At 70.3% G+C, this 115089-nt stretch carries 99 protein-coding genes and 5 tRNA genes (2 of these 104 running past the window's edge); 56 read left to right on the top strand and 48 right to left on the bottom strand.

What is annotated here, in order from left to right:
• Together OEB96_RS24805 and OEB96_RS24800 are read left to right on the top strand one after the other, a co-directional pair.
• Window positions 1–711: the 3' portion of a protein kinase domain-containing protein gene (locus OEB96_RS24805; protein WP_266219193.1), read on the top strand. 3432 nt of this gene lie to the left of the window's left edge; 711 of the gene's 4143 nt are visible here — the last part of the coding sequence; its start codon lies off the left edge, out of view; the stop codon is at window positions 709–711.
• 63 nt (window positions 712–774) lie between these two features.
• Window positions 775–2331: a serine/threonine protein kinase gene (locus OEB96_RS24800; protein ID WP_266219192.1), complete on the top strand. Its 1557-nt coding sequence runs from the start codon at window positions 775–777 to the stop codon at window positions 2329–2331.
• 14 nt (window positions 2332–2345) lie between these two features.
• Here the strand turns inward: OEB96_RS24800 and OEB96_RS24795 are convergent, their stop codons facing one another.
• Window positions 2346–3050: a DUF434 domain-containing protein gene (locus OEB96_RS24795; protein WP_266219191.1), complete on the bottom strand. Its 705-nt coding sequence runs from the start codon at window positions 3048–3050 to the stop codon at window positions 2346–2348.
• Window positions 3051–3096: 46 nt separating this feature from the next.
• Here OEB96_RS24795 and OEB96_RS24790 point away from each other — a divergent pair, with 46 nt between their 5' ends.
• Together OEB96_RS24790 and OEB96_RS24785 are read left to right on the top strand one after the other, a co-directional pair.
• Window positions 3097–4890, top strand: a complete 1794-nt coding sequence (locus tag OEB96_RS24790; protein WP_266219190.1) for a M20/M25/M40 family metallo-hydrolase — start codon at window positions 3097–3099, stop codon at window positions 4888–4890.
• A gap of 87 nt (window positions 4891–4977) precedes the next feature.
• Window positions 4978–7122 (top strand): adenylate/guanylate cyclase domain-containing protein, encoded by a 2145-nt coding sequence (locus OEB96_RS24785; RefSeq protein WP_266219189.1) that lies wholly within the window; start codon window positions 4978–4980, stop codon window positions 7120–7122.
• A 66-nt stretch (window positions 7123–7188) separates the two neighbouring features.
• On the opposite strand, the gene ribB is transcribed toward OEB96_RS24785, so the two are convergent.
• Together ribB and OEB96_RS24775 are read right to left on the bottom strand one after the other, a co-directional pair.
• Entirely contained in the window at window positions 7189–8292 is a 1104-nt protein-coding gene (ribB, locus tag OEB96_RS24780; protein ID WP_266219188.1) for a 3,4-dihydroxy-2-butanone-4-phosphate synthase, read from the bottom strand.
• 38 nt (window positions 8293–8330) lie between these two features.
• Complete coding sequence (locus OEB96_RS24775) at window positions 8331–10283, bottom strand: ABC-F family ATP-binding cassette domain-containing protein (protein WP_266219187.1); 1953 nt, start codon at window positions 10281–10283, stop codon at window positions 8331–8333.
• 76 nt (window positions 10284–10359) lie between these two features.
• Between OEB96_RS24775 and OEB96_RS24770 the strand changes: the two genes are divergently transcribed.
• Window positions 10360–11157, top strand: coding sequence for a DUF2293 domain-containing protein (locus OEB96_RS24770; RefSeq protein WP_323137432.1), 798 nt, complete (start codon window positions 10360–10362; stop codon window positions 11155–11157).
• Here the strand turns inward: OEB96_RS24770 and OEB96_RS24765 are convergent.
• The 5 genes from OEB96_RS24765 to OEB96_RS24745 all read right to left on the bottom strand — a co-directional run bounded on the left by OEB96_RS24765 (window position 11154) and on the right by OEB96_RS24745 (window position 16737).
• Window positions 11154–11585 (bottom strand): RNA recognition motif domain-containing protein, encoded by a 432-nt coding sequence (locus OEB96_RS24765; RefSeq protein ID WP_266219186.1) that lies wholly within the window; start codon window positions 11583–11585, stop codon window positions 11154–11156. The genes OEB96_RS24770 and OEB96_RS24765 overlap by 4 nt on opposite strands.
• A 283-nt stretch (window positions 11586–11868) precedes the next feature.
• On the bottom strand, window positions 11869–14178 hold the full coding sequence (locus OEB96_RS24760) for an ATP-dependent helicase (protein WP_266219185.1): 2310 nt from the start codon (window positions 14176–14178) through the stop codon (window positions 11869–11871).
• A gap of 52 nt (window positions 14179–14230) precedes the next feature.
• On the bottom strand, window positions 14231–15187 hold the full coding sequence (locus OEB96_RS24755) for a hypothetical protein (RefSeq protein ID WP_266219184.1): 957 nt from the start codon (window positions 15185–15187) through the stop codon (window positions 14231–14233).
• 124 nt (window positions 15188–15311) lie between these two features.
• Window positions 15312–15965: a type IV pilin protein gene (locus OEB96_RS46460; protein ID WP_323137431.1), complete on the bottom strand. Its 654-nt coding sequence runs from the start codon at window positions 15963–15965 to the stop codon at window positions 15312–15314.
• A gap of 91 nt (window positions 15966–16056) precedes the next feature.
• Complete coding sequence (locus tag OEB96_RS24745; RefSeq protein WP_266219183.1) at window positions 16057–16737, bottom strand: type IV pilin protein; 681 nt, start codon at window positions 16735–16737, stop codon at window positions 16057–16059.
• A gap of 215 nt (window positions 16738–16952) precedes the next feature.
• On the opposite strand from OEB96_RS24745, the gene OEB96_RS24740 reads away from it, so the two are divergent.
• From OEB96_RS24740 to OEB96_RS24730, 3 genes are read left to right on the top strand one after another with little or no spacing between them, the layout of a single operon-like run.
• Window positions 16953–19358: an MMPL family transporter gene (locus tag OEB96_RS24740; protein ID WP_266219182.1), complete on the top strand. Its 2406-nt coding sequence runs from the start codon at window positions 16953–16955 to the stop codon at window positions 19356–19358.
• Window positions 19355–20044 carry an outer membrane lipoprotein carrier protein LolA gene (locus OEB96_RS24735; protein ID WP_266219181.1) on the top strand — a complete coding sequence of 230 codons (690 nt, stop codon included), beginning with the start codon at window positions 19355–19357 and terminating at the stop codon, window positions 20042–20044. Before OEB96_RS24740 ends, OEB96_RS24735 begins: the two co-directional genes overlap by 4 nt.
• 35 nt (window positions 20045–20079) lie before the next feature.
• Complete coding sequence (locus OEB96_RS24730; protein WP_266219180.1) at window positions 20080–21576, top strand: hypothetical protein; 1497 nt, start codon at window positions 20080–20082, stop codon at window positions 21574–21576.
• 13 nt (window positions 21577–21589) lie between these two features.
• On the opposite strand, the gene OEB96_RS24725 is transcribed toward OEB96_RS24730, so the two are convergent.
• The 3 genes from OEB96_RS24725 to OEB96_RS24715 form a co-directional block, all read right to left on the bottom strand.
• Complete coding sequence (locus OEB96_RS24725; RefSeq protein ID WP_266219179.1) at window positions 21590–22036, bottom strand: QcrA and Rieske domain-containing protein; 447 nt, start codon at window positions 22034–22036, stop codon at window positions 21590–21592.
• A gap of 26 nt (window positions 22037–22062) precedes the next feature.
• Window positions 22063–22677, bottom strand: a complete 615-nt coding sequence (locus tag OEB96_RS24720; protein WP_266219178.1) for a hypothetical protein — start codon at window positions 22675–22677, stop codon at window positions 22063–22065.
• 217 nt (window positions 22678–22894) lie between these two features.
• A complete protein-coding gene (locus OEB96_RS24715) occupies window positions 22895–23209 on the bottom strand; it encodes a hypothetical protein (RefSeq protein WP_266219177.1) in 315 nt (104 codons plus the stop codon).
• Between the two features lie 35 nt (window positions 23210–23244).
• Between OEB96_RS24715 and OEB96_RS24710 the strand changes: the two genes are divergently transcribed.
• The 4 genes from OEB96_RS24710 to OEB96_RS24695 all read left to right on the top strand — a co-directional run bounded on the left by OEB96_RS24710 (window position 23245) and on the right by OEB96_RS24695 (window position 26684).
• Window positions 23245–23952, top strand: coding sequence for a hypothetical protein (locus OEB96_RS24710; protein ID WP_266219176.1), 708 nt, complete (start codon window positions 23245–23247; stop codon window positions 23950–23952).
• Complete coding sequence (locus tag OEB96_RS24705; protein WP_266219175.1) at window positions 23943–24878, top strand: DUF1028 domain-containing protein; 936 nt, start codon at window positions 23943–23945, stop codon at window positions 24876–24878. Before OEB96_RS24710 ends, OEB96_RS24705 begins: the two co-directional genes overlap by 10 nt.
• Window positions 24879–25116: 238 nt before the next feature.
• Window positions 25117–25587, top strand: coding sequence for a hypothetical protein (locus tag OEB96_RS24700; RefSeq protein WP_266219174.1), 471 nt, complete (start codon window positions 25117–25119; stop codon window positions 25585–25587).
• A complete protein-coding gene (locus OEB96_RS24695; RefSeq protein WP_266219173.1) occupies window positions 25584–26684 on the top strand; it encodes an OmpA family protein in 1101 nt (366 codons plus the stop codon). Before OEB96_RS24700 ends, OEB96_RS24695 begins: the two co-directional genes overlap by 4 nt.
• Before the next feature lie 60 nt (window positions 26685–26744).
• Here OEB96_RS24695 and OEB96_RS24690 read toward each other — a convergent pair whose 3' ends face one another.
• Window positions 26745–28070 carry a hypothetical protein gene (locus OEB96_RS24690; RefSeq protein ID WP_266219172.1) on the bottom strand — a complete coding sequence of 442 codons (1326 nt, stop codon included), beginning with the start codon at window positions 28068–28070 and terminating at the stop codon, window positions 26745–26747.
• Window positions 28071–28111: 41 nt separating this feature from the next.
• On the opposite strand from OEB96_RS24690, the gene gpmI reads away from it, so the two are divergent.
• From gpmI to OEB96_RS24665, 5 genes are all read left to right on the top strand, one after another.
• On the top strand, window positions 28112–29770 hold the full coding sequence (gene gpmI / locus OEB96_RS24685) for a 2,3-bisphosphoglycerate-independent phosphoglycerate mutase (RefSeq protein WP_266219171.1): 1659 nt from the start codon (window positions 28112–28114) through the stop codon (window positions 29768–29770).
• Window positions 29771–29855: 85 nt separating this feature from the next.
• Window positions 29856–30578, top strand: a complete 723-nt coding sequence (locus OEB96_RS24680) for a hypothetical protein (RefSeq protein WP_266219170.1) — start codon at window positions 29856–29858, stop codon at window positions 30576–30578.
• Between the two features lie 12 nt (window positions 30579–30590).
• Window positions 30591–31727 carry a cysteine desulfurase family protein gene (locus OEB96_RS24675; protein ID WP_266219169.1) on the top strand — a complete coding sequence of 379 codons (1137 nt, stop codon included), beginning with the start codon at window positions 30591–30593 and terminating at the stop codon, window positions 31725–31727.
• A 93-nt stretch (window positions 31728–31820) separates the two neighbouring features.
• On the top strand, window positions 31821–33737 hold the full coding sequence (locus tag OEB96_RS24670; protein WP_266219168.1) for an adenylate/guanylate cyclase domain-containing protein: 1917 nt from the start codon (window positions 31821–31823) through the stop codon (window positions 33735–33737).
• Between the two features lie 67 nt (window positions 33738–33804).
• Window positions 33805–34242 carry a hypothetical protein gene (locus OEB96_RS24665; RefSeq protein WP_266219167.1) on the top strand — a complete coding sequence of 146 codons (438 nt, stop codon included), beginning with the start codon at window positions 33805–33807 and terminating at the stop codon, window positions 34240–34242.
• Window positions 34243–34289: 47 nt separating this feature from the next.
• On the opposite strand, the gene OEB96_RS24660 is transcribed toward OEB96_RS24665, so the two are convergent.
• Window positions 34290–35096 (bottom strand): hypothetical protein, encoded by an 807-nt coding sequence (locus tag OEB96_RS24660; protein ID WP_266219166.1) that lies wholly within the window; start codon window positions 35094–35096, stop codon window positions 34290–34292.
• A 64-nt stretch (window positions 35097–35160) separates the two neighbouring features.
• Between OEB96_RS24660 and OEB96_RS24655 the strand changes: the two genes are divergently transcribed.
• Entirely contained in the window at window positions 35161–36483 is a 1323-nt protein-coding gene (locus OEB96_RS24655; RefSeq protein WP_266219165.1) for an ATP-dependent nuclease, read from the top strand.
• Window positions 36480–37139, top strand: coding sequence for a hypothetical protein (locus tag OEB96_RS24650; RefSeq protein ID WP_266219164.1), 660 nt, complete (start codon window positions 36480–36482; stop codon window positions 37137–37139). The genes OEB96_RS24655 and OEB96_RS24650 overlap by 4 nt, the downstream gene beginning before the upstream one ends.
• A 12-nt stretch (window positions 37140–37151) precedes the next feature.
• Here the strand turns inward: OEB96_RS24650 and OEB96_RS24645 are convergent, their stop codons facing one another.
• Window positions 37152–37940: a VOC family protein gene (locus OEB96_RS24645; protein ID WP_266219163.1), complete on the bottom strand. Its 789-nt coding sequence runs from the start codon at window positions 37938–37940 to the stop codon at window positions 37152–37154.
• Window positions 37941–37991: 51 nt separating this feature from the next.
• Complete coding sequence (locus OEB96_RS24640; RefSeq protein WP_266219162.1) at window positions 37992–38120, bottom strand: hypothetical protein; 129 nt, start codon at window positions 38118–38120, stop codon at window positions 37992–37994.
• Between the two features lie 180 nt (window positions 38121–38300).
• On the opposite strand from OEB96_RS24640, the gene OEB96_RS24635 reads away from it, so the two are divergent.
• The gene (locus tag OEB96_RS24635; protein WP_266219161.1) at window positions 38301–39512 is read left to right on the top strand and encodes a thiolase family protein; all 1212 of its coding nucleotides are present in this window, start codon (window positions 38301–38303) and stop codon (window positions 39510–39512) included.
• 43 nt (window positions 39513–39555) lie between these two features.
• Here OEB96_RS24635 and OEB96_RS24630 read toward each other — a convergent pair whose 3' ends face one another.
• Window positions 39556–40119: a DUF4123 domain-containing protein gene (locus OEB96_RS24630; protein ID WP_266219160.1), complete on the bottom strand. Its 564-nt coding sequence runs from the start codon at window positions 40117–40119 to the stop codon at window positions 39556–39558.
• A gap of 141 nt (window positions 40120–40260) precedes the next feature.
• Between OEB96_RS24630 and OEB96_RS24625 the strand changes: the two genes are divergently transcribed.
• Window positions 40261–40722, top strand: a complete 462-nt coding sequence (locus tag OEB96_RS24625) for a hypothetical protein (RefSeq protein WP_266219159.1) — start codon at window positions 40261–40263, stop codon at window positions 40720–40722.
• Window positions 40723–40750: 28 nt separating this feature from the next.
• On the opposite strand, the gene OEB96_RS24620 is transcribed toward OEB96_RS24625, so the two are convergent.
• The 4 genes from OEB96_RS24620 to OEB96_RS24605 all read right to left on the bottom strand — a co-directional run bounded on the left by OEB96_RS24620 (window position 40751) and on the right by OEB96_RS24605 (window position 44862).
• Window positions 40751–41260, bottom strand: coding sequence for a hypothetical protein (locus tag OEB96_RS24620; RefSeq protein ID WP_266219158.1), 510 nt, complete (start codon window positions 41258–41260; stop codon window positions 40751–40753).
• Window positions 41261–41301: 41 nt separating this feature from the next.
• Window positions 41302–42792, bottom strand: a complete 1491-nt coding sequence (locus OEB96_RS24615) for a tetratricopeptide repeat protein (protein WP_266219157.1) — start codon at window positions 42790–42792, stop codon at window positions 41302–41304.
• Between the two features lie 219 nt (window positions 42793–43011).
• A complete protein-coding gene (locus OEB96_RS24610) occupies window positions 43012–44046 on the bottom strand; it encodes a lysylphosphatidylglycerol synthase transmembrane domain-containing protein (protein WP_266219156.1) in 1035 nt (344 codons plus the stop codon).
• Window positions 44047–44100: 54 nt separating this feature from the next.
• The gene (locus OEB96_RS24605; RefSeq protein WP_266219155.1) at window positions 44101–44862 is read right to left on the bottom strand and encodes a hypothetical protein; all 762 of its coding nucleotides are present in this window, start codon (window positions 44860–44862) and stop codon (window positions 44101–44103) included.
• Between the two features lie 56 nt (window positions 44863–44918).
• On the opposite strand from OEB96_RS24605, the gene OEB96_RS24600 reads away from it, so the two are divergent.
• The 3 genes from OEB96_RS24600 to OEB96_RS24590 are packed head-to-tail and all read left to right on the top strand — an operon-like array spanning window position 44919 to window position 48168.
• Window positions 44919–45989 (top strand): hypothetical protein, encoded by a 1071-nt coding sequence (locus tag OEB96_RS24600; RefSeq protein ID WP_266219154.1) that lies wholly within the window; start codon window positions 44919–44921, stop codon window positions 45987–45989.
• Between the two features lie 42 nt (window positions 45990–46031).
• Window positions 46032–47453 (top strand): RNA polymerase sigma factor, encoded by a 1422-nt coding sequence (locus OEB96_RS24595; protein ID WP_266219153.1) that lies wholly within the window; start codon window positions 46032–46034, stop codon window positions 47451–47453.
• A gap of 37 nt (window positions 47454–47490) precedes the next feature.
• Window positions 47491–48168 (top strand): alpha/beta hydrolase, encoded by a 678-nt coding sequence (locus tag OEB96_RS24590; RefSeq protein WP_266219152.1) that lies wholly within the window; start codon window positions 47491–47493, stop codon window positions 48166–48168.
• A 9-nt stretch (window positions 48169–48177) separates the two neighbouring features.
• On the opposite strand, the gene OEB96_RS24585 is transcribed toward OEB96_RS24590, so the two are convergent.
• From OEB96_RS24585 to OEB96_RS24565, 5 genes are all read right to left on the bottom strand, one after another.
• Window positions 48178–49086: a hypothetical protein gene (locus OEB96_RS24585; RefSeq protein ID WP_266219151.1), complete on the bottom strand. Its 909-nt coding sequence runs from the start codon at window positions 49084–49086 to the stop codon at window positions 48178–48180.
• Window positions 49087–49122: 36 nt separating this feature from the next.
• The gene (locus OEB96_RS24580; RefSeq protein ID WP_266219150.1) at window positions 49123–49671 is read right to left on the bottom strand and encodes a hypothetical protein; all 549 of its coding nucleotides are present in this window, start codon (window positions 49669–49671) and stop codon (window positions 49123–49125) included.
• Window positions 49672–49726: 55 nt separating this feature from the next.
• Entirely contained in the window at window positions 49727–50077 is a 351-nt protein-coding gene (locus OEB96_RS24575) for a hypothetical protein (RefSeq protein ID WP_266219149.1), read from the bottom strand.
• Between the two features lie 138 nt (window positions 50078–50215).
• Window positions 50216–51382, bottom strand: coding sequence for a methionine adenosyltransferase (gene metK, locus OEB96_RS24570; protein WP_266219148.1), 1167 nt, complete (start codon window positions 51380–51382; stop codon window positions 50216–50218).
• Between the two features lie 38 nt (window positions 51383–51420).
• Window positions 51421–52599, bottom strand: a complete 1179-nt coding sequence (locus OEB96_RS24565; protein WP_266219147.1) for a hypothetical protein — start codon at window positions 52597–52599, stop codon at window positions 51421–51423.
• 48 nt (window positions 52600–52647) lie between these two features.
• Between OEB96_RS24565 and hisD the strand changes: the two genes are divergently transcribed.
• From hisD to OEB96_RS24550, 3 genes are all read left to right on the top strand, one after another.
• On the top strand, window positions 52648–54033 hold the full coding sequence (gene hisD / locus OEB96_RS24560) for a histidinol dehydrogenase (RefSeq protein WP_266219146.1): 1386 nt from the start codon (window positions 52648–52650) through the stop codon (window positions 54031–54033).
• Window positions 54030–55130, top strand: a complete 1101-nt coding sequence (locus OEB96_RS24555; RefSeq protein ID WP_266219145.1) for a pyridoxal phosphate-dependent aminotransferase — start codon at window positions 54030–54032, stop codon at window positions 55128–55130. Before hisD ends, OEB96_RS24555 begins: the two co-directional genes overlap by 4 nt.
• An 86-nt stretch (window positions 55131–55216) precedes the next feature.
• Window positions 55217–56287: an SIR2 family protein gene (locus OEB96_RS24550; protein ID WP_266219144.1), complete on the top strand. Its 1071-nt coding sequence runs from the start codon at window positions 55217–55219 to the stop codon at window positions 56285–56287.
• Between the two features lie 594 nt (window positions 56288–56881).
• Here the strand turns inward: OEB96_RS24550 and OEB96_RS24545 are convergent.
• Entirely contained in the window at window positions 56882–58006 is a 1125-nt protein-coding gene (locus tag OEB96_RS24545; protein WP_266219143.1) for an ArsA family ATPase, read from the bottom strand.
• Window positions 58007–58093: 87 nt separating this feature from the next.
• Between OEB96_RS24545 and OEB96_RS46455 the strand changes: the two genes are divergently transcribed.
• Together OEB96_RS46455 and OEB96_RS24535 are read left to right on the top strand one after the other, a co-directional pair.
• Complete coding sequence (locus OEB96_RS46455; RefSeq protein ID WP_323137430.1) at window positions 58094–58642, top strand: acetyl-CoA carboxylase biotin carboxyl carrier protein subunit; 549 nt, start codon at window positions 58094–58096, stop codon at window positions 58640–58642.
• A 228-nt stretch (window positions 58643–58870) separates the two neighbouring features.
• Window positions 58871–59191 carry a hypothetical protein gene (locus OEB96_RS24535; protein ID WP_266219142.1) on the top strand — a complete coding sequence of 107 codons (321 nt, stop codon included), beginning with the start codon at window positions 58871–58873 and terminating at the stop codon, window positions 59189–59191.
• Between the two features lie 193 nt (window positions 59192–59384).
• Here OEB96_RS24535 and OEB96_RS24530 read toward each other — a convergent pair whose 3' ends face one another.
• On the bottom strand, window positions 59385–60377 hold the full coding sequence (locus OEB96_RS24530) for an ArsA-related P-loop ATPase (RefSeq protein WP_266219141.1): 993 nt from the start codon (window positions 60375–60377) through the stop codon (window positions 59385–59387).
• Window positions 60378–60566: 189 nt separating this feature from the next.
• Between OEB96_RS24530 and map the strand changes: the two genes are divergently transcribed.
• The 6 genes from map to OEB96_RS24500 all read left to right on the top strand — a co-directional run bounded on the left by map (window position 60567) and on the right by OEB96_RS24500 (window position 70598).
• Window positions 60567–61337: a type I methionyl aminopeptidase gene (gene map, locus OEB96_RS24525; protein ID WP_266219140.1), complete on the top strand. Its 771-nt coding sequence runs from the start codon at window positions 60567–60569 to the stop codon at window positions 61335–61337.
• 260 nt (window positions 61338–61597) lie between these two features.
• Entirely contained in the window at window positions 61598–63373 is a 1776-nt protein-coding gene (locus tag OEB96_RS24520) for a sensor histidine kinase (RefSeq protein ID WP_266219139.1), read from the top strand.
• 12 nt (window positions 63374–63385) lie between these two features.
• Window positions 63386–65386 carry a molybdopterin-containing oxidoreductase family protein gene (locus OEB96_RS24515; protein WP_266219138.1) on the top strand — a complete coding sequence of 667 codons (2001 nt, stop codon included), beginning with the start codon at window positions 63386–63388 and terminating at the stop codon, window positions 65384–65386.
• Between the two features lie 70 nt (window positions 65387–65456).
• A complete protein-coding gene (locus OEB96_RS24510) occupies window positions 65457–68291 on the top strand; it encodes a protein kinase domain-containing protein (protein WP_266219137.1) in 2835 nt (944 codons plus the stop codon).
• Window positions 68288–69508, top strand: a complete 1221-nt coding sequence (locus OEB96_RS24505; RefSeq protein WP_266219136.1) for a hypothetical protein — start codon at window positions 68288–68290, stop codon at window positions 69506–69508. The genes OEB96_RS24510 and OEB96_RS24505 overlap by 4 nt, the downstream gene beginning before the upstream one ends.
• A 46-nt stretch (window positions 69509–69554) precedes the next feature.
• A complete protein-coding gene (locus OEB96_RS24500) occupies window positions 69555–70598 on the top strand; it encodes a thioredoxin domain-containing protein (protein WP_266219135.1) in 1044 nt (347 codons plus the stop codon).
• 164 nt (window positions 70599–70762) lie between these two features.
• Here the strand turns inward: OEB96_RS24500 and OEB96_RS24495 are convergent, their stop codons facing one another.
• The gene (locus OEB96_RS24495; protein WP_266219134.1) at window positions 70763–71089 is read right to left on the bottom strand and encodes a hypothetical protein; all 327 of its coding nucleotides are present in this window, start codon (window positions 71087–71089) and stop codon (window positions 70763–70765) included.
• Between the two features lie 633 nt (window positions 71090–71722).
• On the opposite strand from OEB96_RS24495, the gene OEB96_RS24490 reads away from it, so the two are divergent.
• Window positions 71723–72700: an LA_2272 family surface repeat-containing protein gene (locus OEB96_RS24490; RefSeq protein ID WP_266219133.1), complete on the top strand. Its 978-nt coding sequence runs from the start codon at window positions 71723–71725 to the stop codon at window positions 72698–72700.
• Between the two features lie 272 nt (window positions 72701–72972).
• Window positions 72973–73593, top strand: a complete 621-nt coding sequence (locus tag OEB96_RS24485; RefSeq protein WP_266219132.1) for an isochorismatase family protein — start codon at window positions 72973–72975, stop codon at window positions 73591–73593.
• A gap of 62 nt (window positions 73594–73655) precedes the next feature.
• Here the strand turns inward: OEB96_RS24485 and OEB96_RS24480 are convergent, their stop codons facing one another.
• The 3 genes from OEB96_RS24480 to OEB96_RS24470 form a co-directional block, all read right to left on the bottom strand.
• Entirely contained in the window at window positions 73656–74111 is a 456-nt protein-coding gene (locus OEB96_RS24480) for a peroxiredoxin (protein ID WP_266219131.1), read from the bottom strand.
• 78 nt (window positions 74112–74189) lie between these two features.
• Entirely contained in the window at window positions 74190–74738 is a 549-nt protein-coding gene (locus OEB96_RS24475; RefSeq protein ID WP_266219130.1) for a YkgJ family cysteine cluster protein, read from the bottom strand.
• The gene (locus OEB96_RS24470; RefSeq protein WP_266219129.1) at window positions 74735–75664 is read right to left on the bottom strand and encodes a hypothetical protein; all 930 of its coding nucleotides are present in this window, start codon (window positions 75662–75664) and stop codon (window positions 74735–74737) included. The genes OEB96_RS24475 and OEB96_RS24470 overlap by 4 nt, the downstream gene beginning before the upstream one ends.
• Window positions 75665–75777: 113 nt before the next feature.
• On the opposite strand from OEB96_RS24470, the gene OEB96_RS24465 reads away from it, so the two are divergent.
• Together OEB96_RS24465 and OEB96_RS24460 are read left to right on the top strand one after the other, a co-directional pair.
• Window positions 75778–76089, top strand: coding sequence for a hypothetical protein (locus tag OEB96_RS24465; RefSeq protein WP_266219128.1), 312 nt, complete (start codon window positions 75778–75780; stop codon window positions 76087–76089).
• Between the two features lie 9 nt (window positions 76090–76098).
• Window positions 76099–79401 (top strand): adenylate/guanylate cyclase domain-containing protein, encoded by a 3303-nt coding sequence (locus OEB96_RS24460; protein ID WP_266219127.1) that lies wholly within the window; start codon window positions 76099–76101, stop codon window positions 79399–79401.
• Here OEB96_RS24460 and OEB96_RS24455 read toward each other — a convergent pair.
• Entirely contained in the window at window positions 79394–80134 is a 741-nt protein-coding gene (locus tag OEB96_RS24455; protein ID WP_266219126.1) for a TetR/AcrR family transcriptional regulator, read from the bottom strand. The two genes, OEB96_RS24460 and OEB96_RS24455, sit on opposite strands and share 8 nt — an antisense overlap.
• Before the next feature lie 114 nt (window positions 80135–80248).
• Window positions 80249–80860: an RNA polymerase sigma factor gene (locus OEB96_RS24450; RefSeq protein WP_266219125.1), complete on the bottom strand. Its 612-nt coding sequence runs from the start codon at window positions 80858–80860 to the stop codon at window positions 80249–80251.
• 147 nt (window positions 80861–81007) lie between these two features.
• On the opposite strand from OEB96_RS24450, the gene OEB96_RS24445 reads away from it, so the two are divergent.
• Entirely contained in the window at window positions 81008–81703 is a 696-nt protein-coding gene (locus OEB96_RS24445) for a hypothetical protein (RefSeq protein ID WP_266219124.1), read from the top strand.
• Between the two features lie 87 nt (window positions 81704–81790).
• On the opposite strand, the gene OEB96_RS24440 is transcribed toward OEB96_RS24445, so the two are convergent.
• Entirely contained in the window at window positions 81791–82489 is a 699-nt protein-coding gene (locus tag OEB96_RS24440; protein ID WP_266219123.1) for a c-type cytochrome, read from the bottom strand.
• A 256-nt stretch (window positions 82490–82745) separates the two neighbouring features.
• Here OEB96_RS24440 and OEB96_RS24435 point away from each other — a divergent pair, with 256 nt between their 5' ends.
• A complete protein-coding gene (locus OEB96_RS24435; protein ID WP_266219122.1) occupies window positions 82746–83888 on the top strand; it encodes a molybdopterin-dependent oxidoreductase in 1143 nt (380 codons plus the stop codon).
• 28 nt (window positions 83889–83916) lie between these two features.
• Here OEB96_RS24435 and OEB96_RS24430 read toward each other — a convergent pair whose 3' ends face one another.
• The 8 genes from OEB96_RS24430 to OEB96_RS24395 form a co-directional block, all read right to left on the bottom strand.
• Window positions 83917–84207, bottom strand: a complete 291-nt coding sequence (locus tag OEB96_RS24430) for an HPr family phosphocarrier protein (RefSeq protein ID WP_266219121.1) — start codon at window positions 84205–84207, stop codon at window positions 83917–83919.
• A gap of 606 nt (window positions 84208–84813) precedes the next feature.
• Window positions 84814–86436, bottom strand: coding sequence for a hypothetical protein (locus OEB96_RS24425; RefSeq protein ID WP_266219120.1), 1623 nt, complete (start codon window positions 86434–86436; stop codon window positions 84814–84816).
• A gap of 12 nt (window positions 86437–86448) precedes the next feature.
• A complete protein-coding gene (locus tag OEB96_RS24420) occupies window positions 86449–88266 on the bottom strand; it encodes a M28 family peptidase (RefSeq protein ID WP_266219119.1) in 1818 nt (605 codons plus the stop codon).
• A 71-nt stretch (window positions 88267–88337) separates the two neighbouring features.
• Window positions 88338–89765, bottom strand: coding sequence for a dihydrolipoyl dehydrogenase (gene lpdA / locus OEB96_RS24415; protein ID WP_266219118.1), 1428 nt, complete (start codon window positions 89763–89765; stop codon window positions 88338–88340).
• Between the two features lie 49 nt (window positions 89766–89814).
• A complete protein-coding gene (gene odhB, locus OEB96_RS24410; protein ID WP_266219117.1) occupies window positions 89815–91068 on the bottom strand; it encodes a 2-oxoglutarate dehydrogenase complex dihydrolipoyllysine-residue succinyltransferase in 1254 nt (417 codons plus the stop codon).
• A gap of 45 nt (window positions 91069–91113) precedes the next feature.
• Window positions 91114–93900 (bottom strand): 2-oxoglutarate dehydrogenase E1 component, encoded by a 2787-nt coding sequence (locus tag OEB96_RS24405; RefSeq protein WP_266219116.1) that lies wholly within the window; start codon window positions 93898–93900, stop codon window positions 91114–91116.
• 333 nt (window positions 93901–94233) lie between these two features.
• Window positions 94234–95316: a M28 family metallopeptidase gene (locus OEB96_RS24400; protein WP_266219115.1), complete on the bottom strand. Its 1083-nt coding sequence runs from the start codon at window positions 95314–95316 to the stop codon at window positions 94234–94236.
• Between the two features lie 96 nt (window positions 95317–95412).
• Window positions 95413–96663, bottom strand: a complete 1251-nt coding sequence (locus tag OEB96_RS24395) for a DUF4215 domain-containing protein (RefSeq protein WP_266219114.1) — start codon at window positions 96661–96663, stop codon at window positions 95413–95415.
• 218 nt (window positions 96664–96881) lie between these two features.
• On the opposite strand from OEB96_RS24395, the gene OEB96_RS24390 reads away from it, so the two are divergent.
• The 6 genes from OEB96_RS24390 (at window position 96882) to OEB96_RS24365 (ending at window position 99238) form a co-directional block, all read left to right on the top strand.
• Entirely contained in the window at window positions 96882–98099 is a 1218-nt protein-coding gene (locus tag OEB96_RS24390; protein ID WP_266219113.1) for a pyridoxal phosphate-dependent aminotransferase, read from the top strand.
• A gap of 581 nt (window positions 98100–98680) precedes the next feature.
• Window positions 98681–98753 (top strand) — tRNA-Met (locus tag OEB96_RS24385).
• A gap of 97 nt (window positions 98754–98850) precedes the next feature.
• Window positions 98851–98925: transfer RNA gene (locus tag OEB96_RS24380), tRNA-Phe, on the top strand.
• A gap of 55 nt (window positions 98926–98980) precedes the next feature.
• Window positions 98981–99057, top strand: a tRNA-Lys gene (locus tag OEB96_RS24375).
• Between the two features lie 5 nt (window positions 99058–99062).
• A tRNA-Lys gene (locus tag OEB96_RS24370) sits at window positions 99063–99139 on the top strand.
• A gap of 24 nt (window positions 99140–99163) precedes the next feature.
• Window positions 99164–99238, top strand: a tRNA-Asn gene (locus tag OEB96_RS24365).
• Between the two features lie 54 nt (window positions 99239–99292).
• Here OEB96_RS24365 and OEB96_RS24360 read toward each other — a convergent pair.
• The gene (locus OEB96_RS24360) at window positions 99293–100012 is read right to left on the bottom strand and encodes a histidine phosphatase family protein (protein WP_266219112.1); all 720 of its coding nucleotides are present in this window, start codon (window positions 100010–100012) and stop codon (window positions 99293–99295) included.
• Between OEB96_RS24360 and OEB96_RS24355 the strand changes: the two genes are divergently transcribed.
• Both OEB96_RS24355 and OEB96_RS24350 read left to right on the top strand, forming a co-directional pair.
• A complete protein-coding gene (locus tag OEB96_RS24355; protein ID WP_266219111.1) occupies window positions 100011–100139 on the top strand; it encodes a hypothetical protein in 129 nt (42 codons plus the stop codon). The genes OEB96_RS24360 and OEB96_RS24355 overlap by 2 nt on opposite strands.
• The gene (locus tag OEB96_RS24350; protein WP_266219110.1) at window positions 100136–100669 is read left to right on the top strand and encodes an SRPBCC family protein; all 534 of its coding nucleotides are present in this window, start codon (window positions 100136–100138) and stop codon (window positions 100667–100669) included. The genes OEB96_RS24355 and OEB96_RS24350 overlap by 4 nt, the downstream gene beginning before the upstream one ends.
• A 9-nt stretch (window positions 100670–100678) precedes the next feature.
• On the opposite strand, the gene OEB96_RS24345 is transcribed toward OEB96_RS24350, so the two are convergent.
• Entirely contained in the window at window positions 100679–101950 is a 1272-nt protein-coding gene (locus tag OEB96_RS24345) for a LeuA family protein (RefSeq protein WP_266219109.1), read from the bottom strand.
• Window positions 101947–102984 (bottom strand): tetratricopeptide repeat protein, encoded by a 1038-nt coding sequence (locus tag OEB96_RS24340; RefSeq protein ID WP_266219108.1) that lies wholly within the window; start codon window positions 102982–102984, stop codon window positions 101947–101949. The genes OEB96_RS24345 and OEB96_RS24340 overlap by 4 nt, the downstream gene beginning before the upstream one ends.
• Before the next feature lie 268 nt (window positions 102985–103252).
• On the opposite strand from OEB96_RS24340, the gene OEB96_RS24335 reads away from it, so the two are divergent.
• From OEB96_RS24335 to OEB96_RS24310, 6 genes are all read left to right on the top strand, one after another.
• Window positions 103253–103879: a TroA family protein gene (locus OEB96_RS24335; protein WP_266219107.1), complete on the top strand. Its 627-nt coding sequence runs from the start codon at window positions 103253–103255 to the stop codon at window positions 103877–103879.
• Between the two features lie 159 nt (window positions 103880–104038).
• Window positions 104039–105901 carry a 2-oxoacid:acceptor oxidoreductase subunit alpha gene (locus OEB96_RS24330; RefSeq protein WP_266219106.1) on the top strand — a complete coding sequence of 621 codons (1863 nt, stop codon included), beginning with the start codon at window positions 104039–104041 and terminating at the stop codon, window positions 105899–105901.
• A gap of 54 nt (window positions 105902–105955) precedes the next feature.
• Window positions 105956–106981, top strand: a complete 1026-nt coding sequence (locus tag OEB96_RS24325) for a 2-oxoacid:ferredoxin oxidoreductase subunit beta (RefSeq protein WP_266219105.1) — start codon at window positions 105956–105958, stop codon at window positions 106979–106981.
• A gap of 181 nt (window positions 106982–107162) precedes the next feature.
• Window positions 107163–108116 (top strand): hypothetical protein, encoded by a 954-nt coding sequence (locus OEB96_RS24320; RefSeq protein WP_266219104.1) that lies wholly within the window; start codon window positions 107163–107165, stop codon window positions 108114–108116.
• Window positions 108117–108231: 115 nt separating this feature from the next.
• Window positions 108232–108501 carry a hypothetical protein gene (locus OEB96_RS24315; protein ID WP_266219103.1) on the top strand — a complete coding sequence of 90 codons (270 nt, stop codon included), beginning with the start codon at window positions 108232–108234 and terminating at the stop codon, window positions 108499–108501.
• Window positions 108502–108604: 103 nt separating this feature from the next.
• Window positions 108605–109762 (top strand): aminotransferase class I/II-fold pyridoxal phosphate-dependent enzyme, encoded by a 1158-nt coding sequence (locus tag OEB96_RS24310; RefSeq protein ID WP_266219102.1) that lies wholly within the window; start codon window positions 108605–108607, stop codon window positions 109760–109762.
• Between the two features lie 72 nt (window positions 109763–109834).
• Here OEB96_RS24310 and ychF read toward each other — a convergent pair whose 3' ends face one another.
• The gene (ychF, locus tag OEB96_RS24305) at window positions 109835–110935 is read right to left on the bottom strand and encodes a redox-regulated ATPase YchF (RefSeq protein ID WP_266219101.1); all 1101 of its coding nucleotides are present in this window, start codon (window positions 110933–110935) and stop codon (window positions 109835–109837) included.
• Window positions 110936–110994: 59 nt separating this feature from the next.
• Window positions 110995–113727, bottom strand: coding sequence for a serine/threonine-protein kinase (locus OEB96_RS24300; protein WP_266219100.1), 2733 nt, complete (start codon window positions 113725–113727; stop codon window positions 110995–110997).
• Between the two features lie 258 nt (window positions 113728–113985).
• Between OEB96_RS24300 and OEB96_RS24295 the strand changes: the two genes are divergently transcribed.
• Window positions 113986–114579 (top strand): hypothetical protein, encoded by a 594-nt coding sequence (locus OEB96_RS24295; protein WP_266219099.1) that lies wholly within the window; start codon window positions 113986–113988, stop codon window positions 114577–114579.
• Window positions 114580–114608: 29 nt separating this feature from the next.
• Here OEB96_RS24295 and OEB96_RS24290 read toward each other — a convergent pair whose 3' ends face one another.
• Window positions 114609–115089: the 3' end of a GNAT family N-acetyltransferase gene (locus OEB96_RS24290; protein WP_266219098.1), read on the bottom strand. It continues 554 nt past the right edge of the window; the window shows 481 of its 1035 coding nt (coding positions 555–1035); the start codon falls outside the window, past its right edge — the gene reads right to left on this strand; the stop codon is at window positions 114609–114611.

The following is a 115089-nucleotide window of genomic DNA, read 5'->3' as shown; positions in this document are numbered from 1 at the left end:
GCGGCCGCGCAGGCGCTCGACAACCCCTTCATCCTCGGGGCGGCCCACGAGGCACGAGCCCTGGTGGCGGCCGAGCGCGGGGACGACGATGGAGCGCGGCAGCATGCCGAGGCGGTGGAGCGCTGCTTCGTGCCCACGCGCAACCCGGTGCTGGTGGCGAGATACGAGCGCCTGCTGCGACGGATCGGAGCCGGGCCCGTGCCGGACGACGTGGACGGCGGGAGCAGCAACGTGGCGACGGCCGTGCTCCACCCGGAGACGGTGACCGACACGATCGGCGACGCGCTGTCGCAGCTGTCGGCGTGCCCAACCGCGGCGGCGCGGGCCGAGCGGGCGCTGACGACCCTGTGCGGAGCGATGGGCGCCAGCCACGGGTACCTCTATTTGTTGGTCGACGGCGAGCCCACGCTGGCCGCGCCTTCGGCGGGGACCGAGCCGCCCGTCGAGGTGCTCGAGGTGGCCGAGCGACTGTCGACGATGCACGAGCTCGATGAGGACCTCTGCCGGCAAGGGCTGGAGGGAAGCACGGGCCGCTGGTCGATCGCCCTGCTCGTCGCCGAGATCGAGGGAGAGGACCGAGCGGTGGGCACGGCGGTGCTGCGCGACGACGAGGCGACGGGCCGGATGCCCCCCGAGTCACTGCGGCGCGCGCTGGGGCAGCGGCTGTACGAGGAGGGGGATGCCTCGCTGACGGGGGAACGGACCCAGTAAGAGCGGAACGCCACGGCGTGGCCCGAACGATCCAAACATCGCCCTCGTGGTACGATGCCCCCGATGCACCAGCTCGGAGGGTTCATCATCCGGTCGGAGCTCGGACGTGGAGGGATGGCCACCGTCTATCTCGCGGAGGAGTCGCTCTCGCGTCGACTCGTCGCGCTGAAGGTGCTCCATCGCGAGCTCACTCGTTCAGAGGAGGCACGCCGGCGCTTCATCTCCGAGATGCAAATCCTGACCTCGCTCGAGCACCCCAACGTGGTTCGCTGTCACCACTGCAACGACGTCGACGGCCAGCTCATGATGGCCCTCGAGTTCGTCAAGGGCGGAACGCTTCGCGCGCTGCTCAAGGCGCGAGGCCGCCTCACCGCACTCGAGACGTGCCGGATCGCGAGCGGCGTGCTCGCGGCGCTCGATGCCGCACACACCAACGCGCCACCGATCATCCATCGCGATCTGAAGCCCGAGAACATCTTGCTCGGCGATGATGGGGTGATCAAGGTCGCCGACTTCGGGATCGCCAAGATGCTCGGCAGCGAGACCCTGACGACGACCCCGCACGGGACGCTCCACTACATGAGCCCCGAGCAATTCGAGGGTCTGCCCACGACCGCGAGCACCGACCTCTACAGCCTCGGAATCGTGCTCTACGAGATGCTCGTGGGCCGCCGGCCCTTCCTCGGCAACGCACCGCTGGAGATCATTCGAGCCCATCACTCCCAGGAGCCTCCGCCCTTCCCCGAAGCGATCGCACGAGAAGTACCCCCCGCGCTGGCACAGCTGGTGTTCCAGTTGCTTCGCAAGGATCCCTCGACCAGGCCCCCGAATGCCCGGGTCGTCCTCGATTACGTCGCCAGGATCGGGCAGCCAGCGCCCACCTCACGCGTGCCCGCGGCCCCCGGTGCCGCCCATCCGCCCCAGAGTGCGTGGAGCGGACCACCGGTGCGGGAGACGATCGACACAGTACAGCTGATCGAGCAATTTGCCGACCGACGGGGCTCCGGAAAGACCGGGCGCACGGTGCTCGCAGTGAGCGTTGGAGTGCTCGCGCTGGTCGGAGTCGGCGTGCTCGCGGCCACGCTGGGACCAGGTCTGTTGGAGCACGCGACCGGTCCCGACGAGCCCGCCCGCTCCGCGGCACAGCAAGTGGCGCCTTCCACCGCGAGCACCAAGGAGCAACCACGAGTTACGAGCTCGACCGAGAAGCCTCTCCCACCGCCACCTGGATCACCGAGATCACTCGTCAGTGACTTCCTCGCCGCACGGGACCCAGGCGGCCCGGTGCCCGTACACCCGGAGCTCCAACGAACCGACTTCACCGTCAAGGTGATGGTGAGGACCGATCTGCTGGAGGCCCAACGAGGCGCCCGAATCGTGGCCGACTCCGTCGTCAATGGCTTCACGCCCAAGGTTCAGATCGTCCGCAGACCTCGAGAGGGGCGCATGGAACACTGGGTGCTCGTGGGGCGCTACACCACCAAGTCCGCCGCCATGGGCGCCAAGGCCAGCCTTCGTCCGCTCCTCAATCAAGGGGCAAACCACATCGACCTCTCGACCAAGTGTGCGGAGCTGGGACCGGTCGTCGAGGGTGGCGTGCGAGACTGCATACCGCCCTGAAGACACGACGCCCCTCACCCCAGGTCGATCACCCACGCCCGCCCGGACCTGCCCTGCGCGAGCGCCCCCGGCAGATCGACCCACCGCACCCCCGCATCGAGGATCCGGGCGTCCCCGCTGGCCACCACCGCTTCGCTGTCGACCAGCACGCGATCGGGATCCCAGCAAAGCTCCACCTCCCACGGCAACCCCTCCGCCTCGGCCCACTCGCGCAGCATCCCGGCCAGGCGTCCGCTGTTGGACACCGGACGGTCGAGCAGCCACCGCACCTCTCGGGCCGGCCTCAGCAGCTCACCGAGCGCCGCGATCACCTCGCCGGTCTGCTCCACCCGAGCGTACGTGCCATGCACGCTGGCCAGATCGCGGTGCGCCCCGTCTCGCCCGCGCAGCACCACCCCGCCCCCCAGCACCGACTCGCCCACGATGATCGCGTTGAAGCCATCCACGTGCACGACCTCGCCCGTGAGCGCCACCACCTCCACCCGCCGCGCGAGCCGAGCCTCGACCGCAGCCGCCGAAGCCGCACACCGCGACACCGCCTTGCGCTGGCGCGCGGTGAGCCCGTGCCGATTGCCCACCAGCTCCAGCGCCGAGCGCTCGGCGTAGCCGCGCTCGAGCAGCCACGACAGCTCGTCGACCGCAGTCCGCAGCGCCGCCCAGCACGCCTGGGCGAAGCTCTGCCGATCCTCCGGCGCAGGTCCTCGATGCCCTCCGCTCACGTTTCGCCACCACCGTAGCACGCACCCGGGGTTATCCTCGCTCGCGATGCTCCGCCCCCGGCTCGTCGCGCTCCCCTCTTCGCTGCTGCTGCTCGTCATCGCCTGTCACGCCGATCGAGGCGCCCCCGAGTCCATCCCCCCGCTGACCTCCGCCGATGCTCCCGTCGCACCCCTGGTGACCGACGAGGCCGAGGACTTCCTGGACGACACCCCGAAGCTCCCCACCGTCGAGGGCGATGCCGTGGTCCAGGCCATCGTGCGGCTCGGCCATGCCGACAACCACGTGATGGACCACGTCCAATACCTCACCGAGGAGATCGGTCCGCGCCTGACGGGCTCGCACCAATTGATGGACGCCGAGCGCTGGTGCCGGGACCAGCTCGCGAGCTGGGGACTGGAGGCCCGCCTCGAGCGCTGGGGCGAGGTGCCGGTGGGCTTCGACCGCGGCCCGTGGTCGGGCGGCATGGTCACCCCCGAGCGCATCGACTACGACTTCGTGACGCCGGCCTGGACCCCGGGCGTGTTCGAGGCCGTCCCCGCGCCCGCCGTGCCCTACCCGGCCACGCCGGCCGAGGCCAAGAAGCGCCGCAAGGCGCTCGCCGGGGCCTGGCTGGTGGCGCCGCCCTCGGTCTCGCGAGCCACGCGAGAGAAGCTCGAACCCCTGCTCGAGGACATGGGCGTCGCCGGGGTCGTACTGGCTGCGCACGACACCAAGGGCAAGCTCGTGCACACCTCGGGCCGCCCCGAGCGCTCGTGGAACGACCTGCCAAGGCTCGTCACGATCGTGCTGCGCCACGATCAACACGCCGAGCTCCTGGCCCGCCTGGAGTCGGGCACCAAGGTCGAGCTCGCGTTCTCGATCGACAACCGCCTGTTTCGCGGCCCGGTCCCGCAGCACAACGTGATCGCCGACATTCCGGGCACCGAGCACCCCGACGAGCTGGTGATCGTGGGCGGCCACCTCGACAGCTGGGACGGCGCCACCGGAGCCAACGACAACGCCACCGGGGTCGCCACCACCATGGAGGCCGCACGCCTGCTGATGGCCGCAGGCGCTCGCCCGAAGCGAACGATCCGCTTCATGCTGTGGAGCGGCGAGGAACAGGGCCTGCTGGGCTCCACGGGCTACGTCGAGGCCCACGCCGACGAGATGCCCAAGGTGAGCGCCGTGTTCGTGCACGACATGGGCACCAACTACCTCAGCGGCATCGGTCTAACTCCGGAGATGCGCGTGCAGCTCGAGCCGGTATTCGTCCCGGTCCAGCAGCTGGCCCCCGACACCATGCCCTTCGAGCTGCGCGAGGCCGAGGGCCTCGAGACCGGCGGCAGCGACCACACGCCGTTCATCCGTGCGGGCGTGCCCGGGTTCTTCTGGGACCAAGCCGGAGACTCCGACTACGACCACGTGCACCACACGCAGCACGACACGCTGGCCAACGTGATCGAGGGCTATGAGCGCCACTCGGCCATGGTGGTGGCCCTGGCCGCCTACGGCGTGGCCAACCTGCCCGCGCTGGTCGATCGTCGCAACAGCAGCCCCCTCCCTCGCCGCCGCCTCGGGGCGGGGCTCGACGAGCGCATGGTGGTCGACGAGCTGCCCGGCGACGGCGTGGCCGCCAAGGCCGGCTGGAGGCTCGGCGACCGCGTGGTGTCGATCGACGGCGAGGCGATCACGGACCGGCGGTCGCTGTTCCGGGCGCTGCGGGGAGGAAGCGCCAAGAAGTCGGCGGAGCTCGAGCGCAAGGGCAAGCGCATCACCACCACCCTCGACTGGTCCCAGTCGCCGGGCGAGCAGGAGCGCGCGAGCAGGCGCAAGCTCCGAGAAGAGAAAGACCAGTAGCCGCCGTTCGCACCGCCACGCTCGTTTGGCCGACACGACCGACGAAACCCGCCCACGGCGACGACACTCGTCGTAGCATGCGGGTCGATGTGGACGCTGGTCCGCGAGCACTTGGTCGTCAAGATCGCCCTGGTCCTCCTCGTAACGTTGTCGCTGGGTTTTGCGATCCCCGCGGCCATCAACGCCCACCTGCAGCTGGAAGAGATGCGCCGCAGCGGCCACGCAGCCGCGCAGAGCGTGGCCCAGGGGCTCGCGGCCGGGGTCCGCACGGCGATGCTCTCCGGCAACGGCATCACGGCACGCTCGATGATCCGCGACGCACGCGGTCGTCTGTCCACCGCCGAGGTCCACATCTACGCCCCGACCGGCGAGGAGGTCTTCGGCGAGATCCCTCCCCCGCCGCCGACCTCGGAGCTGCCCTCCCACGTCCAGGAGGCCCTCGGCGGCCAGGTCCCCACACCACCCGATGCGGCCACCACCGTGCTGCCGATCCCCAACGAGCCTCGCTGCCAGCGCTGCCACCCCGAGGGCACGATGCGCGGGGTGCTGACCCTGGGCACGGGCGGAGCCACGGTCTCGCTCGACGGCGAAGACGAAGCGCTCGACGTGCTGGGCACCGTGACCACCTCGGCGTTCGTACAGATCATGACGGCCGAGCACGAGGACGACCTCGATGCCTACTTCACCGAGCTCGCCGAGCAGGTCGAGGGCATCCGCGGGGTCTCGGTCCTGGGACCCGATGGCGAGCTGGCCTTCGGCGCCGAGTCGCCCGTGGCCGCCACCGAGCTGCAGCGGCTGATCGAGGGCGGTCGCAACACCACCCTCACCTCGGGCGGTCGCACGGTTCGCGTGCGCCCGCTGGCCAACGACCCGCAGTGCCACGCCTGCCACGAGGCCAAGGACCGCTGGCGCGGCGCCCTGCTGACCATCACCGATCCCCTGCCTCGCCCGCGCTCGACCCTCGTCGGCACCACCGACGTCTCGCTGCGCCACGTGATGCTGGCGGGACTCGGTCGCCTGATCGCGCGCTTCCTCGACGAGGTGGCTGCCACCGGCGCCGTGACCTCGCTGAGCCTGTACGACGGCGAGGGACGGCTCTATCGCGACGCCTTCGCGCACCCCACCCCCTCGGCCGCGGTGGCGGCAGCGCTCGATCCAAGCGGGACCGGCGATGCTCACGGCGACCTGCAGGCCGACGATGCGCGCTTCGTGTTCGTGACCGCGCTGGCCAACGACGCCGAGTGCCAGCAGTGCCACGGCAACGACTACCCCGTACGCGGTGCGATCGAGGTGGTCATCGACACCAGCGATGCCGCGAGCAGCCGCCGGCGCCTGGTCGTGACCGGGATCGGATTTGCCGTGCTCACCATCGGACTGACCATCGTGCTGCTCTACCTGGGACTGCGCACCCTGGTGGTACGACCGGTCGCCACCATGGGCGACGTGGCCGACCGCGTGGGACAAGGGCAGCTCGACATGCGGGTGCCCGTGCGCTCGCAGGACGAGATCGGTCGGCTCGCCCATCGGCTCAACCTGATGATCGAGGAGATCCGCAAGAAGCTCGAGCTGTCCAAGTTCGTCAGCAAGGCCACCATGGGCACGGTGGATGCGGCGAAGTCGGGCATCCAGCGCCAGGGCGAGCGCACCAAGCTCACCGTGCTGTTCTCCGACGTGCGGGGCTTCACCGCGTTCAGCGAGACGGTCGAGCCCGAGGAGGTGGTCCAGATGCTCAATCGCTACCTCGAGGCCCAGGCCGAGGTCGTCGAGGAGCACGGCGGAGACATCGACAAGTTCGTGGGCGACGAGCTGATGGCCACGTTTCGCGGGCCCGACATGGAGGCGCGTGCGCTGGCCTGCGCGGTGCGCATGGTCGAGGTGGTCGAGCGGATCAACGACGCGCTCCCCGAGGGCGTGCCCCGGCTGCAGATCGGCGTGGGCATCAACATGGGCGAGATGGTGCTGGGGGCCATGGGAGCGCGCAACCGCATGGACTTCACGGTGATCGGCGATGCGGTGAACCTCGGCGCCCGGCTGTGCAGCGCGGCCGAGCCGGGACAGGTGTTGATGACCACCGCGGTGCGCGTGGCCGCGGGCAATCCCGAGGGGGTGCGCTTCGAGCCACTGCCTCCGCTGCGCGCCAAGGGCAAGCGCGAGCCCATCGAGGTATTCGGGGTGCGGCCAGGGGTGGACGCCACGAGGTCAGGACATAGTGGCGGTGCCGCCCACTCGTGATGGTCGTAGCGCTCGAGTCGATGCTCGAACTCGCGGTCGACGATGCGAGCCGGGCCGGCGGACCGGCTAGGGCGCGCCGCGCAGCGACAGCACGTCGGCACCGCCAACGGTCAGCGGCACGAACTCGACCAGCTCGAGACCAAAGCCCTGCAGCGCGGCGAGTCGTCGCGGGTGATCGGTGAGCAGCCGCAGGTGCTGCGCGCCGAGATCGCGGAGGATCTGCGCGCCGATGCCATAGGTCTTCTCGTCCATCGGCAGGCGGGGATCGCCCGCTCGCTCGATGTACACCAGCACGCCCTTGCCCTCGGCCGCGATGCGATCGAGCGCCCGCTGCAGCGAGCTGGGATGGCCCTCGCCGAGCAGGCCGAACAGATCATCGGTGAGCGAGGCGGAGTGCATCCGCGCCATGGTGGGTCGACCGGGCTGCAGGTCACCGAGCACCAGCGCCGTGTAGCGACCGTCGTCGACGTGGCTGCGGTAGCGGTGGCTGACGATCCTTCCCCAGCGCGTGTCGAGCTCGCGGGCGTCCAAGCGCGACACGAGCCGCTCGTGCAGGTGACGGTGGGCGATCACATCGGCGATGGTGCCGAGCGCCAGGCCCATGCGCTGGGCGAGCGCGCGCAGTTGGGGCAGCCGCAGCATCTCGCCGTCGTCGCCCATGATCTCGCACAGCACGGCCACCGGCTGTAGGCCCGCCATCACCATCAGGTCGTGGGACGCCTCGGTGTGCCCGGTGCGCTTGAGCACGCCGCCCTCGCGCACGCGCAGCGGGTTGACGTGCCCCGGTCGCACGAAGTCGTCGGCGCACGCGGAGGGATCGGCCAGCCGACGAATGGTGGCCACGCGGTCGTGGGCGCTGCTCCCGGTCGTGACGTCGACCTTGGCATCGGCCGTCACCATGAACGCGGTCCGCATGCTCTCCGCGTTGTCGCCCACCATGGGCGGCAGGTGCAGTCGCTGCAGCCACGACGCGGGCATCGGCACCGTGATGATCCCGCTCGCCACGCGGTTCATCGCCACCACGTGCTCCACGGTGATGTGCTCGGCCGCCACCACGAAGTCGCCCTCGTTCTCGCGATCCTCGTCGTCGACCAGCACGATCATGCGGCCGGCACGAAGCTCTTCGACCAGCGTGGGTACGGATGCAATGGGCGAATGAATCGGCTCCACGGCCGGACCCTAGGCCAGGCCCTGCGGAGCGTCAAACGTCATCCCTCGCGTCGGTCCTCCAATTCCGCCCAGCGCTCGGTGACCGCCTCGGCCTCGGTCTTGGCCGCCTGCAGGCGCTCGAAGAACGCGCGGCGCTCGGCATCGGATCGCTCGTAGAAGGCGGGCTCGGACAGCTCCGCCTCCAGCGCCGCAACCGCGCGCTCGGCATCGTCCACGCGATCGAGCAGCCCCTCGAGCTCGCGCTGCTCGGCCCAGGTGAGCCCACGCTTGGCGGGAGCCCTTGCGGCGTCGGACTCGCTCCGGGGCTTGGTGGCCGGCGCTCCCGCCGGCGCCCCCGCCGGCGTATGGTCGGCCTTGCTTCGGCGCCGCTCGACGTAGTCCGAGTAGCCGCCGGCATGGAGCTCGACCCGGCAGCCTGGACCATCGTCGCCCGAGCCATCGTCGCCCGAGCCATCGTCGAACACCAGCACCGAGGTGGCAATGCGATCGAGGAACCACCGATCGTGAGTGACCACCAGCAGGGTCCCGGGGTAGTCGAGCAGCGACTGCTCGAGCACGGCGAGGGTCGTGACGTCGAGATCGTTGGTGGGCTCGTCGAGCACCACGACATTGGCTCCTTCGCGCAGGGTTCGGGCCAGGGCGACCCGTGCCCGCTCGCCTCCGGAGAGCTCGCCCACCCGCTTGCGCTGCTCGTGCGACGAGAACAGGAAGCGCTCGAGGTAGGCCCGCACCTCGAGGGTCTGCCCCGCGAGCTCGATGTGCCCGTGCCCCTCGGCCACGTTGTCGAACACGGTGGCCTCGTCGCGCAGGCCCCCGCGCTGCTGGTCGAGATAGGCGATGCGGGTGTTCTTGCCGTGGGTCACGGTGCCGGCGGCGGGCTCGGCCTGGCCGGTGAGCACGCGCAGCAGGCTGGTCTTGCCGCAGCCGTTGGGACCCACGATGCCGATGCGCTCGCCCTTGGACAGGCGCAAGGTCAGCCCGTCCACCAGCGTGCGCCCGGCGATCTCGACCGTGATGCCCTCGGCCTCGAGGATCGTGCTGCCGCTGCGCACGTGCTGCAGCTCGATGCGCGCGTCCTTGTCGGCCGTGCGCGTGGGCGTGGTGATCGCCGCCTCGGCCCGCTGGATGCGAGCCTTCTGCTTGGTGGTGCGGGCCTGGGGCGTGCGTCGCAGCCACTCGAGCTCGCGCCGCAGGAAGTTGCGCCGGTTGGACTCCACGCGCTCGGCATGGGCATCGCGCTCGGCCTTGGCCTCGAGGTACATGCCCCAGCCCCCGTCGTAGGAGTAGACCCGGCCGTCCTCCACCTCGAGCGTGCGGGTGACCACGCGGTCGAGCAGATAGCGATCGTGGGTGACCAGCACCAGCGCGCCTTCGAAGCGCTCGACCAGCCAGCGCTCGAGCCACTCGATGGCGCCGATGTCGAGGTGGTTGGTGGGCTCGTCGAGGATCGCGAGGTCGGGCGCGGCCACCAGCACCCGGGCGAGCGCCACCCGGCGACGCTCGCCGCCGCTCATGGGATCGACCGGTGCATCGATCCGCGACACTCCCACGTGACCGAGCACGGTGGCCGCCTCGTGGCGCTTGTCCCAGCCGCCGAGGCGCTCCACCTCCGCGGCAGCCTCGGCCTGCCACTGCAGCAGCGGCGGCAGCGGCTCCTGCCCGCGCTCGAGCCTGGCCGTGAGATCGGCGTGACGGTCGAGCGCGGCCTGCCACTGGGTCAGCCCCGCGAGCACGGCCTGCACCGCGGTCAGCCCCGGCGGGAATCGAGGCTCCTGCGCCAGATAGCCCACGGCAAGGCCCGCGCGGGTGACCACCTCGCCCGCATCGGGCGACAGCTCATCCGCGAGGATCCGGACCAGCGTGGTCTTGCCCGAGCCATTGCGACCGACCAGGCCCAGGCGCTCGCGCGTCTCGATGGCGAGCGAGGCCCCCTGGAGGATCTCCCGGATCCCGTAGCGCACGCGCAGGTCGTTGGCGGTGAGGATGGTCAAGGCGCGCGAGTATAGCCAGTCGTGACGAGGACCGAAGGCTTGGCCCCGACCTCGACATCGACTACACGTGCACGCCGTGCCCAACGAGACGCTCGAGCTGTGGGTGGGCCCCGCCCCCGATCGCCCCAAGACCGCCGACGGCCAGGTGCTCGAGGTACCCGACGACTGGTCCCTGCTGCCGCCCGGCGACGCCGCCCTGACCCGACGCGTCAAGCAGGCGGGACCCTCGTGGACGATCAGGGAGAAGCGCGGGCGCAAGCTGTTCTCGCGCGGGGTATGGGCACCGGCCCGGACCATCGAGCGGATCCGGGCCGAGCTGGCGAGCGAGCGCGAGGATCCCCGCCACGCACGACGCCTGGAGGCGGATCGAGCCCGGCGGGAAGCCAAGCAGCAGGTGTACGCGGGGGAGTTCGAGGCCGCGGTGCTGGCGTTCCTCCGCTTCGCCCCGCGTCACGCCGCGCTCGCCCGACAGCTGGCCGCCGCGATCGCAGCCCATGCGGTGCCGGTGGGCAGCGGCACCGTCGCCCGCACGCAGCGGATCCCCGTCGAGCGCCGCGCCGAAGCGGCCACCATCGCGTGGCTACGGCACCAGAGCACCGCGTACGACTCGATGAAGATCCCGCGCGTCAAGGGCATGCGCCGCGAGGTACGACGGCTGCTGGCCGAGCAGTCGCGGGCGTTGCTGCGGTGCTACCGTCAGGGAGAAGCGGTCGACGCCACCCAGTGCCCGCTACGACGCGCGCTCGCTCGGCCCGAGGCCGACTCGGCGCTCCAAGACGACCGATCGACGAACGTGCAGAGCCCCGCTCGCGCAGGCGCGGGCGGGGCTCCGTCATCTCGTCGTCGAACGATCGAGCAAGCGAGCAAGCGCTAGTAGCGACGGCCTCCGCCGCCACCACCACCACCGAAACCACCGCGGCCTCCGCCGCCGCCGCCGCCGAAGCCACCACGGCCTCCGCCACCACCGCCGCCGCCGAAGCCACCACGGCCTCCGCCACCGCCGCCACCGCGAGGACGGCCACCGCCGCCACCACCACCACCACCACCGCCGCCACCGCGGTCGTTGGCCTCGTTGACGCGGATCGACCGACCATCGAGCATGGTTCCGTCCATCTCTCGCATGGCGGTCTCGGTCGCCTGGGCATCACCCATGGTCACGAAGCCGAAGCCGCGCGAGCGACCCGTCTCCCGATCCGTCACGACCTTGGCATCGACGACCTCGCCGAATTGGCCAAAGGCGTTGCGGAGACCCTCGTCATTCGTGGCCCAAGCAAGGCCGCCTACAAACAGTTTGTTCGACATCTGATTCACTTCGTCCGTTGGTCGCCACGTGGGTCACGTGACGGCCATTCTTGATTGGTCCTGCGCCCGGCTCCTCCGCCGTCGGTTTGCACGGTCGCACCCCCCGAGGGGAGCTTTTTGCGAACGAGCGCCGACGGCTTTCGTCCGAGCGATTCCGGCGTTTTAGCCGGGAACGCCAGCGCTTGCACGAAGCCGACACGTGACAGGGGTCACGTACAACTGCGCATATTGCGCAGAACAGAGCGGACCGGCCCGGGGACTGGGCAGGCGGCCCACGCAAGGCTCACAGCGGGTCGCAGAACCGGGCCAGGATCGTCTTGACCCCGTGTCCGGGGAACCGCAGCTGCAGCTTGAGGCTTGCCCCCGTCCCGCTCCATCCGAGCAGCTCGCCCCGCCCGAACTTGGCGTGACGCCACGTCATCCCCACGTAGAGCGCCACCCCCTCGCCGACCTCGTCACCGAAGCCACCGCCGAGCTCGGCGTCGGTGAACGGCAGCTCGGGCTCGGCGTCGTACTCGATGTCGTCCTGCCAGCCCGGCTCGCGCGCCGGCGCCGGTGCGGGCGAGTACCCGCTTGGCGCGGGCAAGGGCGACGGCCGGCTCACCGCCACGTAGCGCGTGGCCTGGCGCAGCCCCACCGAAGCCACCGCGTCGGGCGGCAGATCACCGACGAACCGCGACGGCGTGCCCACCTGCAGCTGCCCGTAGATCCGCCGCCGTCGCGCCAGCGTGAGCGTGAGCCGATCGCGTGCCCGCGTGATCGCCACGTAGGCGAGCCGGCGCTCCTCCTCCATCTGCACCTGATCCTCGAGCACCCGCGCGTGGGGGAAGATGCGCTCCTCCATCCCGGTGAGATAGACCACCGGGAACTCGAGGCCCTTGGCGCTGTGGATCGTCATCATGGTGATCGCCCGGCCCCGATCGCCCTCGCCGCGCTCGCCCCCCACCAGGCTCACCAGCTCGAGGTAGTCGAAGATCTCCGCGTCGGGGCGCTCCTGCGCGAACTCCTGCGCGTTGCCCATGAGCTCCTGGAGGTTCTCGAGCCGAGCCCTTGCCTCCTCGCTGCCATCGTCGTCGAGCCAGGCGCGGTAGCCGGTGGAATCGACGATCTCGGCCATCAAGGCATCGAGGCGCAGCTCGCCCATGCGGGCACGGAGCTGCTCGATGAGGCCCACGAGCTCCAGCACCCGCTTGGCCGCCGCGCGGGCCAGCCCCGCCGCCTGTGGCTCGTGCATCGCCTGCCACAGCGACACGCCCTCGGCCGCGGCATGCTCCTGCAGCTTGGTCACCGTGCTCTTGCCGATCTTGCGCGCGGGTCGATTGACGATGCGCTGCAGGTGCACGTCGCTGTGCGGGTTGATGAGCACCGAGAGGTACGACAGCACGTCCTTGACCTCCATGCGCTCGTAGAACGCGACCCCGCCGATGATGCGGCACGAGAGGCCCGCGCGGCGCAGCTGCTCCTCGATCGCGCGCGACTGGGCGTGGGTACGATAGAACACCGCGAAGTCGTCGGGCGAGGCGCCTTCATCGATGGCCTGCAGGATCTCGTAGGCCAACAGCCGCGCCTCGTCGCGCTCGTCGTCGACGGCGATCACCCGCACGGCCTCCCCCTCGCCGCGATCGCTCCACAGCGTCTTGCCCAGGCGTCCCCCCAGGCGCCGCTGGTTGCGGCGGATCACCGCGTCGGCGCAGCGCAGGATGCGGGTGGTGCTGCGGTAGTTCTGCTCGAGGCGAATGATCTCGGTGCCGGAGTGGCGATCGCCAAAGCGCAGGATCTGCTCCACGTCGGCGCCGCGCCAGCCGTAGATGGCCTGGTCGTCGTCTCCCACCACGCAAAGCTCGGCCCGGGCGGAGAGCAGATCGACCAGCTCGGCCTGCACGGGGTTGGTGTCCTGGAACTCGTCGACCACCACGTGCTGGAAGCGGGTGAGCAGCCGGGCGGCGGGCTCGAGATCGGCGAGCTGGCCGCCGCCCCCCTTGGCCTTGGCCCGCCCGGCGTCGCGCAACAGCTCGACGGTCAGGCGCAGCAGATCGCCGAAATCGGCCGCATCGGCGGCCCGCAGGCGCTTGTCGTAGAGTTCATAGGCCTGCCGGGCCACCGACGCCACCGGCTCGGGCAGCTGCAGGCGATCGATGCCCCGGGGGCCGAACCCCTGGTTCTTGGCGCGGTCGAGCCAGCCCAGGACCCCGCGCGGCGAGTAGAGCTTGTCAGGGACCTTGAGATCCTTGAGGACCTGGGTCATCACCGTGACCTGATCGCCGGGATCGTAGATGGAGAAGCGAGGGCTCAGGCCCACGCCCTCGCCGTGTCGCCGCAGGATGCGGGCGCAGATCGAGTGAAAGGTGCCGACCCACAGCTCGCGCACGGGATGACGGCCGTCGCACAGGTCCACGATGCGCTCGCGCATCTCGCCGGCGGCCTTGTTGGTGAACGTCACCGCGAGGATTCGCCAGGGCTCGACGCCCTCGTCCATCAGCTGGGCCACGCGATGGGTGATCACCCGCGTCTTGCCGGTACCGGCGCCCGCGAGCACCAGCAGCGGCCCGCCCCGATGCTCCACGGCGGCGCGCTGGGCCGGGTTGAGCGACATCGCCCCCCTGATAGCACGAAACGAACGAGCCCCGCTCGCGGCTCGTACGCGGCTAGCCCTCGGGGATGAAGTCCACGCACGCAGAGTCGACCTGGCTCTCGATCGCGGTCTGGAATGCGGTCTCCAGCTCGCCCATGCACAGGTCCCAGAACATTCCGCGCCCCGCGGTCGCGAACAGATCGGCGAGCGCCTTGGCCTGGACGGCGTCACTCGCGGTGCCATACGGACCGACGCAGAACGAGCCGCCCGCGATCCCGAGGTACACCACCTTGTTCACGTCACCACCCTTGGCCTCCACGATCTGGTCGAAGATCTCCTGGGTCGTGCCCACGTCGGCGAGCTTCTCGTCCTCGTCGGTGATGGTCACGATGAACAGCAGGGCATCGTCGCGCAGGAAGCCCGCGTTGGGGCCCATGAGGGCCTCGCCCGTGACCGCGGCGGCCGCGGTCAGGCCGGGTTGCTCGTCGTCGTCGTCGAGCGAACCATCGTCGATGCACATGTCCGGCTGCCCCATGTAGCCGGTGGGCGAGAAGTTGGTGACGCAGGCGAACTCCTGCGCCAGCTCGGGCGAGCTCGAGACCATGGAGTTGGCCCCGGTGGAGAAGTTGCATGCGCCGCCGATGCCGGTGTCATGGAAGTAGGCCGGCTTGGGACAGGCGTCGATGACCGCGAGGTGGAAGTCGTCGAGCCCGCCGTTGACCGCCAGCAGCGCCTGGGGAAACGAGTCGAACACGGGGCCCCGCAGGGCCTCGTGCTCCTCGCTCATGCTGCTCGAGTTGTCGACCGAGAGGATCACGTCGATCTTCTTGCAGCCCCCGAGGTTGCCCCCGTCCTCGGCCCCGGCGGTGCCGTCGGCGGCGACGTCGAGCCTGGGCTCGTCGTCGAGGGTCACGATGCCCGAGGTCGCACCGCCACTGGCCGAGCCGTCGGTCCGCCCCCCGTCATCACCACAGGAGGCGCCGAGGGCGGCCAAGACCAGCATTGCGAGGACCCGATTCGAATGTGCCATCCGATCCCATGATACGCAGCGATGGCACGGATGCATGACGAAGGGCCTCGACCAAGAGATCGAGGCCCGTCGTCCGGTTGGGTGGGCACGGCCGCTCTCGCGGCCGTGCTCGAGCAAGGGAGGCCTACTCGACCTCTTGATCGATGTAGAGACCCGCGGCCGCGTTCACGCCGTTCTCGTCGGCCGCACCCGAGCGCTCGTAGGTCGAATAGACCAGGTCGGCGTCGAGGTCGCCGAATGCCTGGGCGGTGAACTGACACTGCCCAAAGCCGACGCCCGAGTTGCTGGCCTGGAAGTTGTAGTGGAAGTAGTGCGCCTGCTCCTGCTGGAAGTTCAGGGCGTTCCACACCGGGTTGTCGGCCCAGTCGGTCATGTTGTAGTAGCCCGGACCACCGCCGCCCTGCGCGGGCACGCAGCGACCACCGGGTCCGTCGTTGCAGTCGGTACCGACGTCGGGCGTGATCTCGGCCTGGCTCGCGCCCGTCTCCTCGCCCGGTCGGTGCGGGCAGCGGTGCGGGGCAAGGGCGGAGATGGCACCGCCGGCGCCGATGATCTGCACCTCACCGCGCTCGACGTGCTCCTCGTTGAAGTACGCCGACGCCGCATCGAACATCTTGGCGATCTGCACCCGTGCCTCGCTGGTCTTGCTGCGCCGCATGTACTTGGTCAGGGCCGGAATGGCGATCGCCGCCAAGATGCCCAGGATTGCGACCACGATCATCAGCTCGATGAGGGTGAAGCCGCGTGCCTTCTTCCACTTGTCGATGTTCACGTACATCGTCTCGTCGTCCTTCCTTCGTTCCCGTCGTTGTCGTCCCGGCCGTCCTTGTTCGGGAGGTGACCTCACCCTCGAACGGGATGCCTCGTCGTTACTCGTTCTCCCGGTAGGTCCCGGTCTGGTCGGTGCCGTAGTGCACCTCGTCCTCGTAGTGGGTCGAGGTGAACGCCCAGTATTGTCCGTCGAAGTCGAAGTCGCACAGCGCGTAGCTGTAGAACCAGTCGCGCGCGAAGTAGGCATCGGAGCCCGCGGGGAACACCTGGTTGGCCAGCGTGTCGGAGGGGGGCTCGTCGGCGGTGGCGGGGTCGGACGAGTCGGTGCCGTGCCCCGAGATCGTCGCGTACCCGCACCAGGAATTGCCGCCGTCGGGCAGGAAGCGCAGCGCATCGAAGCCGTGCAGCGCACCACCGCCGCGGAAGTACTCGGCGTCGCCCTGGCCGGCCAGCGTGTACTCGCCCGCCGACACGTCCCAGGCGATGGGGCCGTGCTCGAGCTGGATGCTGGTGGCCAGCGGGTAGGTGCAGCCGGGCCCCTCGCAGTTGGTGGTGCTGGCGTAGTGCCCCTGCACGGCACGGAAGCTGCGCTGGCGCAGCGCGAGGTTGGAGAGGTCGGAGATGACCTCGGTCTTGTGGGCGTTGCGCACGTTGCGGGAGTAGGCCGCGATCGCCACCGCCGCGAGCACGCCGAGGATCACGATCACCGTCATCAGCTCGATGAGGGTGAAGCCGTACGACGCTCGAGTGGCTCGAGAGGTCGGGCACGGGCGCGGCACGCCGCTCCCCCTCGCAGGTTCCATGCCAAGTCACTTCAGGCCGCCGATCGGGCCGAACAGCCCCCGTCTGGCAATGATCCCGTGCCGCGAAGGCCAAGGATCGTCGATCGGGAGGCCGAAAATCGTCGATCGGAAGGCCGAAAATCGTCACCGCGGACGGATCCCGTGGGACGGATCCGTGGCCCCACCCGGCGGGTGTTACCCTCCGCTCGAAAGTGAGCGGCCCCCCCTCCTCTCCCGCTGACGACTCCCCGACCTCCAACGATGCCGGCGCGCTGTCGCTGCGGCGCTGGGCACGAACCTGGCCGCGCGCCATCGTCACCGCATGGGCCGTGCTCGTGGTGCTCTTGCTCGCCCGCGTGATCGGTGACCCGGGCGTGGAGGTCTCGGGCGATGCACAGGGGCTGTTGCCACTCGAGCATCGCGCTCCCGACGACGAGCTGCTCGTGCTGCTGACGGTCCATGACGATGCACTCGCCGACGAGCGGGGCGGGGTCGACGTGCTGCTCGGGGCCGCCAGCGCTGCCGCCGAGCAGCTGGGCGAGCGACGGGTCCCGCTCGGGCCGCCCTCGGCGGAGCTGACCGCGTGGATCGACGCGCACGCGCTCTACCTGCTGCCGGTGCAGGCCCACGAGGCCCTGGCCGAGCGCCTGAGCGACACGGCCATGACCCGGGCCGTCGATGCCTTGCGCGCCCGGCTCAGCTCGCCGCTCCATGGCCTCAGTGGAGAGGATCCGCGCCGCGACCCCCTGCGCCTGCAAGAGCTGTCGCAAGAGCACGCCGGAAGGCTGACCCACCTCGGCAACCTCGCCGACATGCCGGCCGAGCTCACCGCCGCGGGCGACCTGATGGCGCTCGACGGACGCACGCTGCTGATGCAGGTGCGCAGCGATGCCGACCCGGGCGTCCTGCTCGAGGAGCTCCGCGGCGTGCTGCCGTCGTCGGCCGTGAGCGCTGCCGTCGTCGGCCCGGGGCCGCGTCGAGCTGCCGACCGCACCATCGTCGAGGAGCAGTGGGGGCGCCTGTTGGTGCTGAGCTTCGCAGGCTTGGTGGTGGTGCTGAGCCTGGCTCTGCGCGCGATCCGATCGGTCGTGGCGATCGTGCTCGCGCTGGGCACGGTGCTCTTGGGCATGCTCGCGCTCGGTCCCCCGCTCGATCCCCACGGCGTACCGCTCCTGGTGCTGCTGCTGGGCTTTGGCTGCGAAGGGGCCCTCCACCTGACTCGGATCTCGCCGCGAGGGTGGCCCGCGGCGGCGGTGCTGGGCGGCGCCCTGCTGCCCCTGCTGCTGTCTCCCTACCCGCACTGGCAGACGTGGGCCCTCGGGTGGCTGGGGGGCGTCGCGGCGGCGGTCGTGCTCCTGCGGCTGTTGGTGCCGGCGCTGCTCTCGCTGTGGAAGCTCTCTCCCGCTCCCGCGCGCCGCGGATTCCGGCTGCACCCGCTGCGCCCCCTGGCCGCGCTGCTGGCCGTCGCGGCCCTGGCGGGAGGCGCCTGGGCGCTGCAACGACTGCCGTTCCTCGAGCTCGACCGCACGCCTCGCCCCACGATCGAAGGCGATCCCGAGCGGAGCGTGCGCGAGCACTTCTTCGATCCGCGCCTGGTGGTCCGTGCATGGTCCAGGGGAGACACGCCGGCCTTGGCCCTCGAGCACGCGGCCGAGCACGCCCGTCAGCTCGCCACGTTGGTGCCAGGTGATGCCACGCGGGTCGACTCCCCCGGCCGACTGGTGCTGCCGCTGCCCGAGCTGCAATCGCGCAAGCGCTCGCTCGAGGCCCTCGAGCTGCCCGAGCGCATGGATGCGCTCCGCGACCTGCTGGCCACGCGGGGCTTTCGACCCGACGCGTTCGGCGAGTTCTCGCGAGGCGCGGCCAACCTCGAGGATCTACCCACGCCCCAGGCGGCGCTCGAGGGACCGCTGGGTGCCTGGATCCGCAGCTACCTCGAGCCCGTCGACGCGAGGGCATCCGAAGGAGGTGGTGCCGCCCTCGTCACGCGCGTGCACGTACGGCCCGACTCGAGCGCCCCCGTCCCCGTGATCGAGACCGAGTCCGGCACGATCGAGCTGCGAGGTCCGGCGGTGGCAGCCCGCCGCGATCGCGAGGGCTTCGACGACTGGCTCGGGATCTACATCGCGTGTCAGTTGTGGCTGGGCGCGCTGGCGGTGTGGCTGGGCACGCGAAGCCTCCCCACCGCGCTCGGGTGCAGCGTGGCCGCGCTGACGGCTCAGACCGCGGTGCTGGCCGTGATGGTGCCCACCGGCCTGTCGCTCGGTGCCGCGCTGCTGCCCGCATTGATGCTGGTGGGCGCCGCCGCCATGATCGCGGGAGCCCGGGCCTGCCGCTCGGTCAGCCAGGACGAGCGCTTCCATGCGACCGGCGTGCTCTTGTCGGGGCTCTGCCAGGCGGTGGCGGGGCTCGCCCTGCTGGCCACCACCCACCCGCTGTGGAGCCAGGTCGGCCTGCTCGTGGCGATGGGCGCCGTGTTGGCCTCGGGCGCGGGGCTGTTCGTGGCTCCGGGCATGATGCACCTCTTCGGAGGTGGCGTCGGGGGGGGAAGGCCGTCCGCACCGAAACCTACTGGGCACGAAGACACCGGGCACGAACAAGAACAGGATCGATCATGATCGCTCGTCGTACCCTGCTGCGCTCCCTGCCCTTGCTCGCCGTGCCTCCGCTCGTGTACGCGTCCGGGCTGGCGACCGCCGAGGAGCCGACCCCACAGGAGCGCAAGCTCGCCAATCGCCTCGAGCTATGGGGCAGCTATGCACGCCGCACCCAGAACCTCATGGCGCGGCTGTCGACCCGCCGGGAGACCTCGCTGCTCGAGGAGCCCCACCACAGCACGGGCACGCTGGTGTTCCGCGACCCGGGTCTGCTGGTGTTGCGCGACGATGGTCGGCAGGGCTCCACCACCCTCATCGATGGCGACCAGCTTCGCATCTTCCAAAACGGCGCAGCACCGGGCGATCCCTCGACCACGGTGGCCGATCTGCGGCCGGCCGCGCAGTGGCTGGCCCGCCGCCTGGTGGCCATGTTCGCCCCCGGGGACGGCAGCGCGCTGCTGAACGACGCCCGCACCCACGTACCCAAGGGTCATGGCCATCGCCTCGAGCTCATGCCACCGGTCGGCTCGGCCGCCCGTCGCATGATTCGCAGCGTGAGCGTGGTTCTCGACCCCGTGGTCGGCACCATCACCCAGATCGCGGTGGCCGAGGCCCAGGGGGACCGCGTGGTGCTGGGGCTGTCCGACCACCGCCAGAACCTGCCCGACGAGGACGTCGAGGCGTTCCTGGCCACCCTCGACGCGTGAACCGAGCGCGCGGACGTGCGACAATCCCCGCGACGATGAGCACGCGGGGGGCATGGAATCGAAGCGGGATCTTGGCGGGCGCGCGCGGGGTGGTCGTGGCGGTTCCCCTGGTGGTGCTGTCCTCGGGCTGCCCGGGTGATGATGGCAATGCCACGGGGGACTCGACCACGGCGCCGCCCACCGGCACGGCCACCGATCCCACGATGGCCGAGACCACCAACGGGACCACGACATCGACCGATCCCACCCTGACCACCAACACCACCACCGGTCCGAGCACGGTCGACGACAGCGGCACGGGGGATGCCAGCGACACGGACAACCCGACCACGGGCGACACCCCGGCCAGCTGTGGCGACGGCGTTCCCGATCCCGACGAGGCCTGCGACGACGGCAATGGCGTCGACTCCGACGGCTGCAACAACGACTGCACGATCTCGGGCTCGATCTCGTGGTTCCACAGCCAGGCCAGCGGCACGGGCCAGAACGACGAGGCCTTCGGGATCGCGGTCGATGCCCAGGGGCGCGCCTACGTGGTGGGCGAGATGCACAACGGAGTCGACGTCGACCACTGGCTGCGGCAGTACGAGGACGACGGCCTGGGCTGGACCCTGGTGATCGACGGCGGAGCCGCCGACGGGGCGCGAGCGGCTGGATTGCGCGGCAACACGCTCTATACCGCGGGCTATCGCGCGGTCGCGGGCCAGAGCAACAACGTGTGGTTGCGCAGCTACGACCTCGACGGCAGCACGGGCTTCGTGATCGAGTACAACGATGGCCTCAACGGCTCGAACGTGGGCCAGGGGCTCGCGATCGATCCCGGCGGCAACCTCATCGTGGCCGGCAACGAGACCGTCGATCCCGTGGCTCCCCATCAAGACGCATGGATCCGCGAGCACACCGCGGCCGGGACCCCGGTGTGGACCGCGGGATATGGCGGCGCGGCGGCCGATCAAGCCCGCGCCGTGGCGTGCGACGGGGCGGGCAACGTGGCGGCGGTGGGATTCGAGACGGTCGGCGGGCAGACGGACCTCTGGGTCCGGGTCTACGATACCAACGGTGCTCCGCAGTGGACGGCGACCCACGCCAACCTCGACGGCCTCGACGACGAGGCCCAGGGCGTGGCCTTCGACGGCGACGGCAACGTGATCGTCGTCGGCTGGGAGATCGATCCGGTGATCCCCTGGCGCCTGTGGCTCACCAAGTACGATCCCGCCGGGGTCCCGCTGTGGAATCAGACCTGGGATGGCGACACCGCCGAGGGCGCCCGGGCGTTCGGCGTGACGGTCGACGACACGGGCGACATCGTGGTCGTGGGTCAGCACCGCATCGCGGGCGTCAACGACTTCCTGGTCCGCAAGCTCGATCCCGACGGCAACCCCAAGTGGACGACGAACATCGCCGGCTACGAGGGGACCAACCAGGTCGGACGCGCGGTGGCGATCGGGCCGGGGCGTCGGGTGTGGGTGGCCGGAGGCGTGGATCAGGGCGTGGACGGGCGCGACGTGTACGTGGCTCGGCTCGCGCCCTGAGGGCGTGACTCGATCAGCTCACCCAAAAGCGCACGGTGCTGCCATCGAGCTCGCTGCGATGGACGGGCAGCGCCTGCTTGGCGGGGCCCTCGAGCACGCTGCCGCGATCGTCGAACTTCGAGCCGTGGCACGGGCACACCAGGAGCTGCGCGTCATCGTCCCAGCGCACGGTGCAGCCGAGGTGCGTGCAGCGAAGCGAGAGCACGCGGACCGACTCACCTTCGAGACGCTGCACCAGCACCGGCTTGCGCGCGGTGGCCGGGCGCACGGCCACCATGCCGCCCGGGGTGACCAGCGGCGCGAAGTCGCGGAGCTTCAGCTCCACCAGCCCCCCTTCTCCCACGGGAACGCCCTTGGGCTCCCACCGCGGAGCCGCGCCCGCACAGCCGACGAGTACCAGGCCAACGCCCCCTCCGACGAAGGCACGCCGCGCCAGGGGGTGGGACGGAGAGTCCGGCATCGGCCTCATCCGAGCACAGTCGGGGTCTACGGGCAAGCCACGGGGAACTCGATGGGCAGGGTCATGGCGTCGGGGACTTCGATCATCGCATGAGTGGAGCCCTCGAGATCATACGGAAGGGGGTCCGACACCATGCCGGCCACCGTGCCGCAAAACACGGGGTCGCCCGCGAGGACTGCGTGGAGCTGCACCGTGGTCGTGACGTCTGCGCCGGTGCCCGGGTTGGCCTCGCCCGGGATGAAGACCTCGCCCATGTCCCAATCGAACGATCCGTCTCCATTCACGGCCACTCCCGCGTAGTCGTAGACCTCACCGACGAGCAGACGGGGGGTGGTCTTGCTACCGGGGTCGAGGCTCAAGAACTGTAGTGTGAGATCCACGGTCCCCTCGCCTGGATTGGTGTGTACGATGGCCTGCAGCGGCGTCCTGGGCAAGAGGCTGGTATCGACGACCAACAGCAAGGTCCGTGGGCCGTCGGGCCATCCGGTCGTCGCGCTCGGCGGGCCCGTGGTGTCTCCCTCCGTCGTGTCGCCGCTGCCAGTCTGGCCTGCGCTGGTGCTCGTGGTCTCCGCGCCGTCCGTCGTTTCGTCGTTCTTGCTCACGTCGGGCAGCGGGCTCGGGCAGCCCGCGCTCGCGAGCATGGATGAAGCGAGCAGAAACGGGAGCAAGCAACGCAGGACGGTCATTTCCCCGAGCTTGGGCGCACGGGGTCGAAGATGTCAACGAAGCCCCACGACGCCACCGCTCACTACCCGTCGTCGTCGAGGGACGAGGAGGTCACGCCGGGTGAACCCGGAGCCTCGGACGATCGAAGCGGTAGCTCGTGCTGCCACGCGCAGGCTGCTGGCGGCGCTCGGGTCACTCCGCGACACCCACGCTCGCCGAGCGCGGCTCGCTCGACGCGAAGGCGAGCTCGACGAAGGCGACGGTGCTGCGATCGGGGTGTGGGTCGGTGAGGACGGAGCCGCTGAGATCGTCGGCGAGCATCTCGAGCTCCACCGGGGTCTCGAAGGCGGCGTGGATCTCGGGGGGGAGATCGATGAGATCGGAGAGGCGAGTCGGCGAGGTCCGGGCACAACGCTGGAGGAGGACGATGGGGAGGATGAACGGGAGGGGCTGGGCGCGGCGGTGGCGTCTTCGGTGGCAGCGGTGGCGGTCCCAGAGGAGGACCATGTGCTCGCCATCCGTTTGGGGTAGCGTTGATGCCCGTGCTCGCCTCGACGCTCACCGCCAGCGTGCTCGCGCTGGCTCCGCCGTCCCCGTCCCCGGGGGCCGACGATGCGCCGCGAGGCAACACCGTGCTCACGCGTCGCCGCGGAGTGGTGTGGGGGGCGGCCGCGGTACCCCGGGTCGCGCTCCTCATCGGCGACGGCGCACGGGTGATGCAGCCGGTCGGATTCGGCGCCGAGCTCCAGCTCAGCGCCTACGCCCTGCACCTGGGCGCGCTGCGCTTCGGTGGACGCGCGCACTTCGGTCACACCCGGGTGCTCGACCGCCTGAGCTTCCAGTACGACGACGGCTCGGGCGCGGGCGTACAGCCGGTCACCCGCTACGCGGCGCTGGGGCACACCGACTTCTCGCTCGGCCCCGCCGCCCAGGTGGTGCTGGGGCCCATCCTCGTCGAGGGGGGCGCGACGGTGGGCCTGGGCATCTCCAACCTCGTCCGACCGCTGGGTCCCCTGCCCACCGACGAGGTGCAGACCTCGGACACCACGGCGATGCTGCGGGGAGGCGGGCAGATCGCGGTCCCCATTCGCCGCAACCAGGGCGTCTCGCTGGGCGTGCACGCGACGCGGTTCTTCTCCAATACGCAGGTGGTGGCCAATCCCGACCCCACCATGCCCGACGCGCTCCCCGACGCCAATCCGTTCGACCTGGTGCTGGAGATCGGCGTCGGATATCACATGTGGTTCTGATCGAGTACCGTGCTCGCGTGCCGCGGGCGGGCGCATCGATGGTACCGATCGGCGGGTGGATCCGCGGACGGCTCGGCGCGCTGGTCCTGCTCGCGTCCACGACCGGGCTGCTCCTACCCGCAACGGCTCGAGCCACGTGGTCGATCGTGGCGGTCGACCCTCACACGCGAGAGGTCGGCGTGGCGGTGGCCTCGTGCGTGGAAGCCCCGGCGGGCAACACCCTCCTGCCGCAGGTGGCCGGGCTCGCCCCGGGCGTGGGCGCCCTGGCGGCGCAGGCCCTCTACGACTCCATGGAACGCAACGAAGCCCTGATGCGGCTGGCCGGCGGAGCAGCGCCACGAGACCTGATCGACGGGGTGCTGGCTGGTGATCCGCTGGCCGCCATGCGCCAGTACGGGGTGGTCACGCTCGACCTCCAGGTCGCGACATACACCGGAGACGCGACTCGAGCGTGGTCCGGTGACGTACGAGGCACGGGCGTCGCCGTCCAGGGCAACCTGCTCCACGGACCCGAGGTGCTCGACGAAGCACTGGCCGCATTCGAAGCCGACCCCCCGGCACACCCCTGGACGCTGGCCGACCGCCTGATGGCCGCGCTCGAGGCCGGCGCCGCCCAGGGTGGCGACGCGCGCTGCCCCGCCGGGCAATCGGCCCTGGCCGCCGCCCTGAGAGTGGCGCGGCCTACCGACCCGGCACACGCGCCCTCGATCGATCTGCGGATCCCTTCGCAGCCGCGCGGCGGCGCTGACCCGGTGGCATTGCTCCGAACCGAGTTCGACCGGTGGCGGCACGTGAACCCGCCCGACGGCTCGACCCGCGACCCCATGCCGCAGACCTCCCCCTGGCTGCTGGTGCTCGTGCTCGGCTGGCTCCGCGCGGCGAGCCGACGCAAGCGTTCACCTTCGCTCGCGGCACGAGCCGGCTGAAGCATTTCCGTCATCCGGCCAACCGGCCGAGCAGCAACGACCGCGCGCGACATCGTCCGGCTCGGGGGGCTCCATCGTCATCCTGTCGATCTCGCTCACACGATCGGCGAAGACTTTCCACCAAACGTGGGTGTGAGTCGTACGAGACTGGCGCTCGAGCCTTTCAATCCTCGGGAGAGTCGTGCCATAGACTGCCCGTGTGGCTCCGGGTCGGAGTCACGACGCGGAGGAGGAACCCATGGGCAAGCTCTACGAACGGGCCCGATCGCGCCCGTCACTGGCGGTGCTGGCATTTCCCTTGATCGCAGCGTTGGCCCTCGGCGGCCCCGCGGTGGGTCGTGACGACGAGGACGATCCGGAAGCCAAGCTCCAGGCGTTCACCGTGCAGCTCAAGGAGCACGAGGTGGCCGACACCCGGCATGCCGCGACCAGCGAGCTCGGAAAGGCCGAGGCGCTGCGGGACAAGGCGCGCACGCTCACCGAGAAGCGCAAGGATCGCGAGCTGCTCGACCGCACGCTCGACGAGCTCGAGGCCACGCTCGCGCTCGTCGGGGCCAAGATCGTGCACGCGCAGGCCAAGGCCGAGCTCGACGAGCAGAAGGCCAAGATGAAGGAGATCCAGGCCGAGCTCACCAAGACCAAGGCCGCCGCGGACGAGGCCGAGAAGAAGCAGGCCGAGCTCGCCGGCAAGATCGGAGGTGCCAAGTGAGACGCCAACGACTGTTGGTCGCCCTGCTGCTCGCGGTCGGCTGCGCGGGGCTCAAGCCCACCGCAGAGATGAGCGAGTACGCCAAGGAGTACAAGACCCAGGAGGGCCAGCAGACCAAGCTGCGGTACCCGGAGCTGGTCGGCAACGCCGAGGCGTGGGACGCCAAGGCGCTCACCGCCCAGGACGACAAGGAAGAGGAGGCCATGGCGTACTACGGCCGCGTCGCGTGGCTGTGGTGGGAATCGGCGCAGCTGCGCTCGCAGGCCCAGGACCTCGACGCCGAGCGCAAGCAGCTCGAGAAGGACACCGAGCAGGTCAAGAAGGAGCTCGCCGAAGCCCGCAAGCGCGAGAAGCTGGCCAAGGCCACCGTCGACCGCATGCAGCAGATCATCGCGATCGAGAGCAAGGTGGCGGCCGACAACGCCGAGGTCACGGCCGCGCGCGAGAAGATCGCCGACGCGCTCGAGGCCCTGCGCCTCGCGCAGGCCGTCGACGCCGACGTCCATGCCAAGTCCACGTTCGCCGCGGCCGAGGCCAAGCTCAAGCTGGCCACCGAGGCGCTCGGCAAGAACAAGCCCAAGGATGCCACCACCTTCGCCATCGAGGCCAAGGCCAGCGCCGACGCGGCCAAGAGCGAGGCTGAGCCCAAGTACACCTCGGTGGCGGCCGATCAGGCCAAGCTCAACCGGCAGAAGTCACTGTTCGATGCGCTCGCGGTGGTGAGCGGCGCCGAGCGAGCGATGGTCGAGGGCGGCGTGATGATCACGATCGTCGAGGCATTCTCCACCACGGGCGTCGCCATCGACCCCGCGCACACGGCCAGCTTCGACAAGATCGCGGAGACTGCGAAGAACTACGGCGAGTTCTCGCTCGTCATCGAGGGCCACACCGACAACAAGGGCAACAAGACCAAGAACCTGCAGCTCAGCGAGTCGCGGGCCAAGAGCGTGCTGTCGCACCTGGCCACCCAGGGCGTGTCTCCCTCGCGGATGAACGCGGTGGGCAAGGGCTCGGCCGAGCCGGTGGCCGACAACAAGACCAAGGAAGGTCGCGCCAAGAACCGACGGATCGAGATCCTGTTCGCGTCCGGCCAGTGAGGCGCCTTGCTCGGGCCGCCCGCACGCTCGGGCGGTCCGAGCAATCCGACGAGCCCAGCGCTAGGGCGGTGCCACCGACAGCCTGGCCTGGAGCCGATCGATCCCTGGCGGCGCACACGGGAGCGCGACCGCTCGGAGCTCCTGGACCATGCACTGGGCGAACTGCATCGAGTCCTGCGTGGTGATGTCGCCGTCGATTCGCACTCCGGTCACCGCACCATCGAGCTCCATGCTCACGGTGATCATGGCATCGAGCCCCTTGGGCAGCGATGCCACCCGGAGGCAGCGGTCGAGGGCCGGCGACTCGTCGAGGCGGCGGATCCACGCCTCGGTGCCGGCCTGCACCACCTCGAGCGTGGCACGCGAGCCTCGAAACCCGCCGTCGTCGACCGCTTGCACGCGAAAGCGACGCCCGGACGCCCCCTTGGGCACCGCGAGCCGCTCGAGGGCCTCGCAGATGCACGCGCCATCGGCCGACCGCACCATCGTGTGACCCGCCGAGGCCACGCAGCGCAGCTGCGCTCCGCGCCGGTCCACGCTGGCGCGGACCTCGTAGGTGAACCCCACGAGCGGATCGGGATGGGCACATGCGGCCGCGACCCGCTCGGCTTCCTCGAACGACAGCTCCTCGACGGGCCGTGCCCATGGGCCGACGCCCTGCGGGAAGTCGAAGCGAATCGGCGGCGGGTGGCTCATGCCGATCATCCCCAGCCCGATCCCTCCCCAGGACTGCTCGTCCCGCAGCTCGTCGGCCACGGCGATCCATGCGCGTGGATCATGGATGCGTGCGACCCTGCGGCTGGCGAAGCCCACGTAGACGTCGGCGTCGGTCGGATCCTGAAGGCTCGCCTGCAATCGACAGCCATCGATGCAGCCCGCCTCGATCTCGACGAAGCGCCGCGCCGAGAAGTAGCGCGCGACCAGCTCGTGGGGCAGCAGCGGAGCGCGGCAGGCCCGGTCGCCCTCGAGCAACAGGCGCCCCTCGGCGGCCGCGGCCTCGATGCGCTCGAGCGCCTCGACCGGGACCAGCGGGATCCCACGAGCACCGAGCGCCTTGGCGACCCCGCGGCGGATCGCATCGCCCTCGTCGGGGAACAGCACCACGGGCGACACGTCGAGCACCGGGCGGAGCACCGCCGCCTCCGGCGGAAACGGCAGCGCGATCGGGACCCACGCCTGCGGCTCGGGCGGCGTCGCCGACTCGATCGGCCCGGCTGCGCGCACCGGATCGGTCGCAGCCGCCGGCTCCGACTCGCGCGCCTCGGCACGGTCCTGCTCGCTCTCGACGGGGTCGTGCTCCTGCGTCACGACCGGCACGATCGTTTCCGGTGACCGGCAGCCGAGCGCGAGCGCCACTGCCACCAGCCAGCCGCCGTTCTTCCGCACGCCCGCGATGATGACACGAGCTGCTAGACTCCGCCCCGCCGATGTCCCTCGCGCTCTCGCCCCATCCCCAGTTCTCCGCCCCCAAGGGCCCCGTCGTCTGCGTGGTGATGGACGGCGTGGGCATCGGCGCGCACGACCACGGCGACGCCGTCCACCTCGCGCACACGCCCACGCTCGACTGGCTCATGGGCCTGCGCTCGTCGACGCGTCTTTGCGCCCACGGCCGCGCGGTGGGCATGCCCAGCGACGCCGACATGGGCAACAGCGAAGTCGGCCACAACGCGCTCGGGGCCGGCCGCGTGTTCGACCAGGGCGCCAAGCTGGTCTCCCAGGCGATCGCCAGCGGCTCGATGTTCGAGGGCGCCGTGTGGAAGGAGGCCGTGGCGCACGTGCAGGCCTCGGGGCAACCCCTGCACCTCCTGGGCTTGCTCTCCGACGGCAACGTCCACAGCCACATCGATCACCTGCTGGCCATGCTGCGCCAGGCCGCGCGCGAGGGCGTACGCAAGGCGAGGGTGCACGTGCTCACCGACGGTCGCGACGTCCCTGGCCGCTCGGCGCTGGGCTACGTGGACCAGCTCGAGGCCTGCCTGGCGCAGCTGAGCACCGACGGCCGCGACTATCGCATCGCCAGCGGAGGCGGGCGCATGCACATCACCATGGATCGCTACGAAGCCGACTGGGCCATGGTGGAGCGCGGCTTTCGGACCCACGTGCACGGCGAGGGGCGCCGCTTCGCCAGCGCGCGCCAGGCCATCACCACCCTCTACGAGGAGCACCCCGAGCGCGACGACCAGTTCCTGCCCACGTTCGTCATCGCCGACGACGACGGTCCGGTGGGGCCGATCCTCGACGGAGCCGCGGTGCTGCTGTTCAACTTCCGGGGCGACCGGGCGATCGAGATCTCGCGCGCCTTCGAGGACGACGACCTCGCCGCGTTCGACCGCGGCGGCCGCCCCGACGTGCTGTTCGCCGGCATGATGCAGTACGATGGCGACCTCCAGATCCCGCGCCGCTTCCTGGTCGACCCCCCGGCCATCGATCGCACCATGGGCGAGCTGCTGGCCGCCACCGGTCGCCGCCAGCTCGCCATCGCCGAGACCCAGAAGTACGGGCACGTCACCTACTTCTGGAACGGCAACCGCACCGGCGCCTTCGACCCCGCGCTCGAGCAGTACCTGGAAATCGCCTCCGACGTGCTGCCGTTCGAGGAGCGCCCCTGGATGAAGGCGGCCGAGGTCACCGACGCCCTCGTCCATCGGCTGCGCCAGGGAGGCATCGACTTCGCCCGGGTCAACTACGCCAACGGCGACATGGTCGGGCACACCGGCCACCTCGACGCCACTCGCGTGGCCGTGGAGGCGGTCGACCTGTGCCTGACGCGGCTGGTCTCCGCCGTCCGCCGCCTCGAGGGCGTGCTCGTGGTGACCGCCGACCACGGCAACGCCGACCAGATGTTCGACCGCGACAAGGACGGCAGCGAGAAGATCCGCACCAGCCACAGCCTCAATCCGGTGCCGCTGGTGATCTTCGATCCCCGCCTGCCGGAGCAGGCCCCGCCCCTGCGCCCGATGGACCCCCAGGCGCCGTTCGGGCTGGCCAACGTGGCCAGCACCTGCATCGAGCTGCTCGGGCTGACGGCGCCGCCCGACTATCTGCCCAGCCTCTTGCTGCCCAGCCGCTTGGCTCCACCTGCCTGACCCTCGGGCCAGCCCACCGACGACCAAGCCCGCGGGGCCTTGTCGCGCCCGATGCCTCTCCGGTAACTTCGGGGCCGTGGTGACCATGCTCGACGCAAGAAGCTTCCGACTCGGTGCGCTCGCACTCAGCGTGCTTTGCGCGCTCCCCCTGGCCAGCTGTGGCAAGAACGGTGGCGGTGGCAAGCGCGGCGGGTCCGAGATGGCCCAGTGGATCGACAGCCCCACCCGCGGGACCCAGGACGGGAACGTCATCAAGTTCGCGCAGCTCGGGGTGAAGTTCGAGATCCCCGAGACCCTGTACGTGTTCCGCAACTGCGGCGAGGCCGGTCACAGCCCCGACCCGGGGATCAGCCGCGACTGGGTCCCGGTGGTGGTGTGCAACTCCACGGCGGACGACGTGTTCGGAGAGGGCGGCGGCGAGGAGGACTACTTCGCCGAGGACGAGGCGGCCGCGGCCGGGGCCGAGCCCATCGCGCTGACGTTCTACGTGACCAAGAAGACCCGTCCCATCGACGAGCGGGCCGTGAGCTGGTTCGAGGGCCAGTTCAAGCAGGCCGGCCTGGGCGTGTTCGAGATCAGCTACCAGCACGAGTACCACAAGAAGGCCGGCATCTACTCCAAGCTGCACGTCCTCGACAGCGGCACCGGCGAGCCCGAGCGCGAGATCATCCAGTTCATGTTCCCGCGCGAGGACGTGGTGTTCATCGCCCGCATGGAGTACCCGTTCGGTGAGACCCGCTCGGTCGATCAGGACTGGCAGTACATCATGTGGAACTTCGACTTCGCCGCCCCCGCCGCGGGCGGCTGAGCCCGAGCGATCGTGGGCACGAGACCGGTCTACCTCGACCACAACGCCACCACGCCCGTGCACCCGCAGGTGCGCGAGGCGATGCTGCCGTGGCTCGGTGCGCAGTGGGGCAACCCCTCGAGCGCCCACGCCTACGGGCGGCAGGCCCACGCCGCGGTCGTGAAGGCACGGGCCGAGGTCGCGGCGCTCGTGGGGGCAGAGCCCCACCGAGTCGTGTTCACGGGCGGCGGCACCGAGGCCGACAACCTCGCGCTGCGGGGGCCCTCGGTCGCACGGCGTCGGATCGTGGTCTCGGCCGTGGAGCATCCTGCCGTCGACCTGCCCGCGCGTGCGCTCGAGGCCAGCGGCTGGCAGCGCGTGGAGCTTCCGGTGGACGCGCGCGGCCGCGTGGCGCTCGAGCCGGCGCGCGAGCGCCTGGCGCTCCCGGCTGGTCTGCTCAGCGTGATCCTGGCGCAGAACGAGACCGGGGTGCTGCAACCGGTGGCAGAGCTGGCGGCGTTGGCCCGCGCCGCCGATCCCGAGGTGCTCGTGCACACCGACGCCGCGCAGGCGGTGGGCAAGATCCCCGTCGACGTGCATGCGCTCGGCGTCGATCTGCTGACCATCGTGAGCCACAAGCTCTATGGGCCGTGCGGGATCGGAGCGCTCTACGTTCGTGAGGGTCTACGCCTGCAGCCGCTGACCCTGGGCGGCGGCCAAGAGGGCGGGCATCGGCCCGGCACCGAGCCGGTGGCGCTGATCGTGGGGCTCGGCGCCGCGTGTGCGCTGGCCAGCTCGGATCTCGAGGACGAGGCGCGCCGGGTGGCCGCGCTGCGCGACCGGCTGTGGCAGCGGCTGCGGGAGGCGATCCCGGGCATCGCCTGGACCGGCGAGGGCGCGCCGCTGCTGCCCAACACCCTGCACGTGCGGGTCCCCGGGCTCGACGGAGCCACGGTGCTGGCCGCCGCCCCCGACGTTGCCGCGAGCACGGGCTCGGCGTGCCACAGCGAGGACGGCTCGCCTTCGGGGGTGCTTGGGGCGATGGGGCTGACCCATGCGCAGGCCCGCGGTGCGCTGCGGCTGACCCTCGGCCGTGGCACCACCGAAGCCGACGTGGACCGGGCGGCCCTTGCCCTCGTCGCGGCCGTTCGCTCCCCGAGCACCCGCTGAGCCGCACACCCAAGACGCCGCCCGAGCGCTCGCTGGGCCACCACGTCGCCCGCCCTTCGGCCCGCGACCGCGCTGTGCCACCATGGACCCCGCATGTCCGAAGACGGCGTGATGGTGGAGCGACGCTACTCGGCTCCAGGCGACCTGGTGTGGGCCCTCCTGGCCGACACGCATCGCTACAACCGGGCCCTGGGTCTGACCCCTCCGCGCTACGTCTGGCGCGACGTCGACGGACGCCGTACCCGCGTGGCCGAGGCCACCCAGAACGGCGTGACCATGTCGTGGGTGGACGAGCCCTACGAGTGGATCGAGGGCCAGCGTCTGGTGGGCCGCCGCACCTTCCTCTCGGGCCCGGCCATCGACGGGGGCATCGCGGTCGAGGTCGAAGAGGATGGTGAGGGCGGATGCGTGGCGCGGATGACCACCGCCGGTCGCACGCGCTCGCTCTTGCTCAAGCTGATCAACCCGCTGATCCACGCTCACCTGCGACGCAGCCTCAAGTCGTACATGGATGCCACGGCTGCCGTGGTGGCCACGCGCGACGACCACGACGACGACTCGCAGCCCGCGGCCGTGCGGGCGCAGACCCTGCTGACGCGCCTCGACAACGTGGTGACCTCGGGCAAGCACACCCCCGTCGACCAGGCGGAGCTCGAGCGTCGCGCCGACCGACTGGGCTCGGCCCCCGTCGACCCCGAGGTCGTGCGCCAGCTGGTGAGCGCGCTGGGTCAGCGTCCCGACGAGGAGATCGCCCAGATGCGCCCGTTCGAGCTCGCACGCCACTGGGGCCTCGATCGCCGGCACGTGCTGCAGGCCTTCCTCCACGGCACCCGCGCGGGCCTGGTCGATCTCGACTGGCAGATCAACTGCCCCGTGTGCCGCGTCTCGGCCCAGGTGGTGTCGTCGCTCGCCGACGTGGCCGACAGCGTGCACTGCGAGGCCTGCAACATCCGCTACGACGTGGACTTCGGCGCCAACGTCGAGGCGGTGTTCCGCTGCAACAAGGCCGTTCGCGAGGTCGAGCCCACGGTGTACTGCACGGCGAGCCCGGGGTGGCGCCCCCACGTGATCGCCCAGCTGCGGGTCGATGCCGGGGTCGCGCGCGAGGTCTCGCTGCCGCTGCTCGACGGCCGCATGCACCTGCGCACGCTCGCCGACCAGCGCGCGGCCGACCTCGTCGAGCCCCACCCTCCCGCGCTGGTCGAGATCGAGGTCGGCGCCGAGGCGGTGACCGCCACTGCCTCCGGTCGGGCTTTGGACGGCAAGACCACCCTGCGGATCCGCTCCACCCTCGACGAGACCGCCTACCTGCTGGTCGAGCGCGGGGCGTGGGCCAGCGACGCCGTGCTGGGCTCGATCGTGGCCTCGATGCCCGACTTCGTCGATCTGTTCTCCACCGAGGCCCCCGCCGCCGGCCTGCCGCTCACCATCGGCCGCATCACGCTCTTGTTCAGCGACCTCACGGGCTCGACCGCGCTCTACGAGCAGGTGGGCGACGCCAGGGCCTACGCGGTGGTGCAGGAGCACTTCGGGCTGATGGAGCAGGCCATCGCCGCGCACGAGGGTGCGGTGATCAAGACGATGGGCGATGCCGTGATGGCCAGCTTCACCACTCCGCAGCAAGCGGTGGCCGCCGCCCTCCAGGCGGTGCGCGACTGCGAGTCGCAGCACGGCGCGCTCGGGATCGGCGTCAAGCTCGGGATCCACGAGGGCCCGTGCCTCGCCGTGCGGGCCAACGAGCGCCTCGACTTCTTCGGCACCACCGTCAACCTCGCCGCTCGCTTGCAGGGTCAAGCGGGTGCGGGCGAGCTGGTGCTCATGCACGAGCTGAGCCGGATCCCGGCGGTGGCCTCGTTGCTCGAGGGTCGATCCGCCCGCGCGGTGACCGCCCGACTCAAGGGAATCAGCGAGGCGCAGGAGCTGGTGGCGATCGATCTGCGGAAGGCCAGGCGGGAGAGCCAGGCGGGAGAATCAGACCAGAGTGCCAGTGAGGCCCCGCAAGCCTCGTGATGCCACGCGCATCCGCATCGCTTGCGCGCCGGCCCACGGCGGGTAGGATGCCCCGGCCCTCGCACCCATGGCGCAGGTCAACGACTACAAGCTCCACCGCGTGCTCGCTCGCTTTCCCTGGAGGCGGCGCAAGCCTCGGTCCGGGCAGAAGGGCCGACCGCCCATCGGGTTGATGTTCCGCGAGGGGCAGAAGCTGTGGGCCGACCCCGGCGATCTGGCCCGGTTCGAGGATCCCGGTCCAGCGCTGGTGTGCGTGGCCATGCACGCGGACGAGACCGCCCACGATCTGCTCCGCGCGCTGGTCGAGCACCACGCCGAGCAGCAGGGCATCGACCTCCCGCTCGACGTGCCCGACATCACCACCACCGGGCTGCAGCTGCTCGCGGGGCTCATCGAGGATGCGGGGTTGGATCCAGAGCACGCACTGGGGCCCCATGCGCTGGGTGATCTCATCACCGCGACGTGGGCGATCGCGGCGGCACAGCAGGCTGCGGCGAACGTTTGAGCGCGGCGTTCGGGCCCGGCGTGCGAGCCCACGTTCGAGGCCGGTCGCTACCGACCGCCGAACGTGATCTCGACCTCGCCGCACAGCCCGTCCCATGCGGCGCGGGCCGAGAGGGTCGAGCGTGGTCGCTCCTCGCCCTCCACCACCTCGCAGGCACCGTGCTCGTCGGGCATGCAGGCGCACGCCGTCGGGCACTCGTCGGTCGGCAGGGCGTCGGCGATGACCTCGTACGTACCCGGTCCGGCCGTCACCGCCACCTGGCACTCCTGCGGATCGGCGCCATCGCCGATGCACGCGCCTGGCAGCCGCGCTCCGGCCGTGACCCACGCGAGCCACGGCTGCTCGGACCAACCCCCGGGCTCGATGCGAAGCGAGGGGCTCGGAGGCCGCCCCTCGAGCGTGCAAGCGGGGGGCTCGGGTCCGAAGGACATGCACGCCGTGGGCTCCCAGAAGTCCGGGCACGCTTCGTCGTATGCGCTCACCTCACGACCGCCGAGCGTTCCGGTCACCTCGAAGAACCGCCAGAAGGCGGCGCCCACGAGGTGATTGCGGACGACGATCGGATCGGCGGTGGCATTGACGATGCGCACCGTGATCTCGCGGAGTTCATTGCCCGGCCCCGAGAAGTAGGTCTCGCAGGGAGTGTCCGCGGTGATCGGATCCATGCCGCGGGATGGTTGCGGCTCGCAGGCCAGCGGCGGTGGCGACGGGATGCCATCGGTCGTATCGGCACCATCGTCGGGGTCGGAGGTCATGGTGCCGCCGTCGCCGGTTCCGGAGCCGTCGCTCTCGAGCGTGACCGAGGGGCCGCAGCCGAGCGCGAGCACCAAGAGGACCGGGCCACACCACCGCATTGCCGGTTCAGGATACCGCGAGCATCCGGCGAAGATCGCGAAACGCGGTATGCTCCCGCCTGCGATGTCCTCGGACTACGTGCGCACCCGAATCGTCCGGCTCAGGGTCTCCGGCTACCGGAGCCTCTATGACGTGGAACTCGACGATCTGCCGGAGATCGTGGTGTTCCATGGGAGGAACGGGGCGGGCAAGAGCAACCTGATGCGCGTACCGGAGCTGGTACTCGAGTGGATGGCGGGGTGGAGCACGTATCCCACAGCCAGCAAGCCGCAGCGCTACGACTGGGATAGCGCCAACCGCATCATACGGTTTCGAGAGAGCGACTTCAGTCGCGGACGCGTGCCCGAGATGCGGATCGAGCTGAGCATCGAGCTCGGCACCGCAGCCGGCACGATCATCAACCACGTGGGAGCGCCCCTCGGCCGCTTGGAAGCGACCGTACGCATCCAAGGCGTCGGGGACGGAATCGAGCTTTGGTTCGAGAAGGCAACCCTGGGAGATCTGCCTCTCGGTCCTCAACTCACCGAGGAGCAGTTGGCACTCGCTCAGCGCATCAGGCACGAACTCGGCAATCAGAGCCTGCTGCTTCGTCTCGGCGCTCATCGAGACGTCGCACGCGAGCCGCTCTTCCAGCCCGCCAATCCGGTCCACGATGGCCCTTCATGGTTCCAGCGCCGGATGTTCGCGATCCATGTCGCCCCTGATCTGGCTCAACGACGCCAGCTCAAGCGCATCGGCCGTCGGCTATCCGAGCTCGACCTCTTTCCCGCAGGCTCCGAGATCGAGCTATCTCCATCCGAGGACCAACAATTCAAGGAGTGTCGGCTCTACGTCTCCGTCCCGGGCGTAGGCGATGTTCCGCTCGAAAACCTCGGTAGCGGCCAGCAACAGCTCATCATGATGGCGGCCGACGCGTTGGTCGGACGACGACCGATCGTACAGATCGAAGAGCCCGAGGCTCACCTGCACAAGGAGCTGATGGAGACCCTCGCCCGCTTCCTCCGCACCGAAGCGGAGCTCGCTTCCCCCGACTCTCCCATCGACCAGCTGTGGCTCTCCACCCACCACCACGCCTTCGCCATCGCCCCCACGTACTTCGAGGTCGACCACGACCCGACCCGCGGCACCACCGTGCAACGCCGCGACCGCGCCTACGCAACCAAGCACTTCTACGAGCCCGGTCCCCTGTGGGAGGCGCTGCGCTCCTTCGCGAATTCCGCCCCAAGGGACACGGTCGTGATGCACGACAGCGATGGTCGACCCATCACCGCGGGCGAGATCCTCGATTCCATCGACGGTGACCGCAAGCTCGCCAACGACTTCGCCGACGCGGCCACTCGCTCCATCGTGAAGGGCTTTCGCAAGCAACCGGTCGAGGGCTCGTGACCTACGCACTCGTCCATCTGCTGGGAGACGACGCCACCACGGAGGCAGGCCGCCTCGTGGAGCACTTGCAGACCCAACGGGCGCCCTTGCGCACATGGGCCAGCGAAGCGCCTCCGCATCACGAGGTTGCGAGTACCCTTGCCGACGGTCGCCCCCAGGGCTCCGCCCCCACTGCGGTCTGCATCGGCCACGGCAGCCCGAGGGGCGTTGGTCCGACTCCAAACCGGGTCTGGGCCGACGCCAATGACCTCGGCACGATCTTTCGCGACGGTAGACTCTATGCCTACGCATGCAACACCGCGGGTAGCATCGACTCCCTCGCTGCGCGGACCGTACGAGCGGGCGTTCGCATCTTCGTCGGCCACGGCACCACGATCCGGGCGCCTCTGGCCCCCGAGCAGCAAGAGATGGTCGAGTCCGTGGCAGGCGCGGCCATCATCGCGTTCATCGACGGACAAGACGACGAACAGGCACTGATCCGAGCCATCGATGACGCGGCGCTCGAGATCATTCCCGACGGGACTCCTCTCGACTTCGCCGCCTGCCGAGACGTTCCGAACAACTGGACGCAGCGCAGGCTCTTCGACGCGCTCGCCTCCTCGCTGTACGTGCACCGCAGGTCGAGCCTCGTGAAGGACGAGAGCCCATCGGAATGACTCCCACCGAGCTCACGACGGTGCACTCAGCCGAATGATCGTGAACACCCCGCCATCCGGATCCTCCACCACGGAGAACCGCCCGGGTGGAATGTCGTGCGGGGGCACGCACACCTTGCCCCCGGTCGCAGCGATCTTCTCCGCGATCGCATCGCAATCGTCCACCGCGAAGTACGTCATCCAGTGCGGAGGGATGCCCTGCCACTCGGGGCCGGTCATCGCCATCATGCCCCCGTTGTCGCGCTCGCCCACCTTGATCGTGGTGTACTCGAAGCTGCCCATCGGCACGGTCTCGCAGCGCCAGCCGAGCAGCGGCTCGTAGAACGCCTTGGCCTTGGCCACGTCGGGCGTGTTGAGCTCGTTCCAGCACAGCGCCCCGTGCTCGTCGACCAGCTGCGCGCCATGGTGCCGGCCGGGCTGCCACAGCCCGAAGGTCGCCCCCGCGGGATCGACGAGGAACGCCAACCAACCCGCATCCATCACCTGCATCGGCGGCACCGCCACCTGCCCCCCGAGCTCCGCCGCCCGCGCCACGGTGGCCGCCACGTCCTCCACCGTCACGTAGTCGTTCCACATCGGCGGGATCTTGGCCGCCTTCATCTCGTCGCTCATCTGCCCGATGCCCGCGACGACCTTGCCGTCCTTGAAGAACATCGCGTACGGGGGCCCACCTGCGGTGTCCTGCTCGCGGATCTTCCAGCCGAAGACCCCGGCGTACCAGCGCTCGGCCTTGGCCTTGTCGTGGGCCACGTGGTCGACCCAGCTGAACACACCCGGCTCGTAGCGACTTCGCTCGCTCATGTCGGAACCCTCCGGCCGAACGATCTACCACGACCGTCGCCGACCCAGCGGCTACAGCCCGCGACGCCAGGACCCGTCGTCTCGTTCGAGCCGCCGGATCGCGATCGCCACCACCACGCCAAAGCCGACGAGCAGCCCCCACAGGGCGATGAAGAGCACGACGGACCACAGCGCATCCATGGCAGAACCGGTCTACCACGAGCGTCCCCGCCCCGTCGCCGGGGCTTCGACACGCCTCGAAAACCCCTGCCTCGACCGCCCGGCTCCATGTCCGGCTCGCGTCGCGTGAGACCCCGCCGTGAGATTTCCACAAGCTCTGCCGCTCAGGCTCTCCCCGGGTCGTGATACCTGGGAGGGAGCATGGTCGACGACGCGCGCACGCCAGTCATCATCGATGCCATCCGCACGCCCATCGGTCGCCTTCGTGGCGCCCTGGCCCCCGTGAGGCCCGACGACCTCGCCGCCCACGTGGTGCGGCGTCTGGTCGAGCGCTATCCGGCGGCCACCGAGCAGCTCGAGGACGTGTACTTCGGCGCGGCCAACCAGTCGGGCGAGGACAACCGCAACGTGGCCCGCATGGCCGCGCTGCTCGCTGGCCTGCCGGTCGAGACGCCCGGCGTGACCGTCAATCGCCTGTGTGGCTCGGGCATGGAGGCGATCATCCAGGCCGCCAAGTCCATCATCGCCAAGGAGGGCGAGGTCTACATCGCGGGCGGCGTCGAGAGCATGACCCGCGCGCCGTTCGTGATGCCCAAGTCCGGCGAGGCGTATCCCCGCAGCGCGGAGATCTTCGACACCTCGCTCGGCTGGCGCATGGTCAACGCGCAGATGGACAAGCTCTACCCCGTCGAGTCGCTGGGGCAGACGGCGGAGAACGTGGCCGAGCGCTACGACGTCACCCGCGAGCAGCAGGACGCCTGGGCCCTGGGCTCGCACCAGAAGGCGGCCAACGCCCAGGACGAGGGCTGGCTCGACGACGAGATCGTGCCGATCCTCGTGCCGCAGGGGCGCAAGCAAGAGCCGCTGCGCATCACCGAGGACGAGGGCATCCGCCGCGATACCTCGCTCGACAAGCTGGCTCGGCTGCCGCCGGCGTTCAAGAAGGGCGGCACCGTCACCGCCGGCAACGCATCATCGATCAACGACGGAGCGAGCGCGCTGCTCATCACCAGCCTCGCTCAGGCCAAGAAGCTCGACCTCGAGCCGATGGCGCGCGTGGTGAGCTGGGGGCACGCGGGCGTGCACCCGGGGGTCATGGGCATCGGGCCGGTCCCCGCCAGCCACAAGGCGCTGGGGCGGGCCGGGCTGCAGATCAAGGACATCGACCTCGCCGAGCTCAACGAGGCGTTCGCCAGCCAGGTGCTCGCCTCGATGCGATCGCTCGAGCTCGATCCCGAGCTCGTCAACCCGGCCGGCGGAGCGATCGCCCTGGGGCACCCGCTGGGCTGCTCCGGCGCGCGCATCGTGACCACCCTGGTGCACGGCCTGCGCCGCACTCGCAAGCGCTACGGGCTGGCCACCATGTGCATCGGGGTCGGTCAGGGCATCGCAACGATCCTCGAGCGCCTGTGACTGCCCCCAGGGGCCATCGATGGCCCCCCTCAACCATCTCCGCCTAGTCGATCCAGTGATCCCACCGCGGCTCGCGAGTCGCCAGCTTGCCCTTCTCGCGGCGGTAGACCTTCCACGCACCCTTGCCATCCTCGATGAGGAACGCATCGACTGGACCGAACACCGCATCGAGCTCCTCCTTGGTGCACGTGGGCAGGTACGCCCTCAGCACGCGGGGATCGTAGAATCGAAACAGCACCTCGCGACCCGCGGGCAGGCGGGCGCGGATCATCCCCGCGAAGTGCTCGGCGATGTCGTCCATCGATGCGGTGCTGCGCAGCATCACCCCCCAGTTGTTGCCACGGCCGTAGCGCGCGAAGTAGCCCGCGAACGGGTAGTGCGACGACAGAGCCACCAGATAGGGAGCGACCGCAGACAGCACCCGCGGCAGCTCGGTCCCGTAGAGGCAGCGCCAGTCATTGCCCTCGGCCGTGAGCAGCGGCACCACGCGATCGTCCTGCGCCCCGTCGACCAGCCCGAACACGGATGCGGGCGCATCGGGCACCTTGATCTGCGACAGCGCGCGACGAATCATCCCGTTGATCGTCCGCTTGGTCGTGCGCGACATGGCCGGACCACTATATCAAGCAGCGCCCAGGCCCAGCATGGAACCATGCGCGAACGCGACCAGCGCGTCCAACGGGCTCAGCCACGCCCGCGCGCGGATTTGGGGTTGCTCATGGACGGTTTTCTGACAGGCTCTCAAGCAATGCGATGGGTTCTGCGTGATGGTCCGCGGCAGCTGGTGCTCAGCACCGAACGCGGTGCTCCGTTCGAGGGCGCAATCCTGGTCGAGGACTCGGCCGCAGCCGCCTCCACCCTGCGCAACCTGGCGTACGAGCCCGCCAACATGAAGGGGCTGCGGCACGTCCACATGGAGCTCGTCAACAGCCCCAACGAACGCAGCCGCGCCGACACGCTGGTGCTGGCCGAGCTCATGGCCCAGGTCGCCGCCAAGCGCCTGTTCGTGTTCGAGCAAGGGCGCGTGCTCAACTTCACCTACGATGTGCCTCCGCCCGAGGACGAGGAGGACATCTGGGAGGAAGCCGAGCCGCTGATGGCCTCGGAGCCGCCGCCCACCCCCGAGCCCGCGCCAAGCCCCGCGGTGCTGGCCCAGGCCGCGGCGCTCAAGCAAGCCGCCAGCGCCGGGGCTCCATTTTGCGAGGAATGAGTGGACTGACCAGGCGCCCGGTGGGCGCCTACACCACTCTCAGCCGCTCCGCCCGCACGATCGCCGAGTACGGCAGCTCCCGGTGCGGCGTGCCCACGCTCGAGCGGCGGTGCTCGACCGTACCAGTCACCAGCAAGCGCTGCCCCACCACCAACGCGTCGCACTCGGCCCGCAAGCTCACCCCGTAGCGCTCGAGCAACGACCGGTGCAGCGCGGCGAGGTCCTCGCCGTGGTCGGTGTGCACCAGCACCCGCACCCCGCCCTCCTCGAGCACGAAGTCCACGGCCTGCCGCGCATTGACCTGATAGGCCCGCCCCGCATGGGCGGTGGCACCGTCCATCCCGAGCGTGGTGGACGGCGGCCAGGCGCGATACTCCAGCGCCACGCACGGCTCTCCGCTCACCGGGTTGCGCAGGCTGGTCAGCGCCTCGACCCGCCCCTCGATCTCCACCCGACGAGCCGTGCTCGAGACCAACGCCGCCAGCTCGCCCACCCGCTGGTGGGGTTGCCACAGGGTTTGCAGCCACCGCCAGACCACGGTGCTCCCTGACGCCCGACCGCCCGCGCGCGGGCGGTCGATCAGGACGGCTTGATGAAGACCTTGCCCTGGCCGAACGCGAAGCTCACCCGCCAGGTCTGCAGCATGTTGAGGTTGATGTGACCACCCACCTCGAACGCCGTGTTGCGCAGGAACAGGTCGAGGGTCGGATCGGCGGGCTCGTTGACCAGCACCAGCCCGCTGGTGCCGACCATGTCCTTGTCACCGAGGCTGAAGCGATCCACGTAGACCATCTTGAGGCCGGCATCGGGATCGTCGGGCGGGTCGATCTCGCGCGGCAGGTGCCCGCTCTTGAGATAGTGCTTGCGGGTGACCGACAGACCCGAGCCGTAGGTGAAGCCCAGGTAGGCGAAGAAGCGGTGGTCCGAGCCGTCGATCGACACCGGCACCACCGGCGCATGCGCCACGTGCATGCTGAGCATGAGCATGGGCAGCTCGATCTCGCCGTCGGCCGGGCCCGCAGGGGCCTCCTTGGCCACCTCGAGCGAGTGCCCGGGGAAGTCGAAGGTCACCGTGCCCAGGCCGTGCATCGCCTGGCGCCCCAGGATCACCCCCGGCGTCTCGCCCCCCGTGGCCTCGGTGTAGGCCTCGAGCGGCTGCACCGTGGCCGGAATGTTGGTGATCTCGAGCTTGCCGAACTTGACCGAGGGGATGAGGACGATGGGCACGTCCTGCTCGGCCCCCGGCGGCTTGTACTTGGCCAGCTCCTTGAGCTTGAGCGTCTTGGCCAGGTTGGCGTCGATCACCGCCTCCTCGCGGGTCTCGAGGAAGATCACCGGGCTGTACTCGCCGCCCACCACCGCACCGGAGTACTTGAGGCCGTAGGTGAGGTTCAGCTCGAGGGTGGAGCTGCCCTTGTCGCCCTTGACCTCGCACAGCGGGCCCTTGCCCTCGAGCGGGCGGACGAACGCGGCGTAGGCCTGGATGAGCGGCAGCAACGGATCGTCCTTGCCCATGCGGGGGAAGATCTCGTCGACCGTCTTGACCGCCTTGTCGGCGTCGCACATGGCGTAGTAGCTCCACAGCTTGATCAGGCGAGGATCGAGCTGCTCGGGATCCTCGGCCAGCAGCTTGTCCTGAAGCGCGGCGGCCTCGACGTGCTTGCCCGCCGTCTGGAGGTTGCGCGCCAGGCCCAGCGCCGCACCGTAGTTCTTGTCGTCGATCGACAGCGACTTGCGATAGGCCTCGTTGCTGCCCTCGAAGTCACCCGCGCGCCAGCGCGATGCCCCGAGGATCGCATAGGCGTCGGCGTTGTCGGGATTCTCGCCCAGCGCCTCGTCGGCCAGCTTGGCCGCAGCCACGTAGCGACCGTTGGAGAGGTCCTTGTTGGCCAGCTCGATGAGCTGCGAGACCTTGGCCTCTTGCTTGGCCTTCTCGATGTCGGCCTGCACCTCCTCGGCCGTCTTGCCTCCGGCGTCTTCGGGGTTGGCGGTCTCCTCCCCCTTCTTGCCGCACGCGAACGTGGAGGACAGCGCCAGGGCCAGCGCCAGCATGACCGATGGCTTGGTCACGGCGAGGGAACGAGACGGGAGGAACGTCGAGAAACGGGACAGGACCGTGCTGCGCAGCATGGAGCTCTCCTGGGCGGCCCGCAGGGCGGGAGCGCGCGGCGCAGCATACCCGCCGGGCCCCGCGGGCGGCAACGGCGGGCCCGACGGCGGGCCCGAGGGGTGGCTGGTCGCGTGACGGGGGCCGTCCGCTCGTCCCCCAACGGGCGCCTCGGGGGCGGCTTACGCCGCCGAGCGCCGCAGCAGCCACAGCCCGGGGACCGCCAGCATCGCCGCGCCCACGAATTGGAGGACGTACATCACGGCGGCGAAGGCCGACCCAGGGCCCTGGAGCTGCTCGGGGGTGAGGAACAGCCCGAGGGCCACGCTGGCGCCGATCTGGAAGGTCCCGGCCTGGGCGGGGCCGCCGGGGAGCTGGATCGACAGTCCCACGATCGCCACCACCGCCATCGATGCAGCCGGCCCCAGGTGCACGCCGCAGCCGCGCAGCACCAGCCACAGCTGGAAGGTGGTGATGGCCCAGTAGAAGATCGACCAGCCCAGCAAGGGGATCGCGCAGCGGGCGTGCAGCAAGGGCCGGACCGGCTCGGCCACCCGCACCAGCAGCGCCGCGGCCCGAGCTCCCAGCGGGCCCGGCACGCGCCTCACCAGCGCCGCCATGCGCTCGGGGGCCCGGGCCGCGAGCACCAGCACCAAGAGCCCCAGCACGAACAGACCCATCATGGCCTGGCCGATCGCGCGCACGTCTCCGAGGTGGGCCGCCGCCTCGGGTCCCAGCTCGGTGACCGCCGCGAGGCCCCCGAACAGCATCCCGCAGATCACCAGGCCGTCGATGATGCGCTCGGTCGCCACGGCGGCGAGCGCCTCGGCCAATCCCACCCCGGGCTCGCGTGCCCGCGCCAGCAACAGCGGCCGCGACAGCTCGCCCAGCTTCAGCGGAAGCACCAGGAGCACCAGGAACGAGACGAAGCCGCTGCCGTAGAGCACCGAGCGACGCAAGCGGCCGGAGTCGGGAGCAGGAGCAGCGGCCGCCACCACCGGGTCGAGCAGGTAGTGCAGCCGCATCGCCCGGGTGAGCCCGTAGGGCACGTGCACCGCGAGGGCCAACGCCACCAGCTCCGGTGCCGGAAGCCGGAGGTCGTCGGGCCAAAGGCGCAGGCGCGTCGACGCCAGCCACAGGAACAGCGCCCCGCCCACGAGCGACGCGAGCCAGGTCAGCACCCGGCGGCCCGGCGTGGGCGGGGAAGGGTCGGACATGCGGCGGGGGATCTTCGGCCATCGGCGAGCAAATGGCCAATCACCCCACGGGCGTCAGGACGCGGGCTCGTAGTCCACGCCGTCCCAGGTGAGGATGCCCGTCGTCTCGTCGTAGGAGACCACCAGGGACGGATCGTTCAGCACCGTGATCACCCCGTCTTCGCAGGCGTAGTCTCCGCCCTGGCCGATGTCCGAGTACATCCACAGGTAGCTGCCATCCTCTCCGAACTCGATCTGCCAGTTGCACAGCACGGGGCCCATCGGTTCGAGGCCACACTCGTGCTCGTCCACCGAGAGGAAGGTGGTGCCCACGATCGCCTCGCACGTCGCGTCGGACAGGCCCTCGACGCACAGCCACTCGATCGAGCCGCAGGCCGCACAGCAGTCCCCGCCCTCGGGGCACACGCACGGGTTGATCTCCACCTCCACGCACGAGCCCACGCCACATGCCGCGCCTGGACCGTCACATGGCTCGTAGCAGCCCGCCTCCGGCAGGACCGGAACGTCGTCGCTCGGGCAGGCCGATGGCTCGTAGTGCGAGAGCGCCGGATCGGGGCAGGAGTCGACGGGCGCCCCCGTGCTGCTGCCCTCGCCCTCGGTCGAGGAGCCCGACGTGCCGGGGCCCTCGGAGGTGCCAGGGCCCTCGGTGTCCTCGCCCTCGGTCGTCCCGCTCGAGCTCGCGTCCCCGTTGCCGGACTCGAGCTCCCCAAGGGAGTCGGGATCCTTGGCGACACACGCGACCAGGAGCGCAGAGGCGAGCACGGACCCGAGCACGGGACCCAGTGAGGAAACGGATGCAAGCAAGGGATTGGTCATGGGTAGTCCTTGGCCGTTTGTGGCCGCGACCGGGCGGCGGTATCACGAAAAGCGACGTGCTCCTCTCCTCGCTCGTGGCGACGCTCGCGCTGGCTCCGACCTCCGTGCCCCAGGCCCGCGGGGGCGCGCTCGAGCCGGAGATGGCGCTGGAGTGGCGGGCCCCTGCGAGCTGCCCGGACGTCGTGCTCGTGCGCGACCTCGTCCGCGAGCTGATGCCGGAGCCTTCTCCCCTCACGGTCGAGCTCCGCGCGGCCGCGAGCGTCGAGCCGGTCCCCGGGGGCTTGCAGGCCTCGCTCGAGCTGACCGCCGGCCCGCAGCGAACGACTCGAGTCCTCTTCGCCGAGGACTGCATGCTGCTGGCCCGCGCCACCGCGGTGATCGTGGCCGTGAGCCTCGATCCCATCGCGATCGCCGAAGAGCTCCACGACGAGCCCAACGAGCCCGACGCCGGCCCGAGCAAAGCGGCACGAACGGTGCCTCCTGCACCGACCGGCACATCCGTGGCGCGCTCGCGTCGTACCGAGCCCGACCCGACCCACGACGAGTCCGAGATCTCGCGATCGAGCCGAGACCACGCCGACGCAGCGGCACACCCCGCGGGCGGGTTCGAATGGGGCGCCCGCCTCGGAGCCGGCCTCGGCGGGCTGCTCCTGCCCGGCCCGGGCCTCGGAATTTCGCTCTCTCCATTCGTGGGCTCCGCCCGCCTCCACGTCCGCGCCAATCTTCAATACTGGGTGCCCCAACGCGTGGCCCTCGACGCCCAGCGGGATGCCAACGGCGAGCTGCAGCTGGTCACCGCCGGCCTCCGCGTGTGCCCCCAGCTTCGGCGCGGCTCCCTGCGGCTCCCCCTGTGCGCGGGCATGGACGTCGGTGCCATGCTCGGTCACGGCGAGGGGCGCGATCTCACGGCGTCCCACCAGGCGCGCCAGCCGTGGGTCGGCGCCGTGCTCCAACCCGGCCTGGCCATCGACGTGACCTCGCGCATCTCCCTGTGGCTCGCGCTCGAGGGGGTGCTGTCGCTCTATCGCCCCAGCTTCGCGATCCAGGGCGCCTCGCAGGGCTTCACGGCGGGAGCCGGCGACGTCCGCGGCCTGGTGGGGCTCGCGCTCCACCGACGCAATCCTTGATGAGATCCTCGATCGGCGGCACCAATCCCATCGAGTCCTCCCATGCCCGACGGCAGCCGCATCGTCCACGCCCGCAACGCTCGCGACCCCGCCGCGTTGGCCGAGGTGTATCGCGCGCACTCCGCCTACGCGTGGAGGGTGCTGCGGCACTGTGGCGTGCCCGATGCCGACCTCGACGACGCCGTGCAGGAGACCTTCCTCGTGGTCTTCCGGCGGCTCGCGGAGTTCGAGGCCCGCGCCTCGCTGCGAACCTGGATCTACGCCATCGCGGTGCGGGTGGCGTCCACCCGGCGCCGCAGCCAGCAACGGGAGGTCGCGCGTCGCGAAGCCGTGGGCGAGCAGCTGCTGGGCTCCGCTCCCGTCGATCCCGAGCATGCGCTGTCCCAGGCCGACGCCGCGGCCCTGATCGATCGCCTGCTCGACGAGCTCGACGACACCAAGCGCGTCGTGTTCGTGCTCGCCGAGCTCGAGGGGGTGAAGGTCCCGGAGATCTCTCGGATCCTGGGCGTCAACCCCCGCACCGTGCACTCGCGCCTGCGGCTGGCTCGAGCGAGCTTCGGCTCGGCCCTGCGACGCGAGCGGGCACGCGAGCAGGGCAGCCGGCGCGTGGCCCGTCTGCGACCACGCGCGCTGCTCGAGCACGCCGCGAACGATCGACCCTCGCCGCGCCGACGCAAGGCCGCATGGGCCGCCCTCGCGATCCGGATCGAGCAAGGTGCCAGCCCCACCCTGCCCGGGTGGCAGTCGCTCTCGCTGGGAGGCGGCGCAGGAGCCTGGGTGGTCCCCGCGGCCGTGCTCGGGGCCCTGGGGGTCGCCACGATCGCCTTCGTCACCGCGCCTCGACCGGCGCCTCGCACGAGCGAACGCGGCGCCAGCGTCGACCTCGGGGCCGGCCACCATCATGATGGCCGCGCCGAGCCGAGCCCCATGCCGACCCCATCGAGCGCTCGTCTCGATCCTCCCGCGGCATCCGAGCCCGCGCCCGCGCTCGCGCCCGAACCGGCACTCCCGCCCGCGCCCGCGCCCGATTCATCTGCCGATCACGTCGCCGCACTCGAGCGCCGTCACTCCTACCGCCCCGCTCCCTACCGCCCCGCTCCCTACCGTCCCGCTCTCGACCGCCCTGCTTCCGACCACTCTGCTTCCGACCGCCCCGCTCCCTCCGCCGTCCCGCCCCAAGAGACCGCGGCGGCCGACGCTTCCACCCTCGCCGCCGAGACCCGTCTGCTCGAGCAAGCACGCAGCGCCCTTCGCCGCGGCGACGTCGACGAGGCCCTCGTCGCGCTCGACGCCCATGCCTCCGCGTTTCCCCGCGGCATCCTGCTCCACGAGGCTCACGCGACCCGACTGCGCGCGTTGTGTGCCGCCGGGCGCCCCGACGACGCCTCGGCCCTCGCCGAGCGCCTCGCCCCCGGCCAACCCACCTCCCGCTGGCACCAGGTCGTCGCCGCGACCTGCCGATAGCGCTCGCTTCGCACGGCGTGCTACCAAGCGCCCCACGATGACGGCGACCAAGGTCCTTCCCTGCGTGGAGCTCGAGCCACGGGCCCAGTCTCCCCGCGGCGCCGTGATCTGGCTGCATGGCCTCGGCGCCAGCGGCCACGACTTCGAGCCCATCGTCCCCATGCTGCGGCAGCCCGAGCTGCGCTTCGTGTTCCCGCACGCGCCCGCCCTGCCGGTCACCATCAACGGCGGCATGGTCATGCCCGCGTGGTACGACATCCGCCGCCTCGACCTCGCTCCCTACCGCGAGAGCGAGACCGACATCCGCCGCTCCGCCACACTCGTCGAAGCGCTACTTCGGCGCGAGAAGGACCGCGGCATCCCGGCCGAGCGCATCGTCCTCGCCGGGTTCTCGCAGGGCGCCGCCATGGCCCTGCACGTGGGCCTACGCCACGCCGAGGCGCTGTGCGGGCTCATCATCCTCTCGGGCTACCACGTGCTGCCCCAGCGCTTCGAAGCCGAGCGCAGCGACGCCAACCGACGCACCCCGATCCTCTTTGGTCACGGGATCCACGATCCGGTGCTGCCCGTCGTGCTCGGCCGCGAGGCCCACGACTTCGTCACGGCCCAGATGCCGCAGGCCGACATCCGCTGGCACCAGTTCCCCATCGCGCACAGCGTGAGCGAGGCGGAGATCGAGATCGTGGCGCAGTGGCTGGCGGAGCGCTTCGGGTAGCTCGCCCGGCTAGCGGCGGGCCAGACCGGTCTGCGGCAGCACCTCCACCTTCGATCGGCTGAACATCAGCAGCGTCACCCCCCCGCCGATCCCGGCGAGCCCGATGAGCGTACCGCCCACCGCGTAGCCGGCCACCTTCGACTTGGGCACGTTGTGCAGCGCGGGGATGATCCCGATCCCGATCCCGACGATCAGCCCCACCGGGATCAACGCCACGCCGCTCCACTTTCGCAGCGGCGACGAGCGCTTGACGTCGACCCGATAGCCCGGGGCATCCGTCGTGATCTCGAAGCCCTTGCCGATCCGCTTGCCGCTGCTGGCGACGAACAGGTAGCCCGGTCGAATGGCTTGATTGCAGGGCGCCTCGCACAGCGCACGGGTCGAGTCACCCAGGCGATACAGCGAGACCGGCGGGCCCTTGCGATCGACCGCGATCTCGATGGTGGGTCCGACCGAGGCATCCGGCCCGGGGGTCCCGGTGGGTACGAAACCCGGCGACGCTCCGGCGCCCGTCGACGCGGTCCCGTCCACCGACTGACCCGCATCGGAGGGGGTCGCCTCCCCGAACCCCGGGTCGACCCCCCCGGCCGTCCCGGACTCGGTCCCCGGCTCCCACGTTGGCTCGGGCTGGGCCACCGGGGCCGCCGCGGAGTCACGCTCGACGACGGTCCCGTCCGCCTTGACCACGGACTGGATCTCGCTCCACTCGAAGCGCTGGATCTCGCCGTCGAGCTTGCGAATCTCGACGTACTGCCCGGGCATGAGCGCCTGGATCTGGCCGCGCACGAAGCCCCCGGAGGGCAGTCGGACCTCGTCCAGCGCGGCCGGAGAGGGCGAGGAAGGGCTCGCCGCGACCGCCGGGGCCACGGGACCGAGGCCCGCCAGCGCCACGAGGGTCGCGAGGGCAACGGGGAGCACGGGGCGTGGTGGAGTGAGGTGCCTTGCCATCGTCGATCACGGAAAGGGGTAGACGAGCACCTCGGCATGCACGTGGCCGCCGAACTCGATGTTGGTCATGGTGAGCTCGCCGTTGTCGGGCGTGGTCGACACGAGCGGCTCGGGGCAGATCACCGAGCCCTCGAAGCGAACGAAGTCGATGAGCGACCACTCCTCGTACTCGAAGTCGGGCAGACCGACCGTGCAGGTGCCGGGATACGAGGCCCACACCTGCCCCGCGCGGGTGTAGATCATCCGCCCCGCAAAGCCCCCCGGCCCGATGCTCGACTGCTCGATCATCACGTAGAGCGACTCCCCCACGTCGCTCTGCTCGTTGACGAACGCCATCGCCAGGGTGTCCTGGGCCAGCGCCTGCGTGTCGGCGAAGCCGCAGTGATCGCGGCCGGTGGGGCTCCAGGCGGCGGGGCCCTGGAGCGCCCCCATGAACACCGCGGAGATGTGACACTCGGGCTCGTCGTCGCAGCCCGAGAGGCCAGCGGCGAGCAACAACGAGCACGAGAGCGCCCGGGCACGCCGCCCCGCCCGGCGCCGCGTCGGCCAGGTCACGGAAGATTCCAGACAAGCGCGTAGGTCGTCCACGTCGATCCCCCTTGGGGCGAGACTACCCGATCCCGCCCAGCAGCCCCACCACCACGAACAGCACCACCGCCACCAGCAAGGCAACCAGGAAGAACTTGGCCAGCACTGCCACCAGCGACACCACCAGCCCGAGGATGGCCAGCCGCGTCGACTCCCGCCGCGCCAGCGCCACGATCCCGGCCAGCGTCCCCAGGATCCCGTTGACCAGCGCCACCATCAGCAGCGGATCGTCCTTGGCCGGGTGCAGGAGGTTGTCGACCACGTCGCCCCGCAGCAGGACCCACAGCCCGAACGCCAGCGCCACGAGCCCGAACCCCACGCTGCTCCAGCCCGCGTAGGGCCTGGCCCGCTCCCCGTCCGCTTGCTGCTCCATCGGCCCGTCGAGGATACCCGGATCCCCGCCGTCATACCCCTGTCACGCGAACGAGCCGGCACGGGTTCCCGCGCCGGCTCCTCCGTGCCGTCCGCCACGTGCCCCCTCCGGGGCAGGGCGGTCCCGGACGAGCGCCGCTTAGAGCTCGCCCTTGAGCTGCTCCACGCGGTCGCGGCGCTCCCAGTTGAAGCCCTTCTTCTCGTCCTCGCGCCCGAAGTGCCCGTAGGCCGCGGTCGCCCCGTAGATCGGCCGCAGCAGATCGAGCTCGGCGATGATCCGACCCGGCCGCGCATCGAAGTGCTTGCCGACGATCTCCGACAGCCGCGCGTCGCTGACCTTGCCCGTCCCAAAGCTCTCCACCCGGATCGACACCGGCCTGGCCACGCCGATCGCATAGGCCAGCTGCACCTCGCAGCGCTCGCACAGCTGTGCCGCCACCAGGTTCTTGGCGATGTAGCGCGCGTAGTAGGCGGCGCTGCGGTCCACCTTGCTCGGGTCCTTGCCCGAGAATGCCCCGCCACCGTGGCGCCCCATGCCGCCGTAGGTGTCGACGATGATCTTGCGCCCGGTGAGCCCCGAGTCGCCCATGGGTCCGCCGATCACGAAGCGCCCGGTCGGGTTGACGTAGTAGTTGGTCTTTGCGTCGAGGAACTCGCCGGGGACGGTGGGCTTGATCACCTCCTCCATGATGAACTCCCGCAGGGTCGCGTAGCTCACGTCCTCGCTGTGCTGCGTGGAGATCACCACCGCATCCACCCGCATGGGCTTGCCATCCTCGCCGTACTCCACGGTGACCTGGCTCTTGCCGTCGGGGCGCAGGAAGCTGTCCTTCTCGCGCTTGCGCACGTAGGTCAGCCGCCGCGTGAGCTTGTGGGCCAGGCTGATCGGCAGCGGCATCAGCTCGGACGTCTCGGTGCACGCGTAGCCGAACATCATGCCCTGGTCGCCCGCCCCCTGCTCGTCGGAGTAGACGCCCTTGCCATCCACGCCCAGCGCGATGTCGGGGCTCTGGGCCTCGAGCGCCACCAGCACGCCGCAGCTGTCGGCGTCGAAGCCCATCGCCGAGCTCGTGTAGCCGATCTCGCGGATCGTGGAGCGCACGATGGCGGGCAGGTTGACATACGTGCTGGTGGTGACCTCGCCCGCAAGGTTGACATAGCCGGTCTTCACCAGCGTCTCACAAGCAACCCGACACGTCGGATCCTCGGCGATGATGGCGTCGAGGACCGCGTCGCTGATCTTGTCGCAGATCTTGTCGGGGTGCCCTTCGGTTACGGACTCGCTGGTGAACAGGCTGCGCGACATGGCGCGGGAGGATAGGCCGCGGGGCCACCATGGGGCCACTACGGATCGAGCAGCTCCAGCTCGAGCACGATCGGAGCTTCCTCACCCACCTCACCCCCGCTCGAGCCCTCTTCGTCCGCGTCTTCGGGGATCGGCGGCAACTCCACGAACAAGAAGGCATCGGAGCCGTCGAGTTCCACCGACAACGCGGCGGGAGCGATCTCCTCGGGGGCAACGCAGCCGCGCTCGTCTTCGGGTCCGCACCCCGGAGCCCGCACCGCGAATCCCACCTCCGCGCGATCGGAGCGGACCTCCAGGGTGCGCGGGCCTCCCTGCGGCAGCATCAACCGAACGACCCGTTCCAGCCGCCGCGCACCACCGCACGAGTGGCGATGAGCGTCGGTCTGCGGCGTGGACGGATCGATCTCCATCGTCTGGACACCCGCGACCACCGGCCACGGCAGCGCGGTCTCGCACGTGTCGCCGGGCAACGTGGTGCACACCGCCGGGCCCGGCTCGTCCTCCGCCTCGTCGTCCGGTGGTGGCGTTGGCAAGCACGCCGTCCCCGTGCCGCACCGACCGAGCCCGGACGGCTCGCACGGGTCGCCCGCCTCGAGCACGTTGCGAAGCTCGACGTCGAGCACGAACGCCAGCGGATCCGGCCCTTGCATCGGAGGCGGCAGATCGAGCGCGGGATGGTCCTCGTCCACACCCACCGATACGACCAGGCTCGAGCCCTCCGCCACGTCGGCCAGCCAGGTCCCCACCCCCTCGGTACACGCCAGCGTGCGGTGGATCCAGTCGGTGGAGCAGGTGAACGGAAGCACGCCCACGCGCGGCACGAAGCCCACGCCCTGGCCCTGCAGACGCACGTCGCTCCGCCGCGGTACCTCGAGCCGGAAGAACGCATCGGGTCCCCCCAAGCCGCACGCTCCCCCCAGCTCCGATGCGTTGCCCCTCAGCGTGCCCTCGTGGCGCCCGGCCCCGATCACCGGCGCGAAGCCGCACTGATCGGTCGCATCCTGGCTGGGCACGTACGGCTCCCCCGTGCTCGAGTCGCCACCGCCACCGCCGCTGGTGGTGACCAGCGACATCGGCCCGTCCTCACCGGCCTCGTCGCCGGACTGATCGCGACATCCCGGCAGCAGCAGCGCCCCCACGCCGAGCACCCACGCCGAGCGGATGCGAGCCCGGCGAAGGTCCCTGGGACGCGCGCTCGCTCGGCGGAGCTCGACCATCGCGCCGAGCGTAGCAGGGCCTCGTCCCGGACGTGGTAACGTCCGCTCATGAGCGCATCCTCTCCTGGTGGGGCACCGCAGGCCTCGGTGGCCACCCCTCCGGGCTCGCTCCCTGCGGCGTTCGAGGGCCTGCCGCGCATCGATCTCCGGCCCGGTCCCGATGGTGCGCCCCCAACCGGCCGCCTCGCCTGGCGCGAGCGCTGCGCACGAGCGGCCGGCCTCGCCGGGGAGGCCGACGAAGCCGCCCGAGCGATCATCGCCGACGTACGAGCCCGCGGCGACGCGGCCGTGGTCGAGCTGACCCGACGCTTCGAAGGCCGCACGCTGGACCCGGACCACCTCGAGCTCGAGCCCCAGCGCCGCGCCGAGGCCTGCGCCCGCGTCCCCCACGACATTCGCGCCGCGCTCGAGCTCGCCGCCCGCCGCATCCGCGAATTCCACCAGACTCAGCGCCACCCCACCACCGGCCTCGAGCGCGACGGCGAGCGCCTGCACAGCCGCGTCGCTCCGCTTCGCCGCGTGGCCGTGTACGCCCCCGGCGGCACCGCGGCGTATCCGTCCTCCGTGCTCATGGCCGGGATCCCCGCCAAGGTGGCCGGCGTCGACGAGGTGCTGCTGCTGACCCCGCGCGCCAACGACGTGGTGCTGCTCGCAGCCGAGCTCGCCGGGATCGATCGCGTGTTCGAGATCGGCGGCGCCCAGGCCATTGCCGCCGCCGCGCTCGGCACCGAGCGCGTGCCGCGGGTCGACAAGATCGTGGGTCCCGGCAACGCCTACGTCACCGCCGCCAAGCGCCAGGTCTACGGCCTGTGCGACATCGACGGCATCGCAGGCCCCAGCGAGATCCTCGTGGTCGCCGACGCGACGGCCGATGCCGAGTTCGTGGCCGCCGATCTCATCAGTCAGGCCGAGCACGATCGACTCGCCTGTGCCGTGCTGGTGACCGACCACCCCCCCCTGATCGACGCCACCGACGCGGCGCTCCGACGCCAGCTCGTCGATCTCCCCCGGCGCGAGCTCGCCACCCTGGCCCTCGTCGAGCACGGAGCGGCAGTGCTGGTGGAAGATCGGGACGCGCTGGCCCGCACCGCCGACGAGTATGCACCCGAGCACCTCGAGCTCCTCGTGGACCGGCCCGAAGCCATGGCCAGCGACCTGCGCGGTGCCGGTGCGATCTTCGTGGGACCCTGGACGCCCGAGGCCGCCGGCGACTACACGGCCGGTCCCAGCCACGTGCTCCCCACCGCCGGCGCGGCGCGGTTCGGCTCTCCGCTGGGGGTCTGGGACTTCGTCAAGCACACCAGCGTGCTCGCGCTGGGCCACCGGGCCCTCGTCGAGCAGGCGAAGGCGATCGTCACCCTGGCCCGGGCCGAAGGGCTCGAGGGCCACGCCCGCGCGGTGGAGCGTCGGCTGGCCGAGGGACGAGGCCGATGAGCGACGAAGACTCACTGCCCTGGAGCCGGCACATCCGCTCCACCCTCGCCGCGCTGTCGGTCTACGACGTCCCTCCGGCCGATCCCGCGTGCGCCCGCATGCACGCCAACGAGAACCCCGAGCCGTGGCCCGCCGAGGTGATGGCCGCGCTGGCCGACGCACTCCAGCGCATCGAGCTCGGTCGCTACCCCGACACCTCCGGGCGCAGCCTGCGAGCGCACCTCGCCCGGCGCCACGGCTGTGCTCCCGAGCAGGTGGTGCTGGGCAACGGCAGCGACGAGATCATCGCCCTGCTCCTGCTCGCACTCAGCTCGCCGGGCCCCGCTCCCGGGATCGTCGTCACCCCCATCCCCACGTTCGTGATGTACGGCCACACCGCCCGCATGCTCGGCATGGAGCTGCGCGAGGTCATGCTCACCGAGGATCTCGAGCTCCCAGGGGCCCCGCTCGATGATGCACTGCGGGGCGCCTCGGTGTGCTTCCTGGCCCGCCCCAACAACCCCACCGGCAGCCTGTGGAGCAAGGAGCGGATCTCCGCGCTCGTGGCCGACCACCCCGACGTGGTGTTCGTGATCGACGAGGCCTATGGCGCCTACGCCCCCGCGGGCAGCTCGCTGTGGAGCGGAGCCTCGCCCAGCAACCAAGTGCACATGGCCACGCTCTCGAAGGTGGGCTTGGCCGCGCTGCGGGTGGGCTACTGCATCGCCCACCCCATCCTGGCGCTGGCCATGAACAAGGTGCGACATCCCTACAACGTCTCGCAGACCAGCTTGGTCCTCGCGCAGACCGTGCTCGCTCGCTTCGGGTCGGAGCAGGCCGCCCTGGTGAGCCGCGTGGTCGCCAACCGAGCGCGGCTCGGCGAGATCCTGGCCGGGATTCCGGGGGCCACGGTGCTGCCCTCGGCCGGCAACCTGGTGGTGGTGCGCCTGTCCGGAGACGACGAGGCACCGCGACTCGCGGCTCACCTCCGCGAGCACGACGTGCTGGTCAAGGACGTCTCGCAGCAGCCTCGGCTGGCGCGTTGTCTGCGAGTGAGCGTGGGAACCCACGCGGAGCTCGATCGCCTCGCCCACGCGCTTCGGGGCTGGGGCGGTTGACCCTCGCCGCGGCTGGCTCTTGCCGCGGCTGAGCCGAGCATCGGGCTCACGTCGCGCGCCGTGCAAACTGGTACGCTGGTTCACACGTGACCAAACCGGGACTGACGGAGGACAAGGTCGATGGCTTGCTCGCCGGAGCGGCGTCGGGACCAGGCTGGGCGCTGTGCGTGGGCGCAGGCACCTCGCTGCCCGCATTTCCCGACTGGAACCGCCTGGTACGCCGGCTGATCGAGAGCTGCAACCCCAGCGACGTCGATCGCGTCTCCAAGGATCTCTCCGGGGTGTTCTCGGCCGATGCATTGATCCAGGCGGCCGCCGTACGCAGCGGACGCGATGCCAATGGCTTCGCCCAGCTGCTCACCGAGGAGCTCTACCGCGACTTCCTCGGAGGCTTCGAGGGCAGCGATCGACGCACGGTCCTGCGTGCACTGGGAGCCGTACGCCCGGGCGATCTCTCGCAGCACATCTGGCGGCGCTTCCTCGAGCTGATGCACGCTCGCTGGGGCGATCGCATGTCGGCCCTGGCGATCGCCCCCATCCTGAGCGACGCGCTCGGCACCCCGCGCTCACCGGCCGCGATCCTCTCGTTCAACGCCGAGCCCCTGCTGTTCGCGGTGCTCACGGCCTACCAGGCCTGCAACGGGGACGAGGACGCCGGCGTGCCGCAGCGCATCGATCGAGTGGTGCGCGGCATCTCCAATCGCAGCGTGGATCGGGTGCCCTACGTGTTCTGCCACGGCTTGCTGCCCGTGCCCGGGGCCGAGACCACGCAGCACGCCGCATCGCCCGACAAGCTGGTGTTCTCGGAGGCCGCCTACCTGCAGCTGGCGGGCAACGTGTACTCGTGGCAGGCGACCTCGTTCCTCGAGACCTGCTCGGCTCGCCGGGTGGTGTTCGTGGGATTGTCGCTCTCGGATGCCAACATGCGTCGCTGGCTGTCGTGGATCCACGACAGCCGCATGGACGAGCTCGAGCAGGTGGGCCAGCGCGGAGCCATCTCCACGCAGCACCTGTGGCTCAACCTCGATCCCGGCGATGCCGAGGTGCGGGCCTGGATCGAGGCCAGCGTGGCGCACCTGGGAGTCCGGCTGGTCTGGCTGCGGAGCTGGGGCTCGATGGGGCCGGTCCTCGGCCGCATGCTCCGCTCCAGCGCTTGATTGTTGGCCCTGCCGTCACGCACCCGGCTCACTGCGCCCGACCGAGGTCGGAGCTCAGTGAGCCGAGCGCGTGACGTGCAGGGCACGTGGACGAACCGGAACCGGGCCGCGGAGTTGAACCGCTGGACCTGCCCGATCGGTCATCGTGCAAGCCCGCAGACCGTGGTCTGCTGCCTCCCCCAGGCATCCCGGAACCGTCGTCCATCGTCATGAGAGCCGCTGTCGTCGAGTCACCAACCCCCAAGGGGTTCTGCGTACCCACGACTCGCTTCCACGACGAACCACGGTGGATGTCGATGTCACACATGGCGTATTCATCGTTCCTTTCTGGCCGCGTACGGCCCTCGCAGTAGGAATCGGGATTGCTTCACGAGTCTCACTTGAACCTCTTGGAATGAACGCTCCTCCGAGCGTTTCAAGTTGGTCTTACTTGGGGGTTAAGACGTAAGGAGGCCCCCGACGGTTCCCGGCTCCAATGAGTTCTTCGTTCGAGAGAACTCAATGGTTGTGTGGAGGTGTGGAAAGCCTCACAAAGCCTGCTCACGATCGCGGTATCGACGGAGCGGCAGGTTTCTTGGGGGTCGATGGGGGCGATCACGCGCTCTGCTCGAGGAGCTGCGCGCCCATCACCACCAGCTCCTCGAGCTCGGAGGGAGGTGGATCCCGCCGTGCGAGCAAGGCCACCGGCACCGTCGGGTAGCGATCGCGCAAGTGCAGCCAGATGCGGTGGGCTCGCTCGCTCTGCATCCGAGCCCCGAGGTACGCAGACCCCAACGCCTGCACGGCAGCATCGGCCGCATCCTCGCCCACCTGCGCCGCCACGGCGGGCCTCAGCACGGGTGGTGGCGGCAAGGGGGCCAACGTGGGCAGCACTCGATTGAGCACGATGCCATCGACCCTCATCCCACGCTCGACGATGACGTCGATGAAGGCCTCGGCCTCGCGTGCGGAGAAGTCGGTGGCGGCGGTGGTGAGCACGGCCCCGGTCTCGCTCGAGGCGAGGAGCTCGGCGAGGTCTCCTGCGCGTCGACGGAACTCGCCGAGCACGGACCCGAACTCCTTGAGGAACACCCCGAGCTCGGCAATGAACGATCCCCCGCCCATGGCCTCGAAGGTCTTGAGCAGCACGCCTCCTCCCAGGCCGATCAGCTTGAGCCCGATGCGCCCCGTTCCGGCCAGGAAGCGCGCCGCCGGGTTGCCGACCAGCTCCTGGATCCGCGCGGGGGCCTCGAGGAAGTCCAGTGCGTTGGCGGTGGGTGGCGTGTCGAGCACGATGAGGTCGTAGCGCCCCTCGGCATGCAGCATGTGCACGCGCGCGGTGGCGGCATACTCGAGCGCACCGCCCAGGTGCTGCGCGGTGGCCCGGTAGATCGGGTTGCCCAGCATGCGCGCGGCCGCGTCGGCGTCGCGGGAGTAGACCCGGACGATCTCGTCGAACACCCGCTGGGTGTCGAGCATGAGACAGTCGAGCCGCACCCCTCCCGGGCCGTGCACGGGCACGATGCTGCCGCTCTCGTGCCCCGCGGCGGGGTCGAGCCCCAGCGCCTGCGCCAGGCGCTTGGAAGGATCGATGGTCACCACGATCACCCGTCGTCCCCGCTGGGCCGCGGCCAGGCCCAGCGCGGCGGCCACCGTGGTCTTGCCCACGCCGCCCGGTCCCATGCACAGCAGCACCCGCCTCGAGGGCGAAATGCGGAGCGCTTGGCCCGGCGTGCTCACGGACGGGCGTTCTACCACGAACGGCCCCCGGGGCCAGGAGCCCGCCCGCCCCCGGATGGCGGCCAAGGTCTGCTACGCTCCCGCGCCGTGGGCCGCGCGCAGCGTTTCGAGGTCACCGTCGAGGGCCAGCACCACGAGGTCTCGGTCGAGCTCGACCGGCTCGATCACCCGCAGGGGCATCCCGTGCGGGTTCGCGTGGGCAACACGTGGTGCACGGTTCGGCCGGGCGCCGACGAGACGCTGCTGGTGAGGACGGCCGGAGACGACGGGCCGCAACACGTGGTGCACCTCTGCCCAGGACGGCGACCCCAGCACGCATCGGTGGGCGGAGAGGTGCTGGCGGTGGCGGTCAAGAGCCGGCAAGAGGCGGCTCTCGAGGCGGCACTGGCCAGTGCAGGCGGAGGGGGTGGCCGCGGGGCGATCCTCGCGCCCATGCCGGGACGGGTGGTTCGAGTGCTGGTGGCCGATGGCGACGAGGTGGAGGTCGATGCTCCGTTGCTCATCGTCGAGGCCATGAAGATGGAGAACGAGGTGCGGGCCGCGGCCGCGGGCGTGGTACGTGGGATCGGGGTGACCGCGGGGGACACGGTCGAGGCGGGGCAGCGGCTGTGCGAGGTGGTTGCGCCCGAAGGGTGAGGCGAGCATCGCTCGCCCGAGCGGGCGCATTTCATGGTCGAAGCCGGAGCATCGATCTCGCGATCGCAAACGTTCGCCTCGCGATCGCAAACGTTCATCTCGCGATCGAGAACGTTCGCCTCGCGATCGAAGACGTTCGCCTCGTGGCCCGGGCACCGATGCCGTGCGCTCGATTCCAGCGCAAAGAATCCGGGGCCCGATGCCGCGAGTACCAGGTACTCTCGCCACGTGCTGCGCGTCCTCGGTCGTTGGCTGCTCTACACCCTCGCGGGCGCGTTGATCCTGCTGATGCTCCTGGCGGGCAGCGGCGACTGGGCAGGGGACGAACCGCGGGGAAGCTGGCGATCGATTGGGCTGTCGATCGCGGCCCTGGTCGTGGGGTTGGCAGGCGGTCTCGTCGCGCTGACCCGGCACGAAGGCGGATCGCTCTCGAGTTGGTGGCCAGCGGCGGCGATCGTCGCCTGGATCGTCGCCGGCATCCTCGTGCTGGCCGCGTGGTCCTCCATCGCCGCGGACCTGCGACGCGACGGCCGCGGACGCTCGCGCTGAGCGATCGTCCGCCCACACCATTGCCCCACCCCCGCGGACCAGGATCGACGCATCGTCCACCGACGTCGTCGCGAGATGGCCCCGCGCGTCTCACGCATAATGGGCATCGATGCCCACTTTGCGCCATTGCCGCCATTGCCGCGCCGGCGGTCCTCGAGCTCCCGTCCCCTCGAGCAACCGCGGAGCCTCTGCCCTACCGCGACGGCTGGTGATCGATCACGGCCCCACCCTCGAGCTCGGCGAGCATCCGCTCGAGCCCGCCGAGATCGCACAGCCCTTCCCAGCGCCACGGCACGGTCAGCACCGATCGCACCCCGCAGCGCCTGGCGGCGTCGCTGTCACACCACTGATGCACGATCTCGTGGTGGCGACGCCCCGTGGTCCCGATCATCCCCGCGAGCGAGAGCACCGGCTCGACCACCCCCTCGGGATCGAGCGCCGCCGCAGGAGGATCGAGCGACGGCACCCCGTCGGGCCACATGCCGTTGACGACCATCGTCTCGATCGCGATGCCTCGCTGCTGACGAACGGTGGCCCCGAGCTCGCCGAGCTCGGTGAGCGGCCAGCGCTCGGGCAGCCCCACCAGCACGGCCTCGGTGACCTCGGGATCGACGAGGCTGTCCTGGATGAGCTGGGCCTCGCGCGTCAACGGCCCGGCCGGGATCGCCGCGAGGATCGCCTGGGGCACGCCGAGGATGTAGAGCAGGTGCCCGGTGGCGGGACCGTCGAAGATCACGAGATCATAGGCGTCGCCGCGCACGGCCTCGTGCCAGGCCTTGCCGAACACCGCGAAATCGTCGAGGCCGGGGATCGCCTGCAAGAGCCGTCGCACGACGCGATTGTCGAACACGGCGGCGGACACGCGCTCACTCCGCACGACCATCGCGCCGTACTCGCGCAGGCAGACCCGCGGGACCAGGCGCTGGATGTGGAGGCGCTCGGTCACCGCGCGGACGGTGTCGGGCAGCGAAGGGGCCCCCAGCATCCATCCGAGGCGATCGTCGTGGCCAGTGGTCGCCACCAGCACCCGACGTCCGCGCGCCGCCATCGCAAGCCCCATGAGCGCGGCCAGAGTGGTCCGCCCCACGCCGCCCTTGCCGCTGACGACGACCAGGCGACGGCGCGCCAGCCGATCGAAGACGGCACCGGGAGGCGCCTCGAAGGGACCCGGGGCGGGGCCGGACATGGGGCGGGAGCCTGTCATACGCCGGCCATCTCGCCAACCGGGGCCATCGGGGGCCGAAGTGGCGCCCTTACGTGCCCAAATCGCAGCAGACACGAAGATACGAGCCCCGCTGCCCTTCTCACGCCGAGCCCTCGTGCGGCCCCCTTGCGGTCGGGGCCTCCCCGGTCCACAAAGACCCCGTCGAACGCCGTGGCGATCCATATCCATAGCAAACGAGAGATCGAGAAGATGCGGGCCACCGGGCGCCTCGCAGCGCAGGTGCTCGAGTTCATCGAGCCATTCGTCAAGCCCGGAGTCACCACCGACGAGCTCGACCGGCGCTGCCACGACTTCATCGTGGAGCACGGCGCGATCCCGGCCCCGCTCAACTACAAGGGCTTCCCGCGATCGATCTGCACGTCGATCAACGACGTGGTGTGCCACGGCATCCCGGGGCCGCGCGTCCTGGCCGATGGCGACATCATCAACGTCGACATCACGACCATCCTCGACGGCTACTTCGGGGATACCTCGGAGATGTTCACGGTGGGCGAGGTCTCCAGCGAGGCTCGCAAGCTCATCGACGTGACCCGCAGGTCGATGTGGCTGGGAATCAAGGAGGTCGCGGCCGGCAAGCGCATCGGCGACATCGGAGCCGCAATCCAGGGGTTCGCGCAGGGCGAGCACGGCTACGGGGTCGTCGAGGCGTTCTGTGGCCACGGCATCGGCAAGGTGTTCCACACCGCCCCCCAGGTCGCGCACACGGGCCGTCGTGGTACGGGCATGCGCATGAAGCCGGGCATGACCTTCACGATCGAGCCGATGATCAACGAAGGCACCCACGAGTGCCGCGTGCTCGAGGACGGCTGGACGGCAGTGACCCTCGATGGTGGCTGGTCGGCACAAACGGAACACACCATCCTCGTGACCGAGCACGGACACGAGGTGCTGACCATGCGCGAGCACGCCTTCTCCATGTGAGACCGACACGGGGGGCAGCGGCTCCGGCGCCACCGATGCGGCCCTCGGGCCGCGAGTCCAGGAGCCTCGCGAACAATGACCGTGCCCTGATCCGTCGCTTCGAGCGCGAGTACTTGCGAGGTCGATCCCGGCAAGGGATCATCGAACGCGCGCGAGGCGGGCCCAGTACCTGGGCTGCGCATCCATGCCGGGCCTGGCTTGGCTTGGCCCGGCAATGGTCGTCGAACGATGGTGCGTCGGTTCGCGCGCAGGGCCGGAGCATGTCGCGGAAGCAGGAGCACGATACGGGGAGGGAGCCGGCTTCGAGAGTCGGTCCTTCGGGCAACAAGGCGAAGCGCTCGGACGGACTCGCAGCACGCCCCGCCACGGACGACGACGTCGGCCAGCGGCTGGCCACCGAGGACGCGCTGCGAGAGAGCAAGCAGCGGCTGGCCGCGGAAGCACATGCGTTGACCCGGCTGAGCGACCTGAGTTCTCGGTTGTGGCGTACTTCCGGCTTCAACCACGGCCTCGAGGAGATGCTCGATGCCACGATCGGGCTGCTCGACGCCGACAAGGGCCACATTCAGCTGCTCGACGGCGACACCCTGAGGATCGTGGCCCAGCAAGGGTTCGACCCAGACTTCGTCGACTCGTTCGGAGCGGTGACCGCCACGGAGGAGTCCGCCTGTGGTCGTGCGTTGCGCCGGGGCGAGCCGATCGTGATCGAGGACGTCGAGCAGGAACCGGCCCAGGCTCCGATGCGAGACGTCGCGCGCGCGGCCGGCTACCGGGCGGTGATCTCGATACCCGTGATCGGCCGCAGCGGAGCTCCGCTGGGCATGATCTCGACGCACTTCCACGCGCCTCATCGGCCGGGCGAGCAGGATCTACGGCGCCTGGACCTGTACGTGCGCCAGGCTTCCGACTTCATCGAGCGATGCAGGGCCGAGCGAGCCCTCCGGGAGAGCGAGGCTCGTCTGCGTCTGGCGACGGAAGCGGCCGGCATGTACGTGTGGGAGTGCGATCTTCGGCGGGGGACGATCCGCTGGTCCGAGCATGCCGCCGCCGTGATCGGCTGCCGCCCCGAGGAGCTGCCGGAGGACATGGAGAAGTGCTTCTTCTTCGTCGCCCCGCATGACTCCGCGTACCTGATCCGGGCGTACGCGGAGACGGTGGCCCACGGACGAACCGTGTACGACACGGAGTTTCGCGGGCGGGGGGATTCCGAGTCCGCCAGGTACTACCGGGCCCAGGGGCGGGTGCTGTACGACGACGCGGGGACGCCCTTGCAGCTCCTGGGTGTGACCCAGGACGTCACGCAGCAAAAGCGAGCCGAGCAAGCGCTCAAGGATGCGGACCAACGCAAGGACGAGTTCCTCGCCATGCTCGGGCACGAGCTGCGCAATCCGCTTGCGGCCATCAGGAATGCCACGGAGGTCATGAAGTACGCCGCCGCCGAGGACGGCCGTCTGCGGCAGGTGCTCGGGGTGCTGGAGCGGCAATCGGTACACATGAACCGATTGATCGATGGCTTGCTCGACGTGTCTCGCATTGCCCGCGGCAAGATCCATCTCGACCGGGAGCGACTCGACGTTCGCCGGGTGGTCGAGGAGGTCGTGCAGGACCACAGCGCTCGCATCGAGGCTCGTGGGCTCGAGCTCCACACGGACCTTCCCCCCGAGCCCGTGTGGGTCCTGGCCGATCACGTGCGGCTGGCCCAGGTCTTCGACAACCTGCTGGGCAATGCCATCAAGTTCACCGAGGCACCGGGGCGGATCGGCGTGACGCTGCACCACCAAGGCAAGCACGCCATCGTCCGCGTGCGCGATACGGGCATCGGCATCCGCCCGGAGCTGCTCGAGCGAGTGTTCGTGTCCTTTCAGCAAGAGAACCAGGACATCGCACGGGCCGCGGGAGGGCTCGGGCTCGGCCTGGCGCTGGCCAGGGGACTGGTCGAGCTGCACGGCGGCCGCATTCGGGCGCTCAGCGCCGGGCCAGGAACGGGCACCGAGCTCGTCGTCCGCCTACCGATGGCGTCCGCGCCCACGACATGACACGAGGAATCCATGCCCACCCTGCCCACCGCGTGCCCGCTGGACTGTCCCGATGCCTGTAGCCTGTCGGCGACGGTCGAGGATGGCCGACTCGTGCGCCTCGACGGGGACCACCGCAACCCGCTGACGGCGGGGTTCATCTGCGCAAAGGTCCGCGAGATCGGCGGGCACGTGCAGGGAGCGGAGCGCCTGCGCCACCCCGCCATTCGCGTGGGAGCCAAGGGCGAGGGACGCTTTGCGACGGTGAGCTGGGACGAGGCGCTCGACCAGGTGGCGGCGCGATTGCGCGAGGCGGTCGACCAGCACGGCGGAGAGTCGATCCTTCCCGTGTGCTACGGCGGCAGCAACGGGCTGCTGACGCAGGACGCCACCGATGCCCGGCTGTTCCATCGCCTGGGCGCGTCGCGACTGGCCAAGACCCTGTGCGCCGCGCCCTCGGGGCGCGCCTACGAGGGGCTCTACGGTCGCATGCCGGGCGTGGCCCTGCCCGCCTACCGCCACGCGCGGTTGATCGTGCTGTGGGGGGTCAACCCGTCGGCCACGGGCATCCACTCGATCCCGGTGATCAAGCGTGCGCGGTCGGCCGGGGCCACGCTGGTGGTGGTGGATCCGCGGCGAACCCCGCTGGCCCAGCAGGCCGACCTCCACTTGGCGCCGCGTCCGGGGACGGACCTGTGTCTGGCGCTGGCGCTCATCGAGCACCTGTTCGCCACGGGGCGCGCCGATCGGGAGTTCCTGTCCGAGCATGCCACCGGAGTGGAGGCGCTCCGCGAGCGCGCCTCGGCATGGTCGTTGCCGCGCGCCGCCGCGGAGGCCGGAGTGCCGCAGCCCGACCTCGAGCGCTTCGCCGCGCTCTACTCGAGCACGCGACCGGCCGTGATCCGCTGCGGCTGGGGAGTGGAGCGCAATCGCAACGGGGGATCGGCCGTGGCCGCGATCCTGGCCCTGCCGGCGGTGGCGGGCTGCTTTGGGGTTCCGGGAGGCGGCTTCACCATGAGCAACTCGCGAACGATCCGGCTCGATGGCGACGCGGCAGCCGCCGCCCCGGCTCCGTCGACCCGCGAGATCAACCTCAACCGGGTGGGACGCGCGCTGACCGAGGCAGACCCTCCCATCCACGTGGTGCTCTCGTACAACTGCAACCCGCTGTCGACCCTGCCCGACCAGGAGCGGGTGCGACGAGGGCTGCTGCGCGAGGACCTGTTCACGGTGGTGTTCGACCAGGTGATGACCGACACGGCGCGCCATGCCGACGTGCTGCTGCCGGCCACCACGTTCCTCGAGCACGACGACCTCACCCGCGGATACGGGGCGATGGTGGTGCAGCGGGTGCGCCCGGTGCTGCCGACCGAGGGCGAGGCCCGGCCCAACTGGATGGTGTTCGAGGCCCTGTGCGATCGACTGGGGCTGAGCGAGCCCGGCGATCCCCGCGGGCCGGACGCGATGGTCGAGGCGATCTTGGGCGCCACCGAGGATGCCCGCTCCATCGCCGACGCCGTGCGGACCGAGGGCGTGGCGCAGCCGCCGGGCGGATCCGAGCCGGTGCAGATGCGCGACGTATGGCCACGGCATGCGGACCGAAGGATCCATCTGTGCCCGGAGGCGCTCGACGCCGAGGCCCCGGCCGGACTCTATGGTTACCAGCCCGACCCCGGAGGGCCGAGCCACCCGCTGGCGCTGATCTCGCCCGCCACGCGCCACACGATCAGCTCGACCTTCGGGCAGCGCCTGCGCCAGCCGGCGGAGCTGGTGATGCACCCCCAGGACGCGTCCGTGCGAGGGATCGCGAGCGGAGACGAGGTGGCGGCGTTCAACGAGCTGGGCCGGGTCGAGTGCCGCGCACGGGTGAGCGACGAGGTCCGCCCCGGCGTCGTGGTGCTACCCAAGGGTCTGTGGAGCCGTCACACCAGCAACGGCGCCACCGCCAATGCCGTCGCGCCCGACGCCCTGACCGATCTCGGAGGTGGCGCGACGTTCAACGACGCACGCGTGCAGGTCGTTCGCGCCACCTGACGTCGATTCGCGTCTCCGACCAGACGAGCCCAGCACGCGCGCGGCGTTGCGGTATGATGCTCGCCTGCGGATGAGCGACGGACCCCCCAAGGGCGCCGACGAGGGTGATCCTGCGTCGAGCGTCGACCCCGATCGAGCGGCCGGGGACGGCGAAGCGACGAGCGACGAGACGCGGGTCGAGCGGGCGGCCGAGCGGGCGGCCGAAGTGGTTCGGCTGCCGGCGCCCACGGGCGCGGTAGCGGTAGTAGAGGAGGCCGACGACGCAAGCGAGCACGCCGATCGCTATGACGTCGCGTCGCTGCCGCGGGGCACCCTGCTCGGTCACCATGTCCTGCTCGGTCCGGTCACCCGGCGCTCGAGCAATGCCACCTACTGCGCCTACGATCCCGAGGGCGACCGCCGGGTGATCGTCAAGCTCTACCACCCGGGCGGCAACGACCAGGACGACCAGGCGCAGGCGCTGCCGCTGGTGCAGCAGGCCAACGTGCTGGCCAGGCTCTCGCACCCGTGCGTGGAGCGGATCCACGAGGCGGGGATCTACGGCCCCTGGGTGTTCCTCGCCACCGAGTTCATCGACGGCCTCGACCTGCGCCACTGGATGGAGGCCCGCGACGAGCCGTTCCCCTGGCCCGAGGTCCTGCGGGTGTTTCGAGAGGCGGGGCGAGGGCTGGCCGCCGCCCACCAGGCGGGGATCGTCCACGGCGACTTCCGGCCCGCCAACGTGCTGATGGGCAAGGAGGGACGCCTGGTCGTGGTCGACTTCGGCCTGGCCCCCGCGGTCGAAGAGCAGGCCGACGACATCGACGTGTCCGAGCTTCGCGACTCGCTGGTGGGCTCGTCCTCGAGCGCCGACGAGACCCAGCCCACCGCGAACGAGCCCTCGGGACGCTCGGGCACGCCGGCCTTCATGGCGCCCGAGCAGCACCTCGAGGGTGCCCGAGCCGATGCGCGGTCGGACCAGTTCAGCTTCTGCGTGGCGCTCTACGAGGCGCTCTATGGCGAGCGCCCGTTCTCGGGCAATCGTCCGCGCGCCATCGCGCTCGAGGCGGTACGCCACAACGTGCGCCCACCACCGCCGGGTTCGAACGTACCCGCGTGGCTGCGCGCGGCGGTGCTCCGCGGGCTGAGCCCACGCCCCGAGGATCGCTTCCCCGGCATGGAGGCACTGCTGCGCGAGCTGGCCCGCGATCCCGCGGCGAGCCGACGGCGCTGGGCCTGGGGGGCAGTCCTGGCCACCGCCCTGGTCGCCAGCGGGGCGGTGGTGGCCGAGCGGCTCGAGGCCGATCGCTCGGTGTGCGACGGCCAAGGCGATGCCCTGACCGAGGTGTGGACGCCCGAGCGACGCGACTCGATCGCACGGGCGTTCGAGACCACCGGTCGCGCCTGGGCGGACCCCACGTGGAGGTACACGGAAGCCAAGCTCGACACCTGGGCCGAAGAGTGGCGCGACCTCTCCAAGCGTGCCTGCCTGGCCACGCGGGTGTGGGGCGACGCGGCCGAGCGCACCTACGAGGTCCGCCTCGCATGCCTCGATCGACACCTCGACGGTTTGCAGGCCACGCTCGAGATCCTGGAGACGATCGATGGCCCCACCCTCGATCGCGCCCACGTGCTGGCGCAGGGGCTCCCGACTCCGCGGCAGTGCCTCGACACCAACACCCTGCTGACGCTGGGATTGCCGGCCGACGAGCAGCTCGAGGAGGTGGATGCCGTGCAGGGCGAGCTGAGCGGGTTGGACGCCGAGCTCGCGCTGGGGCGCAACGCGGTGGTCGTCCGCGAGCTCACGGCGCTCCAGCCTCGCATCGAGACCACCGAGGATGGCCCCTCGCTGGCCCGGAGCCAGCTCTTGTTGGGTCGAGCCCACCTCGCCACGGGCTCTCCCCACGCAGAGACCGTTCTGCACGAGGCCGCGCGGACGGCCCTCGAGGCCGGCGACCCGCGGCTCGCGATGGAAGCCTGGATGGGACGAATGCAGGCCCTGCAGCAGGAGGGTCGAGTCGAGGAGGCGCTGGCGCTGGCGGACTACGTCGAGTCGATGCTGCAGAGCCGGCGCTTCTCGTGGATGCGGCCCACGCTCGACGTGGCCCGCGGTGATCTCGAGCACGCACGCGGGCACGATGCCGACGCCCTGGCCCACTATCACGCCGCGATCGAGCACGAGCAGGCTCGAGCCGATCCCGATCCCCTGCGCCTGCTGCCCGCGTGGCGCGGCCAGGCTCGGGTGCTGATGGAGCACGGCGATCTCGACGAGGCCCTGCCCCCGCTGCAGACCGCCCTCGACGCGACCCACGACGCCCTGGGGCCCCTGCACCCGGCCGCCATCGATACGCTGCGGGCGCTGGGCGAGGTGGAGCGACGACGAGGACGATCGAGCGAGGCGCGAGCCCTCTTCACGCACGCCCTCGAGCTGGTGCACAAGACCGACCCCGACCAGACCGACCTCGAGGTCGAGCTCGAGACCGCGATCGGGTCGCTGCTGGCGGCCGAGGGCGACCCCGAGCGGGCCACGCATCACCTCGAGCGCGCGCTCGCGGCCGCCGGCGGTCGCGAGGCAATGGAGCACCCGGCCGTGTTTCGCGTGGCGGTGATGCTGGCGCGGGCCGAGCACGAGACCGGAGACACCGCCGGCGCCATCGAGCTGCTCGAGGCCGTGCTCGCGCCCCGTCGGTCTGCGGGCCACCCCCTGGGCACGAGCCCGGACCCCGCGACGGGTACGTCCCCGCCGAGCACCGCCGATTGGGTCGACGCCGAGCTCCTCGAAGCCTCGCTGCACTGGGCGACGGGGGAGCCGCAGCGGGCCCGGGCGCTGGCGACCGGCATCGAAGCGCAGCTCCACGACAGCGCCGCGCACCAAGTGTACCGTGACGACGTGACCCGATGGCTCGAGGAGCATCCGGCTCCATGATCGTGTGCCGCCCCCGCCCGTCGTGGGGACCGATCACCGCGCTCGCGCTCGGCGTTGGCCTCGGCCTCGCCTCCGGGTGCGAGCCACCCCGCGCCGGATCTCCCAGCCGCGTCCCGGGCGATGGCCTGGGCATGGTGCTCAACGTCCCCTATCCCATGGTCGACGCCGAGCGCATCGAGGGGGCCGGGCGGGCGGTGCTGGCCTCGGCGGGACTCGTGTTCATCAGTCTGGGACCCGACGATCGCGAGCATGCGCTGCCCGAGCCGATCGCCCCGCCGAGCGCCGAATCGAGCACCCTGGATGGCCCGATGCTGGTGGCCCATCACGTCGAGCCGCAGGGTGCAGCCATCGAGACCTGGCGTGCGCTACGACGACAGGCGTTCGGGCGGGTGGAGCCCGAGCGCGGCCGCGTGGTACCGGTTGCGGCCGCGGAGGTCGAGGCCCTCGGCTTGCGCCCGCCCGCCGAGACGGTATGGCTGGTGGGCCCCAAGGGCAGCTGCCGCGCGACCGTGGGCGAGCCCCTGGTGGGCGCCTACCAGGGAGCGCTCGATACGATGATGGTGGGGTACCGCCTCGATGGCTGTTCGGGACGTGCGTGGGCCCAGATCGGAATCGTGGCCGATGCCATCCCGGTGGACTTTCGCTGGGTCCCGGCGCGGCTCGAGGTCGACGTGGTGCTCCCCCATGACCGCGCCCGCGAGTGGGACGATCCCCTCGCCGAGCTCATCGAGCCACCAGCGTGGCCCCACCAGGGTACGCCGGCCTTCGACTCGATCCGGGTGCGAGAGATCCCCGGTGTCAGCCCGCGGGTGCTGCAGCTCCAGCATGCATTGCTCGGCGAGCTGCCCGACGACGGCGACCCCCTCGGCTGGTGCGACGTCGAGGTCTCGTGGGTCCACACCGATGGGTGGACCCATGATCGATGGCTCGATTCCGTGCCGTTTCCCCCTGATGCGGTGGAGCCGTTCCTGCTGGGTGCCTTCGTCAACGGCACTCAGGTCGATGCGCTGATCTACGACGACCGGCTCGATGGACTCGTCGTCGTCCCTCCCGGTCCACTCGAGGACATGGACGATCCCCAGGCCTGGCGACGAGAGTTCGTGCCCACCGGACGCTACGACGAGGCCACGCTCACCGCCTGGGGAGCCCAGCCGGTCCGAGGCCCGCTCCCGGTGGGGCCCACCTGCCCCGTCGAAGCTTCACCGAGCGAGGAATGACGCGCGGGGGCGCGTGGTTGGGCGGGCTTCCTCGCCCGGAGGCTCCATGCCCAACGACCACGCTTCCCGCCGCTTCTCTCCCCTCGCACACGCAGTGCTCGCCCTCGCCCTGGTGGGCCTCGGCACCAGCGTGCTGCTGCTGGTCCTGCACCTCTCCCCCGAAGCCGGATCGTGTGGCCCGGGCGGCGGCTGCGACCTGGTCCGAACCTCGCGATGGTCCATGCCGGGCGGCGTTCCCCTCCCGGTCCTCGGCATCGGATACTTCGCCGCGCTGGCGCTCACCCTGCTCGTGCCGCGGCTGCACGCGCGATGGTGGCTGACGCTGCTGGGCGTTTGCGGCGTGGCCACGGGGCTGACGCTGCTCGCGTTGCAAGGCGCGGTGATCGGCGCCTGGTGTCCCTATTGTGTGGTCGTCGACGTGTGCTCGTTGGGAGCGGGCCTGGCCGCGCTTCTCAAGCTGGTGGTCCCACGCTCGCGACCGGCGGGGGGAGCCGTGGCGGCCGCGCTCGGACTCGGGGCCGCGGTCCCGCTGTCGCTCGTGGCCGTGCTGCACGAGCCCGAGCCTCCCGTGCCCGAGGGTCCCGCACCCGAGGCGATCGCCGCGGTCCAAGACACCGATCGAATCACCATCGTCGACTTCATCGATCTCGAGTGTCCGTTCTGCCGCCGTCAGCACGCGCGGCTGGCCGCCGTGCTCCAGGAGCACTCGACCTCCGAGCCCGTGGAGCTGGTCTACAAGCACGTGCCATTGTCGATGCACCCCAATGCGCGTGAGGCCGCCCGCTATGCCTGCTGTGCCGAGGAACAGGGCAAGGGCGACGCCATGATCGATGCCCTGTTCGCGCACGACGAGCTGTCGTCGGCGGGCTGTCTCGAGTGCGCTCAGGAGCTCGGGCTCGACCAGGCGGCACTGCAGGAGTGCCTCTCGTCCACGCGACCCGACGAGCGGCTCGAGGCCGATTCCGCCGAGGCACGTGCCGCCAAAGTCCGGCGTCTGCCCACCTGCTTCATCGGTGAGCAGCGCTTCGAAGGCTTGCAAGCGGAAGACACGCTGCGCCAGGCCCTCGACCGTGCAGCCGCAGCGAGCTGACGCGGGCTCGCGTCCTCCCGTGCCCTCCCGCTGGGTTGGGCACCGCCGCACGATCGATCTCGTCCGCTTCGCGGCCGAACCTTCGAACGCAAGAAGGGGGTGCCGGACGCGGTGGGGTCGCGTCCAACACCCCCTGGGGTCGGGCCGAGTGAATCGGCGCCGAGCTACTCCGGCGCCTTGGCGTCGGCAGCCGGGTCCGCAGCGCCATCGGCGGCCGCGTCGGCCGGGGCATCGGCCGCACCGTCGGCAGCCGGAGCGGCACCGCCGTCGGCAGCCGGGGCGCCGCCATCGGCGGCCGGAGCATCGGCCTTCACGTCGGCCGGAGCATCGGCCTTCTTCTCGTCGGCCGGAGCATCGGTCTTCTTCTCGTCCGCCTTGGCCTTGGCGTCGGCCGGAGCGGCATCCTTCTTGGCGTCGTCCTTCTTGTCGCAGCCGGCAAGGGCAGCGGTGGACAGGCACAGGGACATCAGGATCGTCGTGAGTCGCTTCATTGGTGACCTCGGTGGGTGCCAGAACAATGCGATTGCTCGCGCCGAGATGCCGTCATGAGCGCCCCACCGTTTTGTCATGAAACGGTCATGAGCGGAGGCCCCGGCGCGGGTCCCGACCCGCTCAATCGCCAACTGAACGCCGTTATCGCGGTTTTTCGGACCGGTGACACTCCGGGCCCGGGTCGGTGTTCGAAGCGGCACGAGGCCGCCATGCTCCGCTCCGATCGCCTGATCCTCCCCCTTCTCACTGCTGGTTTGCTCGTGCCCGCCGTGGCCCGTGCGGGTGATCCGAGCCCACCGCCTCCAGCGGTCGCAGCTCCCGCACCCGCTCCGGAACCCCCCGCACCGGCTCCTGCTCCGTCACCCGCAACGATCACTACGGCCCCTGCACCCGAGGCCGCAGCACCCGCTCCCGCGGCTTCACCCACCAACGATCCATCCACCGCGGCTCCATCCACCGCGGCTCCATCCACCGCCGCTCCATCCACCGCCGCTCCATCCACCGCGGCTCCATCCACCGCCGCTCCATCCACCACGCCTGCCCCCACCGCCGACCCCACGTCCGGCGTCGATTCTCCTCCCGCGACCGAAGCCTCGACGTCGCCCTCCCCCGTGACCGAAGCCTCGACGGCGATGCCGTCCCCCGCGACCGCCGTCGAGGCCTCGGCCGCCCCCGCACCGCCGGCCGATCCCTACGTGCACGTCCCCTTCGACATCGGCCTGTTCCCCTCGCTGAGCATCAATGGCTCGCACCGTGATCAGAAGATCCGCAACACCATCAGCATGGCCGCCGGCTGGACCCGCACCGATCGCCTCGAGGGAGCCGCGGGAGCCATGGGCGCCACCGTCGTGGACGAGGATGCGCGAGGCATCACCATGGCGCTGGGCGCCAACCTCACCCGCGGCGAGCACCGCGGCATCCAGGCCGGCGGCATCTACAACCACGCGGGCTCCCTTCGCGGCGTCCAATTCGGGCTCGTCGATCACGTCGACCAGGCCCACGGCGTGCAAATGGGACTCGTCAACGTCGCTCGCGGTCGCATCCGCGGGGTCCAGTTCGGCCTCATCAACTACGCGGAAGAGGCCGATGCCTCGTTCGCGCTGATCCCCGTGACCAAGAAGGGCGGAGTGCGCCCCGAGGTGTGGACCAGTGACGTCGCGGCGATCAACGTGGGCATTCGCCTGCCCGCCAACTACACCTATGCGTTCTTCGCCGGGGGCGTGCACCCGATCGCTCGGCACCAGCCGCCCGTGACCACCCAGGAGCAGCGCCAGGGCGGCATGGCCCTGATGGCCGGCATGGGCTTCGGGGCTCACCTTCCCGTGAACGACGACGTGGGGATCGACGGCGATCTCTCCGGCTGGGTCGTCACCTCGGGCCTGCGCGCCGCCCCTCCGCTGGCCAACCTGGCCATGCTCCGCGCGATGCTCTCGTGGCAGCTGCGACCGCACCTGGCCGTGTGGGGCGGGCCGACCGTCAACGTGATGGTCGATCGCACCGACGACGGCGTGCCCCGGCCCGGCTACCGCTGGGTGGCAGGCAGCAGCTATGAGGTGGAAGGCTTCCGCATCCGCTGGTGGCCGGGCTTCGCGGCGGGGCTGCGGTTCTGACGGCTCCCGAGCGCCAACGCCAAGGAGCGGCCGCCGCTGGCGTCGGCGCCCCGCGAGGCGAGCGACGTGGTCGCTCGACTCGAGCGCGCCCCTCTGGCAGCGACCGGTCGGGTTGCTAGGCTCTGCACGTCACAGTAGCCACTCGAGGCGCTCGACGGGCCAGGCCGCACGGCAGCCCGCCTTGCGCTCCGTGGAGATCGAGGCGAGCCATGTCAACGAGATCAGGAAGTCTCCATCGGCCCAAGCCGATGATCGATCCGCGTGATGCAGCCATGCTGCTGATCGACCATCAGAGCGGGCTGTTCCAGACCGTGGGGGACATGCCCCTGCCGTTCCTTCGTGCCAACGCTGCGGCGCTGGCCACCGCGGCGACGCTGGCGAGGATTCCCGTCATCACCACCGCATCCGTGCCGCAGGGGCCCAACGGCCCCCTGATCCCCGAGATCCATCACAACGCCCCGCACGCCAAGTACGTGCCGCGGAGGGGTGAGATCAACGCGTGGGACAACCCGGACTTCGTCGCCGCCGTGAAGGCGACCGGCAAGGGCACGCTGATCATCGCCGGCACCTGGACCAGCGTCTGCCTGGCCTTCCCGGCCATCAGCGCCGTGCACGACGGCTACCAGGTCTTCGCGGTCATCGACGCCTCGGGCACGTACTCGAAGATGGCCCAGGAGATCACCCTCGAGCGAGTCATGCACGCGGGTGTCGTGCCGGTGGACACCGCGTCGGTCCTATCGGAGCTGCAGCAGACCTGGAACCGTCCCGACGCGGCGCAGTGGGCCGAGCTCTACGCCGAGGTCGTCCCCTCCTACCGGCTGCTGCTCGAGAGCCACGCGAAGGCGCAGCAGGTCGTCCTGGACCAGGAGCTGCTCGACTCGCAGCGCGAGTAGCAGGCAGGCCGCCGCACGACTCGAGCCGCTCGAGCCGCGCGTCACGCCGACCGGGCTGCGACCTACCCTCGCAGCCGCCGCACGACCTCGAGCGCCTCGTCCACGTGCTTCCTCGCGCGGAGCTGCGAGTCGAACACGTGCTGGATCACGCCCTTGCGATCGATGACGTAGGTGACCCGACCGGGGATGAGTCCGAGGGTGCGCCCCACGTCGTACTTGCGCCGCAGCTCGCCGTCGCCGTCGCTGAGCAGCGAGAACGGCAGCCGGTGGTGCTCGGCGAACCTGCGGTGGCTGTCGAGGCCGTCGGGGCTCACGCCCACCACCACCGCGCCGGCGTCGGTGAAGGCCTCGTAGTCGTCGCGAAAGCGACACGCCTCCATCGTGCAGCCCGTGGTCTCGTCGGCCGGATAGAAGTAGAGCACCAGCACCTGGGGCAGCTCGCCACCGAGCTCGATGGTCTTGCCGTCGTGGGCGGTCCGCGAGAAGGCAGGGGCTCGATCACCAACGCGAAGGGACACGGCGGGGGCGTAGCAGATCCCGGGCGCCCGTCCAACGCGACCCGCCACGTTTCCCGAGGAACCGGCACGGGACGAGGATCACGCCGGGCCTTCACGCAAGTGCTCGGCGATCGGACGGTCGAGACCGCGCGCCTCGGGGTGCTGCTCCCGCAGCCGGATCCAGTCCTCGGCCCAGCCGGCCTGGGGGTCGAGAATGAGCGCGGCGTCGATGTCGGCCATGTCGCGGAAGTTGAGCGGGCAGCAGCGCACCTCGTGGGGCCGATCGGGATGCCACAGGGGGATCCCGTACTTGCGGCAGATCCGGGGGCGGTGCTCGTAGAGCCGGCAGCGCCCGTCGTCGCCCAGGACCGGACAGGGCTCGCGTCGCTCGGGCCGCCATGCGCGGGCCCGGGCCCGGATGTCGGCCTGAGCCGCCGCCGGCAGCTCGTCCAGCCCCTCGCGCAGCAGGGCCCCCTCGAGCGGCGACACGGCAAAGGACTGGTGGCAGCAGTCGCTGCAGCCGGGGCCGCAGCGCACGTGCTCGGCGTAGCGCTCGACCACGGGGCGCACGCCATCGTCGATGAGCCGCAGGTGCCGACGCAGGCGATCCCGCGCCGGCCCGTCGCCGCGCTGGGGCTCACCGGTCACGGCAGGTGCACGCTGGGCTCGAGCTGCCACACGGCCTCGAGCTCCTCGGCCTCCACCGCGCGCACGATCTCGGCCGCCACGGCCGGCATGTCTTCCGCCGGACGCGGCCCTCCCTGATAGTAGAAGTGCTCCTGTTGATCGCGATCGACCTCGTACCAGCTGTCGAGGTCGTCCACGCACAGGATGTGCCCGAGCTTCCAGCGGGTGAGGATGTTCTCCACGCTGATCTCGTCGCTGTAGCTGTCGTGCACGTTGCCCATGCGGCGGGCCTCGTCGCTGAGCTCGTCGAGCAGGTTGGCGACCACCTTGGGTAGATCGCCCCAGGCCGCCAGCGACTCGAGATCATAGCGGTTGCCCCAGTGACGCCCGTTGATGAACACGTAGGGCGGCACCATCACGCCCGTGAGGGTCGCGAGCTGACGCGCGGTCTGGGGTTCGCGCCGAAGATCGTTGTGACGCACCTCGGCCTCGACGCCTTCGAGGATCTTCAGGATTGCCTGGACCTCCTCGTCTTCCTCGGGCGTGGCGTAGACGACCACGAGGCGATCCTCGGGCTTGAGCCCGCGCTCGGCCTTCGTCTTGACCCGCTCGAGCACGGCCATGGGATCCTCGCGACCGGGAAACGCGGGCTCGGCCTTTGCCGCTTCGGCCTTCGCCGCCTCGGCCTTTGCCGCCTCGGCCTTCGCCGCCTCGGCCTTCGCCGCCTCGGCCTTCGCCGCCTCGGCCTTCTCCCTGGCGTCGGCTTCGGCCTTGGCCTTGGCCTTCGCCTCCTCGGACTCTTCGGTCACGTAGTGGATCACCTCGGCCAGAGGGGCGGGGGCATGGGCGGCCACGGAGCGTCCGAGCTCGCGCCCGGCATCGAGCACGTCCTTGGGCAGGTGCTCCTCGGCGACGCGCTTTGCCCGATCGAGAAGGTCCTTGAGCATGACGCCGGAGCATATCAATGGGGCCACGGGGCCACGCTTGCGCTGCCTCACTGTGCCGCGAGCCCACGGGGCCCCTTCCGCCGCTCTCGAGGCGATGGCATGGTGCCGCCGCCATGGCGGTCGACGACAAGACGATGTTCGAGATCTACCGGGAGACCGACTACAACCGGGCCTTCCACAGCATCTTCTACACCGACTTGGAGGAGCACGCGCGCGAGCGGGAGATCGCCAAGGCCGCCGCGGGCGAGACGGTGTACACGGGCTTCATCGCCGACGAGCGCAAGGAGGATGCGCGCGCGGAGATCGAGCGCATCCTCGACGAGCTGAACGACATGGACGAAGACGAGGCCGGCATGTCGCGCGACGAGATCGAGCGGCGGCTGGCACCGTATCTCGTGGGCGGTCCGGGCTCGCTGGCGCACTAGGTCGCAGCCGTGAGCCGTCCCTGCCCCGAGTGCGGCCTCGAGACCTCGCCGGCCGCGAAGTTCTGCTCGAGCTGCGGTACCCGGCTGCCCCCGCCGCCGGACGTTCCGGCTCGGCACCCCAGCTCGGACGGTCGACGCGCCGAGCGACGCCAGCTCACGGTGATGTTCTGCGACATCGCCGGCTCGACGCGACTGTCGGAGCAGCTCGATCCCGAGGATCTGCTGACGCTGGTCCGCCGCTACCAGGCCATGGGCGCCGAGATCATCGAGGGGCTCGGCGGCAGCATTGCCCAGTACCTCGGCGACGGACTCCTGGCCTACTTCGGTCATCCCACGGCCTACGAGAACGCACCCGAGCGCGCCGCCCGGGCCGGCCTCGCCATCCTCGAGGGCCTCGGTCCGCTCAACGAGGGCCTGCGGCGGGACTTCTCCACCACGCTCGAGCTGCGGCTGGGCATCCACACCGGGATGGTGGTCATCGGCGAGCTGGGCGGCGGGGCCAAGCGCGAGCAGCTCGCGGTGGGCGACACGGCGAACATCGCCGCCCGTCTCCAGGGACTGGCCCCCGTCGACACCGGGGTCATCAGCGAGGCGACCCGACAGCTCATCGAGGGCGTGTTCGAGACCGAGCCCCTGGGGCTGCAAGCCTTGGAGGGCATCGCCAACCCGGTGGCCACGCACCGCCTGGTGGGCCTGAGCGCGGCTCGACACCGCCAGGAGAGGCTCGAGCGGAGCCCGTTCGTCGGTCGCACGCACGAGCTGGGCGTGCTGCGGCAGCGATGGAACCAGGCCCGAGCCGGCCACGGCAGCGCGACGCTGGTGACGGCGGACGCGGGGGTCGGCAAGTCGCGCCTGGTCGTCGCGCTCCTCGACGCGCTCGGAGCGGACCGCTTCGCCCTGCACGAGGCCTACTGCTCGCCGTTCTTCAGCCACAGCGCGCTGCGCCCCATCATCGAGATGCTCCGTGCCGAGCTCGAGCTCGACCACGGCGAGCCGGCCTCGCGAGCCCTCGACGGCCTGCGCGCGTGGACGGCCCCCCATCCCGAGGCCCTGCCGCTGCTCGCCCACCTGCTCGAGATCCCTGCCGCGGCCGGCTACGACGACGTGGTGCTGCTTCCGCAGGCTCGACACCAGCGCACGACCGAGAGCCTGCTGCGCTGCCTGCTGCCCGACGATGGCGATGCTCCCGTGTTGCTCGTGCTCGAGGACGTCCACTGGGTCGATCCCTCGACCTCCGATCTCCTCGGCCGGCTGATCGAGCGCCTGCCCGACCGGCGCATGATGCTGGTGATGACCGCCCGCCCGCTCGATCCTCCGTGGCACGGTGCGGCGCACGTCCACTCGCTGCCGCTGCATCCATTCGATGCGCAGGACACCCGCGCGCTGATCCTGGAGATGACCAAGGATCTGCGGCTCTCGACCGCGATGATCGATCAGCTGGTCGCTCGCACCGACGGCGTCGCCCTGTTCGTCGAGGAGATGACTCGCATGCTGCTCGGGCACCCCGAGCAGACCAGCATCAGCAGCATTCCCACCACCTTGCGGGACTCGCTGGCGGCGCGCCTCGATCGCGTCGAGCCACGCACCCGCGAGCTGGCCCAGCTCGGCGCGACGATCGGCCGCGAGTTCGATCGCGCGCTGCTGCGCCGGATCTTCCCGGGTGAGGACGCCGATGTTCAGCGCGGCCTCGACGATCTGGTGGCCGCGCAGCTGATCCACCCCCTGGGCGCTGGGCCCGGCTCGCGAAGCCCCCGCCCGTCCGAGCGCTACGCGTTCGAACACACGCTGATCCAGGAGGCCGCATACGAGTCCCTGCTCAAGCGTACCCGGCAGGAGTACCACGGCCGGATCGCCGATGCGCTCCAGGAGGGCCTCGATCCCGCGGCCGACGCGGTCGTGCTGGCGCAGCACCTCGAGGCCGCGGGTCGCGAGCGCCACGAGGAAGCCGCCCGCCAGTGGCTCAAGGCTGGAATCGCCGCCCATGTCCGCGCCTCGGATCTGGACATGTTCGACTACGTCCCCCGGGAGGCGATCGATCGCCTACGGCGCGGCCTGAAGCTGGTGATCTCGCTGCCCCGCACCCCCTCGCGAGTGCGGCTCGAGGTGCGGCTCTTGTCCAAGCTCGGCGCGTCGCTCAATGCGATCCAGGGCTACGCCGCGACCGAGGTCGAGCAGATCTACACCCGCGCCCACGGGCTGTGCGACCTGCTCGAGCAAGGACCCGAGCGCTTCTGGCTGCTGTGGCGCGTGTGGGCGTTCCACGTGGTCAAGGGCCGGCACCTCGAAGCGGTGGGCGTGGCTCGGCAGCTGCTCGAGTCGGCCCACGAGCAGCGCGATCGAGCGCTGGAGCTCGAAGCGGGCTTCGCCGCGGGCCTGAGCCTGTTCTTCACGGGCGACGACCTCGAGGGCGCCCGCCAGCACCTCGAGGGCGTGGTGAGCCACTACGACCGCGAGCTGCACCACGTCAACGTGTCCATCAGCCGCCAGGACGTGGGCGTCACGTCGAGCTGCGTGCTGGCGCTGCTGCACTTCCAGCTCGGCAACTTCGAGCTCGCCATGCAGAGCTACGAGCGGGCGCTGATGCTCAGTGAGCAGCTCGGCCATCCCTTCACCCGTGCCTACGCGCTGGGCTGCGCCGCGTGGTTCCAGCTCCACTGCCGCAACTTCCCCATGGCCGAGCAGCACGCTCGCGAGTCGGTCGCGGTCTCGGAGGAGCATGGCTTTGCGTGGTGGCTGATCTGGGGTGACATCCTCGGAGGACGCGCAGGCGTGGAGCGTCGGGACCCCGACGCTGGCGCACGCATCGAGCGAGCCCTCGAGCAGTGGCGGGCGGCGGGGTCCAGCTTCAACGTCCCTCGCTTCCTGTCACTGCTGGCGGAGGCACGGCTGGCCGCCGGCGAGCTCGAGGCCGCAGCCTCGCTGCTCGAGGAGGCCCGAGCGCTGGCCGAGACCACCACGGAGCGCTTCTTCTTGGCCGAGCTGCTGCGCCTGCAGGGGCAGCTCCACCTCGCCCGAGCCGCTGCCGACGAGCCGGCCTTCGCCGCGGCCCAAGACGCGGCCGAGTCTTCGTTTCGGGCCGCGATGGCGGCTGCCCGCGCCCAGGGAGCCCGCGCCTGGGAGCTGCGTGCCGCCATCGCGCTCGCCCAGCTCCTCCAGCAGCGAGGCCAGCCGTCCCAGGCGCGGGCGCTGCTCACCCAGGCCCATGCCTCGTTCGAGCACGACCCGAGCCGGGCCCGCCATCCCGATGCACGAGACGCTCGCGCTCTGCTGCATGCGCTCGACCCGAGCGCTCACCCGCCCGGGGCTACTTGAACAGCCCGCGCAGGAAGAACGCCATCAGCTCGTCGGCCAGCGTGGTGGGATCGCGAAACGACTCGCGCGGGCCGGGCGGCAGCTCGCCGGCATCGGCCATCAGCATGCGCGCCAGTGTCTCGCGTAGCCCACCCAGCGAAGCCGCCGCCACGATGTGCGTGTCGCAGGCCCGCAAGAGGCCCAGCGACTGCCCCACCCGCAGCGCGTCCTCCACCATCTGTCGGACCTGCTCGAAGAACAGCGTGACCTTGGCGCCCGACTCCTCGTCGAAGCCCACCGGGTGGCGCAGGATGATGGTGGCCACGTCGTCGTGCGCGAGCACGGTGGTCACCACGCGGCGAAAGTTGGCGTGGAGCTGATCGAGGGGCGCGGGGGCTCCGGGCGCCAGCGAGATCCGCTTGACCTGACCGCGCAGCGCCTGCAGGAACTCGGCGACCAGCTCCCCGAACAGCTCCTGCTTGCTGGGGAAGTACAGGTAGAAGGTGCCGCGAGCGATGCGAGCCTCGTCGATGATGTCGTGCACCGAGGCCTGGTGGTAGCCCTTCTCCCGGAACACGCGCATCGCCGCCTCGAGGATCGCGTGGCGACGCTGAGCGCGGCGACGCTCGGCGCGAGCGGCTCGACCGTCCGTGGCCGTCTGCGTCACCATCGGCTCGCCCCCGCTGCCCACATCGACGGCCCGATCGACCGCAGGAGCGGCCTCGTCGTCGCGCACTGGCTCGGGGGCAGACACGGCGGGCGCGAGCATACCCGCTCTGCGCGCGCCCGGCTCGCCCCGAGTCTCGGAGCACCCCACGAGGAGCGTGGGACGCTCGGCAGACCCCGGCGCGCAGAAACGGCGCAAAGGCTAGGCGGCCGCCTGATGGGCCGGCGCGTCCCCCAGGCTGACCAGCTGCTCGCGCATCATCAGCTTTGCGCGATGGAGCTGCGTCTTGACCGTACCCAGCGGCATGTCGAGCGCCTCGGCGATGTCGCGGTACGGCACGTGACGCATGAAGTGCATCACCACGACCTCGCGGTAGCTGGCGGGCAGACCCCCGACCAGAAGGCCCAGGTCGCGTCGCAGGTCGGCCCGGTTGGCGCTCAGCTCGTCCTCCGGCGCGGGGGTCGTCAGCTCGAACTCGTCGGGCAGAGCGGCCGGCTGACGCACTCGGTTGCGATGGTTGAGGTACACGAAGTAGGCGATGCGATGCACCCAGGTGGTGAAGCGGGCGCGCCCCTCGAAGCCCGACAGCCCTCGGTAGGCGCGCAGGAACGTCTCCTGGGTGAGATCGTCGCACAAGGTGCGATTGCCTCGGGTCAGCCGCAGCAGCAGCGCGCGGATCTTGCCCTGATGGCGGCGAACCAGCTCGCCAAAGGCCATGGACCCAAGGGGCGTGTGGCCCGCAGCCAGCGTGGTCAGCTCGGCGTCGGTGAGGTCCCGGAGGGCGTCTTGCTTGTTCGGCGTGGTCCCAGCCATCTCGTTCGTGGTCGTACCCGGCCCCAGGGGATCGATTGCGACGGAATCCGAAAAAGTGCATCGGCCCGAAACCGAACGCGGGGCGCCGATCCCGTGCTATGTTCGCGCCCGCTCGACGCCCCTTCGAAGGGACCAAGGAGGATCGAAATGTCTGCTCCGCTACGTGCTCGGCAGCTCACCGGCCTGGTGTCGGTGGTGACCTTGACCCTCACCCTCGCCTGCGACGGCAAGAAGGAGCCGTCGATGGCCGAGGCCCTCGAACAATCCGACAAGAAGGCCGAGGACGAAAAGAAGGCCAAGGAAGCCGAGGCCGCCAAGGCCGCCGAGGCCGCCAAGAAGGCCAAGGAAGGGGTGGTCGAGCACCCCTGGACCTTCGACGGGGTCAAGACCTCGCTCGTGATCGGCACCGTGCTGGCCTGGGAGATGAGCGGGACCAACGCCAAGGGCAAGCCGGTGCAGGACACCCTCCACGGCGAGATCGCGGGTCACGACGACCTCGACGTCAAGATCCTCGAGTACAAGGAGAGCCAGAAGAACGTGCCCGCGGTGATGCAGCCGCAGGGGCACCCGTGGGGCAAGCTCAGCCCGTTCTTCTGGGTCGAGCAGAACGAGACCACGATCCTGCGCAAGGAGGCAGTGCAGGTCCCCGCCGGCTCGTTCGAGTGCGTGGTGGCGGAGATCACCGGCTACTTCGGCAACCACCTCACGGTGTGGATGATCGTCGACAAGCCCGGCATCTACGCCAAGGTGATCGAGCACCCCAACACCAAGTCGGGCGAGGGCGAGGGCGAAGACCAGACCGAGATCACCTACGCGCTGGCCTCGATCGAGAACAAGGGCTGATCGTCCGTCCGACCTCGAGCGCAGCGAAGCCGCCGAGCCCAGCGCGGGCCGGCGGCTTCGTCGTGTGGGCCGAGTCGGGCGAGTCGGCTACTTGCCCAGGCCGTGGCTGTACTTGGCCACGGCCTTGATCTCCTCGGGCGTGAGCTTGTCCTTGAACGGCTTCATCTTGGTGTTGGCCTTGCCGTTGGTCACGATGTCCTCGATCTTGGCCACCGACCACTTGGACTTCCAGCCGGCCACGGTCCAGTCCTCGATCTTGTGCTTCTCGCCGAGCTTGGTGTCGGCCTTGCCGGTCGCACCGTGACAGCTCTTGCACTTCTTGGAGAAGACGTCCTTGGCGTCGACCTTCGAGGCAGGCTCGGCCGCCTTGGCGTCCTTCTTGGGCTCGGCCTTCTTCGGCTCGGCCTTCTTGCCGTCGGCCTTCTTGCCGTCGTCGGCCTTCTCGTCGCCGCCGTCGGCAGCGGCATCGCCTCCCTCGGCCGCGGCGGCATCGCCTCCCTCGGCCGCGGCATCGCCACCCTCGGCCGCATCGCCGCCGTCGTCACCCACCGACGAGGCGCCGTCGGCTCCTGCATCCGCATCGGCGTTGCCATCGGCGGCCGGCTCGCCAGCGTCGGCCTTGGCCTCGTCGGCCTTGACCTCGTCGGCCTTGGCTTCGGCCTTCTTCTCGTCGGCCTTGACCTCGGCCTTCTTGTCATCGGCCTTGGGCTGGTCCTTGTTGTCACAAGCGGTCACGAGGACGCCGCCGAGCAGTAGGGGGAAGATTCCGGTGAGGATCGATCGCACGTGCACGTGAGTCTCCTTGCGGCCGGGAGACGCTACACGCTCCCACGCCCCAGACCAAGCACGTCCGAGCCGCTGACGACGGTCTGCCCCACGCGCGGACTCGACCCTCGAAAATCGAGTCCCCGCGGTGGTGCGATCGGAGTTGCCGAGCCAAGAACTCGGTCCAGGCCGTGAGCCGAGCCATTGTGGAGCGGCCCGCGGGTCGGCTAGCGTCCCCGCCATCGCCGTTCTCGGCCTCCCCGCGGCGCGAACCCCGATGTCAGACTCGGCCACCAACCCCGACGCCCTCGCCCCTCGATCGGTGGCGCTCGTACACCCGCCAGAGGAGCTGACGCTCGAGCCCCTCGAGGGCCTGGCGCGCTGGTTGGGCCGCACGCTCCACCGCTTCGTGTTCCGGTTCGTGAGCATGGTGGAGCAGCCGCTCGCAACGATGTCGGGGCCGCTGTCTCCGGTGGAGGGCTACTTCCGCCGCGACCGTCACCGACACCCGCGCGTGGATCCGCAGACCTACCGCCTGGAGGTCAGCGGGGTCGCCAGCCCGCGCAGCTTCACCCTCGACGAGCTGCGAGCGCTGCCCCAGGAGGAGCGCGTGCTGGTGATGGAGTGCGCCGGCAACGGCAACCACCTCATGGGATCGGCCGGGTTGGTCGGGCAGGCACGCTGGACCGGCCCGTCGTTGGCCACCGTGCTCGAAGCCTGCGGAGGTCCGGGTCCAGCCACCCACTTCGCCTTCCATGGTCTGGATCCCATCCCGGTCGTCCGCCGCGGCTACCACTACGGGCTCTCGCTGCCGGAGCTCACCCAGGCCCGCGCCCTGCTCGCGCTCGAGATGAACGGCGAGCCGCTCCCGCGACCGCGCGGCTTCCCGCTGCGCATGGTGGTCCCTGGCATCTACTCGATGTCGCACGTCAAGTGGCTGGGGCACATCGAGGGCAAGACCGCCCCGCACATGGGCATTCACAATCGCCTGGTGTTCACCAACAAGGAGCGTCGCAACGGCCGCTGGGTGCGGGTGCAGGCGCGGTGGATCGGGCTCAAGTCGATGGTCACGCGCTGTCAGCGGATCGACGGGGGCTGGCGTCTCACCGGCTGGGCCTGGGGCGGCAGCGAGCCGATCGATCGCGTGGAGATCACCACCGACGGCGGCAAGACCTGGCACCAGGCGCAGCTGCACGCGCCCGGGGAGTACTTCGGCGAAGACATGCCACCCGAGAGCTTCGAGCACGCATGGTCGGTGTTCGACTTTCGCTGGCGCAACCCTGCGCCAGGGCGCCACGTGGTGGGCAGCCGCGCCCATGCCCGCGGCGGGGCCGTGCAGGCGTTGGAGCAGGACCCCAGCGTCAAGGGGCACTTCAACCAGACGCGCGTGAAGTGGCGGCGGGTGGACGTGCCCGAGTGAGCGGCGGGCCCGAGTGAGCGGCGCGCCACTACGAGCGCCCCTCCACGAGCGCCACGATGGCCTCCCGAGCGATGACCGCCTCCGGCCCGCGGCACCGAACGACCACGGTCTCACCCACCGCGACCCCGAGCAGCAACAGGTGCAGGAGGCTCCTCGCATCGGCGACCTTCCCCTGCGGCGTCTCGATCGTCGCCTCGCACTCGAGGGTGCGCACCCGATGACGAATGTCCCGGGCGAGTCGGGTATCGATCCCGTGCTCGTGACGAATTGTGGCGTCTCCCGTCACCTCGAGGACGGGACTCCCTGGCTTCTTCCTCATCGATGGACGACCTCCGACGCACGGTCGAGCCCGGCGTCTCGCGTTGGCTTGGCTTCGTCGACGCAACCCCGACCACGGTGCATGCGAGCGCAGCACCGAGGTCTGCGTCGCCTTCCCGCGTGAGCCGGCAGCCCTCCAGCGAGGGCCACCGAGGATCACGCCACCGTAGGAGGACCCCGAGGCCGTCCCGCCAGCGGCCCGGTGGACCGCGGTCCACGGCGCTGCACGAACGAGGGGCGCTCGGCCGCACGAGCGGCCATGTCGAAGACGGAACCGATGAGGGCAACGCAGGTGTGAAACACCGGATCGTCACCGCCGCCGGAAGGCGCGCTGGCCTCCGGCTGACACGGCTTCGGGCCTCGTTCCTTGCGCAACGAGAGCGGACCGGCGCCGCTTCCACGAATTGCCGAATCGGAGGGCCCCTCGGCGGCCTGGGATGTCGGGACGCCGACGATGGCCCACAGCAGGAAGACGACCGCAGCAGCAACGCGTCGGCACGCGTCCATCCCTGCCAAGATATCATCGCGACGCGCCGAAGCACAACCGCGTGCAGGACGCCGCAGCGAGTAGGCGGCGACCAGCACGGCGGCGACGCGGCGGCCGCCGCTACCACAGTACCTTGAGCAGCTTCTTGCACTCCTTGCCGAGCGCGGCGAAGAGCTCGGCGTCGACCCACCGCTCGGGCAGCGGCGAACGACGACCGGCCAGCGCGGGCACCGGTCGAGGCAGGGCGATCTGCAGCGGGAACACGTCGCGTCGCGACCAGCCCTGCGCGCGGATCTCCGGCGTGCGCAGCGGCATCCAGCCGCGCGGCTCGTCACCCCACGTCAGCCACTGCGGCGGCGCAACCTCGCGCTCGTCGTCGGCCACGCCGGGCCACAACAGCAGCGCCGGGCGGGCCGTGCCCTCGTGCAGTCGCACCATCGCCGGCAGCAGCACCGCGTCGCCGGGCATCACCTCGCCCTCGGCGGCGCGCTGCACCGGTCGCTCCAGCAGCGTGCCCGAGGGACGGGTGATCCACAGCCCCGCCTTGCCCGCGAGCACGTCGTCGACCTTGATCGTGGTGAGCGGCTCGCCGCTCACCTTGCTGCGCGTGGCCACGAAGCTCGGAGCCTTGGCGGCCTCGGGCTCGGACGGCGGCTCGGGCTCGACCAGGGTGCGCTGACCCAGGGACAGCGGCTCCCACGCGAGGGCCGAGGGGTCCTCGCGCCACAGCCGGCCGAGCTGATCGTCGGCATGGGGCCCCGCGAGCACCAGCTGACCGTCTTCGCCGATTGCGAGGCACGAGGCCAGCCGGCGAAGGCGACACTGCTCGGCGAGCTCGGGCTCGGGCTCGGACTCGACCTTCACGTCGATCTTGCCCTTCTTGGCCGCCGCGGCCCCCTTCTTGATCTCGGCCGGCTCGGGCTTGGGAGGTGCGAGCAGAAACCGCTGGAGCACTCCGGCCGGACGCAGCACGTACACGTGCTGTGCATCGCAAGCCACCGCCAGCGGCTTGCCCCCGCCCTGGGGGTGACGCTCGCCGACGAGGCGCAGGCCACGGTTGGTCCACCCCACCGCACCGTCGCGCGCCGCGAGCACACAACCGCCGTCGGGGGTCAGACCAAGGGCCACGATCGCCTCGGCCGGGACCTCGGCCGCGCTCGACTGCTTGAGCTTGAGCTTGGTGTAGCCCGAGGGGTGATCTGGATCGATCACCCACGCGTGCGACTCTCCACCCGCCCACACCACGCGACCGTCGGGCGTGGGCACCAGGCCCAGCACCGCATGCTCGGACGCCTTGCGGCGGTGGACCACCTCTTCCTTGCCCACGTCCCACAGCACCTCGCCCTGCGCTCCCACCCCGCACAGCAGCCGCGAGCGGATGAGGCACACGCGCTCGACCACGCCGCCGAGCTTGGAGCCCACCTTGGTGGCCGCCGTCCCGAAGATCGTGCTGCGATAGAGGTGCTGCCCGCCGATCCACAGCACGCCCTCGTCGCCTTCGAACACGTTCGGACGTGCGCTCTTGAGCGGAATGGAGCGCTCGACCTCGAGCGGACCGGCCCCCACGATCGCGATCTCGTAGGGCAGGGTGACCAACACGCGCTTGCCGTCGCGGCTGAACGCCAGCGCCAACGGGCGATCATCGAGGGTGACCAGCGGGGCCGAGCTGCGCCCAGCCACCGTGCGGCGTGCTCCCGCGACCGTGCGGTTGGCCGAGCCCTTGGGGCGCACCCGATGCGTCATAGGTCCTCCACTCTACCAGTCCCGCGACTCACCCGCTTGGCCCGTGACCCGCCATGTCGCCGCCCCGTCACGCGACACCTGACGACGGGCCCTGCGGCGCCGCCAGGCCACGCCCCCCAAGGGGATCACCAAGAACAGCCGCCAGCGGGGCCTTTGTTCAGCATCGGCCACGCGCAGCACCAGCTCGGCCATCGTCTCCACGTCCTGCAGCGCGCCCGTCAATGGCCACGTTGGGTCGTATTCGTCGGCCACGGTGTGATAGCGCTCCGCCAGCTCGTGGGCCAACGCCTCTCCCGCGGCCACGCCGCCCTCCTCCATGGTCGGGCCGCCGCCGAAGTCGATCGCAGGGATCCCCGCCTTGGCGAAGCTGAAGTGATCCGAGCGATAGTAGGCGCCCGCCTCGGGCGTTGGATCTCCGACCAGCGTGCGCCCCTGGGCCGCCGCGACCTCGGCCAGCACGTCCTCGAGCGTGGACTTGCCCTTGCCCGTCACCGCGATCGTGGTGGTGCGCCCGTGTACGTTCATGCTGTCGAGGTTGCTCGCGGCCACGATCGATGACAGCGGCACCCGATCCCCTCCCCGCTCGACGAAGGCACGGCTGCCCAGCAGGCCCTGCTCCTCGGCCGTGGTGGCCAACAAGAGGACGCTTCGATCGGGGCCTCGCCCGTCGCGGACGTGCGATTGCAGGATCGCGGCCACTCCCAGCATGCCCGCGATCCCGCTCGCGTTGTCGACCGCGCCGTTGAAGATCGCATCTGCGCCTCCAACCGCCCTGGGATCCACGCCCAGGTGATCCCAGTGGGCCGTGAGCACCACGTGCTCGTCCGGGCGAGTGCGGCCGGGGATCCGGCCCAGCACGTTGACGTCGGTGACGCTGCGCTCGGTGGTCACCAGCTCGACCACGAGCTCGGCCGACAGCGACAGCGGCACGAAGTCGGGCCGCAGCGCCAGCTCGTGCCAACCCGCGAGCTCGCGGCCGTCGAGCGCAGCGAGGCGCTCGGCCAGCTCGGCGTGGATCCAGCCCTGGATGGCCAGCCGCGCCGGGGGCTCGCCCGCGGGCGAGCGCAGATCGTAGCGCTCGCCCGACCAGCTGCTGCGCACCACGTTCCAGTCGTAGGACGCCGGCGCCGTCTCGTGCACGACCAGGCAGCCGACCGCGCCGGCCTCCAGCGCACGCTCGTACTTGTAGGACCAGCGGCCGTAGTACGTCATGGCCGGGCCATCGAAGCGGTCGTCGGGCAGCGGCGGGTCGCCCACCAGCACCACCGCGATCTTGCCCCGCAGGTCCACACCGTCGAAGTCGTCCCAGTCGTGCTCGGGGGCGGTCACGCCGTAGCCCACGAACACCAGCGGCGCCTCGAGCTGCGTGGTCGTGGCGGGGCCCAGGCTGCTGGCCACCACGTCCTCACCCAGGCGCAGCGGCTGCAGCTCGGCCCTGGGGCCCGGGCGCAGCGAGATCGACGAGCGCGAGGAATCGAGGGTCACCGCGCGCATCGGCACCGCCTGGGTGAAGCCGCCGCCCTCCCCCGCCGGCTCGACGCCCAGCGACTCCAGCTGCTCGATGATGTATGCGACCGCCTTGGCCCCGCCCTCCGTGCCCGGCCGACGACCCTGCATGGCGTCGTCGGAGAGCGCGACGATGTGGCGGCGGAGGAACGCGACGTCGACCGTGGGGAGCTCGGGGAGCGCGGCCGCAGCAGGCGATGGGGCTTGCTTCGCGACCGCCTTGGCCTCGACGGCCTCGTGGGCATCGCTTGGATCCCGCGAGCATGCACATGGGAGGCTCAGCGGCAGCGAGGCGAAGAGCCCGAGTGCAACGCGGCCAACCACGGCTCGATCATGGTACAGGGAACGACGCCAGTGCGGTCGGGGCCTGCTCCGAGCAGAACGTAGTTCGTCGATCACATGTGGATCACGCGCCCGCCCACGGCGAGCGCGGCTTCCTTGACCACCTCGGAGAGGGTCGGGTGCGCGTGCACGCTGCGGGCGAGGTCCTCGGCGCTGGCCGAGAACTCCACCGCCACCGCGCCCTCGGCCGCCAGGTCGCTGGCGTGCGGTCCGATCACGTGAAAGCCCAGGATCCGGTCCGTCTCCGCATGCGCCAGGATCTTCACCATGCCGTCGGTCTCCGCCATCGCCTTGGCGCGACCGTTGGCCGAGAACGGGAACGTGCCCTTCTTGTACGGCACGCCGTCGGCCCGTAGCTGCTGCTCGGTCTTGCCCACGCCCGCGACCTCGGGGTGCGTGTAGATGATCCCGGGAATCGCGTCGTAGTTGACGTGACCGGGCAGCCCCGCCATGTGCTCCACGGCCGCCACGCCCTCTTCCTCGGCCTTGTGCGCGAGCATGGGTCCCGGGATCACGTCGCCGATCGCCCACACGCCGGGCACCGCGGTCCGGTAGTGATCGTCGACCTCGATGAAGCCGCGCCGGTCGAGCTTCACCCCCAGCTCGCTCGCGCCCAGGCCCTCGGTGTTGGGGCGGCGGCCGGTGGCCACGAGCACGCGATCGCCCTCTACCGTCCTCTGGTTCGGCCCCAGGTTCGGCCTCTGGTCGCCGCCCTCCTCGTACGTCACCGTCACGCGGTCGCCCTCGACCCTGGCCCCGGTCACCCGCACCCCGAGCTGGATCTGGAGCCCTTGCTTGGTGAACGCCCGGTGGGCCAGCTTGGCGATCTCCGTGTCGATGGCGGGCAGGAACTCGCTCATGTACTCGAGCACCGTGACCTTGGAGCCCAGCCGCGCCCACACCGAGCCCATCTCCAGGCCGATGTAGCCCGCGCCGATCACCACCAGGTGCTCGGGCACCTGCGGGAACGAGAGCGCCTCGGTCGAGGTGCCGATGCGATCGCCGTCGAGCACCACCCCGGGAATCGTGGCGGGCACCGAGCCGGTCGCGATGAGCACGTGCTTGGCCGTCAGCACCTCCTTGCTGCCCTCCGCCGACGTCACCTCGACCTTGCCCTCGCCCACGAGCCGTCCGCGGCCGTGGTGCGGTGTGACTCCGTTCTTCTTGAACAAGAAGGCCACCCCCGAGGTCAGCTGCGAGACCACCTTGTCCTTGCGCGCGAGCAGGGCCGGAAGGTCGAGCGTCACCTCCCCCACCGAGATCCCGTGCTCGGACAGCGCCCCCTTGCGAGCCTCGTAGTAGCGCTCGCTCGACTCCAGCAACGCCTTGCTGGGGATGCAGCCCACCCGCAGGCAGGTACCCCCGAGCGCGGTGTTCTCGTCCACGCACGCCACCTTCATGCCCAGCTGCGCGGCCCGGATCGCGGCCACGTAGCCCCCGGGGCCCGCGCCGATGACGATGAGATCGTAGGAGGTGCTCATGGTGTCGTCCTGCTTGGTCGAGAGGTGAACGGGGCGCGAAGACCAGGGGCTAGACGTCGAGCAGCAGCCGCTCGGGATGCTCGATGAGCTGCTTGATGCGCACGAGGAACTGCACCGCCTCGCGCCCGTCGATCAGCCGGTGATCGTAGCTGAGCGCCACGTACATGATCGGCCGGATCTCCACCTTCCCGTCGACCGCCACCGGACGCTCCACGATGTTGTGGAGCCCCAGGATCCCGGTCTGCGGCGGGTTGAGGATCGGGGTGCTCAGCATCGAGCCATAGACCCCGCCGTTGCTCACGGTGAAGGTGCCGCCCTGCAGCTCGTCGAGCGTCAGCTTGTTGGCCTGCGCCCGCTTGCCGAAGTCGGCGATGGTGGCCTCGATGTCGGCAAAGCCGCGCTGATCCGCATCGCGGATGATCGGGACCACCAGCCCCTTGCCGCCGCCGACCGCCACGCCGATGTCGTAGTAGTGCTTGTAGATCACGTCGTCGCCGTCGATCTCGGCGTTGACCGGCGGGAACTCGCGCAGCGCCTCGCAGGCCGCCTTCACGAAGAACGACATGAACCCGAGCTTGATGCCGTGGCGCTTGACGAACTCGTCCTTGTAGCGCTTGCGCAGCTCGATCACGGCCGACATGTCGACCTCGTTGAAGGTGGTGAGCGTGGCGGTGCCCTGCTGCGACTGCACCAGGCGCTCGGCCACGCGGCGCCGGATCGGCGTCATCGACTTGCGCTCCTCGGAGCGAGCCCCGCTCGGGCGGGGGCGCGGCGCGGGCACCGGGGTGGCGACCGCCGCGGGCGGGGTCGGCTTGGTGGGCGGAGGCGCAGCGGCGGCCTGCGTGCTCGCGGCCCTCTGCACGTCCTCCTTGAGGATCCGACCGCCGCGGCCCGAGCCCTGCACGCCCGAGAGGTCGACGCCCTGACGCGCCGCCTCGGCACGCGCCGACGGCATCGGGTGCCCCCCTGGAGCCCCTGCCGATGCAGCCGCGGCCTTCGAAGCCTCGCCCTTCGGTTCCTCGCCCTGCGGTTCCTCGCTCAGTGGCGCGGCCTCCCCGGCCCCGGCGGCCGGATCGATCACCCCGAGCACGTCCCCCACCGCCACGGTGTCCCCCACCGCGGCGCTCTGGCGAACCAGGACCCCGGCCGCGGGCGCGGGCACCTCCACCGTGATCTTGTCGGTCTCGACCTCCACCACGGGCTCGTCGGCGGCGACGGTCTCGCCCACCTTCTTGAGCCAGCTGGCGATCACCCCTTCGGTGACCGACTCTCCCATCTGCGGTACGCGAATCTCGATGGCCATTGTCGTCGCTTCTCGTCGTGCTGCGGGCCGCTTCGCTGCGGAGCCCTAGGGTAGGCCGTCGAAGGCCTCGTCCATGATCCGATCTTGCTCGAACTTGTGACTCGCTGCCGACCCCGTGGCCGGGCTGGCGCTCGCCTCTCGCCCCACGAAGCGCGGGGGCTGCCAGCGGTCGCCCGCCCCCGAGGCACCAAGGAGAGCCTCCAGCCGCGAGCGCACGAAGGTCCACGCCCCCATGTTCCGGGGCTCCTCCTGCACCCAGTAGAGCTCCTTGGCTCCCTCGTAGCGCACCAGCGCCCGTGCGAGGCCGTCGGCGGGGAAGGGATAGAGCTGCTCCACGCGCACGATCGCCACGTCGTCGCGCTCGCGCGTCTGCCGGGCCTCCACCAGGTCGTAGTAGACCTTGCCCGTGCACAGCATCACGCGCCGCACCTTCTTCGGGTCCACCGCGTCGTCGTCGATCATCCGGCGGAAGCTGCCCTCGTAGAGCTCCGACAGCGGCGAGAACGAGGCCCGCGTGCGCAGCAGGCTCTTGGGCGTCATGATCACCAGCGGCTTGCGCCACTTGCGGACGATCTGCCGCCGCAGCGCATGGAACATCTGCGCGGGCGTGCTGAAGTTGCACACCTGCATGTTGTCCTCGGCGCACAGCTGCAAGAAGCGCTCGAGCCGAGCGCTCGAGTGCTCCGGCCCCTGCCCCTCGTAGCCGTGCGGCAAGAACATCGTGAGGCCGCTGATGCGGTTCCACTTGTCCTCGGACGAGGAGATGAACTGGTCGATGATGACCTGCGCACCGTTGCAGAAATCGCCGAACTGCGCCTCCCAGATCACCAGGCACTCGGGTGCCGCGAGGCTGTAGCCGAACTCGAAGCCCAGCACCGCGAACTCGGAGAGCGGGCTGTTGAGCACCTCGAAGCCCCCCTTGGCCCCGGGCAGCGTCGCCAGCGGCAGGTAGCGCTGCTCGTCCTCGTGGTCGATCCAGCCCACGTGTCGATGGGTGAAGGTCCCGCGCATCGCGTCCTGCCCCGACAGCCGCACGGAGGCCCCCTCGAGCACGAGCGAGCCGTAGGCCATGTGCTCGGCGAACGCCCAGCTCACCGGCGCCTCGCCCTGCCCCATCTGGCGCAGCTCGTCGAGGAACCGACCGAGCTTGGGGTGCAGGGAAAAGCCCTCCGGCACCGTGGTGATGTGCGCGGTGATGGCCTCGAGCGTCTGCTGCGACACCTTGGTCTCCACCTCGGGCACCTCCGCATCGGGGCCCCCGCGGTAGCGCTCCCACACCCCGTGCATCGGCGGCGGCGCGGTCGAGAATCCCGAGCGACGCACCTCGTCGAGCGCCGCCTCGAACTCGGCGCGAGACTCGTCGTCCATCTGCTCGACCTGCGCCCTGGTCACGGTGCCTCGATCGAGCAGCACCTGCTCGTACAGCTCCCGCACCGACGACTGCCGCTTGATCTGCTGATACATCGACGGCTGCGTGAACGTGGGCTCGTCGCCCTCGTTGTGGCCGAAGCGGCGGTAGCACACCAGGTCGATGATCACGTCGGTGTGGAACGCCTGGCGGAACGCCACCGCCAGCTTGGCCACGTGGGCCGCCGCCTCCGGGTCGTCGCCGTTGACGTGGAACACCGGCACGTGGAGCATGTCGGCCACCGCCGTGCAGTACACGGTGGAGCGCGAGTCGATCGGGTTGGTGGTGAAGCCCACCTGGTTGTTGATCACCACCCGAATCGTGCCGCCGATGCCGTAGCCCTTCAGCGACGCCAGGTTCAGGGTCTCGGCGTAGACGCCCTGCCCCATCACCGCCGCGTCGCCGTGGATCGACACCAGCAGCATGCGCGAGCGCTCATGGTCGCCCATCAGGTCCTGGCCCGCACGCACGCGGCCGCTCATCACCGGGGTGATCGCCTCGAGGTGGCTCGGGTTGAAGCCGAGCGCCAGGTACATCTGCTTGCCGCGGTGCGTGGTGTGGGTCCGGTGGCTGCCCAGGTGATACTTGACGTCGCCGCGCCCCAGGTTCTCGAGCGGGTCGCCGCCGGCGAAGCGCGAGAAGATCTGGGCCGGAGTCTGGCCCATCACGTTCATCATCACATTGAGCCGACCGCGGTGGGCCATGCCCATGATCACCGACTCGACCCCGAGCTCGCCCGCTTCCTCCACGAGCGTCTCGAGCAGCGCGATCACGCTCTCGGCCCCTGCGATCGAGAAGCGCTTGGCCCCGATGAACTTGGTGTGGAGGAACTTGTCGACGTTGTCGACGCGGACCAGCGAGTGCAGCAGCCGCGTCTGCTCCTCGACCGACGGCCGCACCTCGTTCTCCACCGCCTCCATGCGCTCGCGCAGCCAGCGGCGCTGCTCCACGCTGTTGATGCCCCAGTACTCGACCCCGATCTTGCGGCAGTACGTGCGGCGGAGCCGGCCGAGGATCTCCTCGAGGGGAACCGGACCGGCGCCCGGGAACAGATCGCCCGCGCTGAAGCGGCGCTGAAGGTGGCGCTCGTCGAGCCCATAGAAGGAGAGCTCCAGCGCCGGCTGGGTCGGGCGCGCGCGGCCCAGCGGATCGATGTCGGCCGCGTAGTCACCGAGCAGGCGGTAGTTGGCGATCAGCTTGTCGACGCGATTTTGCAGGTCGATCTGCTCGGCCTGCGCGGCGTCGGACGCCGCCCGCGCGGACGCAGCCAGCGTTGCGCTCGACGGCGAGGGGCCCGTGGCTTCGAGCTGGCGCAACAGGTCGCGCCACTTGGGCTCGACCGAGAGGGGATCCGCCAGGAACTGCTCGTAGAGCGACTCGAGGAAGGGAAGGTTGTAGCTGCTGAGAGCGAGGTCGCGGTCCATCGTCGGTGGCCGGTGGAAGCCGGACGCCCAGGACGTCCAGAGACTTCGGTGCGGGTGCGAGATTCGAGCGCTCCGCCGGCGGGGCGACGCGCGTCGTTCGGCGGCGGAGCATAGCGCAGGATCCCAGCACGTCGGGTCGAGGGCGGGGACAGGGAGGCGCGCCAAGCGTCCTACGCGCCAAGCGACCTGGGGCCGCCCATCCGATGGCCCGAGCGCGACTTGCGACAATCGCGCACGGCCTGAGGCGCGATGTCGTGCGCACGTCGACTCTCGGTCGAGATCGAGCGCTTCAAGAGCAACGAAGCACTACCCACGCCCGACTCACCGCCCGACTCACCGCCCCACTCCGAGCGACTCCGCCGCGGCCCCCACCGTGGCGGCCACCACCTGGCCGCTGAACCCGAAGTCGAGCGACGCCACATCATCCTGGCCGCCCCAGCAGTGATAGCGCTCGTTGCGGAGCTCCCCCGTGTCGGTGAGGAAGATCGCCGGGATGTCGACGGCCCAGAACGGCGCGTGATCGGACCGGCGCAGGTCGATGAAGAGCGCGCTGTTCTTCGCCTCCGCGTCGAGCACCGCGGAGATCGACGGCAGGCCCAGCGTGGCTGCGTGCGCCTCGTAGGCCTGCGCGGGCGCGAGGGCCAGCTCGTCGGCCGCGACCAGGACGAAGTCGCCGCGGAACCCATTGGCCTCGACCTGCGCGTACTGGGTGGGGAACAGGCCGTCGAACCCCGGAGGGATCGCCTGCGAGCCGGGCGAGTCGCTCGCCATGCCGATCATGTCGTAGTTGAAGTAGACGACCACCGTCTCTCCCGGCACCTGCCCGGTGCCCACCCAGGCGATGGAGCCCAGCAGGCCCAGCTCTTCCTGGTCCCAGCACGCCACGGCGAGCGTGCGAGGGCGCGAGGGAGCGCTCGCCAGCACACGTGCGAGCTCGAGCACCCCCGCCACTCCCGTGCCGTTGTCGTCGGCGCCCAGACAACCATCGATGTGATCGTAGTGAGCACCCACCAGCACGACCTCGTTGGAGGCAGCGGCTCCCGGCAGCCGACCGATGACGTTGGTACCGCCCGTGAACTCCTGCAGCTCCACGTCGAAGCCGAGCATGGTCAAGCGGTCGGCGCACAGCTCCTGCACCGCGAGCCAGTGCGGCGAGCCGGGCGTGCGAACGTCGGCGATGAAGCTCACGTCTGCGGCAATCGCATCGGCATCCACGCAGCGGGCCAAGGCAGTCGCCGATCCGGTGGCGCACCCCTCGGGTCCGCCGGGCTCGGCCCCCGCGGACGAGGCCGACGCGCTGCCATTGGACTCACCGCCTCCGGACGCACTGCCGTCGGTGTCGGCTTCGGTGATCACGCGAGCATCGAGCATGCAGCCGCACAGCAGCGTGCAAGCCAACGGCGCACGGATTCGCATGCCCCGAGCATCTCGGGCCCGGGCCGAGCTTTCAAGGGTTCATTCTCGTCCGCGAGCGGCGTCCACCGCGTGCCCACCAGCCACCGGCTCACCAGCTCAGTCGAACCCACACTCGATGTAGATCTCCTGCGTCGGCCCCGAGCACGTGCTCGTCGCCACCCCGCCCCAGTCCACGTAGGGCACGCACGGGCGCAGCGCCCAGCCCGGGCTCGCGCAATTGCACACCGTGCCGTCCACGGTGACCTCCATCGTCCCCACGCAATCGCCCACGTGCCACGTGTGCCCGCCGCAGTTGACCGTCGTCGCGGTGCCGTTGCGCAGCGCATTGCAGAGCTGCGTCGCGCCCGGCCCGGTGCACGTGCGGCCCCCCATGTTGTAGGTCCCCGCGATGTGGATCGACGTGTGGTCGTCGGCCAGCGCGCTACGCCACGTGGTGAAGTCGGCACACGCCATCGGGTTGGGCAGGCTGTTCTGGAAGAAGCTCCACTGATACCAGACCTGCTGATCCATGCACTGAGCGCTGCAGCTGTAGACGTTGGGGTCGCCACCGGCGTCGCACTGCTCGACCCCCGTCCACACGTAGCCATCACCACACGTGGCCAGCTGGCAATTCGCGACGCAGCCGTCGGCGTTGCTCATGTTGCCGTCGTCGCACTGCTCGACCCCCGTCCGCAAGAAGCCGTCGCCGCAGCTGGCCGGCACGCACGTGGAGAGGCACCCATCGGCGTTGCTCGCGTTGCCGTCGTCGCACTGCTCGGGTGCCTGCACCACACCGTCGCCGCAGCTGGCCAGGGTGCAATCGTTGGTGCATGCGTCGTTGTTGCTGGTGTTGCCGTCGTCGCACAGCTCCACGCCCTGCCACACCACGCCATCGCCACAGGTGGCCACCGTGCAATCGTTCAGGCACGCGTCGTCGTTGGCCGCGTTGCCGTCGTCGCACTCCTCCGAGGCCTGCGTGAAGCCATCGCCACACGCAGGCAACGTGCACAGCGGAGTGCAATTGCCGGCCGGGCCGTTGGCCGCTCCGTCGTCGCACTGCTCGGTGCCCTCCACCATTCCGTCCCCGCACACCGGGTCCCCGGGGCCGTCCTCGTCCCCTGCGGTCTCGTCCCCCGCATCACCCGACTCGTCGAGCCCACCGATCCCGTCGGTCTCACCATCGGTGCCGCCGGTCTCGTCCCCCGAGCCCGCATCGCCCGAGCCCACGTCGCCCGAGCCGGGACCCGTCCCCCCGGGCATCGGCCCCGGCCCCTGCTCCGGATCCTCGAACCCCACCGCACAGCCCGTGCCGAGGCACAGCCCCAGCCACCCGATCACGATCGCCCGCCCTCGCCCGATCATCCCCATCGCCGCCAGCCTACGACCCCGCACGTGGACATACGAGCGCCCACCTCATCGGGCAACTTGCCCAAGCGATCGCACGCGCCGATTCCCCCTCCGCGGGCTCCGCCCGCAATCCCTGGGCAACTTGCCCAATCGGCCGCCACGAGCCCCCCGCGGGCCGAACCGAGGCGCGCCCCATGCGTGCCCGAGGATCCCCGGTGCAGATTGTTATCGTGCACGTCGTGGACGACGGAAGGGACCTGCTTTCGCGCGGCGTGGCCGAGACCCTGCTCGGCGCCCGCGAGTCATGGACGCGGCGAATGTTCGAGCAAGGAGCCGCGCTGCGACGAGCCGGGGGCGGTCCCGTCCACGATCTCTCGCTCGGCAACCCGAGCCTCGAGCCCCCCGCGCGCTGGACTCGCGCCCTCCACGACCTGCTCGACGACCCCACCCCCGGCATGCACCGCTACATGACCAACGCGGGCTATGCCGACGTCCGCGAGTTCATCGCCGGGCGTGAGCAGGTGCGCTTCGGTCTGCCCATCACCGGCCCCCTGGTGACCATGACCGTGGGCGCCGCGGGCGGTCTCAACGTCGTGCTGCGCGCGATGATGAACCCTGGCGACGAGCTCCTCGTCCCCGTGCCGTACTTCTCCGAGTACGAGCACTACTGCACCAACGTGGGCGCCGTGCTCGTCCCCGCTCCCTCCACCGCGAGCTTTGCCCTCGACGTCGACGCGATCGTCTCCCGCATCGGCGAGCGCACGCGAATCGTGCTGCTGAACTCCCCCAACAACCCCAGCGGTGCCGTCTACGTGGGCGAGAACCTCGACCGCCTCGCCGACGCCCTGCGCCGCCTCGAGCGGGACCGCGAGCGACCGATCTTCATCATCGAGGACAGCCCCTACCGCGACCTCACCCACGACGGCAGCCCCGTGGCCTCGATGATGTCGCGCTACGACCACACCATCCACCTCACCAGCCACTCCAAGGATCTGGGGCTGGCCGGCGAGCGGATCGGCTACATCGTGCTCTCGCCTCGCGCGGCGGGCCACGAGCTGCTGACGCGTGCATTCGCGTTCTGCAACCGCGTGCTCGGCTTCGTCAACGCTCCCGCCCTGATGCAGCGCGCACTGCCTCGCGTGCTCGGGCAACCCGATGGGCGCGTCGACGTGGAGGTCTACGCTCGACGGTGCCGACGCATGGCCGATGGCCTCATCGCCCTCGGGTTCGACGTTCTGCCCCCCAAGGCCGGCTTCTTCCTGTTTCCCGGCCTGCCGGCGGCGCTGCGCGACGAGCAAGGCGGCGACGTGGTCTTGACCGAGCGCTTGCTGGCCGAGCGCACGATCGTCGTACCGGGCACGGCCTTCGGAGTCCCGGGCCACCTGCGACTGTCGATGGCGGCCGACGACGCGGCGATCGACGGCGCGCTCGCGGCGTTCGAACGCGCCTGCCGGTGAGCGTGCCGACGAGCGACCCGACGAGAAAGCCGACGAGAGAACCAGCTCGGTGCGCGGCCCGAGCTCGATCTTTTCTCGATCGAGTCTCTTGACCCGAGCGCATCCATCGACTACACCGTCCAAGCACGCCTTCGTGGCGTGATGGGACTACGTCATGAAACGCACCACGACCAAGAACCTCGCGATGACCATGTCGGTCGTCATGGGGTCGTTTGCGGCCAACGATGGTCGCAATTTCGGCGCGTGTTGAGCGTTTCGTCGGTGTAAGCCCACTTCTTCTTGGCGAGCACCGCGAGGGCTCGAACGATCGCCATCACCCGCGACTCGACGACTCGCGTCGAACGAGCATGCCGTGCTCGCCCCGCAGGGCACACGGACCGTTCATCGACCGCTCGCTTCGCCGTGTCAGCGCCGCTTCGACACTGCACCACTGCATGTGGCGCATCGAGCTCGCGCGCATGGCTCGACCCGGATTCACGACGATGAGACACCACCACAGCCCAAGCCCCGTCCCCAGCCGCGCCCTCGTTCGCGCGCTCGTTCACGACGAGCGCATGCCCCCGCTGCCCGTCATGACCCCTGCCAGGGTGGTCGAGCGGTCGAGGCAGCGCTCTCATCAAGCGTCACACGCGGGTTCGAATCCCGCCCCTGGCACCGTGCTCGACCGTCCCGTTCTCCATCGACTTCGCCGGCGCGAGCGCTTCGTTCGGCCCGGTGCGCTCCGTCGCGCAGCCGGGCCGATCAAACGCATGCCTCGGTAGCTCAGTTGGTAGAGCGCCACGTTGAAGGCGTGGGCATCGCGGCGGTTCGAGCCCGCCCCGAGGCACCCAGCTCCACCACCGATCCGATCGCGCTTGGCGATCGGATCGTGACTCCTCGTCGGTCCGGTAGCTCAGTTGGCTAGAGCGGCGGCTTCTTACCCCGCAGGTCGAGGGTTCGACTCCCTCCCGGATCGCCACCCAAGGTCCCCTAGCTCAACTCGGGAGAGCGGCGAATTTTTAACTCGCAGGCTCCGGGTTCGAATCCCGGGGGGATCGCCATCCCTCCCAATCCCTCCCAATCATGGGTCAGTAGCTGAACGGCTCAGCGCCTGCCTGTTAAGCAGGACGATGCGGGTTCGACTCCCGCCTGGCCCTCCACTTCCTCCCGCCACGCTTCGCTGGCTTTCTTGGCGGCCCCCTTTCGCGTGGCTCTCAACGCGGCGTCCAGTCGGCCGGGTTTCGCAGGTGCGGCAGCGCGTTGAACACCTCGAGCGACAGCGCCCCGCGCCCGTCGAACTGGAAGCTGGTGATCGCAGAGTTGCGCAGCTTCCACGCCATGCGAAACGTCGTCACGTCGTCCGTACCCAAGGCACGCTGCAGCAGCACCGCCGCCGGGCCCACCGAGCTGAACGCCAGGATCCGCGTGCTGGGCTCGCACAGCGAGGTCATGGCCTCGACGCAGCTGAGCACGCGCGCGCGAAACTGCGGCCAGGTCTCCACTCCCCGTGGCTCGAAGCTCCCTTGCAACCAGCGGATCATCACCGCCTCGAACAGTCGCTGGAATCGCAGCGACCGTTCCTCGCGATCGCGAACCTCCAGCATCTCGCGGCGCAATCCAACCACCTCGGCGTCGTCGCCGAGCGAGCTCACGCTGGCCCGTACCAGCGACAGGTCGTCGTGCTCGCCGAGCCCCGGTAGCTCCATCGGCTCGGGCCACCGACGGCCCGCCGCCTCCATCGCTCGCCCCACGCGGCGAGCCGTGTCGCGGTGTCGCAGCGCAGGACCCGAGTAGACGAAGTCGAACTCCCAGCCGTTGTCCGCAAAGCACTCGCCGAGCGCGGTCGCCTGCTCACGACCCCGGTCGGAGAGGTCGTCGTAGTTGGTCCGCATCAACGATTCCTGCCCGTGACGGACGAGGAGGAGCTGCCCCATGGACCCGCTACTCTACACCAGCGGCCTCGCGGCGGCGCCTCCCACCGACCCGGAGGTCATCCGCGCCAATCCACCCGCTGGTACCATGGTCGACGCGCCCGCTCGCTCGGTCGTCCCCTCGTCATGAACAAGCTCCGCAAGGCGGCCCAGTGGGCCTTCATCGCCGTCGTCGGCCTGGTCGTCCTGATGGCAGGCCTCGGGTACACCATGGAGCCGAACCACGTCGCGACCCGTCAGGCCCTCTATGCGCGTACGCCGGACGAGGTCTGGGACGTCATCACGCGCTTCGACCAGGCCCCGGGCTGGCGCACCGACGTCGACGCGGTCGAGATCGAGTCCGGCGACCCCATCCGCTTCGTGGAGATCGGTCCGCAAGGACCCCTTCCGCTCGAGGTCGTCGAGCAGGATCGCCCCCACCGCCTCGTGCTCATGACCAGCGACGCCGACATGCCGTTCACCGGAAGCTGGACCTTCGAGCTGCAGCCCACCGATGGCGGCACGCGGCTGACGCTCACCGAGCGCGGCACCATCGACAACCCGCTGTTCCGTTTCATGGCGCGGCTGTTCATGGACCCCGCTGCGACCGCAACCACCTACCTGGTGGACCTCGGACACCACCTTGGCGAGGAGGTCACGCCCCAGCCCCCCCGCAGCTAGCCCCCGGCCTCAGTGCCCGAGCGAGCCCCCCGCAACGAGCGCCCGGATCTCGTGCTCCTCGAGCGTCCGGTTGCCCCGCTTGGCCGCCGCGAACACGCGATCGACCACCACGTCCGACGCGTCGAGACCATGCGTACGCAGCCAGTGCACCACGTTGGATCGCCCGCTATAGTGCCCGATCTCGATCTGTTGATGCCGGCCGAACACCCGCGCGGGCACCGAGGAGTACACCCGGTCGGCCAGCTCGAGATCGCCCTTGTTCTCCGCCTTGATCACCGCCGCCGCGTGGACCCCCGTGGCCGTGCGAAACGCATCGCGCCCCGACAGCGGATAGCTCGGGTGAATCGGCACCCCCGTGTACTCGCTGGTCTTGGTCACGTACTCCACCAGGCACGACAGGTCGTGACGCTCCTCGTCGAGCTCCCCCAACAGATAGAGGTTGAGCAGCAGTAGATCCATCGAGGCGTTGCCCACGCGCTCGCCGATCCCCAGCGCGCAGCCGTGCACCCGATCCACCCCCCACTCGAGCGCAAACAGGCTCAGGGGCAGCGCGTGACCGCGGTCGTTGTGACCGTGCCAGTCCAGCTCCACCCGTTCCTCCATGTCGAGCCCCCGAAGCAGCGCCTTGGTGAAGGCCAGCAGGTTGCGCACCCCATCGGGCGTGGCATGACCACACGTGTCACACAGCACCAGCCGTGTCGCGCCCTCCTCGATCGCCGCGCGAAACAGACGGTCCAGCGTCCGCGGGTGGCTGCGCGTGGTGTCCTCGGTCACGAACGATGCCGGCAGGCCATTGTCGACCGTCAGCCGCATCGCCTCGCGGGTGAGCCGCTCCAGCCGCTCCACGTCCCAGTCCTCGGCGTAGGCCCGGATCGGGCTGCTGCCGATGAACGCGGTGACCTCGATCGCCATCCCCACCCGCTGCGAGATCTCGATCACCGGCCGAATGTCGGCCGCCACCGTCCGCGCCGCACAATTGGGCTTGATCGAGAGCTTCTCCTCCATGATGAAGCGACACAGGCGCTCCACGTCCTCCACCGCCCTCGCACCCGCGCCCGGCAAGCCCAGGTCGACCACGTCGATCCCCAGCCGGTCCATCAAGCGCACGAGCTCCATCTTCTGCTCGATGGTCGGGTCGATCACCGATGGCGACTGCAAGCCATCGCGAATGGTCTCGTCGACGAAGCGCGGTCGCTTGCGCAGCACGGGGCCCCGCCGATCCTTGGCGTTCCAGTCGTAGACCAGGGCCGCGGTATCGCGATCGGGCACGTGAACGCTCATGCCGAGGCCTCCGCGAACAGCAGATCGTCCCGCCCGAAGAAATCGGTGATCTCCTCCACCATCGCCACCAGCAAGGTCTCGGCGATCTCGTCCTCGTCGTCGATCTCGTCCAGCAATACGTCGCGCGCCACCACGATGCCGGTCAGCTCCGCGTCGCGCTCCTCGAGCTTGGGTCGACCCACGAAGAACACCGGCGACCGCGGATCGGCTCCCGCGCGCACCTGTTCCTCGGTGGCTGCCGCCTGCACCGTGATCGGAGCGCTCGCCACCAGCCCCATGATCGGATCGGGCAGCTCCTCCATCGCGTCCTCGAGCTGCGTCCGTAGGACCTGGATCTCCTGGAAGGTCGGCGCCCCCGTCGTCCCGCGCAGCTTGGTCTCGAGCGCCAGCACCCTGAGCATCGAAGTCGCTCCGCCCTCGAGGTCCCCCGCCGCCTGCTGGGTGAGCCCGCGCTGATAGTGGTAGTCGGCATCCTCGGGCTCCGCCGCCACGGCGCGCTCGAGCAGCACCAGCGCCTCGTTGGTCCGCTCGAGCTCCACGAGCACGTCGGCCAGCGCGCTCAGATACAACGCGTGCTCCTTGAGGGCGGCGGACACGCCCTCGAGCACCTCCAGCGCCTCCTCGGCATCGCCGTCCTCCAGCCGGATCCGGGACAGCAGCACCCGCGCGTCGCCCTCGGTGCTCTCGTCGAGCCGCGGCAACGCCAGCGCGGCGCGAACCTGCTCCTCCGCCAGCCCGTCGTCGCCCATCAGGTGCAGACACCGTGCGCAATCGAGGTAGACATCGGCGCGATCGGGCTTCTGATCGGTCGCTTGCTGCAAGAACCCCGTGGCCCGCTCGATGTCGCCGTGGGCCCAGGCCACACGACCCGCCAGGTGGAGCACGCGAGGCTGGTTCTCACCCGCGCGCTTGCCCGCCTCGTCCAGGATCCGCTCGGCCAGATCCAGATCGCCCTCCTCGTCCGCGAGCAAGCCACGATCGATGAGCTCGTCGATGCCTCCAACCCGCAGGATCTCCTCGGTCCGATGACCCATGGCGGCCACGCTAGCAGGTCACCGGGCTCACTGGGCGGACTGCCAGACCACCGTCCTCGGCGGCCCACGTGCGTCGACCGTCATCGTCGGATTCGTGAGCCACCTCAATCGTCGGCCGCCCATGGACTCGCCGGTGGAGGCGCCGCAGCTCTCCGAGCACGGCGCCGCGCGAGCCCCCGCAAGGCGCCAAGAATGCGATGGACACGAATGTTCACCGGGCGGATGATCGTCATGCCTGCCAATGCAATCGCCCGACCGTCCCCCGCCCATGCCCTGGTCTCGACGCACCTTCCTGGTGACGATGGCGGGCGCGGCCGTGGCGGGGAGGTCGAGCTCCGCGAGCGCGGACGACGAGCGCCGCGTCGTCGTCCCCCACCTGGCCTTTGGCGCGATCGTCATGGCCGTCGGCGGAAGCGACGTCACGATCGAGGTCGACGCCACGCTTCCGCTGGCCACCATGCGGCTCTCCACCGAAGCCGAGGCCCGGCCGGTCGCGTGCGCCGACCGCCTGCTGCTCAAGGGATCCGGGCCGGCGCGGCGGCGGTACCTCGACGATGCGCGCAACGCCCCCAAGCTCGGGGCCGCGGTGCGCGACGCCTTGCGCACCCACTGGCCCGAGCTCGGCGACGCCTTCGCCCAGCGCCACAAGACCTGGTCCCGCGACCTCGCGCGCACCGTACTGCAGTGGACCAAGCAGCTCGAAGGGGCGGGATTGCGGGGCAAGCGCGTTCGCGATCCCCATGGGCGGATCTATCTATTGGAGTGGGCGGGCGCCCAGGTCTCCGCCGACGGGCTCGAACCGCCGCCGAGCCTCCGCTCCGCTCCCGAGCACCCCGCCGCGGCCACGGCGGACGCCTACGCCGAGTACGTTCAAGCGCTCGTCGACCTTCTCTAGTGGCAGCGGCCCCCGGCTCCTTGCCGCCGCGTCTCCTGGCATAGGACGCGTGACAACGTTTCGGACGGACGCCATACTCCCGTCCGCTGCGCTGACGTAACGTCACGTTCCCCGGGGCCGCGCCGGGGTCTACCTTTCGCAGCGACTCACGAAATCGTCATGGACACCCCGGTTACCGAATCCGCCGATGGCCGCGAGATCCTCGACTCGGTCGTCATTCGCTTCGCAGGCGACTCGGGCGACGGCATGCAGCTTGCCGGCGACCAGTTCACGCAGACCACTGCCGTCGCCGGCAACGACCTCGCGACCTTCCCCGACTTCCCCGCCGAGATCCGCGCCCCCGCAGGCACGACCTTTGGCGTCTCGGGCTTTCAGATCCACTTCGCGTCACACGACGTGCTCACCCCCGGTGATGCGCCCGACGTGCTGGTGGCGATGAACCCCGCCGCGCTCAAGGTCAACCTTCGCGACGTTCCCCGGGGTGGCCTGGTCATCGTCAACACCGGCGCCTTCAGCAAGGCCAACCTCAAGAAGGCCGGCTACGCCAGCGATCCCCTCGCCGACGGCACCATGGCGCCCTACCGGGTGCTCAAGATCGACATCTCCAAGCTCACCTCCGATGCCGTCGAGCACTTCGGGCTGGGCTCGAAGGCCTCCCTGCGCACCAAGAACCTGTGGACGCTGGGCCTGCTCTACTGGATGTTCGATCGCGATCGAGCCCCCACCATCAAGTGGCTCGAGGGCAAGTTCTCCAAGAAGCCCGAGCTCGCGCAGGCCAACATCGCCGCCCTCAACGCCGGCCATGTCTACGGCGAGACCGCCGAGATGCCGCAGGGCATCGGCTGCTACAAGGTCCCCAAGGCCGTGCTCGAGTCGGGCACGTACCGCAACATCACCGGCAACGAGGCGCTCGCATGGGGCCTCGCCGCGGGCGGTCGTCTCGCGGGCCTCCCCGTGGTGTTCGGCTCGTACCCGATCACCCCGGCCTCGTCGGTCCTGCACAACCTCGCCAAGCTCAAGCACTTCGGTGTGACCACGTTCCAGGCCGAGGACGAGATCGCCGCGGTCTGCTCGGCCGTCGGCGCCTCGTTCGGAGGCGCGCTCGGAGCCACCGCCACCTCGGGGCCCGGCATGGCCCTCAAGGGCGAGGCGCTCGGCCTCGCCATCATGACCGAGCTTCCGCTGGTCGTGTTCGACATCCAGCGTGCCGGACCCTCGACCGGCATGCCCACCAAGACCGAGCAGAGCGACCTGTTCCAGGCGATCTGGGGCCGCAACGGCGACGCCCCCTTGTGCGTGCTCGCGCCCGCATCGCCCGGCGAGTGCTTCCACTACGCCATCGAGGCCTGCCGCATCGCCATCAAGTACATGACCCCGGTCATCGTCCTGTCCGATGGCTTCATCGCCAACGGCGCCGAGCCGTGGAAGATCCCCAGCTTCGGCGATCTCCCGCGCATCGAGGTGAGGTTCCACGCCGACCCCGAGGGCTTCCATCCCTACATCCGCGACGAGCAGACCCTCGCCCGCGTGTGGGTCAAGCCCGGAACCCCGGGCCTCGAGCACCGCATCGGCGGCCTCGAGAAGGACTTCGCGTCCGGCAACATCTCCTACGATCCCAAGAACCACCACAAGATGACCAAGGTGCGCGAGGCCAAGATCCTCGGCATCGCCAAGGACATGCCGCAGCAGCACGTCGAGCTCGGCAACGACCACGGCGCCCTGGCCATCGTCGGGTGGGGCTCGACCTTCGGCTCGGTCAACCAGGCCGTGCGTCGCGCCCGGGCCGAGGGCCTGGACGTCTCGCACATCCACGTGCGGCAGATGTGGCCGATGCCCAGCAACCTGGGCGAGCTGCTGCGGCGCTTCGACAAGATCCTCGTACCCGAGCTCAACAACGGCCAGCTCTACCGCGTACTCCGGGCCGAGTACCTGGTGCCGGCCCAACCCCTCGACAAGGTCGAAGGCCAGCCCTTCAAGGTCGCGGAGGTGCTCGACGCCATCCGCGAGACCCTGAACGCCTGAGGCCAGCCAGGCCCCGCCACGCACTCCAGCCAACCAAAGCCGGGATTCCAAGCCATGACGCCTCTCGACCCTCCCGCCCAAAAGCTCACCAAGAAGGACTTCGTCTCCGACCAGGAGGTCCGCTGGTGCCCGGGCTGCGGCGACTACGCCATCTTGGCGGCCGTTCAGCGCGCGCTGCCCGACATGGACGTGTCCCGCGAGAAGACCGTGTTCGTGTCCGGGATCGGCTGCTCGAGCCGCTTCCCCTACTACATGAGCACGTACGGGTTCCACACCATCCATGGTCGTGCCCCCGCCCTGGCCACCGGCCTCAAGCTCGCCAATCCCGAGCTCGACATCTGGGTGATCACCGGTGATGGCGACGGCCTGAGCATCGGGGGCAACCACCTCATGCACCTGCTGCGCCGCAACGTCGACGTGCAGCTGATGCTGTTCAACAACCGCATCTATGGCCTGACCAAGGGCCAATACTCGCCCACGTCGCTGCTCGGACAGCGCAGCCCCTCGACCCCGATGGGCTCCGTCGATGCCCCCCTGAACCCCACGCTCTTCGCGCTGGGTGCGGGGTCCCGCTTCGTCGCCCGCGGGATCGACACCTCGATCAAGACGCTGGGCGACGTGCTCACCGAGGCTCGCGCCCACCGAGGGGCCTCATTCGTGGAGATCCTGCAAAACTGCCCCGTGTTCAACGACGGAGCGTGGGACGGCGTCACGGCCAAGGACATCGCGTCGGACACGCAGATGTGGGTCGAGCACGGCAAGCCGCTGCGCTTCGGCAAGAACAACGACAAAGGTCTTCGCATCGTCGAGGGCGGCCGTCGGGTCGAGATCGTCACGGTCGGCGACGGCGGCGTGCCCGAGTCCGAGCTCGCCGTGCACGACGAGACCAACCGCACGCTTGCGTTCCTGTTGGCGCAGCTCACCGCCCCCGAGATGCCCATGGCCTTTGGCGTGCTCTACCGCGATCCCCAGCCTTCCTACGGCCAAGCGGTCTCGGCTCAGAACACGCAGGCCATGGCCAAGGGCGCGGGAGACATCGACGCGCTGCTGCGCTCTGGTCACACCTGGACGGTCGAGTAGTCGCCCGCAGCGCGCTCTCGAACCGACGAAGCGCGCGTCCGAGCACGCCGCTCCCGCCGCCACCGAGCTCGCATCCCGGGCCTGGTCCGTTGCAGAATGACGGGGATGGTCGGGCCGTCGAAGCCCGCCCCGCGGCGCCCCACTGGGCGCCCCGCGAGCCTCGAACGAAAGAGCCTATTTCATGAGCATGCCCAACCCGCTTCCCAAGCTCCTGTGGACCCTCGCGCTCGGTGGACTCGCCGGCATCGGTCTGGGATGTGTGATCTCGGTGCAGCCCCTCGATTGCAGCGAGTGCGGCAACACCGGATGCAACAGCCAGGTGGTCAATGGCGAGTGTCGCTGTGATCTCGGCTACGAGTTCGCCAACGACGATCCCAATGACTACGAGTGCGACCGGATCCCGGGCAAGGGGGGTGACGCCAGCTGCGGCGGCGAAGACCACGTCCACCTCGAGGGTCAGGTCTGCGTCTGCGACCCCGGCTACAACTGGTGCGTCCCCGACGACCTGAACGATCTCAGCTGCTGCATCGATGACAACCAGGTCCCGGGGACGGATACCGACGGGCCCACGACGTCGGGAGCCACGGAAACTGCGGGAACCGCGGATGCCACGGAAACCGCCGATACGACGGTCGACGAGACCGGAGAGCCGCCCGGCATGTGCGAGCAGACCGATGCGCCCTGGAATGGGATCGAGCCCGACGCGGCCGATTGCACCGAGGATGGCCTGGTGTTCTGCAGCAACAACGACGTCGAGGGCCCCGCGGGCAGCCGCTACTGGGAGTGCGTCGGCGGGGAGTGGGTCGAGGGGGTGACCGTCGGCGATGAAAGCTGCCAATTCGACGGATTCGACTTCGCCTACGGCTGCGTGGACGACGGATCCTCGGTCACGTTCGTGTGCGGCGTCGGCCCCGGCACCCCATGCAGCGGCCCGGCGTGCAACGGCTGTGGAGGAGACGGCGACCAGATCGAGTTCTGCGACGACGGCAAGCTCGGTGGCGACAGCTGCTTCCGTATCTGCAGCGAGGACGGCGATGCCGAGGGCATCACCTACGACTTCGGCTACTGCACCACCGACGGCGGGGTCGCCGAGTGCGTGTGTTGTGACGAGGGCACCGAGGGTTGCCCCGTCTAGGCAGGGCCACCATGGAATCCGGGTGACCAGCCCCGACCTCTCGACCCCCGGTCAGCCTCTGACGGCGACCGGGGGTCTTGCACGTTTCGGCTCGCCATGGAAAAGAGGGTGCTCGGTGGCCGATGCCTCCAGTCATGATCTCCATCCCGCCCACGGTGGTCGGTTCGTGCTGACGCGGATCGGCTCGGGGGAGCCACTCGAGTATGTGGTCGCGATCCACCTACCCGAAGGTCGGCGCCTCGAAGCTCGACTGCACTGGAGCGACGGGCAGCCCCGGATCGAGCCCGCGCTCGACGACGGGTGGGCGGAGGCCGAGACCCTCAAGCTCGCCCGGATCCTCCGCCGCACCCCTCGCTCTTCCCTGACCCGGTGGCGTGGTCACTGACCCCTCGGCCGCCGGATCCGTCCCCGAGGCGAGCGCTCTCGGGTTCTAGAAGCCAATAAACAGCGTTCCATGGTGCTTGCGGGGCCTTCGCACATCTGAAACCATGCCTTCCGTCGTGAAGGCAGCGCTGCGAGCCCTCGAGTACCTGCCGTGGGCGAAGTCGATCGAGCGGGATGCTCGCTACGACCTCACGGGCAGCGGCATGAGCGACACCGTCGCTCCGTGGTCCGATGACGACGAAGCCAAGGCGCTCGCCGACACCTGGGCGGGGACACTCGAGATCAGCGAGCTGTGTCGCCGCGACGTGCGCCGCCGCGCACGAGAAGAGTTCATCGAGGTCGTGGCCGCGCGGTACGGGGTCGAACCCGCGCGAGTCACCCCGACGCTCGGGTCGAGCCTCGCGATCACCCACGTCTTGATGGCGCTCCTGCGTCCGGGTGATCAGGTCGTGGTCGAGCGCCCAACCTACGAGCCGCTTCACCGGGTACCCGAGATGCTCGGCGCGAGCGTCTCTCGACTCGAGCGCGACGCCGCGGACGGCTGGGCGGTGCGACCCGACCGCTTGGCCCGGCTGCTCACCTCGCGAACGCGTGCCGTGATCCTGAGCAACCTCCACAACCCCAGCGGAGTCGGGACCAGTCGCGAGACTCTGCTCGAGGTCACCGAGCTGGCGGCTCGGGTGGGTGCGGTCGTCTTGGTCGACGAGGTCTACCTCGACTACTGCTTCTCGACCGACGCCGCAGGCTCGCTCCTCCCCGCGTGCCTGGTCGCCCCCAACTGCATCAGCTGGTCGTCCACGACCAAGTGCTTCGGATTTCCCGCACTTCGCGCAGGCTGGATCGTCACCGGAGTTCCAGAGGCCGCCCGAGCCATTCGTGCCGCCACCGACTATCTCCACGTGGACGAGCCGGTCTCGACCCTCCTCCTCGGGGCCCGCGTCCTCCGTCAAGCCGATCGGCTCACGGCCTGGGCCGAGCGCATTGGCGATGCAGGGCGGGAGGTCGTCCAGCGGTGGATCACGGGAGAACCCCGTGTCTCGTGGGTCCCGCCGCGGGCGGGGCTGTCGGGATGCATTCGGCTGCCCGACCTCATGCAGGATGTGCCTTTCGCGCAGCACCTCCGCGAGCGCTACGACACCCAGGTGGTCCCGGGGTCCTTCTTCGAGGCTCCCGGTTTCGTCCGACTCAGCTTCGGCGTAGACCCCGCAATCCTGGAGCAGGGTTTGGCCAACGTCTCGGCCGCCCTGGACGACCTCGCCTGACCACGGCTGCGCACCAGGGACACGCGGCGAGGTCCGAGGGCCCCCGGTGTCGACCCCCGATGTCGACCTGGACTAGACGTTGAACCGAAAGTGGATCACGTCGCCATCGGCCACGACATAGTCCTTGCCCTCGAGCCGAAGCAGCCCCTTGCCCTTGACCGCCGCCTCGCTGCCCAGCTCCACCAGATCCTTCCAGTGCGTGACCTCCGCGCGAATGAAGCCTCGCTCGAAGTCGCTGTGGATCTTCCCTGCTGCCCCCGGTGCCTTCGTGCCGCGGCGGATCGTCCAGGCTCGGACCTCCTTCTTGCCCGCAGTAAAGAAGGTTACCAAGTCGAGGAGCGCATAGGCCTTGCGGATGAGCCGGTTGAGGCCGGGCTCGTCCAGGCCGGCGCCCTCCAGGAATTCCTGGCGGTCCCCTGGGTCGAGCGCCGCGATCTCCGCCTCGATGGAGGCCGAAATCGCAACCACCTCGGCGCCTTGATTGCGCGCTAGTTCCGCAACCGCCTGCACCAGCGGCTCATCCATCGCGCCCGACGCGTGGTCTTCGGCCACGTTGGCCGCGAACAGCACCGGCTTGGCGGTCAGCAGCGCCAAGGGCTCGAGGACGGCGCGCTCGTCATCATCGAGCTCCATGGCCCGAACCGGAATACCGTCCTCGAGGCTGGCCAGGACCTTCTCGGCCACCACCAGCGCCTTCTTCTCCTCCGCGTCTCCCCCCTTGGACTGCTTGCGGGCGCGGTCGCGGCGGTTCTCCAGCGACTGCATGTCGCGCAGCAGGAGCTCGGTGTCGATCACCGAGATGTCCGACCGGGGATCGACCTTGCCGTCCACGTGGACCACGTTGTCATCCTCGAAGCAGCGCACGACGTGGCAGATCGCGTCCACGCCGCGAATGTGGCTGAGGAACTGGTTGCCCAGCCCCTCCCCCTGGCTGGCGCCCTTGACCAGTCCCGCGATGTCGAGGAACTCGATGGTCGTGGGCACCACCGACAGCGGCTCGTACATGCGAACCAGGGCGTCCTGCCGCGGATCGGGCACGGCGACCACGCCCACGTTGGGCTCGATCGTGCAAAACGGGTAGTTGGCCGACTCGGCCCCCGCGTTGGACAGGGCGTTGAAGAGGGTGGACTTGCCGACGTTGGGCAGGCCCACGATCCCGACGGAGAGCGCCATATGGCGGCCCGCGTACCACAAACGAGTCGAGCCCGGGAGGGGCCGGGCTCACGGGCAGGTCACGGAGAGGGCCGGGGGTGCTGCTCCAGCCAACTTGCGACCTTGGCGCGGATCGGCTCGGGCACGTTGGCCGCCGTGTGGAGACCTGCGGCGGCCTGGTCAACCAGCTCCCAGGCCCGATGCGGCTCGTCCGGCCACAGCGCATCCCCCAGCGCCACGCGGGTCTCGGCGAGCTCCGACGCCTTGTTGGCGGCGGCCTCTCGGATCCGCAGAGCCCGCTCCAGCCGTGCCTTGGCCTCCTCGCGATGGCCGAGCTGGAGCTCGGCCCGCCCCAGGCTCGTGAGGGGGTGCCCGAGATATGGATGGTCGGGCCCAAGGGTCTCCTCCCACACCTCGATGGCCTGGCGGTGAAGGGTGCACGCCTCGTCGAGCCGGCCCTGCATCTCGGCCGCCAGCCCGAGATTGACCAGCGACGACGCATAGTGTGGATGACGCGTGCCCAAGTGCTTGGCGCGCAGGTCCAGCGCACGCTGGCTGGCGCTCCGCGCCTGGTCGTACTCGCCGAGGTTCAGGAGCACGGAGCCGAGGTTGTCGAGGGTGATCGCGACGTTGACGTGGTCCTCGCCGAACAGCTCGATGCGGATCGCGAGCGCTTGCTCGAGCTGCGCCCGCGCCTGCGCGAAGCGCCCCATGTGCTCGAGGGTGGCTCCGATCCCGTTGATGGCCGTCGCAACCACCGGATGACGCGGACCATAGCTACGCTGCCAGATCGACCTGGCCTGCTCGAGCGCCTCGAGTGCTTCTTCGAAGCGGCCCAGCTCCAGCAGCGCGGTGGCCAGATTGTTGTAGGCGGAGGCCACCGTGGGATGGTCCTCACCCAGCGCCTCCTTGCGCTGCTCGAGCCCGGCTCGGAACTCCTCGAGCGCCGCCTCGAATTGGCCCGAGACCGAGTACAAGGCGGCACGGTTGATGCGAAGGTCCGCCGCGAGCAGGGGGTCGGGGCCCAGGCGCTCGAGCGCGGCGGAGGCATGACGGACCCACGCCATGCCCTCATCGACTCGTCCGCGCTGGTATCCGGTCACGAAGGCCGCCCGGCTCGCGGCGAGCACCGCGATGCGATCGTGACGAACCTCGACCGCCCGCAACGAGGCATCCCCCAGGCTCTCCATGGCTGCATCGAGCTGCCCTGCCAATGCCTGCAGCGTTCCCAGTCGGTACAGCGCCTCCGCCTCCACGGGCGTGTAGCCGACCCGACGCGCGCGTTCGAGGGCTTGCTCCGCGTGCTCGATGCCGATGTCGTAGGTGCCCGCCTTGAAGGCGGCCTCGGCTCGAGCCAGCGTGAGGCGGATCTCGTCGACCTCCGGTTGCTGCTGCGGAGCGGGGCTCGCCATCGCCGCCGCCTCGACTCCCTCGTGGTGACACGAGGCCACGGGCGCGAGCTCGGCCGCCGCCTGAGTGGCCTTGGCCACCACCTCGGGCTCCCCGCCGACGAGCAGCTCGACCAGCGCCTGCAGCTCCTCCCGGCGCGTCCGCAGGCAAGCCATCTCGAGATCGAGGGCCGGGCTCCCGCCCTCGGCCTCCATGCGAGCGCAGACCTCTCGATAGCGCTCGCTCCAGCTCTGGGCCTGCCGGTCCAGGCGCTGCACCGTGTGGGTCCATGCATCGGCGGCATAGGGCAGATCGCTGCTCTCGAACGCCTCTCGCATCGTCGCCATGCGCTCGTCGTCCCAGACTCCTCGCAGCCGCTGCTCGGCCGACGGGCAGCTCGCCCTGGCCGTTGGTGCATCGGGCACGAGCGCCAACGCGACGACACTGCCCACCCCGAGCGTGGCCGTCGCCAGCGCCGTCATCCGCAGCGCCCTGCGGCGGCCATGGGCACGCTCCAGCGCATCGAGCAGCGCGGTCATGGAGGGCCAGCGCCGCTCGGGTGCTACCGCCATCCCTCGCAGCAGCACCCGGCGCACCGCCGCGGGCACGATCGACACCGCCGGCGCCGGCTCGACCTTGCCGGCCAGCACCGAGGCCCGTAGCTCCTCGAGGTCCTCGCCAGCGAAGGGCGCCTGCTCGTACAGCACGCGATGGAGGGCCACGCAGAATGCGAACTGATCCGAGCGAGCATCCACCGGCTGGCCAAGGTGCTGCTCGGGGGCCATGTAGGCCGGCGTCCCGACCACGGTCCCGGCCTCCGTGAACCCGTCGGCACGCTCCACCTGGACCGACGACGACACCAGCGCCAGGGAAGCCGACCGAACCTCCGCCGTCTCGTTCGCGAGAGCGACATCGTCGCGGGGCCTGGCCTCGACCGCGTCGACCTCCGCCACCTGACCCGTGGCCGTGGCGATCCCGAAGTCCGCCACGCACACGCGGCCATCCCTGCCCACGAGGATGTTGCTCGGCTTGATGTCGCGGTGCACGAGGCCCACCGCGTGCGCGGCCGCCAGCCCGCGCCCCGCCTTGATCGCGACCTCCACGATCTTGCGCCACTGGCCTCGGTGTCGTGCCGCCCATTGGTCGAAGGTCTGGCCTTCGACGTACTCCATCGCGATGAACAGCTGCCCCTCGATCGTCCCCACCTCGAACACCGTCACCACCGAGGGATGCTGCAGCTGGGCGAGCGACTGCGCCTCCCGTCGCATCCGGATCTCCCCCGAGCGGCTGAGGTTGGGCCGGAGGAGCTTGAGCGCCACCTTGCGACCCAGCTCGCGGTCGTAGGCCGCCATGACCACCCCCATCCCTCCCGAGCCGACCTCCTCGAGCAGGACGTAGCGCCCGAGATTGGCTCCCGGGCGCAACCCCGGCCGTCCGCCCGGCAACGAGGTGGGAGTCGCCGGGCCAACGTCCGCAACGGTGTGGTCCTCGTCGAGGTCCCCCGAATGGTCGTGCGTACCCGCGCCCAAGCCTCCCCCGCGTGCCGAGAATGCCGGCCCCCGCGCGCCATCTCAAGCCTTCGACACCCCGCCAAGCACCGCCGAAACGCTGGTACGCTCGAACATGGCCCCAGCGGTCCGAGCGCCGCCTCCTCCATGAGGGAACCTGCTACGGTGCCCCGCATGGCCAAGACGACGGCGAAGCTGTTGGGTCTCGCGCTGCTCGGCGCGGGTGCGTACGGACTGTGGACCATGGGGCAGGGGCTCGTCGGCGACGACTCGGCCGCCGATACCCGCAACGTGGTCAACCAGGTGTGGATCGAGCGGGCCCCCGAGGGTCCCCGCGACATGATCGCTCACCTCGTCTTGCTCGACCTACCCGAGGGGCGCTTTGGCGGGGCGGGCAAGTCTTCGCAGTGGCGCCACCTCCTCGAGGTGTTCCAGTGGGGCCTCGAGGGCAGCCGCCTGTCGGTGTTCTTCCCTCAGGATCGCGTCAAGGCCCAGCTTCGCGTCCGCAGCTGGGAGTGCGAGGGTGAGGCCCCCGCTCCCTTCGAGCTGTGCCTCGAGATCTCCAACGGACGTCGCAAGGCGGTGTTCTACAGCATGGAGGAGTGGCACATCGATCCCGAGCGCGCCGGCGAGTCCCTCGCCGTCCTGCAAGGGGCTCATCCCGAGCTCGCGGGTCTGCGCCGAGACGTCGTGGTCCCCGTCGAGATCGAGCAGGTCGAGCTCGACGACTACGCCCAAGTCGACGCGATGCTCCTGGGCGAGCAGTGAGCCGAGCGCGCGGTGGTCCGACGGACCACTCAGCTCGTCGTTCGCCCCAGCAGCTCGTTGCTCGACACATACGGTGAGAACCCCAACCGGGTATAGAACCCCTGGGCATCGCGCGTCCGGAGCAGCACCCGCCGCGCGCCACGGACCCGGGGGTGCTGCAAGAGCAAGCCGACCATGGCTCGCCCCAGCCCTCGCCCACGCAATGCAGGATCCACCACCACATCGTAGACGATCGCGATCTTGGCATCGTCTCCCACGGCCCGTGCGGTAGCCACCACGGTTCCTGCCGGATCTCTCGCCACGATCCACGCGGGGCTCGCCAGGTGAGCGCTGCGAATTCGGCGGGGTTCGACGCCCTCGTTCCAGTACTGCCCTTCCAGCAATGCAACCGCGGCCTCGACCTCGCGACCATCGGGCGCCACCTCGAACGTGACGCCGACGGGGCCGAGCATCCACGTCGGGGTCGGGCGACCGGGATGGGCTTCGCGCACGGCTCGAATGGCCGCCAGA

The sequence above is a fragment of the Paraliomyxa miuraensis genome, from assembly GCF_026337845.1.
In the GTDB taxonomy this organism is placed as follows: Bacteria; Myxococcota_A; Polyangia; order Nannocystales; family Nannocystaceae; genus Paraliomyxa; species Paraliomyxa miuraensis.
This window is presented reverse-complemented; position numbering and strand designations above follow the sequence as displayed.

Excerpts from the sequence above, each read along its gene's own strand:
- OEB96_RS24610 (WP_266219156.1), bottom strand. The coding sequence starts at position 44,046 with ATGTCCGACCCTTCCCCGCCCACGCCGGGCCGCCGGGTGCTGACCTGG.
- OEB96_RS24660 (WP_266219166.1), bottom strand. The coding sequence starts at position 35,096 with ATGCGGTGGTGTGGCCCGGTCCTCTTGGTGCTCGCGCTCGGCTGCGGC.
- OEB96_RS24605 (WP_266219155.1), bottom strand. The coding sequence starts at position 44,862 with ATGACCAATCCCTTGCTTGCATCCGTTTCCTCACTGGGTCCCGTGCTC.
- OEB96_RS24320 (WP_266219104.1), top strand. The coding sequence starts at position 107,163 with ATGAGCATGCCCAACCCGCTTCCCAAGCTCCTGTGGACCCTCGCGCTC.
- OEB96_RS24330 (WP_266219106.1), top strand. The coding sequence starts at position 104,039 with ATGGACACCCCGGTTACCGAATCCGCCGATGGCCGCGAGATCCTCGAC.
- OEB96_RS24400 (WP_266219115.1), bottom strand. The coding sequence starts at position 95,316 with ATGCGAATCCGTGCGCCGTTGGCTTGCACGCTGCTGTGCGGCTGCATG.
- OEB96_RS24430 (WP_266219121.1), bottom strand. The coding sequence starts at position 84,207 with ATGAGGAAGAAGCCAGGGAGTCCCGTCCTCGAGGTGACGGGAGACGCC.
- OEB96_RS24645 (WP_266219163.1), bottom strand. The coding sequence starts at position 37,940 with ATGAGCGAGCGAAGTCGCTACGAGCCGGGTGTGTTCAGCTGGGTCGAC.
- OEB96_RS24530 (WP_266219141.1), bottom strand. The coding sequence starts at position 60,377 with ATGTCCGGCCCCGCCCCGGGTCCCTTCGAGGCGCCTCCCGGTGCCGTC.
- OEB96_RS24465 (WP_266219128.1), top strand. The coding sequence starts at position 75,778 with ATGGCGGTCGACGACAAGACGATGTTCGAGATCTACCGGGAGACCGAC.
- OEB96_RS24680 (WP_266219170.1), top strand. The coding sequence starts at position 29,856 with ATGCTCGACGCAAGAAGCTTCCGACTCGGTGCGCTCGCACTCAGCGTG.
- OEB96_RS24730 (WP_266219180.1), top strand. The coding sequence starts at position 20,080 with ATGAGCACGCGGGGGGCATGGAATCGAAGCGGGATCTTGGCGGGCGCG.
- OEB96_RS24760 (WP_266219185.1), bottom strand. The coding sequence starts at position 14,178 with ATGTCGCTCAACCCGGCCCAGCGCGCCGCCGTGGAGCATCGGGGCGGG.
- OEB96_RS46460 (WP_323137431.1), bottom strand. The coding sequence starts at position 15,965 with ATGTACGTGAACATCGACAAGTGGAAGAAGGCACGCGGCTTCACCCTC.
- OEB96_RS24435 (WP_266219122.1), top strand. The coding sequence starts at position 82,746 with ATGTCAGACTCGGCCACCAACCCCGACGCCCTCGCCCCTCGATCGGTG.
- OEB96_RS24325 (WP_266219105.1), top strand. The coding sequence starts at position 105,956 with ATGACGCCTCTCGACCCTCCCGCCCAAAAGCTCACCAAGAAGGACTTC.
- OEB96_RS24595 (WP_266219153.1), top strand. The coding sequence starts at position 46,032 with ATGCCCGACGGCAGCCGCATCGTCCACGCCCGCAACGCTCGCGACCCC.
- OEB96_RS24515 (WP_266219138.1), top strand. The coding sequence starts at position 63,386 with ATGCCCACCCTGCCCACCGCGTGCCCGCTGGACTGTCCCGATGCCTGT.
- OEB96_RS24720 (WP_266219178.1), bottom strand. The coding sequence starts at position 22,677 with ATGCTCGCGAGCGCGGGCTGCCCGAGCCCGCTGCCCGACGTGAGCAAG.
- hisD (WP_266219146.1), top strand. The coding sequence starts at position 52,648 with ATGAGCGCATCCTCTCCTGGTGGGGCACCGCAGGCCTCGGTGGCCACC.
- OEB96_RS24800 (WP_266219192.1), top strand. The coding sequence starts at position 775 with ATGCACCAGCTCGGAGGGTTCATCATCCGGTCGGAGCTCGGACGTGGA.
- OEB96_RS24725 (WP_266219179.1), bottom strand. The coding sequence starts at position 22,036 with ATGCCGGACTCTCCGTCCCACCCCCTGGCGCGGCGTGCCTTCGTCGGA.
- OEB96_RS24510 (WP_266219137.1), top strand. The coding sequence starts at position 65,457 with ATGAGCGACGGACCCCCCAAGGGCGCCGACGAGGGTGATCCTGCGTCG.
- OEB96_RS24360 (WP_266219112.1), bottom strand. The coding sequence starts at position 100,012 with ATGGGGCAGCTCCTCCTCGTCCGTCACGGGCAGGAATCGTTGATGCGG.
- OEB96_RS24625 (WP_266219159.1), top strand. The coding sequence starts at position 40,261 with ATGCGATGGGTTCTGCGTGATGGTCCGCGGCAGCTGGTGCTCAGCACC.
- OEB96_RS24655 (WP_266219165.1), top strand. The coding sequence starts at position 35,161 with ATGTCCTCGGACTACGTGCGCACCCGAATCGTCCGGCTCAGGGTCTCC.
- OEB96_RS24520 (WP_266219139.1), top strand. The coding sequence starts at position 61,598 with ATGTCGCGGAAGCAGGAGCACGATACGGGGAGGGAGCCGGCTTCGAGA.
- OEB96_RS24350 (WP_266219110.1), top strand. The coding sequence starts at position 100,136 with ATGAACAAGCTCCGCAAGGCGGCCCAGTGGGCCTTCATCGCCGTCGTC.
- OEB96_RS24490 (WP_266219133.1), top strand. The coding sequence starts at position 71,723 with ATGCCGTCCCCCGCGACCGCCGTCGAGGCCTCGGCCGCCCCCGCACCG.
- OEB96_RS24355 (WP_266219111.1), top strand. The coding sequence starts at position 100,011 with ATGGACCCGCTACTCTACACCAGCGGCCTCGCGGCGGCGCCTCCCACC.
- OEB96_RS24565 (WP_266219147.1), bottom strand. The coding sequence starts at position 52,599 with ATGGTCGAGCTCCGCCGAGCGAGCGCGCGTCCCAGGGACCTTCGCCGG.
- OEB96_RS24735 (WP_266219181.1), top strand. The coding sequence starts at position 19,355 with ATGATCGCTCGTCGTACCCTGCTGCGCTCCCTGCCCTTGCTCGCCGTG.
- OEB96_RS24445 (WP_266219124.1), top strand. The coding sequence starts at position 81,008 with ATGTCTGCTCCGCTACGTGCTCGGCAGCTCACCGGCCTGGTGTCGGTG.
- metK (WP_266219148.1), bottom strand. The coding sequence starts at position 51,382 with ATGTCGCGCAGCCTGTTCACCAGCGAGTCCGTAACCGAAGGGCACCCC.
- odhB (WP_266219117.1), bottom strand. The coding sequence starts at position 91,068 with ATGGCCATCGAGATTCGCGTACCGCAGATGGGAGAGTCGGTCACCGAA.
- OEB96_RS24505 (WP_266219136.1), top strand. The coding sequence starts at position 68,288 with ATGATCGTGTGCCGCCCCCGCCCGTCGTGGGGACCGATCACCGCGCTC.
- OEB96_RS24765 (WP_266219186.1), bottom strand. The coding sequence starts at position 11,585 with ATGTCGAACAAACTGTTTGTAGGCGGCCTTGCTTGGGCCACGAATGAC.
- OEB96_RS24640 (WP_266219162.1), bottom strand. The coding sequence starts at position 38,120 with ATGGATGCGCTGTGGTCCGTCGTGCTCTTCATCGCCCTGTGGGGGCTG.
- OEB96_RS24470 (WP_266219129.1), bottom strand. The coding sequence starts at position 75,664 with ATGCTCAAGGACCTTCTCGATCGGGCAAAGCGCGTCGCCGAGGAGCAC.
- OEB96_RS24495 (WP_266219134.1), bottom strand. The coding sequence starts at position 71,089 with ATGAAGCGACTCACGACGATCCTGATGTCCCTGTGCCTGTCCACCGCT.
- OEB96_RS24450 (WP_266219125.1), bottom strand. The coding sequence starts at position 80,860 with ATGGCTGGGACCACGCCGAACAAGCAAGACGCCCTCCGGGACCTCACC.
- lpdA (WP_266219118.1), bottom strand. The coding sequence starts at position 89,765 with ATGAGCACCTCCTACGATCTCATCGTCATCGGCGCGGGCCCCGGGGGC.
- OEB96_RS24575 (WP_266219149.1), bottom strand. The coding sequence starts at position 50,077 with ATGGAGCAGCAAGCGGACGGGGAGCGGGCCAGGCCCTACGCGGGCTGG.
- OEB96_RS24790 (WP_266219190.1), top strand. The coding sequence starts at position 3,097 with ATGCTCCGCCCCCGGCTCGTCGCGCTCCCCTCTTCGCTGCTGCTGCTC.
- OEB96_RS24335 (WP_266219107.1), top strand. The coding sequence starts at position 103,253 with ATGCCCTGGTCTCGACGCACCTTCCTGGTGACGATGGCGGGCGCGGCC.
- OEB96_RS24590 (WP_266219152.1), top strand. The coding sequence starts at position 47,491 with ATGACGGCGACCAAGGTCCTTCCCTGCGTGGAGCTCGAGCCACGGGCC.
- OEB96_RS24425 (WP_266219120.1), bottom strand. The coding sequence starts at position 86,436 with ATGACGCATCGGGTGCGCCCCAAGGGCTCGGCCAACCGCACGGTCGCG.
- OEB96_RS24755 (WP_266219184.1), bottom strand. The coding sequence starts at position 15,187 with ATGGCACATTCGAATCGGGTCCTCGCAATGCTGGTCTTGGCCGCCCTC.
- OEB96_RS24395 (WP_266219114.1), bottom strand. The coding sequence starts at position 96,663 with ATGGGGATGATCGGGCGAGGGCGGGCGATCGTGATCGGGTGGCTGGGG.
- OEB96_RS24310 (WP_266219102.1), top strand. The coding sequence starts at position 108,605 with ATGCCTTCCGTCGTGAAGGCAGCGCTGCGAGCCCTCGAGTACCTGCCG.
- OEB96_RS24500 (WP_266219135.1), top strand. The coding sequence starts at position 69,555 with ATGCCCAACGACCACGCTTCCCGCCGCTTCTCTCCCCTCGCACACGCA.
- OEB96_RS24665 (WP_266219167.1), top strand. The coding sequence starts at position 33,805 with ATGGCGCAGGTCAACGACTACAAGCTCCACCGCGTGCTCGCTCGCTTT.
- OEB96_RS24405 (WP_266219116.1), bottom strand. The coding sequence starts at position 93,900 with ATGGACCGCGACCTCGCTCTCAGCAGCTACAACCTTCCCTTCCTCGAG.
- OEB96_RS24715 (WP_266219177.1), bottom strand. The coding sequence starts at position 23,209 with ATGGTCCTCCTCTGGGACCGCCACCGCTGCCACCGAAGACGCCACCGC.
- ychF (WP_266219101.1), bottom strand. The coding sequence starts at position 110,935 with ATGGCGCTCTCCGTCGGGATCGTGGGCCTGCCCAACGTCGGCAAGTCC.
- gpmI (WP_266219171.1), top strand. The coding sequence starts at position 28,112 with ATGTCCCTCGCGCTCTCGCCCCATCCCCAGTTCTCCGCCCCCAAGGGC.
- OEB96_RS24345 (WP_266219109.1), bottom strand. The coding sequence starts at position 101,950 with ATGAGCGTTCACGTGCCCGATCGCGATACCGCGGCCCTGGTCTACGAC.
- OEB96_RS24485 (WP_266219132.1), top strand. The coding sequence starts at position 72,973 with ATGCTGCTGATCGACCATCAGAGCGGGCTGTTCCAGACCGTGGGGGAC.
- OEB96_RS24785 (WP_266219189.1), top strand. The coding sequence starts at position 4,978 with ATGTGGACGCTGGTCCGCGAGCACTTGGTCGTCAAGATCGCCCTGGTC.
- OEB96_RS24630 (WP_266219160.1), bottom strand. The coding sequence starts at position 40,119 with ATGTCGCGCACGACCAAGCGGACGATCAACGGGATGATTCGTCGCGCG.
- OEB96_RS24700 (WP_266219174.1), top strand. The coding sequence starts at position 25,117 with ATGGGCAAGCTCTACGAACGGGCCCGATCGCGCCCGTCACTGGCGGTG.
- OEB96_RS24295 (WP_266219099.1), top strand. The coding sequence starts at position 113,986 with ATGGCCAAGACGACGGCGAAGCTGTTGGGTCTCGCGCTGCTCGGCGCG.
- OEB96_RS24555 (WP_266219145.1), top strand. The coding sequence starts at position 54,030 with ATGAGCGACGAAGACTCACTGCCCTGGAGCCGGCACATCCGCTCCACC.
- OEB96_RS24670 (WP_266219168.1), top strand. The coding sequence starts at position 31,821 with ATGTCCGAAGACGGCGTGATGGTGGAGCGACGCTACTCGGCTCCAGGC.
- OEB96_RS24340 (WP_266219108.1), bottom strand. The coding sequence starts at position 102,984 with ATGGGTCATCGGACCGAGGAGATCCTGCGGGTTGGAGGCATCGACGAG.
- OEB96_RS24635 (WP_266219161.1), top strand. The coding sequence starts at position 38,301 with ATGGTCGACGACGCGCGCACGCCAGTCATCATCGATGCCATCCGCACG.